We start from the raw sequence: 111,380 nt of genomic DNA, 5'->3' as shown, positions 1-111,380 counted from the left end.
TCAGGAGATCCTGCGCGACACCGACGGGGACGTCGACATCCTCGTCGCCGGGGTCGGCACCGGCGGCACCGTGACCGGGACGGGCCAGGCGCTCAAGGCGGCGAAGCCCGACGTGCGGGTCGTCGCGGTCGAGCCGAAGGACTCCCCCGTGCTCTCCGAGGGCCACCCCGGTCCGCACAAGATCCAGGGCATCGGCCCGAACTTCGTCCCGGACATCCTTGACCGGGACGTGATCGACGAGGTCATCACCGCGGAGTTCGACGAGTCCCTGCGCATCGCCCGCGAGCTCGCCGCACGGGAAGGGCTCCTGGTCGGCATGTCCACGGGAGCTGCGGTCTCGGCCGCCCTCGCCGTCGCCGCCCGGCCGGAGAACGCCGGCAAGACCATCGTGGTCATCGCCCCGGACACCGGCGAGCGGTACATCTCCACGGCGCTGTTCGAAGACCTCCGCGAGGACTGAGCGGCGTGGGCTGGCTCTCTCGCGCGCGGGAGGACGTCGCCGCGGCGCGCCTGCGCGACCCCGCCGCGAGGAGCGGGATCGAGGTCGCGCTCCTGTACCCGGGCCTGCACGCGATCTGGGCGCACCGGGTCGACCACGCGCTCTGGCGGCGCGGGCTGCGCTTCCCCGCGCGGATGGGCTCGCAGGTCGCGCGCTGGCTCACCGGGATCGAGATCCATCCCGGCGCGACGATCGGGCGACGCTTCTTCATCGATCACGGCATGGGGGTCGTGATCGGCGAGACCGCCGAGATCGGCGACGACGTGATGCTCTACCACGGCGTGACACTGGGCGGCCGTCAGCGGGAGGGCGGCAAGCGCCACCCCACGCTCGGCGACGGCGTGCTGGTCGGAGCCGGGGCGAAGATCCTGGGCCCCGTGTCCATCGGCGCGCGCAGCGCCGTCGGAGCGAACGCCGTGGTGACCAGGGACGCGCCGGCCGACTCGGTCCTCACCGGAGTCCCGGCGAGGGTCCGCGCCCGCCGCCCCGACGACGACATCGCGCAGCTGCTGACCGCCCCGGACTACTCGATCTGAGGCCGGACTGCTCGATCTGAGGACGGGGGCCTTCCCCCCTCCGGACAGCGGCGTGCCCGCCCGGCCCCCGACGGGCGGGCACGCCCCTCACGACGCGACGAAGAACGGGATCGCTCCCGTCAGCATCCCCACGCCGAGCATCGCGAGCGACACGATCGCCGCCCGCCAGAGCACCTTGCGGTGGTGGTCGCCGAGGTTGACGCTCGCCAGGGAGACGAGCAGCAGGATCGCCGGCACGAGCGGGCTCTGCAGGTGCACCGGTTGGCCGATGATCGAGGCCCGCGCCATCTCGACCGGATCGATCCCGAAGTGCGCGGCGCTCTGCGAGAGCACCGGGAGGATCCCGAAGTAGAAGGCGTCGTTCGACATGAAGAACGTGAACGGGATCGACAGCACGCCGGTGATCGGCGCCAGGAACGGCCCCAGCTGAGGCGGCAGGACGTTCGTGATCCAGTTCGCCATCGCATCGACCATGCCGGTCCCGGTCAGCACGCCGACGAGCACCCCGGCCGCGATCACCATGGACACGACCCCGACGATGCTCGGGGCGTGCGCCACGATCTCCGAGGCCTGCTCCTTGAGCCTGCGGAAGTTGACCACGAGGGCGATTGCCGCCCCGACCATGAACACATAGGGCAGCGGCATGATGTCCAGGACCAGCAGCACCATGACCGCGACGGTGAGGACGAGGTTGAACCAGATCAGCCGCGGCCGGAGCGTGTCGCGCGACGGGTCCAGCATCGTGTCGGCCATCGCCGTGTCGGCGGGGTCCACGACCCCGGCCGACACCGCGCCGTGCCCGCCCGCCACGGTGACGACGTTGCCCGTGTGCAGGGAGGCTCGGGCGCCCGGCTTCGCGTCGGCGCCGCGGAAGATGCTCGGCACACCCGCGAGCACGCCGCCCTCGGGAGAGCCGTCCAGACGGCTCCCGTCGATGCGGTCGAGCCGGTTCCGCTCCTGGAGCCCGAGCAGCCAGGAGAAGCCGAGCGTGATCGCCACGCCGACGCCGAGCGCCGGCAGCATCGGCACGAAGACGTCGGTGGGCTGGAGCCCGAGCGCGGTCGCCGCGCGCACGGTGGGCCCGCCCCAGGGCACGATGTTCAGCGTCCCGTTCATGAGACCGGCGACACAGGTCAGCACGACGGGGCTCATGCCGAGGCGGAGGTAGATGGGGAGCATCGCCGAGGTCGTGATGATGAACGTCGTCGAGCCGTCGCCGTCGAGCGAGACGGCGCCGGCGAGGATCGCGGTGCCGAGGACCACCTTGGCCGGGTCGTCGCCGAGCAGCCGGGTGATCAGCCGGATCAGCGGATCGAACAGGCCGACGTCGATCATGATGCCGAAGAACATGATGGCGAACATCAGCAGCGCCGCGGTCGGCGCCATCTTGGCGATCGAGTCGAGGATCATGTCGCCGAGCCCGAGGCCGGCGCCGGCGAAGAGCCCGAAGACGGTGGGCACCAGGATCAGGGCCACCATCGGCGTCAGGCGCTTGGTCATGATCAGCGTCATGAACACCAGGACCATGACGAAGCCGAGGACGACCAGCACCCATTCGGGCGGCAGGAACGCCAGATCGTATTCGGGCTTCTCGTCGGCGGCGGCGAGCAGGCCGGTGAGCGCAGGGGGCATGTGGGTGACTCCTTCGTCGTCGCCCGTCGTCTTCGACGGGACACGCCGATGCTAGGGAAGCCCGCGCCGCGGGGACGGCTATCCCGCATTCAGGGCCCTTGTGCGCGTAGCGTGGGTTCTGCGCATATTGCGCGAAGGGAGCGGGGATGACCGGACGAGGACGCGTGCGACCGCGGTTCGCGACGCGACTGCTGCTTCTGCAGCTGGCGACGGTCGTGTTCGTGGTCGCGCTGTGCACGGGCGCCTACCTCCTGCTGGCCGTGCAGCAGCTCCGCGCCGAGGCGGAGTCCTCCGCACTGGGCATCGCCCGGACGCTGGCCGAGGACCCGCAGGTGCGGACGCAGGTCGCCGCGGTCTCCGCCGATCCGGGGACGCCCCGGGGCGAGGATCTCCGTGACGGCGAGCTGCAGCGGATCGCCACCGCGGTCGCCGCGCGGACCGGGGCCCTGTTCGTGGTGATCGCGGACGATCACGGCGTCCGTCTCGCCCATCCCGACCCGTCCCGGCTCGGCCAGGTGGTGAGCACGCCGTTCGAGCGGGTGCTCGACGGCCACGAGGTCATCGACTGGGCGACCGGCACCCTCGGGGAGTCGGTGCGGGCGAAGGTCCCGGTCCTCGGCGCCGACGAGAGCCCGGTGGGAGAGATCAGCGTCGGCTTCGAGCCGGCCGGCGTCTTCGACGATCTGCCGGCCCTCTTCGCGGTCGCGGGCATCGCCGCCCTCGGCGCGCTGACCCTCGCGACCCTCACCACGCTGATCCTGCGACGACGGTGGGAGCGGCTCACCCTCGGGGTCCAGCCGGAGGAGCTGGTGGCGCTGGTGCAGAACCAGACGGCGGTCCTGGACGGCGTGGACGACGGCGTTCTGGCGATCGACCCCGACGGCGTCGTCCGGGTGTGCAATGCGGCGGCCGAACGCATGCTGGGACTGCGCTCCCCCGTCGGTCGCCCGCTGTCGGACCTCGGGCTCCCCGCCGCCCTCCTCGACGCCGCGACGCCGGACGCCGACCGGTCCCGAGTGGTGCTCGCCGACCGCGTGCTCTACCTCGACACCCGCCCCGCCCGACGGGACGGCCGACACCTCGGCGAGGTCGTGATCGTGCGGGACCGCACGGATCTCGTCGCACTGACCGAGCGTCTGGAGACGGTCCGGACGATGACCGCGGCGCTCCGGGTGCAGCGTCACGAGTTCGCGAACCGGATGCACGTCGCCGCCGGCCTCATCGACGCCGAGCGCGTCCCCGAGGCGCGGGCGTTCCTGGCGGAGCTCGTCGAACGCGGAGCCGTCGACTTCCCCGTCCCCGGCCTTGACCGGCTGACCGATCCCTTCCTCCGCTCGTTCCTCGGCGCGAAGGCGATCGAGGCGGGCGAGCGCGGCGTCGCCCTCCGCATCGCCGAGGAGTCCCAGCTGATCGGCGCGGTCGCCGAGGTCGAGGACGTCGCGGCCGTCCTCGGCAATCTCCTGGACAACGCCGTCGGCGCCGCGGTCGCGGGCGACGCGCCCCGATGGGTCGAGGTCGCGGTGCTCGATGACGGCGACGCGCTGGTCGTGACGGTGGCGGACTCGGGAGACGGTCTCCCCGCTCAGGAGCGGAGAGCGCCGGCCACCGGGCCCGGGCCGGACTCCGGCTCCGCTCGTGACCCCGGCCACGGTTCCGACCCCGCCCGCAGTTCCGACCCCGTCCACGGGCACGGCATCGGGCTTCCGCTGTCGCGGGAGATCGCGCGCCGGAGCGGTGGCGACCTCTGGATCATCGACCGAGGCGGATCCGACCACGGCGCGGTCTTCGCGGCGCGGCTGGAGTCCGTCGTCCGCCCCGGCGGGAAGGAGACCCCATGACGGACACGATCCGCGTCCTCGTCCTCGACGACGACTTCCGGGTGGGAAGGCTGCATCAGGAGATCGTGGCCGATCGCCCGGGGTTCACGGCCCTGGAGCCGGTCCGCTCGATCGCGGAGGCGCAGACGGCGATCCGCGCCCAGCGACCCGATCTACTCCTGGCCGACGTCTATCTCCCCGACGGCGACGGGATCGAGCTGGTGCGCGCATCCGGGATCGACGCGATCCTGATCTCCGCCGCGGACGATGCGCCGACCGTCCGCCGCGCGCTGCGCTCCGGCACCCTCTCCTACCTGATGAAGCCCTTCGAGCAGCGCGCGCTCGTCGACCGGCTCGACCGGTACGCCCGCTACCGGAACCTCCTCGCCGGGGAGCGTCCGCTCCGCCAGGAGGACCTGGACCGGAGCTTGGCGATCCTGCACGGCTCGGGAGAGCAGACCTCCCTCTCCCGGTCGGCGACCGAGCAGCTGGTCCTCGCAGCCCTCGACGACGGCGAGGCGTCCGCCGCCGAGGTCGGCGAGCGGGTGGGGATCTCCCGCGCGACCGCGCAGCGCCACCTCGCCGCCCTCGCGGCGCGGTCGGTGGTCGAGGTGCGCCTCCGCTACGGCGCGACGGGGCGCCCCGAGCACCGCTACGCGGCGCGCGTCTGAGGCGCGATCAGCCCTCGGCGCCGAGAGCGGCGAGCCGCGCCTCCTCGTCGGCGGAGATCGCGGACTCGATGATCGGGTCCAGCGCGCCGTCCATCACCTGATCGAGGTTGTAGGCCTTGAACCCGGTCCGGTGATCGGCGATCCGGTTCTCCGGGAAGTTGTAGGTCCGGATGCGCTCGGACCTGTCCATCCCGCGGATCTGGGACCGCCGGGCGTCGGCGGCCTGCGCATCGCGCTCCTCCTGCTGCTTGGCGAGGAGCCTGGCGCGCAGCACGCGCATACCGGCCTCGCGGTTCTGCAGCTGGGACTTCTCGTTCTGCATCGAGACGACGATGCCGGTCGGGAGGTGTGTGATCCGCACCGCGGAGTCCGTGGTGTTCACCGACTGCCCACCGGGGCCCGAGGAGCGGAAGACGTCGATCTTCAGATCGTTCGCCGCGATCTGCACCTCGTCCGGCTCGTCGACCTCGGGGAAGACGAGCACACCCGTGGTGGAGGTGTGGATTCGCCCCTGCGACTCGGTCGCCGGCACGCGCTGGACGCGATGCACGCCGCCCTCGTACTTCAGGTGCGCCCACACGCCCTGCGCGGGGTCAGAGGATGATCCCTTGATCGCGATCTGGACGTCCTTGTACCCGCCGAGGTCCGACTCGTTCCGCTCCAGGAGCTCGGTCTTCCACCCCTTGGACGCGGCGTACTGCACGTACATCCGCAGGAGGTCCGCAGCGAAGAGGGCGCTCTCCGCGCCCCCCTCCCCCGCCTTGACCTCCAGGATCACATCACGGGCGTCGTCCGGGTCCCGCGGGATCAACAGGCGGCGCAGCCGCTCCTGGGTGGCCTGCAGCCGCTCCTCGAGCGCGGGGACCTCCTCCGCGAACGCCGCGTCCTCACGGGCGAGCTCCCGGGCGGCGGCGAGGTCGTCCTCCGCCGCCACCCAGTCCTCGTGCGCCTTGACGATCCTGCTGAGCTCGGCATACCGGCGGTTCACCCGCTTGGCGCGGGCGGCATCGGCGTGCAGATCGGGGGCCGACAGCTCCCGCTCGACCTCGCGATGCTCGTCGATCAGGGTCTGGACGGACTCGAACATGACTCGCCGCCGCTCGGATCAGCGGATGCTGTTCTCGTGGCCGTGGCTGTGCCCCGTCGCCGGGGGCGTCGGCATCGACTTCTGCATCTGCACGAGGAACTCGACGTTCGACTGGGTCTCCTTGAGCTTGCCGAGCACGACCTCGAGGGCCTGCTGCGGGTCCAGGCCCGCGAGGGCGCGGCGGAGCTTCCAGGTGATCTTCACCTCGTCCTGCGAGAGGAGCATCTCCTCGCGGCGGGTGCTCGACGCGTTCACGTCGACGGCCGGGAAGATCCGCTTGTCGGCGAGCTGCCTGCTCAGCCGAAGCTCGCTGTTGCCCGTCCCCTTGAACTCCTCGAAGATGACCTCGTCCATCTTGGAGCCGGTCTCCACGAGCGCGGTGGCGAGGATCGTGAGCGATCCGCCGTTCTCGATGTTGCGCGCCGCGCCGAAGAAGCGCTTGGGCGGGTACAGCGCCGAGGCGTCGACCCCTCCGGTGAGGACGCGTCCGGAGGCGGGCGCGGAGATGTTGTAGGCGCGGCCGAGACGCGTGATCGAGTCGAGCAGCACGACCACGTCGCGTCCCAGCTCGACCAGGCGCTTGGCGCGCTCGATCGCGAGCTCCGCGACCGTGGTGTGGTCCTCGGCGGGCCGGTCGAAGGTGGAGGCGATGACCTCGCCTTTCACCGTGCGCTGCATGTCGGTGACCTCTTCGGGGCGCTCGTCCACGAGCACGACCATGAGGTGGACCTCGGGGTTGTTCTGCGCGATGGCGTTGGCGATCTGCTGCAGCACGATGGTCTTGCCGGCCTTCGGCGGAGCGACGATCAGGCCACGCTGGCCCTTGCCGATCGGTGCGACGAGGTCGATGATGCGCTGCGTCAGCTTCTCGGGAGCCGTCTCCAGGCGCAGGCGCTCCTGCGGGTAGAGGGGCGTGAGCTGGCCGAACTCGACCCTGGTGCCCGCGTCGTCGGCGGAGAGCCCGTTGATCGAGTCGACCTTTACCAGGGCGTTGTACTTCTGGCGCCCCTGCTGCTGCTGGTCGCCCTCGCGCGGCTGCTTGATGGCGCCGACGACGGCGTCGCCCTTGCGCAGGTTGTACTTCTTGACCTGCCCGAGCGAGACGTAGACGTCGCTGGGGCCGGCGAGGTATCCGGTGGTGCGCACGAACGCGTAGTTGTCGAGCACGTCGAGGATGCCGGCGATCGGGATGAGGACGTCGTCCTCGCCGATCTCGGTCTCGAACTCGTCCGCGCCGCCGCCCGCGTTGCGGCGCTTGTTGCGCTGACGCTGACGGGAGGAGGAGGCGCTGTCGTCCTCGACGGGCGCGGCCTCGCCGCCGCCGTTGCCGTTCTGGGCGCCGTTGCGGTTCCGGCTCCTGCTGCGGTTCCGGCTGCGTCCGCGGCCGTTCTGCTCGTCACCGGAGTCCGAGGCGTCGTCCGACTTCTCGGCGGACCGCTCCCCGCCCCGGTCGGCGGCCGGCTTGTCCGCCGCGGCCTCTGCCTGCTTGTCGGAGGCCTGCTTGTCGGAGGCCTGCCTGTCGGTCTGCTTGTCGGCGACCTGCTTGTCGGCGGCGGGCTTCTCCTGCGCCGTGGCCTGCCGGTCGGCGGTCGATCCGCCGTCCTTCTCCGCGGCCGCTGCCGCGTCGTCGGCCTTGGCGGCACGGGTCTTCCGCGCCCGGGCGGGCTTCTTCAGGGCGTCGGTGGCCGCGGGCTCGGCGGCAGCGCCGGCGTCGATCGCCGGGGCGGCCGTTCCGGTCGCCGGGGATGCGTCTGCCGCGGCAGCGCCCTCCCCTCCTGCGGCCGGAGCGGTGGTCTCGACCTTCTTGGCCCTTGAGCGCCGCGGCGCCTTCGCCGGCGCCTCGGCGGCGACAGCCGAAGCCGACGCTGCTGCCTCGACCTTGGCGGGCTCGGCCTTGGCGGGCTCGGCCTTGGCCGCCGCCTCGGTGGAGGCGGTGGTCGCCCGACGCGGAGCGCGCTTGCGGGCCGGAGCCTTGGGCGCCTCTCCCGCTGCGGCGGAGTCGGAAGCCGGGGCGGTCGCCTGGCTCTCGGACTGGGTCTCGGAGATGGTCTCCACGAGTACTCCTCTATAAGTCACGGGAAATGAGCGTCACGAACAGCAGATACTGAACGCGACCGCACGGCATCCTGCGCTGAGCCGGTTGCCCAGCGCATGCGACCAGGGTTCCAGGAACCGGTCGGATGGTGTGCGGGTGACGCAGAGATTGCGTCTCGGGCCGGGATCACGATTGCGACGAAGGGCCCTCCGCTCGATTCCTCATGCTACCACCCCGCACGTCCACGGCGACCATCCGACGCTCCCAGGGAGTGTCCGTGACGGCGTCGGCGACGGCTGCGGCGTCGAGCCTGCGGCCAGGCCCGTCGCACAGCACGAGCACGCTCGGCCCCGCGCCCGAGACGACGGCGGCGAAGCCCTCCGCGCGGAGGGCGCGCACCAGCCGATTGGTCTCCGGCATCGCCGGTGCCCGGTAGTCCTGGTGCAGACGGTCATCGGTGGCGTCCAGCAGCACGTCGGGGCTCTGCGTGAGCGCGGCGACGAGGAGCGCCGAGCGCGACACGTTGAACACGGCGTCCTCGCTGGGCACGTGCTCCGGCTGCAGGCTGCGCGCCGCGGTCGTCGACATCGTGTAGCCGGGGACGAGCACCAGCGGCGAGACGCCGCGGTGCACGAGCAGCTTCTTGTGCCGCGGGCCGTCCTGCCCCATCCAGGCGATCGTGAGACCGCCGAAGAGCGCGGGGGCGACGTTGTCCGGATGCCCCTCCAGCTCGGTCGCGAGGCGCAGCAGCGCCACGTCGTCCAGCTCGACGATCCCCTGGAGCAGGCCCTTCGCGGCCAGGACGCCCGCGGCGACGGCAGCACCCGAGGAGCCGAGCCCGCGGCCGTGGGGAACGCCGTTGCGGGCGACGAGACGGATGCCGGGCAGGTCGACCCCCGCGTCGGCGAACACGTGCGCGATGGACCGGACGACGAGGTTCGTGGCGTCGCGCGGGATAACCTCGGCGCCAGAGCCGCTCACCTCCACCTCGAGGTCGGAGGACGCCAGCGCCGTCACATCGAGCTCGTCGTACATGCTCAGCGCGAGGCCCAGCGTGTCGAAGCCGGGACCGAGGTTGGCGCTGGTCGCCGGCACCCGCACCTGCACCGAGGCGCCAGGACGGACGGAACCGGCAGGCACGGAACCGGTGGGCACGGTGCTTCCGCTCACGTCACTCCCCCTCCACGCGCAACACGGAGACGACCCTCGTCACGACAGGGGTGCCCGCCAGCCGCGCCACGGTCCCGCTCAACGCCTCCTCGGAGGCGCGGTGCGTGCCGATCACGATGCGGGCGGTGGCCGCCTCATCCGCGTCGACCGTCTGCAGCGCGGTCGCGACCGAGACGTTCTCCTCGCTCAGGATGCCGGCCACCGTGGCCAGGACGCCTGGCTGGTCCTCGACCTCGAGGGTGATCTGATAGCGCGTGGTGATCCGGCCGATCGGCGCGATAGGAAGGCTCTGGCGGGCGGACTCCCCGATCCCGACCCCTCCGGCGATGTGGCGGCGGGCGGCAGAGACGACATCGCCGAGCACCGCCGACGCGGTCTGCGCGCCACCGGCCCCCGCGCCGTAGAACATCAGCGGGCCCGCGGCCTCCGCCTCGACGAAGACCGCGTTGTTGCCGCCGTGGACCGAGGCGAGCGGGTGGTCGCGGTCGATCAGGGCCGGGTACACCCGCACCGAGATCTCGTCGCCCTCCGCGCCGCCGAGCCGCTCGCAGATCGCGAGCAGCTTGATCACGTAGCCGGCGCGTCGCGCGTCGGCGATCATGCCGGCCGTGACCGACTCGATCCCCTGACGGTGGACGTCCTCGATCGAGACCTGCGTGTGGAAGGCGAGGCTCGCGAGGATCGCGGCCTTCTGCGCCGCGTCGTAGCCCTCCAGGTCGAGCGTGGGATCGGCTTCGAGGTATCCGAGCTCCGTCGCGATGCGCTGAGCGTCCTCGGCGGCGAGCCCCTCCCGGTCCATGCTGTCCAGGATGAAGTTCGTGCTGCCGTTGACGATCCCGAAGATGCGGACGATCCGGTCGCCGGCGAGCGAGTCCCGGAGCGGACGGATGATCGGGATCGCGGCGGCGACCGCCGCCTCGTAGGACACCGAGGCGCCCACCTGGTCGGCCGCCTCGAAGATCTCCGCGCCGTGCGTGGCGAGCAGGGCCTTGTTCCCGGTCACGACATCGGCTCCCGAGCGGAGCGCCGCGAGCACGTGCGTGCGCGCGGGCTCGATCCCGCCCATCAGCTCGATCACGATGTCGGCGCCCAGGATGAGCGCCTCCGCGTCCGTGGTGAGCAGCTCGCGCGGAAGCTCCGCGTCGCGCGGCGCGTCCGGGTTCCGGACGAGGATGCCGGCGAGCTCGAGGCGCGCGCCGCTGCGCTCGGCGAGATCGTCGGCGTGCGCGAGCAGGAGCCTGGCGACCTGCGATCCGACGGACCCGGCGCCCAGCAGGGCGACTCGGAGGGTGCGGTGCTCCGTCATGCTTCTCCTTCTCCGGCGCTGCGGCCGGACTTCTGGACGATCGGGTTCGGGGAGGTCTGGGGCGCGGCGTCCTGGTCGAGCCCCGCATCGCGTCCGAGGAGGTCCGCGATGCTCTCGCCCCGGACGATGACCCGCGCCCGGCCGTCCCGGACGGCGACGACGGCAGGACGCGGCGCGTGGTTGTAGTTGCTGGCGAGCGCATGGCAGTAGGCGCCCGTGGCGGGGACGGCGAGGAGGTCGCCGGGGGTGACGTCGCCCGGGAGGTACTCGTGATCGACGACGATGTCGCCCGACTCGCAGTGCGACCCGACGACCCGGACCAGCACCGGGGCGCCGGCCCCCTCGCGGGACGCGATGCGCGCGGAGTACTGCGCACCGTAGAGGGCGGGCCGGGCGTTGTCGCTCATGCCGCCGTCCACGCTCACGTAGAGGCGTTCGCCGCGATCGCCGAGCGAGACGGGCTTGGTCGTGCCGACCTCATAGAGGGTGACCCCGGCCTGGCCCACCACCGAGCGGCCCGGCTCGAAGGCGAGGCCCGGGATCGGGACGCCCCGGACGTCGCACTCCTGCGCGACCGCCTCGACGATCGCGGCGGCCAGCTGCTCGATCGGGGTGGGGGCGTCCGCGGCGGTGTAGGCGATGCCGAAGCCGCCGCCGAGGTTCAGCAGCGGCAGCTCGCCGCCGGCGAGGAGCGCCGCATGCAGGTCGACGACCCGGGACGCGGATTCCTCGAAGCCGGACGCGCCGAAAATCTGGGAGCCGATGTGGCAGTGCAGGCCGAGGAGCGACAGGCTCGGGATCTCGCGGATGCGTGCGACCGCCGCCGGAGCCTCCGTGAGCGGGAAGCCGAACTTCTGGTCCTCGTGGGCCGTCGCCAGGAAGTCGTGCGTCTCGGCGTGGACCCCGCTGTTGACGCGGAGGAGAACGTGCTGGACGCGATCGCGGCGCTCGGCGATCGCACCGAGGCGCTCGATCTCGATGACGCTGTCCACGATGATCGTGCCGACGCCGACCTCCACCGCACGTTCGAGCTCGGAGACCCGCTTGTTGTTGCCGTGGAAGCCGATGCGCGCGGGGTCCACGCCCGCGGCGAGCGCCAGCTCCAGCTCGCCGCGGCTGCACACGTCGACCCCCATGCCCTCCTCGACCACCCAGCGGGCGACCTCCGCGCTCAGGAACGCCTTGCCCGCGTAGTAGACCCGGGCCGTCGTGCCGTGCGCCTCGGCGGCAGTCCCGAACGCCGCGACGAAGCGCCGGGCGTGCGTGCGGACCTCGTCCTCGTCGAGGACGTAGAGGGGGGTGCCGAAGCGCTCGCGGAGCTCCGCGACGCCGACCCCGCCGAGCGTGAGGGCGCCGTCCGCCGCGCGGCGGGCCGAGGCGGGCCAGATCCGGGGCGGGAGCGCGTTGGCGTCCTCGGGCACGATGAGCCAGTCCGGAGCGAGCGGGTCGTCGGGCAGGGCGGAGGCCACGGAGCACCAATCGTCGGGGGCATGTGCACCGCCCGCGCGACCTGCTCGCAGGAGCGGATCCGGCACGGACGGTCACGGCACGAGAGGTGCCGATTTCCCAGAATTCTAGGACACCCGCGGGGTCTCGCCGGACGCGGCCTGCCGCGTCCGCTCAGTACGCTCGATCCCATGGATCAGGATGAGAGGCCGCCCCGGCCGGGGAACCCGATCGCGCGGGCGGTGTCGGCGACCGTCGCGTGGGCGCTGCGGCGCCGGGCCGCGCGCGCAGCGCTCCTCTACCTCGAACGCCGCGGCCCCTCGCTCGCGGACGGGATCACCTACCGCGCGCTGTTCAGCGTCTTCGCCGCGGTCCTCCTCGGCTTCTCGGCCGCGGGGCTGTGGCTGTCCGGCAATCCGGAGGCCTTCGACGCGCTGGTGCGCACCGTGGGCACCGCGATCCCCGGTCTCGTCGGGGAGGGCGGACTCGTGGACCCGGCGAGGATCCGCGTCCCCGCCGAGCTCTCGGTCACCGGGGCGGTGTCCCTCATCGCCCTGGTCGGCGCGACGATCGGGGCGGTCGGGTCCCTGCGGACCGCCCTGCGCACGCTCGCCGGGACGCTCGCGGACGACGTGTTCTGGCTCTGGGTGATCCTGCGCAACCTCGCCCTCGCCGCGGGGATCGGGCTCGCCTTCGCGTTCACGGCCTTCGCCACCTTCTCCGGCACCGCGGGGATCCGAGCGGTGACGGGCTTCTTCGGCGCACGGCACGGTGCCGAGGAGTTCTGGGCGGAGCGCCTCCTCGACCTCGTGGTGGTCTTCGCCCTCGACACGCTCCTGGTCGCGGCGCTGTTCCTGGTCCTCTCCGGCGTCCGGGCGCCGGCCAGGGCGCTCTGGCAGGGCGCGCTGCTGGGCGGGGCCGGTCTGCTCGTCCTCCAGCAGCTCTCCGGCCTGTTCGTCGGCGGAGCGCGGGCGAATCCGCTGCTCGCGTCCTTCGCGGCGCTCATCGCGCTCCTGCTCTGGCTGAACCTCTCGGCCCAGGTCCTGCTGTACGCCGGCGCCTACGTCATCACCGCCGCCGAGGACGAGGCGGACGAGCGCTCGGGGCACCCGCAGACCTTCGCCGAGCGACGCCTCGAGCGGGCCGTCCGGGTTCTCGCCGCGGCCGAGGCCGAACGCGAGACGGCGGAGAAGGCCGTGGCCGCCGAGCGCCGTCCGCGGTGAGACCGCGCCCCGACGACCGGCACGGTCATCGGGCAGACACGGTCATCGGGCCAGCATCGTCATCGGGAGGGGCAGGTGCCCTTCTCCCGCTGCGTCGAATCCGAGGCGATCGCACCCTCGATCCCGGCGACGATCACGTCTCCGCTCACCGCCAGCGAGACCAGGCGGAGGCCTGCGGGGAGCTGATCGGCGATGCAGACGCGCTGCGTCCCGGTGAGCCCCTTCGCCAACGATCCGAAGCGCGACTCGATCTCATCGGCCTTCAGCGTCACGCTCCCGATCGTCGCCGACACCGGCGTCAGGGTCACGTCGCCGTCCTCGGCGCCGGGGGTGACCTGCACGGAGAGCGGCACCTTCGCGCCGAGGAGCGAGACCTCGCCCTTCGCCGTCAGGTCCGGTGCCGACAGCGCGATCTCCTCGATCGGCAGGCCGCTCTCCTTCGCGAGCTCGGTGAACTGCCCGGCCGTCACGCGGACGGTGCCGGAGGCCTGGGCCGTCCCGCCGCCGCGCACGGGCACTCCGACGGCGTGCACGGACGCGGCGCCGACGAGCGGCCCCAGGGCGATCTCCTCCGAGGACACGTCGAGCACGTCGAGGCGCCCGGCGATCAGCTGCGGCAGGACGAGGCCCTCCGTGCCCACCTGCAGCTGCTGGTCCTTCGGGAGATCCAGGGCTGCGATCACCTGGCCGCGCACCGAGTCCGCGACAAGGGATCTGGCCACGAGCTCGCCGGCCACCGCCAGTCCGGCGACGACGACGATGGCCACGGCGATGACCCACGGCCAGCGACGGCGACGACGGCGGATGACCACCTCGTCCGACGGCGGCAGGGAGGGCAGCGGCTCCCCCGGCGCTCCCCCGGCGGGTGCCGGCGGAGTCGGATGGGAGTCGCCCAGTCCCCGCGGATAGGGCTCGGTGCTCCCGGAGTCGCCCGCGCTCATGGTCACATCCGCTCGGGAGCCGAGACGCCGAGGAGCCGCAGCCCGTTGCGCAGCACCTGGCCGGTGGCGTCGTTGAGCCACAGCCTGGTCCGGTGGACGGTCTCGATGGGGTCATCGCCCTGCGGGATCACACGGCAGTTGTCGTACCAGCGGTGATAGAGCCCTGCAAGCTCCTCCAGGTAGCGGGCGACGCGATGCGGCTCGCGCACCTCCGCGGCGAAGGCGACGATCCGTGGGAACTCCTGCAGCGCGCCGAGGAGCGCGGCCTCGGCCTCGTGGACGAGGAGCTCAGGAGCGAACTCCGAGCGGTCGACGCCGGAGTCCGCGGCGTTGCGCGAGACGTTGTGGGTGCGCGCGTGCGCGTACTGCACGTAGAACACCGGGTTGTCGTTCGTGCGCCTCTGCAGGAGCTCGGGGTCCAGCGACAGCGGGGAGTCCGCCGGGGAGCGCTCCAGCGAGTACCGCAGGGCGTCGGTGCCCAGCCACTCGCGCAGGTCGTCCATCTCGATGACGTTGCCGGCACGCTTGCTCAGCCGTGCGCCGCCCACCGAGACCAGCTGCCCGATGAGCACCTCGATGTCCTTCTCCGGGTCGTCCCCGGCGGCTCCCGCGAGGGCCTTGAGGCGGTGCACATAGCCGTGGTGGTCGGCGCCGAGCAGGTAGATCTTGTGCTCGAAGCCCCTGTCGCCCTTGTTCAGGTAGTAGGCGGCGTCGGCGGCGAAGTACGTGTACTCCCCGTTGGAGCGGCGGATCACGCGGTCCTTGTCGTCGCCGAAGTCGGTCGTTCGCACCCACACGGCGTCGTCCTGCTCGAAGACGTGCCCCTGAGCGCGGAGGCGGTCCACCGCCTGATCCACGAGGCTCGGCGCGCCGTCCACGCCCGGCGCGTGCAGGACCCGCTCGGAGAACCACACGTCGAAGTGGACGTTGAACAGGGCCAGGGACTCCTTCTGCTCGGCGAGCTGGTACCCGTAGGCGAGCTCTCCGGCGACCAGGAGCTGCTCCTCCTCCGGCAGGTCGAGGAGGTCGGGTCGTGCGACGAGGACGCGCGCGGCGATGTCGCCGATGTACGCGCCGGCGTAGCCGCCCTCCGGGGTGTCCTCGCCCTTGGCTGCGGCGAGGACGGAGCCCGCGAAGCGCGCCATCTGGACGCCGGCGTCGTTGATGTAGTACTCCCGGGCGACGTGCGCCCCCGAGGCGTCGAGGAGACGCGCGATCGCATCGCCGAGCGCCGCCCACCGGGTGTGGCCGATGTGGAGCGGCCCGGTGGGGTTGGCGCTGACGAACTCGACGTTGATCGAGCGACCGGCCTGCGAGTCGTTGCGCCCGTAGGCGTCACCGGCCTCGACGATCGTGCGGGCGAGCGCCCCGGCGGCTCCCGCCTCCAGACGGATGTTGATGAACCCTGGACCCGCGACCTCGACCTCGGCGATGCCGTCGACCTGGGCGAGTCCGTCGGCGATCCGCTGCGCGAGCTCACGCGGGTTGGTGCCGAACGGCTTCGCCAGCCGCATGGCGATGTTGGTCGCCCAGTCCCCGTGGTCGCGGTTGCGCGGCCTGTCGAACACGATGTCCGCCGCGGCGAGCGCGAACGGCTCGCCCGGCGCTCGCTCCGCCGCGATCGGCGTCAGGACGGAGAGGACGGCTTCGGCGAGGGCATCGGGGCTCATAGGTCTCCGATTCTAGGCGCGCGGCGCCCCCTCCCCTATTCCGCCCGCCGGGCCCCCGGCGCGGAGCGCGGCGATCGTCTCGACGAGACGCTCCCGCTCCGCGGCGCCCGGCGCGAGTCCGGCGTGTCGGAGGGCGAGGAAGGCGGCGCCGGCCGCGCCGTCGGAGACGCGGATCGGCGCCTCGATCGCGCCCGCCGCCGCGATGCCGCGGGCGAAGGCGTCCTGCGGGGGGCCGGAGCGGGCGAGGATGCTCCCTCCGATCACCACGGGACCGGCCACGGTGCGTACCGCCTCGAACGTACGCACCAGCTCCCCTCCCGCCGTCGCCAGGATCTCGGCCGCCACCGCGTCGCCGCCCTCCCAGGCGTCGAAGGCGAGCGGGGTGAGGCCCGCGAGCTCGATCGGCCGCGCGGCGTAGAGCGCGTGGATGAGCGCCTCCAGGCCGTCCCGTCGTCCGTTGACGCCGGCCCTCGACTCCCCGGCGGTCCCGTCCGACGCGTCCGCGATCCCGAGCCTGGCCAGCGTCGCCGGGGTCAGCGTGGTGACGGGACCCGTGTCATCCAGGTCCTCGACCACGGCCCTGGCGACCCTCCTGCCGATCCAGAAGCCGCTGCCCCTGTCGCCGAGCAGCCACCCGAGCCCGTCGGCGGTGGCGACCGTGCGGCCGCCCTCGACGCGGATCACGCTCGACCCCGTCCCGCACACGACGCCGTACCCCGCCTCGGCGACCGTGCCGCTGAAGTACATCGCGAGCAGGTCGGACTCGAAGACCAGGTCGCCGGTGAAGCCCTCGGCCGCCAGCGGGTCGCGGAGCCACTCCCCGGGTCCCGTCGCGTCGTTTCCGGCCATCGCCGCGGCGAGGAGCGAGACGTCCCCGATGGCTGCCCCGGCCTGCGCGAGCGCCTTCTCGACGGCGCCCCAGACCCCTCGAACGGCCCCGTCCGGGCCGACCGAGATCGGGTTCCCGCTCCCCGACACGCCGTATCCGACGGCCGTCCCCTCGGCCGTCGTGAGCACCGCTCGCGTCGATGTCCCCCCGGCGTCCACGCCGAGAACCAGAGATTCGCTACACATTCGTGACCTGTCCTTGTTGACGATCGGATGAAACCGGATGAGAATGTTTTTCACGCGAGCGTCGAAGCCCGCGATACATTTTCAACGGAGGCAATGGTGTCACGGAGCAACGTCGTCGGCAATGTGCCGACCATCGCACAGCGCATCGCGCTGCACCGCTCCGCCATGCCGACGGCGATGTCGAAGATCGCCGACGTGATCACCGATCACCCGAGCGCCGCCGTCGAACTGACCATCACCGAGCTCGCCGAGCGCGCGGGGACCTCCCCCGCCACCGTCACGCGATTCTGCCGCGCGATCGGCTTCGACGGCTACACCCAGTTCCGGGTCGGCGTCGCCTCCGAGTCCGGACGCGGCGATGCGGACGCGACCTGGCAGGCGGACATCGGCCGCGAGTTCGGCCCGGACGACTCCTCCGACCGCGTCCTGCGCACACTCCTCTCCCTCCACATCAGGAGCCTGGAGACGACGACCGCCTGGCTGAACCTCTCCGACGTCGAGGACGTGGCCCGTGCGATCGCCGCGAGCCGGCACGTGGACATCTACGGCGTCGGCGGGAGCAGCGTCATCGCGGACGAGTTCCAGGGCCGTCTGTACCGGATCGGCGTGAACTCGCACTCCTGGTCCGACGTCCACGAAGGACTCACGAGCGCGGTCCTGCAGGACACCGGCTCCGTCGCGGTCGGCATCTCCAACACCGGGCGCACCGAGGAGACCATCCAGATGCTGTCGCAGGCGGGAGCGGCCGGCGCGTTCACGGTCGCCCTCACGCACGACGCGGATTCCTGGCTCGCCTCGGTCGCCGACATCGCACTGACCACCGCCGCCGCGACGCCGTATCTCCGTCCCGACGACCTCTCGGTCAAGCACTCCCAGCTGCTGGTGATCGACCTGCTCTACCTGCTCGTCGCCCAGCACACGTTCGGCCAGGCCGCCGGTCGGCTGGCCGCGAGCTCGATGGCCGTCTCCGGCCATCGGCGCACCCGGCGTCCCCCTGCCCGTTCCTCGAACCGCCCGGCCAACCGCCCCAAGGAGGCATCCTGATGACCGCGACCCCATCCGATCTGCTCCGCGAAGCCCAGACCCGTCTCGAGACGCTCACCGCGCGCGCCGAGGCCGGCGACCTCGACCGCGCGATCGCGCTGCTGACCGACGCCCTCCGTGACGGCGGTGTCATCCAGGCGTTCGGGACCGGGCACTCGGAGGCGTTCGCGATGGAGATCGCCGGACGCGCCGGAGGGCTGATCCCGACCAACAAGCTCGCCCTCCGCGACATCGTCCTGCACGGCGAGCGCGCGGCCGAGGTGCTCACCGGATCGCTCGAGCGCGAGCCGTGGGTCGTCGACGAGCTGATGGCCGTCACCCCGGTGGGCGAGAAGGACGTCTTCGTGATCGCCTCCAACTCCGGTGTCAACGGCTCGATCGTGGGCGTCGCGCTCTGGGCGAAGGAGCACGGTCACCCCGTGATCGCGGTGACCAGCCTGGAGCACACCGCCCGCGTCGAGCCCAAGCACCCGAGCGGCAAGCGGCTCAGCGAGATCGCCGACGTCGTGATCGACAACCTCGCCCCCTACGGCGACTCGACCCTGGAGGTGTCCGACGGCATCGGCGTCGGGGCGATCTCCTCGATCACGGCCGCCTTCATCGCGCAGCTCCTCACCCTGGGAGTCTCCCGCGCCATCGCCGACGCCGGCGAGACCCCTCCCCTGTACATCTCGGCCAACATCCCCGGGGGCGACGAGCACAACTCCGTCCTCGAGGACCGTTACCGAGACCGGATTCGTCGCGGCGCCTGACGCGGCGGTCCATCATTCCCTATCCGCACCAGACCCGAAATGCACTGAAGCATCACCTGCACCCCTCACACGGAAGGTAAAAGAACCATGGAACTCAACGACGCGTCCGTCAGCCGCCGTTCGCTCCTGCGCGGAGCGGCGCTCGCGGCTGTACTCGTCCCGTTCGGCGTCAGCCTCGCATCCTGCGCAGCACCCGGCGGCGGCACTGCCAGCGCCGGACCTCAGGGCGAAGTCTCGGCCGACAACCCGTTCGGTGTCGCCGCCAACGCCAAGGTCGACGCGGTCGTCTTCGACGGCGGCTACGGCATCGACTATGTCGAGAACGCCGCGAAGATCATGGAGAAGGGCAAGTCCGCGGCGAGCGTCAAGGTCTCGGCCTCGACCAAGATCGCCCAGGAGCTCCAGCCCCGCTTCGTGAGCGGTAACCCGCCGGACCTCGTGGACAACTCCGGCGCCAACTCGATCGGCTTCAACACGATCCTGGACCAGCTCGAGGACCTCACCGATGTCCTCGATGCGAAGAACCTGGAGGGCGAGAAGATCCGCGACACGCTCTACGGCGGGGTCGAGAAGCCCGGGACGTTCGGCGACAAGTTCGCCGCGCTGAACTACGTCATGACCGTCTACGGCCTGTGGTACTCGGAGGGCCTCTTCACCAAGGAGGGCTTCCAGGTCCCCAAGAGCTGGCAGGACCTCAAGGCCCTCGGCGCCGCGGCGAAGGAGAAGGGGAAGTACCTCTTCCTCTGGGGCAAGGAGGCCGCGACCTACTACCAGACCTTCGTGGTCAACTCCGCGGTCGTCCAGGGCGGCGACGACGTGCGCCTCCCCCTGGAGAACCTGAAGGAGAACTGCTGGTCGAACCCGGTCATCCAGGACATCCTCACGGTCTTCTACGAGCTGATCCAGGCCGGCTACGTCAAGCCCGGCGGATCCGGCACGCAGTTCACCGCCGCGCAGGCGCAGTGGAGCCTCGACCAGGAGGCCCTGCTGTACCCCTCCGGCTCGTGGATCGAGAACGAGATGAAGGACCAGACGGCGGACGGCTTCACGATGAAGGGCATCGGCGATCTTCCGCTCGACGGTTCCCAGAAGTCCCCGGCCGGAACCCTCCGCGCCGAGGCCGGCGAGCCGTTCATCGTCCCCTCGAAGGCGAAGAACCCCGCGGCCGGCAAGGAGCTGCTGCGGGTGATGCTCTCGAAGGAGTCGGCGACCTGGTTCGCGAAGAACAAGCTCGCCCCGACCATCGTCAAGGGCATCGTCCCCGACGACGGCTTCGGCTCCACCGCCCTGGTCTCGCAGAAGGAGCTCCTGGACGCTGCGGGTTCGAACGTCTTCACCATCAAGGCGTTCAACCTCTACGGCATGAACTCCGACCAGCTCCCCATCTGGAACTCGTTCCTCGACGGGAAGATGGACGTCGCGACCATCACCGCGCAGCTGCAGGCGCTGACTGACAAGGTCCGCAACGACAGCTCCATCCAGAAGATCGAGATCAAATGACCCTCAGCAGTCCCGGTCTCGACGCGGCGCTGGACACCGCCGCCGTGACTGCTGCTCGTGCGGGGCGCCGTAAGGCGCCCCGCCTCGGGCGGCGCAGGCTGACCTTCGACTACGTGACCTTCCTGGTCGCGTTCCTCGGGGTCCCACTCGCGATCTACATCGTCTTCGTGATCTCGCCGTTCATCCAGGCGGTGTACTACTCGATGACGAACTGGACCGGGTTCTCACCGAACATGCAGTTCGTCGGGCTCGACAACTTCGTGAAGCTGTTCCAGGACACCACCTTCCTCCAGGCGATGGGCAACAACATCGTCCTGGCGATCCTCGTGCCGCTGGTCACGCTGGCCATCGCGATGGTCTTCGCGAGCATGATCACCATCGGCGGCCCCAGCAGCGGGCAGGTCAGGGGTCTGCGCGGATCGAGCTTCTACCGCGTGGTGTCGTTCTTCCCGTACGTCATCCCCGCGATCGTCATCGGCATCCTGTGGTCGCAGATCTACTCCCCCAGCGGACTGCTGAACGGCCTGCTGGACGCCGTCGGGCTCAACACGAACGACTTCGCCTGGCTCGGCGACGAGCGCACCGCGATGGGCGCATCGATCTTCGTCATCGTCTGGGGCATGGTCGGCTTCTACATGGTGCTCTTCATCGCCGCGATCAAGGGCATCCCCGCCGAGGTGTACGAGGCGGCGCGGCTCGACGGCGCAGGCCGCTTCCGCACGACGATCTCCATCACGCTGCCGCTCATCCGCGACAACGTTCAGACCGCATACATCTACATCGGCATCATGGCCCTGGACGCGTTCGTGTACATGGCCGCCCTGAACTCCACCGGTGGCCCCGCCAACTCCACCCTGGTGATGTCGCAGTACCTGTTCCGCACCGCGTTCGAGAAGGGCCAGTTCGGCCTGTCGAGCGCGATGGGAGTGGTGCTCGCGGTGATCACCCTGCTGTTCGCAGCTGTGGTCTTCACGGTCAACCGCCTCACCGGCGGCAAGGACGAAGGGGGCCGCTCATGAGCGACCGCACCTCGACATTCATCACCGTCGACAAGAAGGCGGCTCGGCGCATCCGCGGCGGCAAGACGACCACGGGCGACAAGGTCGTAGGAGGCGTCTCGCACGTTGTCCTGATCGTCTGGTCGGTCATCGTCATCACCCCGCTCGCGTGGACGCTGATGTCGTCGTTCAAGACCTCCCGTGAGGTCCTGGCCTCCCCGTTCGGCCTCCCCGCCGAGTGGAACCTGAACAACTACATCTCGGCGTGGACGCAGTACAACTTCGGCCAGATGTTCATCAACACCGTGATCGTGGTCGGCGTCTCGCTGGTCCTCGTCATGGTGCTGGGGGCGATGTGCGCCTACGTGCTCGCCCGGTTCGCGCTCCCGGGCAGCCGGGTCATCTACTACCTGATGCTCGCGGGCCTCACGTTCCCGGTGTTCCTGGCGATCGTGCCCCTGTTCTTCGTCCTCCAGGGCATGGGGCTCCTGAACACGCTCCCTGGACTGATCCTGACGTACGTCGCCTTCGCGCTCCCGTTCACGGTGTTCTTCCTCTTCTCGTTCTTCAAGTCGCTGCCGTACGAGATCCAGGAGGCCGCCTACGTGGACGGCGCCGGCGAATGGCGCACCTTCTTCCAGGTGATGCTGCCGATGGCGAGGCCCGGGCTCGCGGCCGTCGCGATCCTCAACTTCCTGGGCCTGTGGAACCAGTTCCTGCTCCCGGTCGCGCTGAACACCGACCAGGGTCAGTACGTGCTGTCCCAGGGCATGGCGGCCTTCGCCTCCGCCGCGGGGTACAAGGTGGACTTCGGCGCCCTGTTCGCCGCGGTCATGATCACGATCGTGCCGGTGCTGATCACGTACATCTTCTTCCAGCGCCAGCTGCAGGGCTCGGTGTCGCAGGGGACGATGAAGTAGTCGGCGTTCCTCACGCGCGAGCCACCGGCTCACGCATTCGGGAGGAGCATCCGGATCCGGGAGGACGATCCCGGCCGGATGCTCCTCCCGATTCCTTTTCCCCTCCCCTCGACCGCCGGTCTCCGGCTCCGAGACGCCCCACGCCGCGACGCGCGCGGGGCGCACGCCCGGTTCCTCACTCGCATCCCTCCGGTGATAGGCTCGATCGGTACGCCTCCGTAGCTCAGCGGATAGAGCGCCGGTTTCCGGTACCGTAGGTCGCAGGTTCGATTCCTGTCGGGGGCACATCACGAGCGACGCTGTCGACCCGTAGCCCGAATGACGGGCACAGGGACGCAACGTCGCTCTTCCCGTATCGCCGAACCTCACAGCATCGCGGTGAGGACACCTCCGTCCGCCCTCACGGCGGCACCGTTGGTCGCCGAGGCCCGAGGGCTGGCGAGGTAGGCGACCAGGCTGCCGATCTCGGCCGGCTCGATGAAGCGCTCCAGGAGCGTGGTGCGGTTCTGCGCGATGACGGCGTCCTTCATCGCCTCGACGGACATCGCCTGCGTCTCCGCGATCGCGTGGACGGCCGCGGCCACCCCCTCGGAGTAGGTCGGGCCGCCGAGCACCGTGTTGACCGTCACGGAAGTGCCCCGGGTGAGCTTCGCGAGGCCGTTTCCGAGCGCGAGCATCGCCGCCTTCGTCACCCCGTAGTGCACCATGTCGGCGGGAACGTTCACCCCTGACTCGCTGCTGATGAAGATGATCCGGCCTCGGTCCCGTCGCAGCATCCCGCCGAGGAGGTGCCTCGACAGCCGCACCCCGCTCATGAGGTTGACGTCGAGGTATCGAGCCCACTCCTCATCGGCGATGGACTCGAAGTCGGCCAGGCCGAAGAGCCCGACGTTGTTGACGAGGATGTCGATGTCCCCGAGGGACTCGATCAGCCGCGACACCTCCTCCGGCTTCGCGAAGTCCGCCACGAGACCCCTCGGGCTCGACCCCGGGTGCTCGTCGCGGATCCGATCGACGGCGGCGGACAACCTCGCCGCGTCGCGCCCGCTCAGAGTCACCTGCACACCTTCCGCGGCGAGCGCCGAGGCGATCGCATATCCGATGCCCTGACTCGATCCACTGATGAACGCCGTCCCGCCCTGCAGCTGAAGGTCCATGACCACTCCCGATCCTCAACGCGCTCGGCGTCGAATTTACTTGCTTGAGCAAGTCAGACTAAATGGCTTTCACTTGCTTGGGCAACTTGAATCGGCCGGCGCGGCGCGGGAGTGAACTACTCTGGAGAGCATGTCAGCACCAGCCGAAGACGCCGAGCTGAGCGCGGCGGACCTGGAGATCTGGGCGTCGGTGGCGACGCTTCTGGAGCGACTGCCGGCCGCGCTCGACGCCCAGCTGCAGCGCGACAGCGGGCTCACCCATTTCGAGCAGGGCATCCTCTACGCGCTGGATGCCGCCCCGGAGCGCACCCTGCGGCTGAGCACGCTCGCGGGCTACGCGAGCTGCACCCTCTCCAGGCTCTCCCGCGCGATCTCGCGCCTCGAGACCAGGGGCTGGGTCCGTCGCACGATCGATCCGAGCGACGGGCGCTTCACCCTGGCGACCCTGACCGATCAGGGCCACGACACAGTCGCCGAGGCGACTCCCGGACACCATGCCCTGGTGGCCCGGCTCGTGTTCGCCTCCCTCACCGACGCCCAGGCCCGACAGCTGGGGGCCATCAGCAGGCGCATCTCGGCGGCCATAGATTCGTCTCCGACATGGAACCCGTCGGCCGTCAGTCGTCCGCTCCCGGATTGATCACGCACTGGAGCACCTGGCCTGTCGCGCCACGATCGATCGTCAGGGTGTTGCTGGCCCGGAAACCCCGGGCGTCGCCGTCGTTGAGGCTCGTCTGGCGCTCCCCCTCCTTCTCGTCCGCACGAAGGAAGCTCTCCAGCTCCTAGCCCACAAAGCCCATAGCCACCAGAAGGAGTCGGCCGCCCGAGACGATCTGAGCGACCAACAGGCCGAGCACGGAACAGGCGAGAACGGTTCCCGCCGTGACCCTGAACCGCTTCGCCGTCTCGCGACCGTCATGGGTGGCGGCGATGCCGAGCACGACGAATCCGACCACGTGCGCGATCACCAGAGGCGCGAGGCTGAGCCCGCCGACGAAACCCCCGGCCGCCTCGCCGCCAAACGACAGCGCTCTGCGCTGCTCGCCCAGCTCCGTCGCGTACGTGAAGACGAACCAGGTCCACGCACCGGCCATGACGAGCACCCCGAGCACGGCGGCCACGACGAAGAACAGGAGCGATCCCCTCGACCACGCCCCGTCCGCCGACGCCATGCGCCGAGCATACAGAGCGAGAGGAGGAACGCGACAGGAGGAACGCTCCAGACACCGCGGCGCCACGAGGCCTCTGCCGTTCGCCCCGCTGAGCGCGGGACGAACAGGCTCTCGGTCAGCCGCCGGCCCCGGGATCGATCGTCGCGAACTCGCGGACCCCCTGCTCGAACGCCTCGACGAACGCCGCATCATCCCTCAGCGCTCCGAACCACTCGCATCGGGCAAGGAGCCCCGCCGCGTCCGCCCCCGACTCCGCCACGGCCGCGGCGATCCGGTCGGCCCGACGGTCGTTCGGCGCGCCGCCCGAGCGCACCGCCCTCACGGAGTGCACGGCCCAGGCGGCCGCCGCCCTCGCCGTCGCCGGTGAGGCGAGGCCCGCGCGCAGGCGGTCCTGGGCGACCGGCAGCAGGAAGGTCGGGATGCGATCGGTCGCGTCCGTCGCGAGACGTTCCACCGTGTCGCGGATGTTCGCGTTGCCGAACCGCTCCATGAGTCGCATCCGGTATGCCGCGAGATCGATGCCCGCGACCGGCGGCACCGTCCCGGCAGCCTCGTCCAGATAGTGCTCGACCAGCTCGACCACGGCGGGATCGCCCATCGCCTCGTTCACGAAGGTGTGCCCGCGGAGCAGGCCCAGGTATGCCATCGCCTGGTGGCTGCCGTTGAGGAGTCGGAGCTTCATCCGTTCGAACGGCGCGACGTCGTCGACCAGCTGCACCCCCGCCTCCTCCCACGCGGGGCGCCCGAGCGGGAAGTCATCCTCGATCACCCACTGCGCGAACGGCTCGCACACCACCGGCCACGCATCCTCGATGCCGAGCAGATCGCGCACGAGCGCCCGCTCGGCGTCGCCCGTCACCGGGGTGATCCGGTCCACCATGCTGTTCGGGAACGCCACCTCCCCCTCGATCCACTCCGCGAGGCCGTCGTCGTGGGCGAGCCGCGCGAACGCCACCAGCGCACGCCGGGTGACGTCTCCATTACCGACGATGTTGTCGCAGGACACCACGGTGAAAGGCGCGATGCCCCGTTCACGACGCCGCCTCAGACCGGCCGCGAGCATCCCGAAGACGGTACGCGGGGTCACCCGCCGGGCGTCGGCGAGCACCTCGGGGTCCGTCCCGTCGAACTCCCCCGTCGCCTCGGAGGTGTTGTAACCGCCCTCGGTGATCGTGAGCGAGACGATGCGGATGGCGGGCGAGGCGAGCGACTCGAGCACCGCGATCGGGTCCGAGGGCGCGTGCAGATGATCGATGATCGACCCGATCCGCGTCGCCGTCACCCCGCCGTCGCCGGCGAGCTCGACGAGGGTGTAGGTGAAGGCCTGCTCCCGCAGCACGGCGCCCATCCGGGCGTCACCGGGAAGGAGGCCGACCCCGACGATCCCCCAGTCCATGGCGATGCCTCGCCGGAGGAGTCGATCGAGGTACATCGCCTGGTGGGAACGGTGAAAGTTCCCGACGCCGATGTGCATGATGCCGGGCGTGATGTCCTCCCGGTCGTATGGGGGCACGTTCGGGACGACCGCGGCGACCATGTTCTCTCCTTGCTCCGCGACGCGCTCGACGCCATCGGATCGTGTGGCGTCGTGGCCCGCACCATGCGGGTTGACAGCCGGACGAGATCAAGCGTACAAATGATAAATCGATTGTTCAAGTAACTCGGCTTCTTCGAGGCCCTGAGGAGAACGGGCTCCGCGCACGATGACGACGCATGTCTCCGGGTACTTCACCCCCCTCCCCCGCGTGTTGGTCTCGGACGATTTCGACACCGGCATGAACGGCTGGCTCGATCTCCGGCCCAACTTCGTCGCCCCCGGATTCCGGGAGCATTCGGGGGACATCGATCTGATCCACTGGGGTCCGACGATGCTCAGCTCCGCCACCTTCGCCTTCGGCGGGACGCACGGATCGGCCCAGGGGACGTACTCGCTCAAGATCTCGAGCCGTGCCTCCGCCGCGCCGGCGGACCAGCCGCCGGCGCCCGGCTCGATGGGGCTGTCGATCAAGCGGCTCGCCGTGCCGCCGGGAACGCGCCGCATCCGGATCGAGGCGCTCTTCGCCTACAAGGCCGAACAGGACCGACCGGGTCTCGGGGTCGACGACCTCCGCGCCTTCGGCCTGTTCGTCGACCTGCAGGACCGCGAGTACCGCTACATGCCGGGCGTCCGCTACGTGAATGCGATCGGCGGGCGCCCCGTCCGGGCATGGCAGTTCTACAGCCCGACCGACTCCACCGACAGCGAGTGGAGCTACGGCGTCGACGGCTGGCACAAGGCGGGGATCGACCCGCAGTGGTTCGGCGAGCGGCACGCCGACGGCTCCACCGCAGCGACCACGTGGTTCGAGGGCGGCGAACAGCATCTCATCTACAACGAGTCCGACGACAAGCTGAACTGGACGCCCCTGTCGCTGACCGTGAACCTCGAGACCCGCAGCTACGAGGAGTTCCGCGTCGGCGGCAGGACGCATCGCTTCCCCGCCGGCGCTCATCCCACTTGGGCACCGGCGTACAACGACATCGAGGGGCTGTTGAACCCGGTCTTCTTCGTCGAGGCCGACACCGATCGGCGGGTGTCGCTGTTCCTGGACTCCGTCGTGATCTCCGCAGAGACCGGAGACGAGTCGTGAAGACCTTCTCGACCTCCGTCGTCGAGCTCCGTCAGACCTTCGACTCGACGATCGAGACCCATCCGTACGAGTGCGGCTGGGCCGACGAGGCGATCTTCTTCGTAGAGATCCACGACAGCGCGCCGGACATCCGGGTCACGCTGCGCGTGCAGCTGAGCGCCGACGGCATCCGCTGGATCGACGAGGGGACCGTCCTGGAGGTCGGAGACGTGGCCTACGCCCGTGTCTCCCACTTCGGAGGGTTCCTCCGGCTCTCCGGAACCGCGATCGACGGCGACGGACAGGTGACCCCCGTCACGGCCTCCGTACGCCTGGCACTGAAAGGATAAGGAAGAGAACAATGACGTTTCGAATCAACAAGGCCACGGTGGGCGCCACCGTGGGCACCGCGCTGGAGTGGTACGACTTCTCCCTCTACGCCACCGCGAGCGCCCTCGTGTTCCCCGCGGTGTTCTTCCCGACCGAGGACGCGTTGACGGCCACGCTCTCGTCGTTCGCCACGTTCGCCGTGGGATTCTTCGCACGGCCGATCGGCGGCGTGATCATCGGCAACCTCGGCGACCGCTACGGCCGACGCCAGATGCTCTTCCTCACCCTCATCCTGATGGGCATCTCGTCCACGCTGATCGGGCTCATCCCCAGCGCCGCCGCGATCGGCGTCGCCGCGCCCATCCTGCTGATCATCCTGCGCGTGCTCCAGGGCTTCGGCGCCGGCGGCGAGTACGCGGGCGCCACCCTGCTGGCGGCGGAGCACTCGAAAGACTCGTCGCGCGGGCTGAACGCCGCGATCCCCGGTGCCGGCAACGCCGCGGGCGCGCTCCTGGCGACGGGGGTGCTGACGCTGCTGAACACGACGCTCTCGCAAGAGGACTTCCTCGCCTGGGGATGGCGCATCGCCTTCCTCGCCAGCATCGCCGTCTGCATCGCGGGGATCGTGATCAGGCTGCGCGTTCCGGAAAGCCCCGAGTTCGCCGAGACCAAGGCCAGCGGCGACGTGCCCCGCGTCGCCCTCGGCGAGCTGTTCCGTTCCGCGGGCCGCCGTATCCCTCTCGCAATGCTCGCCAGCATCGGCCCGAACGTCGCCAGCTACCTGCCGTCGGTCTACGCCATCACCTACCTCACCACGATCGTGGGGGCTCCCGCCTGGATCGGCCTCACCGGGATCCTCATCGGCAACCTGCTGAAGTTCATCACCATCCCCGCGGCGGGCTGGCTCAGCGACCGCATCGGTCGCCGCCCGGTCTTCCTGGCGGGGGCGATCGGTGCCGCCGTGCTCGTCTTCCCGTTCTTCTTCCTGCTCGACACCGGAACCCCGCTCCTCATCTGGATCGCCCTGGTGCTGATCTTCACCTTCTGCAACGACGCCATGCTCGCCGCGCAGTCCGGCTTCATGTCGGAGCTGTTCGACGTGCACTACCGCTACACGGGCGTCACCTTCAGTCGCGAGATCACCGGCGCCATCGTGGGCGGCACGCTGCCCTTCGTCGCCGCAGCGCTCACCGCCGCCGCCTCCGGCGAGTCCTGGCTCGTCGCGCTCTACTGCCTGGTGCTCATGCTGCTCGCGGCGCTCGGCATGTTCCTGCTCCCGGAGACGCGACGGCTCGCCGGCTCGGCCGCCCCGTCGGCGGAGCGCGCCGGAGCGTAGTCCCGATGCGACTGCGGCGGCGTTCCGCGTCGACGCCGCCGCAGTCGTGAGGGCATAGTAGAGAGCATGGACGGACCGCCCCTGCCCGAGAGAGCGATCCGGGCGCCCAGGGGCGGGGCCGTCCGTCTGGCGGACGTCGCCGCGGCCGCCGAGGTCTCGATCGCCCTCGCCTCGCGCGTGCTCAACGCCGACCCGGCGGTGCGCGCATCCGCGGAGACGAGGAAGCGTGTCCTCGACGCCGCCGCGGCCCTCGGATACGTCCCGAACATCGCCGCCAAGAGCCTGCGCATCCGCCGGAACGGTCTCATCGGCCTCGTCGTCCACGACCTCTCCAGCCCGATCCATCTGGAGCTGATGCAGGGCGCACGCGCCGAGGCCGCTGCCCACAACTCCTTCCTCGTTCTCGGCGATGTCGACGAGCTCCTGAACGATGACGACGTGTTCAAGGTGCTCGTCAACGGCAACCGCGTCGACGGGCTGATCGTCCAGGGCGGCCACGCCGAATTCGGCCAGCGCATCGCGGACATCGCCCGCGTGCTGCCGACCGTGGTCGTGAACGCCCCGCCCCGCGCGGAGCAGGATCGCGTCTCCAGCGTCGCTCCCGATGAGCCCGCCGCCACCCGCATGCTCACGGAGCACCTCCTGTCCCTGGGACACACCCGGATAGGCCTCGTCTCCGGCCCCCGGGACTCGATGACCGGCAGGCTCCGCGAGGAGGGCATCGTGTCGGCGCTGGGAGCGGTCGGCCTCGAGCTCCGCCCCGAAGACCGCGTCCACGCCGATTGGTCCGCCAACGGTGGCCGTGCCGGGTTCATCGAGCTCGCCTCGCGCTGGCGCGCCGGCACGGAGCGCCCGACGGCCCTCATCGCGGGGAACTCGCTCATCGGCATCGGAGTGCTCGGCGCCGCGGCCCGCCAGGGGCTCTCGATCCCACAGGACGTCTCCGTCGCGGCCGTGCACGACACGTGGATCAACGAGCACCTCGTCCCGTCCCTCACGACCGTCAGCCTCCCGCTCCGGGAGATGGGCGTCGTCGCCGTGCGACAGCTCCTCACCGCCCCCGACGCCGCGAGCCGGATCGTGCTCTCCGAGCCGCCTCCCGTCCTTCACGCGCGCGACTCGACGGCCCCGCCCGCCTGAGGCGGGCGGGGCGAGGCGAGCGCGACTCCCACGGGCATGAGGGCGAGCCAGAGGTTGACCAGCCACCACGACGCGTCCCAGGTCCCCCAGAGGACGAAGAAGCTGAGCGCGAGCAGCCCGGCCGCGTGGGTGAGTGCGAGCGCGATCGCGAGCATCGGGGTGGCCCATCGGTGCGCCCTCGGAAGGAACGACCAGGCGAGGCCGGCGGCGATCGCGAACGCGTCGAGCGGGAGGAAGGACCAGTTCCACGCGGTGATCATCCCGTCACCGCCCACCGAGACGATGCCGAGAGCGGTGAGCACCCAGTAGACGATGAGCCCGACGTCTGTGACCGCCATGAGGCCCTTGCGGATCATGCGGGCGCCTCCGTCGTCGCGGCGCTCGAGGACCACTCGATGAGCACGACCCCGGCGATCACGAGGACGATCCCGACGATGGCGCCGATCGTCAGACGCTCGCCGAACACGAGCCATGCCGCGATCGCGGTGAGGGCGACGCCGACGCCGGACCAGGTCGCATACGCGCCGGACAACGCGGCGCCGTGCGAGAGCGCGGCGAAGAGGAGCCCGAACGCCGATGCATAGCCGACGCCGGTGAAGACCCACCAGGGCCAGGCGGGATCGGCATCGGTCGAGGCGCGGAGGGACAGGGTTGCAAGGACTTCGGCGACGATCGCGCCGGATAGGAACCACCAGTGCATGGGATGCACTTTACTGTACCGGACGTCCGGTTTTCTACCGGTCACCCGGTACAGTACACGGAGAGGAACGGAGGGATCGCCATGGTGAGTGATCGGGCACAGGAGTCGCGGGACCGGATCCTGGACGCGACCGGGCGCGTCTTCCTGCGGGACGGCGGCGACGGCGTGACGATCGCGGCCGTCGCCCGGGAGGCGGGCGTGAGCAAGGGCGGCCTCTTCTACCACTTCGCCTCGAAGGAGCTCCTGATCGCGGGGCTCGTCGACCGCTACGTCTCCTCGTTCGACGCGCTGATCGCCGCGGCGGGCGACGCCCCTCGCGCCGCGACCACCGCCTACCTGCGCTCCGCCGCGCACTCCAGCGGCCCGGCGACCCAGCCCGTCGTCGCCCTCCTCGCGGCATCCGTCGTCCACCCCGAGGGGATGGCCGTGCTGCGCGAGCGCTATCGGCAGTGGCAGGCGCGTCTCGACGACGACGGCATCCCCGCCCAGGTCGCGGCCATCGTGCGCTTCGCCGTGGACGGCATCTGGCTCGCCGACGTCCTCGACCTCGCCCCGCTCACCGGTGTCGCGCGGAGACGGGTCGTGGACTCCCTCCGCGAGCTCATCGCCAACGCCGACAGCACCGCGTAGCCGCGCGACTCACGTGGCGGAGCCCGTGCCGCTGGGCCGCGCCAGCCGCACCTGTCCGCTCGTGGTGCCGTCCGGGGCGAAGAGCTGGCCGAAGCGCTTCAGGGAGCGCAGGGTGAAGGTGACCTCCGTGATCGCCGTGGCCGGCTGGATCTCGCGGATCCGCTGCTCGATCGACAGCCATTCGCCGGGACTGCGCACCCAGGAGTGCAGCAGCAGCGGCGAGGATCCGCTGGTGTAGGCGATCATCCGCGTCGACGACCAGCGAAGGACGGCCTGGGCGAGGCTCTCCCAGTTCCGGCCCGCGTCGATCGTCGCGAGCACGCCCAGCTGATAGCCGAGCCGTTCCCTGGCTACGTCGCACCGCACCCGCACTCGCCCGGACTCCAGCTGCTCCGGCAGCCACCGCCGGACCGTGCGCTCCGACATCCCGCTTCGCGCGGCGAGCCGCGTGTAGCTCGCCCGCCCGTCGACGTACAGCTCCTCGAACAGGGCTAGCTCGGCGTCGCTGAATCGGGCGACCGCTCCCCCGTCCGCCGTCTGGGCCTCGCGTATGCGCGACGCCACGGGCGCGCGCACCGTGTCCGGAAGCCACTCGTCCCCCTCCCGGATCGTGCTGACGGAGAGGGAAGAGGTGATCGACAGGACACCCGGCGTCTCGGCGAGCAGGTCGAGGATCTCGCGCAGTCGTGGGAACGACCGTGCCGCGACCCCCGCGAAGAGGGCACCCGAGCCGTCGGTCTGCTCCAGCCAGAACACGAACGGACTGATCGCGAACTCCACCGCGACCGCCTGGAACCGCGCCGCCGTCGTCTGGATGCGGACGTAGGCGACCGCGCCGAACCGCGAGGACGGATAGGCGGTGATCCAGGCGAGCCCGGAGGCGACGAGCCGGTCCCATCGACGGGCAGCCGTGCTCGCCGAGACACCGAGCGTCTCCCCGATCTCGCGCCAGGATGCACGCGGTGCGTGCTGGAGCGCCGCGACGACGGCGAGGTCGTCGTCGGAGAACCGCAGATGTCCGGATCCGAGCGCGGAGAGCTCTGTCGCGCCGAATAGCTGCGCCTGGACGAACGCTCGATCCACACCGGCTAACGTCATGACCTCGCCCATCGATCTGCTCGTCGCCCGACGACGCCCGGACGTGGGCGGGAGCACTCATTATGCCGCGGTGCTCCTCCGGCACGGAACCCGACTCGTGCCGAACACGAAACACGACGACGCAGGGGGATCCTGCCCGTCGCTGCAGGCGCCGACGCCGACGAACGGCGCCGTGCGCGCCGTTCCGACGTACGCAGATCGCCGATGACACACCGATCGACGACAGTCATGGGGAGGAACTCGACATGCCAGAACGCGTCTTCGCGACCATCCGGGACCGGCGCTTCCTGCTTCAACCGGAATCCGCCTCCGACGACGCCGACGGCCCTCCGGCCGGACGCGCGACCATCCTCGCGACCCTCCGCGTCCCCGACCTCGGCCCGCTGATCGCGCAGCCGCGGGGCTGGCTGGGATTCGTCGCCCTCGCCGCCGGACGGATGGACATCGTCCAGGGCACCAGAGTTCTCGGGTCGATCGGTCCGTCCGAGGCGGGCTACATCGCCGGCATCGGACGGCCGACGGATCCCTTCCTCCGCTGGGACGGCGCCGTCGCCGGCACGGTCCTCGTGGTGCCGCTCCCCCGGCTCGTCTCGTCCGTCCGGAGGCTGGACGCCGACTGGGGCGTCATCGACCCGAGGGATCAGTCCCTCCTGCCCCACGTCGTCGCCCTCCTCCAGGCGCTCACGGACTCGCCGGCCATCCTCGATTCGGGGCCGGGCGGACATCTCGAGCGCCTCTGCGTCGAGGCGGTGAGCACCCTGCTCCTGGAGCGCCGCGGGAGCCTGGCGAGCACCACCCCTCCTCCGCTCGCGACGACCTACGAGGCCGCGATGGCCGTCCTCGACGCGCAGGCCCCCGAGCTCGCCTTCGGCATCGCCGAGCTCGCCGACGAGATCGGCGTCTCCCCCAGAACCCTCCAACGCGCCTTCCGCGACAACGGGACCACACCGGTCGAGGCCCTGCGTGCGCGTCGCGTCGAGAACGCGGTCAGGCTGCTGCGAGACCCGGAAAGCCGTTCCCTCACGAATGCCGAGGTCGCCCAGCGCGCAGGGTTCGAGACCGCGAGCGGGATGTACCGCGCCTTCGTGAAGGCCGGGCTGCCGACGCCCAGGGAGTACCGACGGACCCGCTCTTCGCGCTGAGCTCTCGTTCATCGGAATCCACTCTTCTCTGGGATACCAAAAGCAGGTCCCGAAGAGCTTCAGATCTGTCGCAAACGGCTACCGCCCTGTCTCGAACGGCGAGAGGCACCGGAAGGACGGCCACGCCCCGGGCAGGGGTGATCAGCGCACGACGGGCAGGCCCGGCTGCGGCTTCCCCCATCGGTACCAGGCGACGACGCTGATGAGCAGGGAGAGGATGAGGCCGGCGATCACCCACAGCACGACAAGATAGTCGACCCACGAGCCCACCGGCGGTTGCCCGGGCAGGAAGTTGCGCAGCGTGGGGGTGGCGAACAGCATCCCCGCGTTCCAGGTGAAGAAGCCGATCTCCACGCGCCGCTTCCCCCGCAGGGCCATGATCGCGACCGTGAGGCCCAGCACGGGCATGATCACCATGAGCGCGAGCAGGACGATCCCGAAGACGATGGTTGCCGTCGCACGGTGCGTCTCGATCACGTACTTGTTGATCGTCATCGTTGTCCCATCGACCACACCCTCGACCTCCGAGTGGATCGTGACACCCCACCCCGGGACGTGGTGGGGGCCAAGGGTGATGTCGGCGGGAATCGCCTCCGATTCCGTCCCGCCGGCGCTCGACGCCGAGACGATGACCGTGGTCTCACTGGGATGCCGATCGAACGGCCAACTCTCGATCGTCCCCGAGGTGCGCAGCCAGACCGAGGTGGGCGCGACCTGCCGCCCCTTCTCGAAGTCGATGATCGCGCCGTCGCCCGCCGTAGACGCGGAGAGGAGGAGCTGGAAGTCCCGCATCACGGTGAAGCCGTCGCTCGTCACCAGCGACGAGCTGTCGCTGCCCTCGCCGAACCTCATGTCGAAGCGGATCCGGTCGCCTGCGGCGTCGATCTCGCGCGGCGTGAGGATGACGTGGAGCCCGGGTGTGCGATTGTCGATCGCCGTTCCCTCGTCGGTCTTGCCGCCCTGCGCGTAGAGGAAGACGACCACCGCGTAGAGGGCGACGAAGACCACCGCGCAGATCACGATGAAGAGGGGGAACCGACGGACGACCCGCTGACCGCTCCGACCGCTCACCGCCCGCACCCTCCCGCGCACCGGGACAGGGCCGGACGCCCCTTCGACGCTATCAGTCGCGCACGCCCGTCACCCTGCGGTAGACGAGGTCACGGATCGCACGGCCCTTGGCGATGCCCTTGCGCTCGAACGCCGTCATGACCCTGCCGTCGAAGCGCTCGGCCCACTCCCCGTCGAAGGCGCGCTCGAGATCGGGCTCGGCGTCGAGCACCTCGCGCATCTGGAGGGCGTAGTCCTCCCAGTCCGTCGCGAGACGGAGCAGTCCCCCGTCTCGGAGCGCCCGTCCGGCCGTCGCACCGAATCCCTGCCGCACCAGCCGCCGCTTCGTGTGCCGCTTCTTGTGCCAGGGATCGGGGAAGAACACCCAGACCTCGTCGGCCGCCCCCTCCGGGAGGAACGAGGACAGCACCTCCGGAGCGTTGGCCTCCATCAGCCGGAGATTGCGCGCACCGGCGCGATCGGCGTCCAGCATCGTCCGGGCAAGCCCCGCACGGAACACCTCGACCGCGAGGAAGTCGGTGTCGGGCCGTGCGGCCGCCGCCGCCACGATCGCGTGCCCCTGGCCCGAGCCGATCTCCACCACGAGCGCGGCCTCCCGGCCGTACCGTGCCGCGGGGTCGAACCGCGCCTCGGGATGCACCGAGGTCCAGGCGACATCGCGGGGCACATCGACGAGGTAGTGCGGCGCGAGCTCTACGAACGCGCGCTCCTGCGCCTCGGACATGCGACCGCTCCGCCGGACGAAGGACACCGGCTCGTCGCGGAAAGTGCGGGGTTCTGACATCCCTCCAGGGTACGGGGCGACCGCGCTCACCGTGCCCCGACGGGCTCCGTCACGAAGTCGATGAGCTCCTCGACGCGTCCGAGGAGCGAGGGCTCCAGATCCCGGTAGCTGGAGACCCGGGAGAGGATCCGCTTCCAGGCGTGTGCGATGTCGGCCTGGCTGTTGGCGGGCCACCCGAAGGCGCGGCAGATGCCGGTCTTCCAGTCCGTGCCGCGAGGGATCTGCGGCCAGGCGGCGATGCCGAGGGCCGCAGGGGTCACGCACTGCCACACGTCGATGTACGGATGTCCCACGATCCGGAGATGCGCACCATGCGGGCCGCGCAGGATCCCCTCGACGATCCGGGTCTCCTTCGATCCGGGGACCAGGTGGTCCACCAGGACGCCGTAGCGTCGCGCCCTGCTCGGCGGTTCCTCGGCGAGGAGCTGGTCGAGGAGGTCGATCCCCTGGAGATACTCGACGACCACGCCCTCCAGGCGCAGGTCGTCCCCCCACACCTTCTCGACGAGCTCGGCGTCGTGGCGCCCCTCCACGAGGATGCGACTCGGCAGCGCGGCCCTGGCACGCTGGTCGGCGACCACGAAGGAGCCCGATGCCGTCCGCTGTCTCCCGGTCTGCTGCGCCCGCGGCGGAACGAGCCGCACCGGCTCGCCGTCGATCATGAAACCGGCCCCGAGCGGGAACAGCCGCCGGCGTCCGCCCCGGTCCTCGAGCTCGACGTAACCGCCGTCGACGCGGGTGACCGCCCCGCAGAACCCGTCCACCGCGACCTCGACCACGAGGTCGCGGTCAGCGGCAACGTCCACGGCCTTCTTCGTCCCGCGCTCACGCCATCCCGGAGCCAGCGCGTCCGTCCCGTACCTGTCGTCCATCCCGTCCAGCCTAGGAGCGGGTCCGACCTGTCGCCGGGATCGACGCGGGACAGGGATCGACGCGGATGAGGAGCGTCGTTCGCTCTGGGCTGCACGGCAACGCTACCGACGGCACGAGTCGTGTGAATAGACTCGCCGTTGGGGATGCGACCTCCCCGGAGGAGCGAGAATGCGGGCACGTCTGGCTGTCGCGACAGGTCTACTGCTGGCGCTGTTCGGGGTGTTTCTCGCGGGTCCCGCCTCGGCGGCGTCCCCGGTGACGCTCGACAGCGGGTTCGTGACGGATCGATCAGGGGTGCTGAGCACCTCGGACGCCGCCGCGCTCGACGACCGGCTCCAGACCCTCAGCCGGGAGCAGCACGTCGAGCTGTTCGTGGTCTTCGTCGATTCGTTCACCGACCCCGCGGACCGCCAGCAGTGGGCCGACGAGGTCGCACGGAGCAACGGCCTCGGGTCCTCCCAGTACCTCCTCGCGATCGCGACGCAGTCACGTCAGTACTACATCTCCGCCGATTCCGCCGGCCCCGTGAGCGACACCCGCCTGGATCAGATCGAGCAGTCCATGCTCCCCGACCTCCAGCAGGACCGGTGGGCGGACGCCGTGTCGACCGCAGCCGACGGCTTCGGCGGCGCCGGATCCTCCGGCGGTGGTGACGGCGGCGTCGTGACCGTCGTCATCGTGCTCATCGTCGTGATCGCGGCCGGGATCATCATCTGGCTGCTCGTCCGTGCCCGGCGGCGCAGGGTCACCGGCGGCGGCGGCACGGCCGGCGGACAGGTCGGTCCGGCCGATCCCTACGCCGGGATCACCGACGACGAGCTCGGGAAGAGGGCGGGGTCGGCTCTCGTGCAGACCGACGACGCGATCACGTCGAGCACGGAGGACCTCGGCTTCGCGACCGCCCAGTTCGGCGACGCGGCGACCTCCTCCTTCACCCAGGTCGTCGCCGAGGCCAAGGCGCGCCTCGACGAGGCCTTTTCCCTGAAGCAGCAACTGGACGACGAGATCCCCGACACCCCCGAGCAGAGACGCGCCTGGCACATCAGGATCATCGAGCTCTGCGCCGCGGCCGACACGGCTCTGGACGCGAACGTCGAGGCGTTCGACGCCCTGCGCAAGCTGGAGCAGAACGCGGAGCAGGCGCTCCAGCAGGCGACAGCCCACCGTGCGCAGGTCGAGGCGGCGGTCACCGCGGCACCCGCGGCACTGGAACGCCTCGCCGCGGGCTACGACCCGACGGCGCTGCGCACCGTCGCGGACAATCCGCAGCAGGCGCGCAGTCGTCTCCAGCTCGCGGACACCGCCCTCGCCGATGCGAGCGCCAAGCTCGCCGCCGGCCAGCGCGGCGAGGCCGCCTTCGCGATCAGGACCGCCGAGGAGGGCATCGTCCAGGCCCAGCAGCTCTCGGAGGCGATCGGCTCCCTCGGGGAGGCGCTGGCCGCCGCCGAGGACCAGGCCCGCGCGCTGATCGCCGACCTGGAGAGCGACCTCGCCGGCGCCGCAGCCCTCCCCTCCACTCCGGAGCTGCAGCAGATCGCCGCCGCGACCAGGGCGGAGCTGGACGCCGCCGGCGCCGACCTCTCGGGCACCGCTCGACGCCCGCAGGCGACGCTCGAAGCGCTGAGCGCCGCGAACACCCGCATCGACTCCGCCGTCGAGCGGATCCGCGACGCCCAGCAGCAGGCGGCGCGCGCCGCCCAGATCCTGGACCAGACGATCCTCCAGGCCCGCGCCGAGGTCTCGTCCGCGAACGACTTCATCACAACCCGGCGCGGCGCGGTCGGCGCCACCGCCCGCACGCGCGTCGCCGAGGCATCCGCCGAGCTGAGCCGCGCCGAGGCCGCCCGCGACGCCGATCCGGTCCAGGCCCAGCGGTCCGCGGAGCGCGCGGTCGCGCTCGCCCGCGAGGCCATCACCGCCGCGCAGAACGACGTCAACGGCTTCGGCTCTGGCGGCGGCTTCGGCGGAGGGGGCTTCGGCGGAGGAGGCGGCGGGGGCGGGGGCTTCGCCGGAGACATCCTCGGCGGGATCATTGGCGGCATTCTCGCCGGCGGCGGCTCCGGCGGTCGCGGCGGAGGGTACCGCGGGGGCGGCTCCTCCGGCGGCTGGCGCTCCAGCGGCGGCGGTCGTGGATTCAGCCCGTCCAGCTTCGGCGGTTCTCGCGGCCGTTCCGGAGGTGGTCGCTTCTAGCCGTGCCGACTCATAGCTCCGTCGTTCTACGATCCAACCACGACGACTCAACGCCCTGATCTTCCATCGAAAGGAAAAGCCATGACCAAGCAGTCGATCTTCGGCCGCATCTCGACCCTGATGAAGGCCAACATCAACTCGCTCCTCGACTCCGCCGAGGACCCGCAGAAGATGCTCGACCAGCTCGTTCGCGACTACACCAACAACATCGCGGACGCCGAGTCGGCGATCGCCGAGACCATCGGCAACCTGCGTCTTCTGGAGCGCGACCACCAGGAGGACGTGCAGTCCGCCGCCGAGTGGGGCAACAAGGCCCTCGCCGCGAGCCGCAAGGCCGATGAGCTGCGCACGTCGGGCAACACGACCGACGCCGACAAGTTCGACAGCCTCGCGAAGGTCGCCCTCCAGCGTCAGATCGGCTCCGAGAAGGAGGCGCGCTCCGCTGAGCCGCAGATCGCCCAGCAGACGGAGATCGTCGACAAGCTCAAGGGCGGGCTGAACGGCATGAAGGAGAAGCTGGAGCAGCTGAAGGGCAAGCGCAGCGAGCTGCTCGCCCGCGCGAAGGTCGCCGAGGCCCAGACGAAGGTCCAGGACGCGGTTGGCTCGATCAGCGTGCTCGACCCGACGAGCGAGCTCGGCCGCTTCGAGGACAAGATCCGGCGCCAGGAGGCCATCGCCCAGGGCAAGGCCGAGATCGCCGCGTCCTCGCTCGACGCGCAGTTCGAGGGTCTCGAGGACCTCGGCGAGCTGACCGAGGTCGAGGCGCGTCTCGCCGAGCTGAAGGCCGGTCCGACGGCGCCGAAGGCGGCCATCGAAGCGGACTGATCCTGCGCGCTGACATCCGCGCGTGATCCTCCGAACGGGGGCGGATGCCACGGCCCGGCCGACGGCATCCGCCCCCTTCTCCTTCTTCCCGCACACTCTCCGACAGCGGAGGACATCATGACCCGTTTCCTGGTCGTCCCGCAGTGGCAGGGCTCGCCCGCACCCCGGGCGATGCTCCTCACCGAGGGGGCATCGGCCATCGCCGACGATCTGCCCCGGAGCCGGACCGTCGTCCTGGACGTCCCGCTCGAGGCCGGAGACGCGCAAGGCACGTCGGTGAACCGGTTGAGCAGCCTCCGGCGCACCAGAGAGCTCATCGAGGAGGCGCTCGCCGGCGCCGATGAGCCGGCCGTCGTGATCGGCGGCGACTGCGGAGTGAGCGTTGGCGCCGTCTCCGCGCTCCCGGACGGGCTCGACGACGTCGCCGTCGTCTGGTGCGACGCGCACCCGGACCTGCACTCCCCCGACACCTCCCCTTCCGGCGCGTACTCGGGCATGGCCCTGCGGGCGATCCTGGCCGATGCCGCCTCGCCCCTCCCCGGGCGAGGCGGCATCGCCCCCTCCCGGGTCGTGCTCGTCGGCGCTCGCGAGATCGATGAGGCCGAGAGCCGGTTCATCGACGAGACGGGCATCGGGCGCGTGGACGACCTCGCCGATCCGGACGGCCTCGCGCACGCCGTGGCGGCGACCGGCGCCTCCCGCGTGTACGTGCACATCGATGTGGACGTGCTCGATCCGTCCGAGCTCGCGGGGGTCTCCTCCCCCGCGCCCTTCGGCGTGCGGACAGCCGACCTCACCACCGCGATCCGCGCCCTCCGCGACCGGCTCCCGATCGCCGGGGCGACGATCGCCGGATTCGCACCGCGCACTCCGGCGAGCGCCGTCGACGACCTCGGGGCGGTCCTCCGCCTGATCGGCGCGGTCGCGTGAGGTCCACGCCTCCCGAGGACGTGCTCCGCGCGGCCGAGGAGATCCTCGCGCGCGGGCGGCGCTTCGACCGCCGCCTTCCCGCCTTCCTGCTCCGCTCGCCCCTCAGCCGCCTGGGCTACCTCTGGGGCACGGCGGTGGGCTGGGCCTGGGGAACGCTCTGGAGCACCGGGCCGATCGAGCGCAGGAACGGGCTCCGGATCTTCCGCGGGATGCCGGAGTGGACTTTCGGTCGCGGCGGCGTCTGCGTCGGCGGCTGCTATCTGACCGGGGACGCGGCCCCCGACGAGCGTGTGCTCCGGCACGAGGCCGTGCACAAGGAGCAGTGGCTGCGGTACGGATTCCTCATGCCGGTGCTGTACCTGCTGGCCGGACGCGATCCGCTGCGCAATCGCTTCGAGATCGAGGCGGGCCTGGAGGACGGCAACTATCTGCCGCGCCGACGCGGCGGCAGCGCGCGAGTGACGGCGCGCCAGGACGCCTGACCACCAGGACGCCTGACCGCCGCGCCGGACTGCCGTAGAGCGCCGGGCTGTCGTAGAGCGCCGGGCTGTCGAGGATCCCGCTCAGCGGGAGGTCAGCAGGCCGTACCGCGCGGGTGCGTCGATGGCTGCGGCATCGACGCCGCGGGCGATCAGGTGCTCGACGATATCGGCGGTCCCGAGGAATCCGCCGAGGAGCGTCACACGCGGCGGGAGCGCGTCCTCGCCGCAGACCATCTCATCGGCCCAGGCCTTGGCCGCGCGGGCCAGCGCCTCCCCTGGCACGCACCGACGGCCCGTTCCCGGAGCGCCGGATCGGGTCGCCCGGGTCAGCCACGTGACCGTCATCCGCTGCGGCGCCGAGATCGGCGCGATGTCCGCGGCCTCGGGGACCTCGATGAAGACCCGGCCGACCGCGCAGATCGGAAGCGTGGCGAGCACGGCCTCCAGCTCCGCGAGCCCCTGCTCGTCCGCGGTGATGAGGTGCTGCGCCTGCGGACGGCGCGACGCACGGCGCTGTGCGCGCGTGGTCGTCGAGACGGCGGTGGTGGTCATGGTGATTCCAGGATAGCACCGGAATAGGGTTGCCTAACCTTGCATCTGCCCCGGCGGACGCGGAGCTCACTCCACGAGCGCGGCGCCCAGGGCGTCCAGCTCCGCCGGGGAGAGCCCGGACGCGAGCAGATACTCCGCCACCGAGCCGTGCCGCTCGTCGATCCCCTCCAGAAGGGCACGCATCACGGGGGCGGGCGAGGTGACCGCGAGGGCGATGGCGTGCTGCGCGTCGGGATGCCTCGCGCTCAGATACCGGACGATCGACTCGCGGCGGGACGCGGGCAGCAGCGACTCGGTGAGCGCGTAGTCCGCGATGACCGCCTCCCGATCGGCGCCGACCGCGGAGAGCGCGATCGCGACGCTGACGCCCGTCCTGTCCTTGCCCGCCGTGCAGTGCACGAGCGTCGGATCCCCCACGGCGATGACGCGCATCACGTCCGCCATCCGGGGCGCTGCATCCTGCACGAGGTGCGCGTACATGCCCTCCAGGCTCATGTCCGTCGTGAAGAGCGACGCGACGGAGCCGAGGAGGAGCGGGATGCGCGTGACCGGCACGTCACCGATGGCCGACGGCTCGCGCGCGACCTCGGCGTCGTCGCGGAGATCGACCACCCGTCGGATCCGTGCGCGGAGGGACGCACTCCCCTCAGGGGTGAGCCCCGCCAGCTGCCCCGATCGGAGCAGCACTCCCTCGCGGACTCGGGAGGTGCCGACTGAGATGCCGCCCACGTCGCGCAGATTGACCGCGCCGGCGACGTCGAGGATCGTCATCTCCCCTCGCGCGGAGGCACCGGATAGCGTCCGGCGATGACGATGCGGTTGAAGGCGTTGATCGAGACGCACGCCCAGCTGAGCGCCGCGTACTCCTTCTCCGTGAACACGCTGCCGACGCGGTCGTAGACCTCGTCCGGGATGCCGTCCTCGTGGATGAAGGTGTACGCCTCCGCGAGCTCGAGCGCCGCGCACTCGCGATCCGAGAAGACCCCGGACTCCCGCCAGGTGGGGATCTGCGTGAGCGTGTCCGCGTCCACTCCCGCCTCCACCGCACGATCGACGTGGATGCGGGTGCAGTAGGCGCAGCCGTTGAGCTGGGAGCAGTGGATGAGGACGAGCTCCTTGAGCCGATCCTCGATGCCGTTCTCCCGGCAGACCTCGTTGACGGTGGTGGAGAAGGCGTCCAGCGCCCGGTACGCGGCAGGCTCGGTCCTGGACAGGTGCACACGCGTCTCGCTCATGGCTCCAGCCTACCGACGGGCACCCCCAGGAGGGCCGACGTCCGCACCCCCGATCAGCGGTCGAAATTCAGATCGCACAACTGTTTCTTGCTTTGATCATCGTTTCACCATGCAAAATCCGATTGTTACTTGTCATATTGCTCCCGCATTTCTCGCTCGCCGCGAATCGGGCGCACAATGAGGACGTGCCTATCGAGACCACCGAGTTCTCCTTCCTCGCCGATCACGCCACCGCGCTCGGCGTCTCCGTGCCTCCCGTCACCCGGATCTCCCTCACCCTCCCGGACGAGCGGACGCTCAGCGCCCTCCGCTTCGGCGACGGCCCGCCGGTGGCGACCTTCCTCCACGGCGCCGGGCTCAACGCCCATACCTGGGACCCGACGATCCTGGCGCTCGGGCTCCCCGCGCTCGCGATCGACCTCGCCGGCCACGGCGACTCCTCCTGGCGCGATGACCTCGACTACTCCGCCCGCCCCCATGCCGCCGACGTCGCCGCGGCCATCGACGCCTGGGCCGATGCGCCGCAGGTCGTCGTCGGACAGTCCCTCGGCGGCCTCACCGCCGCCGCGCTCGCCGCCGAACGGCCCGATCTGGTCCGTGCCGCGGTGATCGTCGACATCACGCCGGGGATCGACGCCAGCGGAGGACCGGCGGCCCTGCGGGCCTTCTACGCCGTCACCGACTTCGCGTCGCGCGACGAGGTCGTGGAGCACGCGCTGTCCTTCGGGCTCGGCGGCTCGCGGCAGAACACCGAGCGCGGCGTCTTCCTCAACACCCGCATCCGCCCCGACGGCCGGGTCGAGTGGAAGCACCACCTCGCCCGCCTCGCCTCCCAGGCGTTCGCCGCCGACACGAGCCCCGGCTCGATCGCCGCCCCCGGCCAGATCCTCCATGAGGACGGCTGGGAGGACCTCGCCGCTGTCACCGCGCCGATCACGCTCGTCCGCGCCCTCCGCGGGTTCGTGTCCGAGACGGACGCGGAGGAGTTCTCCCGCCGCGTCCCCGCGGCCCGTGTCCTGACGCTCGACGCTCCGCACAACGCGCAGGAGACCTCGCCCGCCGACCTCGCCGACCTCGTCAGGGCGCACGTCGCGGAGAACCGCCCCTGAAGGACCGCTCCGCCGTCCCATCCCTCACCCCCTTTGTGACGCTCCGTTCCGGACCACCGACCGGCCCGCGAACGACGCCCCTAGGCTCGACAGACACCTACCGCACCCGACTCACACACACTCCATCCGACACCGTCTTCGCCCGCACCATGCACAGCACCCGCATCGTCCTGCACCGAGAGGAACACCCATGACCCGCCGCTTCCGGGGCCTCGCCCTGCTGACCGGCCTCGCCGCCGCCGCGCTCGCCCTCAGCGCCTGCGCCGGCCCCTCCTCCGACTCCCCCGCACCGACCGCGACGGGGACGCCCGACCCGAACGCGACCCTCACCGTTGGCCTCGTCCTCGAGCCGACCAACCTCGACATCCGCCGCACCAGCGGCGCCGCCCTCGAGCAGATCCTCGTCGGCAACGTCTACGAGGGCCTGGTCACCCGCACGCAGGACAACAAGGTCACCGAACGCCTGGCGGAGAAGTACGACGTCTCCGCGGACGGTCTCACCTACACCTTCACCCTGCACGACGGCGTGACCTTCCACAGCGGCGCGCCCCTGACCTCCGCCGACGTCGTCTCCTCGCTCCAAGCGGTGAAGGACGACGCCACCCTCCAGGGGCACGCGGAGCTCGCCGGCATCGCATCGATCGCGGCACCGGATGCGAAGTCGGTCGTGATCACCCTCACCGCGCCCAACCAGAACTTCCTCTTCTCCCTCACCGGGGTCGCCGGCCTCGTCTACGCGAGCGGCGACACGACCGACCTCAAGGACGCCGAGAACGGCACCGGCCCCTTCACGCTCAAGAACTGGAGCAAGGGCAGCTCGATCACCTTCGCCAGGAACGACGCGTACTGGGGCGAGAAGAAGGCCGGCGTCGCCGAGGTCGTCTTCGACTACATCCCGGACTTCACCGCCGGCGTGAACGCCGCCCTCGACGGGAGCCTCGACGTCCTCACCGCCGTCGACCCCAACCTCGCCCCACAGCTGGAGAAGAGCGGGCAGTTCGCCCTCACCACCGGCCGCACGACCGACAAGGGGACGCTCGCGTTCAACAACGCCAAGGCGCCGCTGGACGACAAGCGCGTCCGCGAGGCGCTGCGACTCGCGATCGATCACGACGCCCTGGTCGAGGCCGTCGGGGCGGGCTCCACGCAGTACGGGCCGATCCCGGAGCTCGACCCCGGCTACGAGGACCTCTCCTCCGTCGCGCCCTACGACCCGGAGAAGGCCAAGCAGCTGCTCAAGGAGGCCGGGCACGAGAAGCTGGAGCTCACGCTCACCATCCCGAGCTTCTACGGCACCACGGTGCCGCAGGTGCTGGTCTCCGACTTCCAGAAGGTCGGCGTCACCCTGAAGGTCAACTCGGTGGAGTTCGCCGCCTGGCTGGACGACGTCTACAAGAACCACGACTACGACCTGAGCTTCGTGCTGCATGTCGAGTCGCGCGACTTCGGCAACTTCGCCAACCCGGACTACTACTTCGGCTACAACAACCCCGAGGTGCAGAAGCTGTACGCACAGGCCCTCGCGGAGCTCGACGAGAAGAAGTCCGCGACGCTGCTCGCCCAGGCCGCGCGCATCGTCTCCGAGGACCACGCCGCGGACTGGCTCTACAACGGCGCCACGATCACGGCGCTCGTCCCCGGTGTCTCGGGCTTCCCGAAGGACTCGATCAACTCGCGCATCGACCTGCTCGATGTGACCGTCGCCAAGTAGCCCAGGGACGACGACCCGCGTGATCCGGTACGCGCTCACGAGAGGAGCCCTGCTCATCGCAGGGCTCCTCGTCGCGAGCGTCGTCATCTTCCTCGCCCTGCGGGTGTTCCCCGGCGACGTCGCCCAGCTGATCGCCGGGGACAAGGCGACGCCGGCACAGGTCGACGCGATCCGCGAGTCGCTGGGGCTCACGAGGCCCCTGTTCCTGCAGTACGGCGAGTGGATCGGGGGCCTGTTCCGCGGGGACCTCGGCACCTCCCAGCTGAGCGGGGCGTCGGTGGCCGAGGAGATCGGGCTCAAGGCTCAGGTGACCGTGCCCCTCGGCGTCCTCTCGCTGCTCATCGCCCTGGTGATCGCGATCCCCCTCGGCATCCTCTCGGCCATGCTCCGCGGCCGGGCAGCCGGCACCGCAGTGAGCACCGCCGCGCAGGCCCTCGCCGCGGTGCCGGTCGTCTGGGCGGGGATGATGCTCGTCGTCGTCTTCGCGGTCTGGCTGGGCTGGCTCCCCGCCCAGGGCTTCCCACGGAACGGATGGGCCGACCCCGGCGCCGCGCTGCGATCGCTGCTCCTGCCCGCCCTCACGATCGGCGTGGTGGAGGGCGCGATGCTCCTGCGGTTCGTGCGCAGCGCGACCCTCCAGGCCGCGGGACAGGACTTCGTCCGCACCGCCGCGGCGAAGGGGCTCACCCGCAACCGCGCCCTGGTGCTGCACGGGATCCCCGCCGTCGGCCTCTCGATCGTCACGGTGCTGGGACTCCAGGTCGCCGGCATCGTCGTCGGCTCGGTCGTGATCGAGCAGCTGTTCACCCTCCCCGGCATCGGACGCATGCTCGTGACCGACGTGGGGACGCGCGATCTGGTCAAGGTCCAGAGCGAGCTGCTCGTCCTCACCGGCTTCGTGCTCGTGATCGGCTTCCTCGTCGATCTCGTCCACCACGCGATCGACCCCCGTCAGCGGGAGGCGGAATGAACGCCCTGCAGCGCGTCTGGCGCACGGGAGGCGGCCGCTTCGGCCTCATCGTGGTCGCCGTCATCGCCCTCACCGCCCTCCTGTCCCTGCTCTGGACGCCGTTCGACCCGCGCGCGGCCGCCGTCTCCGCGCGATGGCTGCCTCCCGGCTGGCCGCACCTCCTCGGCACCGACGGGACAGGGCGCGACATCCTGAGCCTGCTCATGGCGGGGGCGCGGACCACCGTCCTCGTCGCCGTCGGCGCCGGCATCGTGGCCACCGCCGTCGGTGTGGTCCTCGGCGCGCTCGGCGCACTGACGACGCGCTGGATCCGCGAGGCGGTCGCGGTGCTCGTGGACATCCTGATCGCCTTCCCCGTGCTCATCATCGCCATGATGATCTCCGCGGTCTGGGGCGGCTCCCTCTGGGTCGTCATCTGGGCCGTCGGCATCGGCTTCGGCGTGAACATCGCCCGCGTCACCCGGCCCGAGCTCCGACGCGTGCAGCAGAGCGACTTCGTGCTCGCCGGTCGCGCGGCCGGCCTCACGCCGCTGCAGAGCCTCGTCCAGCACCTCCTCCCCAACATCGCGCCGGTGTTCATCGTCCAGCTCTCCTGGTCGATGGCCGTGGCCGTGCTCGCCGAGGCCGGACTGTCCTACCTCGGCTTCGGGGCGTCCGTGGTCGACCCGTCCTGGGGGATCCTCCTCTCCGACCTCCAGCGCTACATCGCCGTCCACCCGCTGTCGGTGATCTGGCCGGGGCTCGCGATCACGATCACGGTGCTCGCGCTGAACCTCCTCGGCGACGGCCTCCGCGAGGCCACCGACCCGACGCTGCGGCAGAACCCGCGGGCCGCCGCCGCCCGCACCCACGTCCCGGGGGTGGTCGCATGACCCTGGACGTGACGGACCTCTCGATCGAGATCGACGGACGCCGCGTCGTCGACGGCGTCTCTTTCGCGGCCCCCGACGGCGCCCGCCTCGGCCTCATCGGCGAGTCCGGGTCCGGGAAGTCGCTCACCGCCCTCGCCGTGCTCGGCCTGCTGCCCGACGGCGCCCGCGCGACGGGCTCGATCCGGTGGGACGGCCGCGAGATCCTGAACCTCCCGGACCGCGAGCTCGCGGAGCTGCGCGGCGACGAGATCGGGATCGTGTTCCAGGAGCCGCGGACCGCGCTCAACCCGATCCGCACGGTCGGACGGCAGATCGCGGAGAGCGTGCGCATCCACGAGCGGATCGGCCGCCGGGAGGCCCGTACGCGCGCGATCGCCGAGGCCGAGCGCGTCCGCCTGCCGGATCCCGCCGCACTGATCGACCGCTACCCGCACCAGCTCTCGGGCGGACAGCGGCAGCGCGTGGCGATCGCCACCGCGCTCGCCGCCCGGCCGCGCCTGCTCATCGCCGATGAGCCCACCACCGCGCTCGACGTCACGATCCAGGCCGAGATCCTCCGCCTGCTCCTCTCCCTCGTGGAGTCGGAGGGCATGTCGCTCGTCTTCATCACCCACGATCTCGCGGTCCTCGCCCAGGTGGCGACCCACGGGGTGGTGCTGGAGCACGGCCGCGTCGTCGAGGACGCCCCGGTCCGCACGCTTCTCAGCCACCCCTCCTCCCCGATCACGCAGGGCCTCCTCCGCGACGCGACGGCGACGCTCTGGCGCCCCGAGGACGACCAGGAGGATGGCGCATGACCGACGACGCTCCGCTGATCCGTGCACGCGGCCTGAGCCGGGTCTTCCCCGCCCCGCGCCGTCCGGGGCAGCCCCGGCGGACCACCGCCGCCCTGACGGACGTCGACCTCGACGTCCCGGCGGGCTCCGCGCTCGGGATCATCGGCGAGTCGGGCTCGGGCAAGTCGACCCTGATCCGGCTGCTGCTCGCGCTCGACCGCCCCTCCTCCGGGACGGTCGAGGTGGACGGCCGCCCGGTCCGGGCGGGCGAGCGGGCGAGGGACCTGCACTGGCTGCGGCGGCAGACGGGCCTCGTCTTCCAGGACCCCTACGCCTCGCTCGACCCCCGGCAGAGCATCGGGCGGATCGTCTCGGAGCCCCTGCGGGCACTACACCTCGCCCAGGACTATGACGCGAGGGTCGCCGAGGTCCTCGCCCAGGTGGGGTTGGATCCGGAGATGGCGGCACGCTACCCGCACGAGTTCTCCGGCGGACAGCGGCAGCGCATCGCCCTGGCCCGCGCGATCGCCCACCGCCCGCGCATCCTCGTCGGTGACGAGCCGCTGTCCGCCCTCGACGTGACGGTCCGCGCGCAGATCCTCGCGCTCCTCGCCGAGCTGCGCGCGGACGGCCTGACCCTGATCCTCGTCTCGCACGACATCGGGGTGGTGCAGAACCTGTGCGACGCCGTCGCCGTGATGAAGGACGGCCGGATCGTGGAGCACGGCACGACGCACGACGTGCTCCGCCGCCCGCAGCACGAGTACACGAAACGCCTGCTCGCCGCTATCCCGGTCATCCCGGAGCGGTAGCGCCGGTCACAGCTCCTTCTGCAGCAGCACCACGCCGATCGTCCGTCCGAACTTCACGCCGACGTCGCTGAGCCGCCCGGTCTCGACGAACCCGAGCTTCGCGTGCAGGGCGATCGACGCCTCGGCGCCGCTGCCGGTGATCACCGCGATCATCTGACGGAGCCCCGCGACCCGGCTCGCGTCCACGAGGGCGACCAGCAGCTCGCGCCCGATCCCCCGCCCCGCGGCGTCCGGGCCCAGATAGATCGAGTCCTCCACCGTGTACCGGTAGGCGGACTTCACGCGCCAGGGCTGTGCGAGCGCATAGCCGAGCACGCGGCCGGAGGCCCGATCGACGGCAACGAGGAACGGCAGGCCGGCGCCGCGCAGGCGCTCGTGCTTCTCCCGCCACTCCGCGGGCGTCCCCTCCTCCTCGTCGAAGGTGACGACGGACTCGCGGACGTAGTGGTTGTAGATCTCGCTGACCTCGTCCGCGTCGGACGCCAGCGCATCGCGGATCAGGACGTCCTCGGTCACAGGACCCTCCAGTCCACGGGCTCGGCCCCCTGCTCGGCCAGGAGCGCGTTCGCCCGCGAGAAGGGACGGGACCCGAAGAAGCCACGGCTCGCGGAGAGCGGAGAGGGGTGCACGGACGCGATCACGGGCGTCTTCCCGAGCATCGGACGGAGCCCCTCCGCGTCCCGCCCCCACAGGATCGCGACCAGCGGCGCGTCCCGCTCCACGAGCGTGCGGATCGCGAGCTCGGTGACGCGCTCCCAGCCCCAGCCGCGATGCGAGGCCGGGGTGCCGGGCCGCACGGTCAGCACTCGGTTCAGCAGCATGACACCCTGTTCGCTCCAGGAGGAGAGGTCCCCGTGTTCGGCCGGCGGGATGCCGAGATCGGTCTCCAGCTCACGGTAGATGTTCGCCAGGCTCCGCGGGACCGGGCGCACGGTCCGCTCGACCGCGAAAGACAGGCCGATGGGGTGACCGGGCGTCGGATAGGGGTCCTGCCCGACGATGAGCACCTTCACCCCGTCCAGCGGCCGTGAGAACGCCCGCAGGACGTTCGCGCCGGCGGGGAGGTAGCCGCGCCCCGCCGCGGTCTCGGCACGCAGCCGATCGCCGAGCTCGGCGATCAGGGGGCCTGCGGGCGCGAGGGCCTTCGCCCAGCCCTCGTCGACGAGTCCGTCGGCGGCGAGCTCGGCCAGAGTCCGCGCCACGCTCAGTCCTCGTCGGCGCGCACGCGCAGCGGTCCGCGGGCCAGGAGGTGGTGCGCGGACTGCGCGACCGGCCGCATCGTCACGAGATCCAGGTTCACATGCCCCGGCGCGTTCAGCGCATACGCGATGACGTCGGCGACGTCGGCCGCGACCAGCGGCGCGTCCACCCCGGCGTACACGGCATCGGCCGCGGTGCTGTCGCCTCCGAGCCGGTTCAGGGCGAACTCCTCCGTGTGGACCATGCCCGGAGCGATCTCCACGACGCGGATCGGCTCTCCGTTCAGCTCCAGCCGGAGGGCTCGCACGAGCATCGACTCCGCGGCCTTGGCGGCGTTGTACCCGCCGCCGCCCGGATAGGCCACTTGCGCTGCGGTCGAGGTGAGGAACAGCGCATCGGCGTGTCCGCCGTGATCGGCGGCCTCGCGGAGGAGCGGCAGGAGCTCGGCGACGAGGTACTGCGCGCTCAGCACGTTCGCCTCGTACATCCAGCGCCAGTCCTCCGGGGACGCGTCCTCCACGCGCTGCGTCCCCCGGGCGCCGCCCGCGACGTGCACCAGCGCGTGCACCGGTCCGGATTCGGCCAGATGCTCCGCGAGTGCACGCACCTGCTCCGGCGCCGTGAGGTCGGCGGCGAAGGCCGTGGACCCGGTCTCCTCGGCGAGCGCGCGGAGGCGCTCCTCCCGGCGCGCGACGCCGACGACGTCCCAGCCGCCCGCCCGCAGTGCGCGAACGGTCGCCTCGCCGATCCCCGTGCTCGCCCCTGTCACCACAGCTCGTCTGTTCACCATGCCCCCACCGTACGACGAAACCGCCCGGCCGCCGAGGCGGCGCGGGCGGAGTCGTCACAGGCGTCGGAGGGGAGGTGGGGCTCGCGCCCCTCCCTCATCCGATCGTCAGGGCATCGAGGAGGTTGCTTTGACGGTCAAACGGTCGACCTGTCACAGATCGACCTTGATGAGCTTCGGGTTCTGGAAGTAGCCGGCGTATGGAACCCATGCGTGAGTCCCATCCAGGGAGATCCCGATGTCCTGCGGGAAGTTCTCGGGGCCCGCAGGACCGGTGAACTGCGGCAGGGTGTGAGTACTGACCACGGTGTCCGTGGCGATGTCCGTCGCCATAAGCGTCGATCCGTTGTGACTGTAGAGCGTGCGCCCGTCAGGCGAGATGGCGAGGTGCCCTGCGTTGGTTCCCTGTCCGATGGAGACGTTGACGAGCGTGCGAATGACAGTACCGGTCGCGGCGTCCACGACATCGACGTCGTTGCCGTCCCCACCGAAAGGCAGGTAGAGCGTTGCGCCGTCGGGCGACACCGTCCCGGAGAGCTCCACTGTCGGGACCGGGATGTCTCGCAGGATCGCTCCGGTGGCCGTGTCGATGACCTTGGCGCTGAGCCCGCCGAGGCTGGTCAGTCGAGTCCCGTCCGCGCTCAGCTCAAGCCCTCTCCCCGCGGTAGCACCGCCGTGCATATCGCCACCGAGACCGCCCGTCTCGATCCGCTGGATCAGGGCGCCTGTTGCGGCGTCGAGGATCAGGACCCCGTTGTCGAAGCCTCCGTTCATGCTGCCGTGGCCGGCGTAGCTCACGTACACCCTCGTGCCATCGGGCGAGGCGACAACGTCATACGGCTGCGCTGAGTATCCCGGTGACACAGCCCCGGGGCCACGGAGCTGGCTTGCGATGTCCCAGTTCGCAACGACTGCTCCCGTGGCTGCGTTGAGAACCGTCATGTATGCAGTGGTCGGATAGTTTCCCGTGACGTACAGGTTGCCGTTCACCGACTCAGCGGCATCGTAGTCGCCGACGTTCGCAAAGACCGTCCCGCCAGGACCCGTGCAGCTCGGCTTCACGGTCGCGTCGGCCGTGACCGCCGGCGCCCCCGTGAGGACCGCGTGGACGGTCACGTTCCCCGCACCCGTCACGTTCTTCACCACCACGGTCGCCGTGCCCGTCGCAACCGGCACCGTCATCGTCGTCGAACCGTCAGCGAACGTGTACCCCGTACCCACCAGGCTCACCACCGCGGTATCGCCGGCTGCCGGGTTCGCCAGCGTCAGCGTCAGCGACGTCTGCGCGCCCACGGCCGCACACCCGGACACCGGCCCGAACGTCAGCTTCTTGTCCCCCGATGCGGCATACGCCGGCACCGCCACGGCCGCCGCGATGATCGGGATCGACCACGCCGCACCCTTCACGATCGTCCGCCGCGGCACGCCGGTGAGAGCGTCGCCCTCCTCGGCCATCTTCATTGCGTTGTCGTTGTCCACGTACTTCAATCCCCTCATTGACAACCAAGTCATCGCACCACCGACAGATCGCCGGGTGCGTCTACTAGTGAGACCGGGGAAGGGCCGCTTCATCCGCGCAGCGAGCCAGGTTCCTGCCATTTCGGTCGTTCTTGGCTGTCATTTCGGTCTTGTCGACAATCAGATCCTCGCCGCGCGCTCTCTCTGCCGAGAGACTTGATCCACTGCGGCCGACCCCATGCGGGCACAGTGGCGTTCCCCCCATCTGCGTCGACCCCCGAGGAAAGCATGGAATGCCCACTCCCCCGCCCTTTGACCCGAACCTGCGAGACCTCGACGCGCTGGGATGGGAGGCCGGGCCCCGCCCGCCCGCCCGCGCATCGGTCGAGCGCGCCCAGGCAGACTCCTGGGGCGTCGCTCGGCTCTGGACGACCCCGACGGTCCTGACCTCGCACCCACCGGCGCGGGGAACGGAGGGCTATCGCGTCATCCTCGGCATCGACGGCGACGCCTCCCTCCTCGTCGAAGGACAGGACATCGCCCTCCGGCCGGGCCAGCTGATCGTGCTCGACGGGTCTCTGACGATCCGCACCGAGAACCGCGCTCTCTGGGCCCGCGTCGAATGGCACCTGCGCGCGCCGCTCCTTCGGCACGCGGAGTTCGCGGAGCACCTCTCGACCGCGGTCCCGATACGGACGAGCCATGCCGACCTGATCGCCACGACCACGAACGTCATCAGCACGAACCTGCAGATGGCACAAGGCCCCGGCAGCCCCTATCTGCTTGATGCGCTCACCGGGATCGTCGCCGCCGCGATCGCCGACTCGACGGGTGCGCCATCCGCGCTGACTCCGGCGCAGGCGGTGATCTTCCAGAGGGCGATCGCGGACATCGGCGAGCGCTTCCGCGACAAGGACCTCTCCGCCGACGGGATCGCCCGGAGCCTCGCCGTCTCCCGCGGCTACCTCCATCAGGTCTTCACCGCCGCGCGGAGCACCCCGCGCCAGGAGATCGAGAGCAGACGGGTGGCCGCGGCGCTGGCGCTCCTCGATGCGAGCCCGAGCGGCGGGCGGGGCATCCTGGAACGCGTCGCCGACCGCTCCGGCTTCTCCTCCGCCCGGCAGATGCGGACGGCCATCCGGCGGCAGCAGGACGCCACGGCGTCGGCGCCCAGGACGCACCGCATATGAGGGAGCACTGGGTGTTACGTCACATTTCCCCCGCGTTGTTGACAGCAGCCGGATTCCGTACTGTCTGTCATACCGGCACTCCACCGGGCCCAGCGCTCCACCCCCGCCTCTGCATCCTTCCCCGGGTGCCCGTCCCGACAGGGAGAGAACCATGTCCGCACCCGACTCCTGGCGTTTCGAGACCACGCAGATCCACGCGGGTGCCGCACCGGATCCGGTCACCAAGGCCCGCGCCACGCCGATCTACCAGACCACCTCGTATGTGTTCGACAACGCCGACCACGCCGCGAACCTCTTCGCCCTGGCGGAGTTCGGCAACATCTACACGCGCATTCAGAACCCGACGCAGGATGTGCTCGAGCAGCGCCTCGCCGCCCTCGAGGGCGGCACCGGAGCGCTCGTCCTCTCCAGCGGGCAGGCAGCGTCCACCTTCGCGATCCTGAACATCGCCCAGGCCGGGGACCACTTCGTGTCCTCCAGCTCGATCTACGGCGGCACCTACAACCTCTTCAAGTACACCCTCGCCAAGCTCGGCATCGAGGTCACCTTCGTCGAGAACCAGGACGACCCGGAGGAGTGGCGCCGCGCGGTCCGCCCGAACACCAAGCTGCTCTTCGCCGAGACGATCGGGAACCCCCGCATCAACGTCCTCGACATCCAGACGGTCGCCGACATCGCCCACGAGAACGGCGTCCCGCTGATCGTGGACAACACGATCGCCACCCCGTACCTGATCCGCCCGTTCGAGCACGGCGCCGACATCGTGGTCCACTCGGTGACGAAGTTCCTCGGCGGGCACGGCACCACGATCGGCGGCGTCATCATCGACGGCGGACGCTTCGCCTGGTCCGAGAACGTGGAGAAGTTCCCCGGCCTCACCGAGCCCGACCCCTCGTACCACGGCGCGAGCTACACGGCCGCGGTGGGCGACGGCCTGGCCTACATCATCAAGGCCCGCGTCCAGCTGCTCCGCGACCTCGGCTCCGCCATCGCCCCGCAGAGCGCGTGGAACCTGATCCAGGGCGTCGAGACCCTGTCGCTGCGCATCGAGCGCCACGTCCAGAACGCGCAGGAGATCGCCGAGTGGCTGGACGGACGCGACGACGTCGCCTCCGTGAACTACTCGGGCCTGCCGACCTCGCCGTGGTACGCCGCCGCCAACCGCTACGCCCCCAAGGGCGTCGGCGCGGTGCTCTCCTTCGAGCTGAAGGGCGGCGTGGAGGCCGGACGCGAGTTCGTCAACAGCCTCACGCTGTTCAGCCACCTCGCCAACATCGGCGACGTGCGCTCGCTCGTCATCCACCCGGCCTCCACGACCCACGCGCAGCTCACGCCCGAGCAGCAGCTCTCCGCCGGCGTCACCCCCGGGCTCGTCCGGCTCTCGGTGGGCCTGGAGAACATCGAGGACCTCAAGGCCGACCTGGAGCAGGCACTGACCGCCGCGCGTGCCGTGTCGGAATCCGCTCGCGCCTAACGCGTCTCTCCTCTCGCGAGAGCCCTCTCCTCCTCAGAGAGCACGGATGCCCCGGATCACCGATCCGGGGCATCCGTGCGTCCGGCCTCCGCGTAACGTGCCTCCGCCGGGTCGCCGTGCAGGCGAGAATGGAGACATGGACTGGCAGACGACCTCCGAGGACACCGTGCCCTCGGCTCCGGTGACGGAGCAGGACGCCCGCCTGCTGCGCGCCCGACCTCCGGCGACGGGGGCCTGGCGCGATGGGGATCCCGCCGGAGATCGCCGCTTCGCGGCCTCCGGTCCGTTCCGCACCGAGGGCGGCCAGGAGCTTCCCGGCATCCGGATCGCCTACGAGACCTGGGGCGAGCTCAACGCCGCCCGCGACAACGCCGTGCTGATCCTGCACGCGCTCACCGGCGACAGCCATGTGATCGGCCCGGCAGGGCCCGGCCACGCCACGAGCGGCTGGTGGGGCGACGTCGTCGGCCCCGGGGCCGCGATCGACACGGACCGCTGGTTCGTCGTCGCGCCGAACATCCTGGGCGGCTGCCAGGGCTCGACGGGTCCTGCGAGCATCGCCCCGGACGGCTACGAGTGGGCCTCCCGCTTCCCGTACCTCACGATCAGGGATCAGGTCGCCGCGCAGGTGCGCCTCGCCGACGCCCTCGGAGTGGAGCGCTGGGGGGCGGTGATCGGCGGTTCGATGGGCGGGATGCACGCGCTCGAATGGGCGGTCGGGCACCCGGAGCGCGTCACCAGGCTCGCGATCCTGTCTTCTCCCCCGGTCACCACCGCCGATCAGCTCGCCCTCAACTTCGTGCAGCTGGAGACCGTGCGGATGGATCCGCGCTTCGCCGGCGGCGAGTACTACGACGCCGCGGTCGGCGAGGGCCCGCACCGCGGCCTCGCCCTCGCCCGGCGCATGGCGCTGCTGAACTACCGGAGCCCGATCGAGCTGAACCAGCGGTTCCAGCGCTCCTGGCAGTCCGGCGTCTCCCCGCTCGGCCACGGCGGACGCTTCGCGGTGGAGAGCTACCTGGACTTCCACGGCAACAAGTTCACCCGCCGCTTCGACGCCAACAGCTACCTGACCCTCGTCGAGGCGATGAACTCCCACGACGTCGGCCGCGACCGCGGCGGAGTGGAGGACGCGCTGCAGCGCGTCACCGCGACCACCCTCGTCCTCGGGATCGACACCGACCGGCTGTTCCCGGTCGACGGGCAGCATCGGATCGCCCGCGGGATCCCGGACACCCTGGACGGCGCCCAGGCCGTCGTCCTGGCGAGCGACTTCGGGCACGACGGCTTCCTCATCGAGACCGATGAGGTGGGGATGCACCTTCGCCGGCTCCTCGACGCCTGAGCCGGCCGGTGGGCGGGCCTCAGCTCCGCTCGTACCGCCAGGGCAGGCCTTCCGCGACCAGGCGGTGCCGGGCGCCGACGATCCCGCCGTCGTGCTCCTCGTCGCCCTCCCAGTAGTGCATCGTGCCCTCCTCCGTGCGGCGCAGTCGGGTGTGCCGCACCTCGATCTCCCCGGCCGCGGCGAAGACGGCGTCCACATCGGCCGCGACGCTCAGGGCGTGCAGCGTCACCCAGGTCGGCGGGACGAGCAGGAGGGAGCCCGCGGCATGGGCGGCGAGGGCTGTGATCGGCGACATCCACACCGCCTCCTCGACCTCGCCGGAGGACGGGGCCAGCGCTCCACCGGGATCGTGCGCGAGGAAGAACCAGGTGCGGATACGGGGCCGCACCTCCGCCGGCGGCGACCAGCACGACAGCGGCACGGGATCCGCGATCCGCAGCCCGACCTCCTCCGCACTCTCCCGGACCGCGGCGCGCGCGGCGTCGTCCCGCTCCGTCGCGCCGGGGAGCCGGTCCCCCTCCTCGACCTTGCCCCCGGGGAACACCCAGGCGCTCGCGAACGACCCGCGGTCGGGGCGCCGCATCAGCAGCACCTCCGGCCCCGTCGCGCCGTCGCGGAGGATCACCGCCGTCCCCGCGACCGGCAGCTCGGTGTCGGACATCCGTGTCACCGCCGCGGACGACTCATCGAGTACACGGGCGGTCCGTCCGGGATCGTGGTGGTCGCATCGATCACGAATCCGAGCCGCTGGTAGAGGCGGACGTTGCGGTCATCGGACGTCTCCAGGGCGACCGGCGCCGGATCCCCGTCGATCTCCTCGAGCCCCGCCGCCGTGATCGCGGTCCCGAGCCCTGCCCCTTGATGGGCGGGGTCCACGCCGACCGTCGCCAGGGTCCACGCGCCGTCGGGCGCCTCGGGGACGGACAGCTCCGCGAGAGCGGCGAGGCGGTCGCCGTGAAGGGCTGCCACCCGCTCCTCGACATCGGCGGCGAGGGACGGGGCATCCGGCGGCAGGAACGCGGCGACGGACCTCACCCGCTCATCGACCAGGACGAGCCCGTGATCGAGGGCATGGACGAGGTAGAGGTGCTGAAGCTCTTCTAGCCGGTCCGCGTAGCCTTCGGCGGGGATGGACCATCGTGTCCAGGGATACGAGGAGAACGCCGCGGCCAGGACCTCGGCCGCTGCCGGCAGATCGGATGCCGTCGCACGGCGGATGACGGGCGGGTTCTGCATGCCTTCTCTTTCGCGTCGGCCGGCGCACGAGCAGCCGACCCGGTCCACACTATGCGATGCGTTCGGGATCCGGGCTCGGGCAGCGGGTTCGGGAGGCGGGTTCGGGAGCGGGTTCAGGCCTCGGGAAGGATGACCACGACCTTGCCCGTCACCCGCCCGCTCTCCACCCGCTCCTGCGCGGCGGCGAGGTCGTCGAGGGAGTACTCGGAGTCCAGGTGCACCGTCACCTTTCCGGCGGTGGCCAGTCCCGCGATCTCGGCCAGCTGCGAGCCGTTCGCGACGACGAGGATCCGCGCGACCGGGTCGGCTCCCCATCCGGCGAGCGTCGTCTGCTGATCGTCCGAGTACCCGGTGATCGTGACCACCGCGGTTCCCGGAACGACGGCGCCGCGCGGCGGGAGCGTGTCGTCGACGGTCACAATGACCGCATCCACCGGCCCGATGGCAGCGAGCGCCTCCTCGTCACGGTAGTCGATCACCTCGTCCACGCCTAGTCCCTGGAGGAGCTCGTGCTTGGCCGGGCTCGCCGTGGCGAGCACTCTGGCGCCGCGGGCCTTCGCGAGCTGGATCGCCAGATGCCCGACGCCTCCGGCTCCGCCGAGGACGAGCACCCGCGGGGTCGTGGCCGTTCCCGGAGCGCCCACGCCGGCGGCGTCGAGCGCCTGCCAGGCGGTGAGGGCGGCCAAGGGGGCGGCTCCCGCCTGGGCGAGGCTCCAGCCGGACGGCACCGCCGCCAGATCGGCGGCGGGGACGGCGGCGTACTCGGCCAGCGTGTGGGCGGCGCGCGGGAACCCGGCGAGCGCGAACACCGTGTCGCCCACGGCCCAGTCGTGCACGTCGGCGCCGAGAGCGGTGATCGTGCCCGCGACGTCCCATCCGGGACGGTCGGAGTATTCGATCGGCCCGAAGTCGACCGCTGCCGCGCGGATCTTCACATCGACGGGGTTGAGGCCGGCGGCGGCGACGCGGACGATGACCTCGGTCGGTCCCGGAACCGGGACCGCCTCGTCCGCGATGGAGATGACGTCGGCGGCCGCTCCCGGGCCGGAGTAGGTGGCAGAACGCATAATGCCTCTTTCGGATGAGCGACCCTGGTCGGTCGGTGAGACCAGCTTCCCCTGTCCTCCGGCGCGGGAAAAGTGACTAGATAGACGATATCTGTCACGATATGGCCATGCACAAGATCGTCGTCGTCGCGCTCCCCGGGGTCTTCCCCTACGAGCTGGGGATTCCCGGCCGCTTCTTCCGGGCAGCGCATCGGGACGGCGAGCCGCTCTACTCGGTGACCACCTGCAGCCTCGACGGCGGCCCGGTGCCGACGAACGCCGATTTCTCGATCACGACGACAGCGGATCGCAGCGCGCTGGAGACGGCCGACACCATCATCGTCCCGCCCTGGACCGGGGCCGAGACCTCGGAGGACCCGATCGGCCTGTCCCGCTTCGCCGATCGACGGGTGGTCAGCTACTGCACCGGCGCGTTCACGGTCGCGGCCTCCGGACTGCTCGATGACCAGGAGGCGACCACGCATTGGTGCGCGGCGGACGAGTTCGCGCGACGGTTCCCCCGGGTGCGGATGCGGCGCGACGAGCTGTTCGTGGACAACGGCCACGTCGTCACCGCGGCGGGGGCCTCCGCGGCGGTCGACGCGACCCTGCACCTGATCGGGCGCGATCATGGCGCGGCGGTGGCCGCGACCGTCTCTCAGATCACCCTGGCCGCCCCGCATCGCGGCGGCGGACAGCGGCAGTTCATCGCCAGGCCCGTCATCGCCCCCACCGCGACCGGGTCGGCGAGCGACATCCAGGAGTGGCTGGTCGATCGCATCGACGAGCCACTGTCCCTGAGCACCGTGGCCGACGAGTTCGGCATGAGCGTGCGTACCCTCACCCGGCGCTTTCGCGCCGAGACCGGCCGAACAATGGGCGACTGGTTCTCGGACGCCCGGGTCGACCGCGCCCGCGAGCTCCTCGAGACCACCGACCTCCCCGTCGACTCCATCGCTGCCCGATCCGGCTTCGCGACGTCGGCGGCGCTCCGCAAGCACTTCCGCGACCGGGTCGGACTCGCCCCGCAGCAGTATCGGACGCGGTTCACCCGATCCGCGGGATAACGACGTCAAACATGATGAAGTAGTCGCTCTCGGCCTCGGCCGGATCGACGCTCACCGCATCACCCCTGCGTGCCGGTCTCCTCGATCGCCGCCTCGAGCCGCTCGATCTTGGCGTCGATCTCGCCCGAGTAGCCGGGCCGGATGTCGGCCTTCAGCACGAGGGACACTCGGGAGCCGAACGGCATGACGGCCTCGGTGGCGCGCTTGACCACATCCATCACCTCGTCCCACTCCCCCTCGATCTCCGTGAACATGCTCGAGGTGCGGTTCGGCAGCCCGGAGTCGCGGACGACGGCGACCGCAGCGGCCACCGCGTCGTGAACGGAACCGTCCGCGTGGTCGGCACCGCCCTGGGGCGCGCCGCTCGGAGCGACGGAGAAGGCGATCAGCATGGAGACCTCCGGTTCAGTGGGTGACGATGCGCGACGAAGGAGTGCGCACGAGAGTGCGGATGCTCAGCACGCAGAGGGCGACGACGATCGCGTTCCGCAGGCTGATGACCACGATCGGGAAGGGCTCGGCCGCCAGCAGCGCGTCATAGGTGATCGGGTAGACCACCTGGGTGAGGACGCACGCGGCGAGCACCAGGGCGGCGGGGAGGCCGGCGCGGTTCCGGTCGTACAGCCACCAGAGCACCATCGGCGCCAGCATCCAGGTCTGGAACTGCGGGGAGCCGACCTTGTTGCAGACGATCAGCGCCGTCACCAGGGCGAGCATGGTCGGCGGGAGCAGCCGCATCGGATCGGCGCCCGCGCGGACCCGCCAGACGGCGAGACCTGCGATGCCGACCGCGACCAGCGCCATCAGCGGGGTGAGCACGGCCGAGACGGCGTCCGCCCCCGGGGCCGCGATCTGGAACGTGAGGATGTCCTGGCTGTACGCGATGCGTGCGCCGCCGAAGGCGGCGAGCCACAGGAACGGCGTGGCGGCGACCGCCTCGATCTGAAGCCCCCGACCCGTCTGCTCCGTCAGGAACCCGAGCAGGTGCGAGCCGCCTCCCAGAGACACCAGGGCGACGACCACGACCACCGTGACGGCACCGGCCGCGACGATGACGCGCCAGCGCGCCTTGAGCACGGCGACGCAGGCGAGGACGAGCGCTGCGGGCCAGATCTTCATCCAGGCGCCCAGGGTGAACAGCGCCGAGGCGAGGGCCGGGCGGGAGAGGAGCCAGACGCCGCCCATGATCGCGATCGGGACCGTGATCGCGTCGATGCGGTACATCGCGATCGGGCCGAGCAGCACGAGGGCGGCGATCCAGAACCAGGCAGCCCGGCGCCGCACGGCGCTGCGCCCGCTGCCGAGGAGGACTGCGAGGCCCAGCGCGTCGATGGCCGTGACCAGTACCGCCCAGGCGATCAGGTAGCTGCCGCTCCCGGCGATCGGCGCCAGGAGGATGGACATCCCCTCGGTGAGGAGCATCGGCAGGAGCGCGAGCTGCGGATACACCCAGGTCTCGGTGACGCCGACGATCTCCCATCCCCCGAGCGCCATCTGCGACCAGGGTTGGTAGACGAGGATGACGTCGCCCATCGGAAGGCTGGGGAGCACCCAGCCGAGCCAGGCGACGAGGAGATGGGCGGCGAGGAACGCGATCCAGACGAGCGCCGGCGAACGCCTCATGCGAGCACCCCCTCGACGGCGCGGGGCAGGGCCTCCGCGACATCCATCGCCACGATCGGCCTGCCGCCGCCACCGTCATCCGTGTCACCCGTGCCAGCCGCGCTATTCGTGTCAGCCACGCCCGCGGCGATCCGGCCCGCATGCCCGTGCAGCCAGGCGCCTGCGGCAGCGACCGCGGAGAGCTCCGTCCCGGGATTGGCGGCGAGCAGCGTGCCGAGGACGCCGGCGAGGACATCGCCCGTGCCGGCGGTCGCGAGCCAGCCCGTGCCCGCCTCGATCGCGATGACGGTCCCGGCGGGATCGGCGACGAGGGTCCGTGCACCCTTAAGGAGGACGACGCCGTCGAGGGCCGCCGCGGTCTCCGCGACCACGCGCGCCCTCGTCTCCGGCTCGCGCAGCTGGTCGCTGCCGATGACGGCGAGGCCCAGCTCCGCCCGGAGGCGGCCGAGCTCGCCGGCGTGCGGCGTCACGAGAATCGGGGCCGATGCGTCCGGCGCGAGATCGAGCGCACCGGCGTCAACGACGACGGGTGCTCCGCCCCGGAGGACGGTCTGAAGCAGCGCCCGTTCCGCATCCGTCCGGTCCGCGGGGTCGGTTCCTGAGCCGATGACCCAGGCGTCCGCCGCCGGGAGCGCGTCGGCGTGGCCGGACTCGACGACGGTCTCCGGCCTGCGAAGGAGGACGGCGTCCGCGAGCCGCTGCTCGCCGAGGAAGCGCACGTAGCCGGACCCGGACCGCCACGCCGCCTCGACGCCGAGGACGGCGGCGCCGGGATAGGCGGGCGAGCCGGTGCGCAGGGCGACGACGCCGCGACTGCGCTTGTCGTCGTCGTCCCCCGGGGTCCTCAACAGGCGGCTGGTGTCGTCGCGGGTCCATACCCGAAGCTGCGGCATCCCTCAACGCTACTGCCCTCCGCCCCGCTCGCCGGACAGCGGGCTAGGGTCGGCTGGTGAGCATCCTCTTCTCTCCCCTGACGTTCCGCGGAGTCACGCTCCGCAACCGCCTGTGGGTCTCGCCGATGTGCATGTACAGCGCGGACGACGGGATCCCGAACGACTGGCACCGGACGCACCTCGCGCAGTTCGCCTCGGGAGGGGCGGGGCTCATCCTCGCCGAGGCGACAGCCGTGGTGCCGGAGGGACGGATATCCCCCCGCGACACCGGCCTCTGGAGCGATGCGCACGGCGAGGCCTGGGCACCGGTCGTGCGATCGGTCCACGACCGCGGCGGGGTCATCGGCGTCCAGCTCGCCCATGCGGGACGCAAGGCGTCGACCTGGTGGCCCTGGGCGGAAGGCCGGGGCTCCGTGCCCCTCGCCGACGGCGGATGGACGACGACGGCACCATCCGCCATCGCGTTCGAGGGCTTCGCCGAGCCGATCGCCCTCGACGGCCCCGGGATCGATCGCGTCGTCACGTCCTTCGCCACAGCCGCGCGACGCGCCGTCGCGGTCGGCTTCGACGTCCTGGAGATCCACGCCGCGCACGGGTACCTGCTGCATCAGTTCCTCTCCCCGCTGAGCAACCGCCGCGACGACGAGTACGGCGGTCCGCTCGCGAATCGCGCACGACTGCTGCTGCGCGTCGTCGATGCGGTGCGGGAGGCCGCGGGGCCCGAGGTTCCGCTGTTCGTCCGGATCTCCGCGACCGACCACGCCGACGGCGGGTTCACGCCGGAAGAGGCAGCGACCGTCGGCGACCTCGCCGTCGAGCACGGCGCCGACCTCATCGACGTCTCCAGCGGCGGCCTCGTGGCGCATCAGCGCATCGACGTGCATCCGGGCTATCAGGTGCCGCTCGCGTCCGCCGTGCGACGGGGTGGGCGCGTGCCCTCCTCCGCGGTCGGCGTCATCACGGGCGGCGAGCAGGCCGAGGCCGTGCTCGCCGCCGGTGACGCCGATGCGATCTTCGCGGGGCGCGAATGGCTGCGGGATCCGCATTTCGCGCTCCGGGCCGCCCACGAGCTGGGCGTCGAGCTGCCATACTGGCCCGCTCAGTACCAGCGCGCCCGCTGGCGCTGACGGGCGCGGCCGGTCACCGTCGGTGACCGCGACGGGTCGCGTCCTGCACCTCCCCGACGAGCTCCTCGATGATGTCCTCGAGGAACAGCACCGCCGTCATGCTCCCGTCCGCATCGCGCACCTGCGCGAGGTGGCGACCGGCCCGGCGCATGATGGTCAGCGCGTCCTCGAGGTCGGTGTCCTCCTGGACCGGGACCATGTGATGGATCCGCTTCGCGGGGATCGGCCGGACCGTCTTCACCACCGCATCGGGCCCCTCGGCGGTCCGCAGCACGTCCTTGAGGTGGACATAGCCGACGGCGCCGCCGTCCTCGTCCACGATGACGTAGCGGGAGAACCCGTGCTTGGCGACCGCGCGCTCGACGTCGTCCGGCGTCGAGCCCATCGGCAGCGTCACGAGGGAGGCGAGCGGGACGGCGACATCCCGCGCCTTCTTGTCGGTGAACTCCACAGCCGCGGCGACCGTCCCCGCGGAGTCGTCCAGCACGCCCTCACGGCGCGACTGATCGACGATCGTGGCGACCTCGTCGAGCGTGAACGTCGATGCCGCCTCGTCCTTCGGCTCCACCCGGAAGAGGCGCACCACACCGTTCGCCGTCGCGTTCAGCGCCCGGATGATCGGGTAGAACACCTTCGACACCCACACCAGCGGGGTCGCGAGGATCAGGACGGCGCGGTCGGGGACCGAGAACGCGAGGTTCTTCGGCACCATCTCGCCGAACACCACGTGCAGGAACGAGACCAGCAGGAGGGTGATCGCGAACGCGACCCCGTCCACGGCGCCGTCGGTGAGCCCGACGGCGTGCAACGGCATCGCGAGCAGATGGTGGATCGCGGGCTCCGACACGTTCAGGATCAGCAGCGAGCACACCGTGATCCCGAGCTGGGAGGTGGCCAGCATGAGCGTGGCGTGCTCCATCGCATACAGCGCGGTCTTCGCCGCCCGTGAACCACGTTCGGCCATCGGCTCGATCTGCGAGCGCCGGGCGGAGATCACGGCGAACTCCGCGCCGACGAAGAAGGCGTTCGCGATCAGCAGCACGAACAGCCAGACGATGCCTGCCCAGTCGCTCATCGGCCGGCCTCCCCGTCCTCGCCCGCAGAAGCGGGCGGCGTGGGCGTGAACCGGATCCGGTCGACCCGTCGCCCGTGCATCCGCACGACCTGGAGCGTTCCGCCCTCGACCTCCACCTCGTCACCCGTCACGGGCACCCGTTCCAGCACGCTCATGACGTAGCCGCCGACGGTGTCGTAGACATCGCCCTCGGGGACCTCGATCCCCGCGCTCGCGCGCAGCTCGTCCGGACGGAGCTCGCCTGGGAACGTCACGGAGTCGCGGCCGTGCACGACGCCGGCGCGACTGCGATCATGCTCGTCGGAGACCTCGCCGACGATCTCCTCCACCAAATCCTCCAATGTCACGACCCCCGCGGTCCCGCCATACTCGTCGACCACGATCGCCATCTGGTAGCCGCGGTTGCGCAGCTCGGCGACGAGGACGTCGAGATGGACGGTCTCCGGAACCCGCAGCGGCTCGGTCGCGAGGGCGGCGGCGGGGACCTCCCCGCGACGCTCCCGCGGCACGGAGACGGCGGCCTTGAGGTGCACGACCCCGGTGATGTCGTCCAGCGACTCGTCGTAGACCGGGAACCTGCTGTGCCCGGTGCGCCGCGCGAGCTGGATGACCTCCTCGGCGGGGTCGCCGGCGGCGACGGCGTGCATGCTCGGCCGTGCCGTCATCACGTCGGCGGCGCTCAGCCGGGAGAAGCTCAGGCTGCGGTCGAGGAGTGACGCGGTGTCGGCCTCCAGAACGCCCGCGCTCGCGGAGCGCCTCACGAGCGAGGACAGCTCCTCCGCGGAACGCGCGCCCGAGAGCTCCTCCTTCGGCTCGATGCCCATCGCGCGCAGCACCGCGTTGGCGCTGCCGTTGAGCACGACGACAGCAGGACGGAACACCCACGTGAACGCCGTCTGGAACGGCATCACGAGCTTGGCCGTCTCCCGGGGAAGCGCGAGGGCGAAGTTCTTCGGGACGAGCTCGCCGAGGATCATCGAGAGCATCGTCGCAGTGACCATGGCGATCACCACGGCGACCGGCGAGACCGCGGCCTCCGGCAGCCCCCAGCCGGTCAGCACCGGTCGGAGCAGGCTGGACAGCGCCGGCTCCATCGTGAAACCCGTCAGCAGGGTGGTGAGGGTGATCCCCAGCTGTGCCGACGAGAGGTGCGTCGAGGTGATCCTCAGCGCCGCGATCGTCATCGCCAGGCGGGTCTCCCCGCGATCGCGACGCGCTTCCAGTTCGGCCCGATCGAGATTGACCAGCGCGAACTCGCTCGCGACGAACAGTCCGGTCCCGATGGTGAGCAGGAGCCCCACGCCCAGCCAGATGTAGTCGATCACGACTGTTCCTCCACGAGGGAGGAGGGCGGGCAGTGGGGCGATGTACTACAAGAGGGAGGGTCGTCCATGGTGAGGAAGATTCTAGCCACGATCCCTGAATCGATGCCGAGTTCGCCCACTTCATGCACCGCCCTGTGGTCGCCGTTTCGCTGCCTCCCGCTGCCGGCCCACCGCCGCGCTGCACTTTCCTGGGTCCGGCCCTGTTCGCGCTGCTCTTCCCTGCGTGCGCGGTGGAAATCGGCGCAGCGCGAGCAGGAATATGGCGCGCGACGCGGGAGATCGCCACCGGGAGCGACACGCAGGATCACCATGTGGCGGCAGCACGAGGGCGAGGAGAGCGCGAGGGGAGTCCGTCCGCGCTCAGGATGTCATACAGGAGGCGCGGATCATCCAGCGCGGGCGTTCGCCAGCGCGACACCCGGCAGACCGCTCGGCGCAACGCGTCGCCACGGTCCTTCTCCCGGATCAGCGCCTGCGCCGGCGTCATCCCGTCGAGGAGCGCAGGATCCAGGTACTTCCCCGTTCCATCGAACTCCCCGGCGTGGTCGTACTCCTCGAAGAAGAAGTCACTGCGGACGGCGCCGAAGCCCGGCAGGACGAAGCGCCGCTGCAAGACGGGAGCGGGAAAGCCCAATCGGTCAAGGAGCACTCGGCTCTGCGACTCCCGCACGGAGTCCGACAGCCCCGTGCTGAACGCGAAGGCCTCATGAGCCCTCGCCATACCCCGACCGCTCCGCCGGGCGAGCACCTCGGCCAAGGCCCGCGCGTCGGCCATCGCGCCGCCGGCTCTTCGCATCCAGCGGACCTGATCCATTGCGATGACGCCATCGACGAAGGGAGACTCCGCGGCGATGTCGACGGCCGTCTGCGCCGGCGACGTGACCAGATGGCCCCGCCACGGCACGATCTCCACACCGTCGAACCCGAGCGCGCGACGCTGAACCGCGCCCGAGGACCGCCCGCCGGACGCCTTCGCGATCCGAACCTCGATCCGCAACGGCCAAGCCCTGACCCGATCGACGCCCCAGATCGCCGCTGCCGCCGCATGGGTGAACACCTGAGGACCGCGCGTCCGGTCCGCGATCTCCAGCACCCGCACCCGATGCCGAGCCATCGGGTCCAGCGCATGCCAGGCCTCTGCCGGCACGAAGCTCCCCGCCGCGACACGGACCAGGGATCCGGCATCGAGGAGGCGCCGGAGCCTGCGATCATCGACCGGCACGCCGTCTCGCTCCCGACGGCGGTAGACGGGGATCGGGTGCTCGCTCGAGGCCTCCATGCGGCAACCCTCGCAGGCCATCACTGTCATGGAGAGGGCCTGTGCCCGATCCTGTGCAGAAGTCGTCCGACGGAGAAACGGTGCAGGAAGACCTTCCGGAGCCGGCGGCCCGGTCCCGTTCCTGGCCCTGCCTCCGCGCACGTCCCTCGGCCGGTGGCGCCCCGGCCTGCCCGCCCGGTTGCCTGCGCTGCTGATCCCTGTCCGCGCTGCGACGCTTTGCGCAGCGCGGACAGAAATCGACAGCGCGACCGCAGGAATCAGCAGCGCACGCAGGAATCAGCAGCGCGCAGGAATCAGCAGCGCGCGACCACCGGCGGCGCCGGCTGCGCCACAAAACAGCAGCGCGCCAACCGGCAGCGCACCACCGCACCAACCGCGTGGGCGGCTACCAGCTCACCGGAAGTGCTTTGCCCTCTTCGTATCCGGCCGCGGACTGCAGGCCGACAAGGGCCCGCTCGTGGAAGTCGGGAACGGACGAGGCCCCCGCGTAGGTGAAGGAGGACCGCACGCCGGACGTGATCATGTCCAGCAGGTCCTCAAGGCCGGGGCGGAGCGGATCGAGGTAGATCCGCGACGAGGAGATGCCCTCCGCGAACAGCTCCTTGCGCGCACGCTCATAGGCGTCGAGGCGGCCGAACCGCGCCTGCACCGCCTTGGTCGAGGCCATCCCCCACGACTCCTTGTACACACGCCCCTCGGCATCCGCCTGCAGCTCGCCCGGGGCCTCGATCGTGCCGGCGAACCACGATCCGACCATCACGGAGGCGGCGCCCGCGGCGAGCGCGAGCGCGACGTCGCGCGGGTAACGGACCCCGCCGTCCGCCCAGACATGGGCGCCGAGCTCCCGCGCGGCCTCGGCCGTCTCCAGGACGGCGGAGAACTGGGGCCGGCCGACGGCCGTCATCATGCGGGTCGTGCACATCGCGCCGGGGCCGACGCCGACCTTCAGGATCGAGGCGCCCGCGTCGACGAGATCGCGCACGCCGTCCGCGGTGACGATGTTCCCGGCGACGATGGGGATGCCGAGTCCCAGCGACGCGACAGTCTGCAGCGCCCGCAGCATGCCCTCCTGGTGCCCGTGCGCGGTGTCGACCACGAGGACGTCGACCCCCGCCGCGGCGAGCGCCCTCGCCTTGGCGGCGAGGTCCCCGTTGATCCCGACGGCCGCGGCGACCGCGAGGCGGCCGTCGGCGTCGACGGCCGGGCGGTAGAGCGTCGAGCGCAGCGCGCTCCGCGCGGTGAGCGTCCCGACCAGACGTCCGTGCCGGAGCACGCACACCATGTCGGCGCCGGTGGCGGTGATCGCGTCGAACGCGGCGCGTCCGCCCTCCGTGTCCTCGGCGTCCAGCGAGGGCGAGTCGGCGTGCACGAGGTCGCCGAGCTTCGCGTCCCGGAGCGCCGTCGCCAGGCGGACAGCGGGCAGGATGCCGTGGATGCCCTCGGCCCGCACGTCGTCGCCGCCATCGGCCACGACGATGCCGTGCCCCTCGGTGGCCGGAAGCAGGCGCAGCGCATCCTCCACCGACGCGGACGGGGCGAGCACCAGCGGGGTGTCCCAGGCGACCGGCTGCCGCTTGACCCACCGGATCGCCTCGTCCAGGTCTTGCAGCGGCATGTCCTGCGGGAGGACCCCGATGCCGCCTCGACGGGCGAGGGTGGCGGCCAGGCGCGGACCGGTCACGGAGTTCATGTTGGAGGCCACCAGGGGGATGGTCGCCGGCGTCCCGTCCTGGGGCGCGAGGTCCACTTGGAGGCGGCTGGTCACGTCGGATCGACGGGGGACGAGGAACACGTCCGAGTAGGTCAGATCCACCATGGGTCGTTCACCGGAGAACTGCATGTGCCCAGGGTATCGATTCACACGCCGCGCGAGGCGCGCGCTCGGGCATTCGCACGGCGAAAAGCGTTAGGCTTGGAGATCGAAGCGTGGCACCTCCGGGAGGGTCCCGGGACGGCGACCACCGACCTTCAGCGACGAAAGAGGGCGATCGAGCGTGTCGAGCCAGGTGACCGGCGTCGGGACTTCGGACGACGGGGGGTTCGGAGCCAATTCCTGGCTCGTCGACGAGCTCTACGAACAGTTCAAGGTGGATCGCAACTCCGTGGACAAGGAGTGGTGGCCGATCCTCGAGAAGTACCGGCCCGACGAGGCCGCCGCCGCCCCGCAGCCTCCCGTCGAGGCGCATCCCGTCACCGCGCCGATCCCCGTGATCGGCCAGCAGCCGGTCGCCAGGACCACGGCGCGCCCCGCCCGTGAGGCGCCGATCCCGGCGCAGGCGCCCACCTCGGTCGTCGACACCTCGGCGGAGCTGCACGAGGACGTCGTGACGCCGCTCCGCGGCATGCCCAAGACCCTGGCCGCGAACATGGACCAGTCCCTCACGGTCCCCACCGCGACGAGCGTCCGTACGATCCCGGCCAAGCTGATGATCGACAACCGCATCGTCATCAACAACCACATGGCCCGCACCCGCGGCGGCAAGGTCAGCTTCACCCACCTGATCGGCTGGGCGATCATCCGGGCGCTCAAGGAGTTCCCGAGCCAGAACGTCTTCTACTCCGAGGTGGACGGCAAGCCCGCCGTCGTCGCGCCGGCCCACGTCAACCTCGGCATCGCGATCGACCTGCCCAAGCCCGACGGCACGCGTGCGCTCCTGGTGCCGAGCATCAAGCGCGCCGACGCGATGACCTTCAGCGAGTACCTCGTCGCCTACGAGGACCTGGTCGGCCGCGCCCGCGGCAACAAGCTCACCGCCGGGGACTTCGCCGGCACCACGATCTCCCTGACCAACCCCGGCGGCATCGGCACCGTGCACTCGGTCCCCCGCCTCATGAAGGGGCAGGGCTGCATCATCGGCGCAGGAGCGCTGGAGTACCCCGCGGAGTTCCAGGGGTCCAGCCAGAAGACGCTGAACGCGCTCGGCATCGGCAAGACCATCACGCTGACCAGTACCTACGACCACCGCGTCATCCAGGGTGCGGGATCGGGCGAGTTCCTCAAGAAGGTGCATGAGCTGCTGCTCGGCCAGCGCGACTTCTACGACGACATCTTCCGCGCGCTGCGCATCCCCTACGCCCCGATCCGCTGGGCGGACGACATCGCCGTCGACCTGGCCGAGCGCATCGACAAGACCGCGCGCGTCCAGGAGCTCATCAACGCCTACCGCGTGCGCGGCCACCTCATGGCCGACATCGACCCGCTCGAGTACGTGCAGCGCTCGCACCCGGACCTCGAGATCGAGAGCCACGGCCTGACGTTCTGGGACCTGGACCGCGAGTTCGTCACCAACGGCTTCGGCGGGCACCGGATGCTCAAGCTGCGCGAGATCCTGGGCGTCCTCCGCGACTCGTACTGCCGCACGATCGGCATCGAGTACATGCACATCCAGGATCCCGACCAGCGCCGGTGGTTCCAGGAGAAGGTCGAGATCCGGTACGTCAAGCCGGGGCACGACGAGCAGCTCCGCGTGCTGAGCAAGCTCAACGAGGCCGAGGCCTTCGAGACCTTCCTGCAGACGAAGTACGTCGGGCAGAAGCGCTTCAGCCTCGAAGGCGGAGAGTCGCTCATCCCGCTCCTGGACGAGATCCTCCAGGGCGCGGCCGAGGCAGGGCTGGAGGGCGCCGCGATCGGCATGGCCCACCGCGGTCGCCTGAACGTGCTCACCAACATCGCGGGCAAGACCTACGGTCAGGTGTTCCGCGAGTTCGAGGGCGCGACCACGCCGGGCAACCAGCGCGGCTCGGGCGACGTCAAGTACCACCTCGGCACCGAGGGCACGTTCGTGGCCGACAGCGGATCGGAGCTGCCCGTCTACCTCGCGGCGAACCCGTCCCACCTGGAGACCGTCGACGGCGTCCTCGAGGGCATCGTCCGCGCGAAGCAGGACCGCAAGCCCATCGGCACCTTCACCTGGCTCCCGGTCCTCGTGCACGGCGACGCCGCGTTCGCCGGGCAGGGCGTGGTGGTCGAGACGCTGCAGATGTCGCAGCTCCGCGGCTACCGCACCGGCGGGACCGTGCACGTCGTGGTGAACAACCAGGTCGGCTTCACGACGCTTCCGACCGACTCGCGCTCCTCGGTGTACGCGACGGACGTCGCCAAGACGATCCAGGCGCCGGTCCTGCACGTGAACGGTGACGACCCGGAGGCCGTCATCCACGTCGCCCAGCTCGCCTTCGAGTACCGCGAGCGGTTCCACCGCGACATCGTGATCGACCTCGTCTGCTACCGCCGCCGCGGTCACAACGAGGGCGATGACCCGTCGATGACCCAGCCGCTGATGACCGACCTCATCCAGGCCAAGCGCTCCGTGCGCAGCCTGTACACCGAGTCGCTCGTCGGCCGCGGCGACATCACCCTGGAGGAGTACGACCAGGCCAAGGCCGACTTCCAGAACCGTCTGGAGATCGCGTTCGCCGAGACCCACGCCGCCGAGACCGGCGCGACGCCGATCGCCCCGGAGCTTGCCCCCGTGGACGCGAAGAGCGGCGTGCCCGAGGTCACCGGGGTCCCGCAGGAGGTCATCAACCTCATCGGGGACGCGCACGCCAACAAGCCCGAGGGCTTCACCGTGCACGCCAAGCTCCAGCAGCAGCTGGACAAGCGCCTGGACATGAGCCGCAAGGGCGGGATCGACTGGGGCTTCGGCGAGCTTCTCGCATTCGGCTCCCTCCTCATCGAGGGCACGCCCGTCCGCCTCGCCGGTCAGGACTCGCGCCGCGGCACGTTCGTGCAGCGTCACGCCGTGCTCCACGATCGCTCGAACGGCCAGGAATGGCTGCCGCTGGCGAACATCTCCGACAACCAGGGACGCTTCTTCGTCTACGACTCGCTCCTCAGCGAGTACGCCGCGCTCGCGTTCGAGTACGGGTACTCCGTGGAGGCGCCCGAGGCGCTCGTGCTCTGGGAGGCGCAGTTCGGCGACTTCGCGAACGGCGCGCAGTCGGTCGTGGACGAGTACATCTCCGCCGCCGAGCAGAAGTGGGGCCAGCAGTCCGGCGTCGTGCTCCTGCTCCCCCACGGCTACGAGGGTCAGGGACCGGATCACTCCTCCGCCCGCATCGAGCGGTTCCTGCAGCTGTGCGCCCAGGAGAACATGGTCGTCGCCCGCCCCTCGACCCCGGCGTCGTACTTCCACCTGCTGCGGCGCCAGGCCTACGCCCGGCCGCGCAAGCCGCTCGTGGTGTTCACCCCGAAGGCGATGCTGCGCCTGCGCGGCGCGACCAGCCCCGTGGAGGACTTCACCCGCGGACGGTTCGAGCCGGTCATCGACGATGAGCGGCAGCTCGACCGGAACGCGGTCAAGCGGGTGCTCTTCCACTCGGGCAAGGTGCACTGGGACCTGCGCTCCGAGCTGGAGAAGAACCCCAACCCCGAGGTCGCGCTCGTGCGTGTCGAGCAGCTGTACCCCGTCCCGCTCGCCGAGCTCAAGGCGGTCGCCGACTCCTACCCGAACGCTGAGCTCGTCTGGGTCCAAGAGGAGCCGGAGAACCAGGGCGCATGGCCGTTCCTGGCGCTGAGCTTCCTCTCGACGGATGGCCCGCGCACGGTGCGTCCGATCACGCGAGCGGCCGCCGCGGCGCCCTCGACCGGGTCGTCCAAGGTGCACGCCGCCGAGCAGGCGGACCTGCTCAAGCGCGCGCTCACCCTCTGAGCGATCGGTCGCCGTCCGCGACCCCCTCCTCCGACGCGGCGCTCCGGGAAACCGGGGCGCCGCGTCGTCGTCTCTGCTGCACGACGCCGACGAGGACCGCGGCGACCGCGAGCACCGCGGGGACCACCAGCGCCGCTCCTGCGAGCATCAGCAGCCCGATGGTCAGGATCGAGGCGACGACGGCGAACCACCATCCGAGGCTTCCCCGGCGGAGGATCCGCACCGCCGCGACCATGCCCAGCGCGTAGATCGCCACCATGCTCGCGGTGTGGATGAGGATGAACGGCTGAAGGTCCATCCCGGTGAGCACGACGACGCCCAGGTAGGCGAGCACCAGCACGCCTGTGCATGCCAGCGCTCGACGGGGCACCGCACCGTTCTCCACGCCCTTCGCGAGCGCCCGGGGCAGATCCCCGGTCGACGCGAGCGAGGCGCCGAGCTTCGCGAACGCGGACAGGTACACGTTCAGGACGCCGACGGCGACGATCCCGGCCACCGCGCCGATCAGGACGGGCGCCGCCCCGAGATCCCCGGCCCTCGCAAGATCGAGGAGCACGACATCGCCCCGCCCCGCCGCGTCGCCCAGCGCACCGACGGTCACGACCTGCAGCGCGAGATAGCTCGCACCAGACAGGACGAGGGTGATCGCCGTGGCGAGCGGGATCGTCCGACGCGGGCGCGCGAACTCCCCGGAGATGTGCGTGCCCACCTCCCATCCCGCGAAAGCCCACACGAACATGACGATCGCGGTGCCCACTCCGCCCCACCCGTGGGGCAGGAAGGGCTCGAAGTGCGCCGGCTCCACCGCGGGTGCCGCGAGAGCGACGACGAGCACCACCACCGCGAGGAGGAGCCCGGTCAGCAGCAGCTGGATCCATCCCGTCACGCGGACCCCGAGCAGGTTCGCCGCGAACGGCAGGGCCAGGAAGGCCAGGGCGAGAACCGGGACGGCCCCGGCGTCGATGCCCACGATCGTGGCGATGTAGCGGGCGCCGAGGACCGCGACGACGGGGCCGCCGGCGGCGACCCCGAACAGGAACCAGTAGCCGGTCGCTCTCGCGGCCGTGGGCCCCAGTGCGCGGCGCACGTAGCTGGCCACGCCGCCCGGATCGGGGTAGCGCGCCGCGAGCGCGGCGAAGGTGCCTGCGAGCGGGATGGCGAGCACGGTGACGGCCGCGACCGCGACCAGACTCGCGGGGCCGGCGACGTGCGCCGCGAGCCCCGGCAGCACCAGCAGACCGGTGCCCAGAACCGAGGCCAGATACAGGGCGACCCCCTGAGCGAGCCCGAGGCGGCCTCCGGGACCCCGGTTCCCCTCCTCGGGGAGCCGGACGGGGCGGCTGCCGCAGGACTCCTGTGCGCTCATGCGATCACGCTAGCGACCGCCGCCGACGTCAGGACCGGCCATCCCCTCGGTATCGCGCACAATGGCGGAAACGATACGGACTCTGTCCCGATCGATGCGGGCAGCACGGTCGACGACGGCCGGAAGAGACCCGGAGGAGAGCAGGGCGCCCCTAACGGAGGGATGCCCTGCGATGCCTCAGTACCAGATGCCCAGGTGCGGCGCCCGCTCACCGCGGAACGCGTCGTCCAGCGCCGCAGCGACCTCCTCCGAGGCCTCGAGGAGCGCGGATGCCCGCAGCTGGGTCGCGCGCACTCCCCCGACGTACAGCGCGGACAGGGTCGAGACAGCAGCGACCGCGTCCGGGGCGGCGTCCGACGACTCCACGGTCGCAGCCCCGCTCCCGTCGACGCGCAGTCGCCAGGTGCCCGCCGCGAGGCCGAGCGGGTCCTCGACGCGCAGCACGACGTCCAGGGGCGCACGATAGCGGCGTGCCGTGAGCGCCGCCGGGACGTCGAGGATCCGCAGCCAGCCGTGGTCGTGCACCGTGACCTCGACGGCGCGCTGGTCCACGACCAGCCAGGGAAGCGGCTCGTCCACCGGGCGCAGGTCGACGGTGATGGTGCTCACCAGATCGTGGTTGACCGCGAAGCCCCACAGCGCGCGGAGCGCCTCGTCCGTCTCCGCGCCGAGGTGACGGATCGCCATCTCGGCGCCGAAAGATCCCGGCAGCTCGGCGAGCGTGTAGGCCAGGGCGCCGCGGACGACGCCGGACTCGTCCAGATAGCGGACCCCGCGCACCGACGCGGCCTGGGCATCGCCCACGGCAAGGCCCGCCATGCGCTCCCAGCGTCCGGCCCACCCGGGGATCTGCCCTGCTCGGTGCGTCCGCGCCCGATCGTGCACCTCGGCGAGGGCGAGCGCGAGCTCCGCCTTCTCGACGTACTCCAGGCGCCCGGCCGACGCCGGCGCCGCCCACCCCGCCTTCCGCGGGTCGGTGACCTTCACGGCAGCCCCGGGCACCGCGGGCGCGAATCCGTAACGACCGTAGATCGTCGCCTCGCTCACCGTGAGTCCCGCGATCGGGACCCCGGCGGAGGCGGCGGCCCGGAGCTCGCCCTCGAGGAGGTTGCGCGCGATCCCGCGACGACGGTGGGTCCCGGACACGGTGACCGCGCTGATCGCCCACATGGGCACCTCGCCGCCGGGAACCGTCATCGGGGCGATCCAGGAGTTGACGGTCGCGACGGGCAGCGCGCCTTCCGCCGCGCCTTCCTCGAAGACGCCGACGTTGCGACGCGGCGACATCGCCGCCCTCGCCTGGTCGATGCCCTCCGGCTCCTGCTCCGGGTCCAGGAAGCCGCGGGTGATGGCGCGAAGATAGGACGTCGCCGCCTCATCATCGGCGAAGTCGACGACGCGGTACGAGAAGCCCGCTTCCCTCAGGCGTTGTTCGGATCGGGGGTCCACGGCGATGCCGCGAGCGTCGGGGATGGTCATTCCTCCACCCTACGGGCGGGCCCGACATCGCCGTCAAGGGCGGGGCGCGCGCTCCTCGCCGTCAGTGCGCGGTGGTCGCGGCGCGCAGCCGCACCAGCACCTGATCCCGCAGCTCCTCGGGAGCGGTCTCCTTGCACGCCCGGGAGATCACCTCGGTCAGCGTCGTCGAGACCAGGGCCTCCTCCCGGCAGGAGGGGCAGCTCTCCAGATGCGCGCGGATGTCCGCGTACTCGGTCTTGCACACCTCGTTGCGGAGGTACTCCTCCAAGTCGTGCCGCGCCTTCTCGCAGCCGCAGTCCTTCATTTCGTGCTCCTCGTGCCGGCCGCGGAGAATCCTCGCTCCGCGGCGTAGTCCGCCAGCAGCTCCCGGAGCAGTCGTCGTCCGCGGTGCAGACGACTCATGACGGTGCCGATCGGGGTCTTCATGATGTCGGCGATCTCCTGGTAGGCGAAGCCCTCGACATCGGCGAGGTACACCGCCAGCCGGAAGTCCTCCGGGACCGCCTGCAGCGCGTCCTTCACGACGGACGCGGGCATCCGGTCGATCGCCTCGGCCTCGGCGGATCGGCTGTGCGAGGCGGTCGTCGACTCGGCGCCGCCCAGCTGCCAGTCCTCGAGTTCGTCGATCGTGCCCTGATGCGGCTCGCGCTGCTTCTTGCGGTAGATGTTGATGTAGGTGTTGGTGAGGATGCGGTACAGCCACGCCTTGAGGTTGGTCCCCTGCGTGAAGCTGGCCCAGGAGGCGTACGCCTTCACGAAGGTCTCCTGCACCAGATCAGCAGCATCCGCGGGGTTGCGCGTCATGCGCATCGCCGCCGCATACAGCTGATCCATGAACGGGATCGCCTGCTCCTCGAACTCGCGTCGCGCAGCGTCACCGCCCGTGGCTGGCGCCACGGCATCGTCGGTCGTCTCGTGATCCATTGCCAGCCAGTCTAGGCCGTCGGATCCTGCGATCACCGGCTCCAGCGTCGCGATCATCGCCCGCCTTCCTGCTGTCGCTCCGTGCCCCGTCACAAAAGGGCTTCAGTAGGGTAGGAACCGATGAACGACGACAGGTATTCCCCGCCCCCCGCCCGCGGGCGCTGGCGCGCCCCCGTGGCCGATGGCGCACTGGCGAGCACCCTGTCGGTGCCGGGCTCCAAGTCGCTCACCAATCGCGAGCTCGTGCTCGCCGCCATCGCCGACGGGCCGGGCCGGGTGATGTCCCCGCTGCACTCCGAGGACTCCGCGCACATGGTCACCGCGCTGCGGACGCTCGGGATCGGCGTCGATGAGGTCGCCGGCGCCGGGGCGTTCGGCCCCGACCTCCTCGTCACGCCGGGTCCGATCCGCGCAGGAACCACGGTCGACTGCGGGCAGGCGGGGACCGTCATGCGCTTCATCGCGCCGCTGGCCGGACTCGCGAGCGGGGAGATCCGCCTCACGGCGCATGAGACGGCCCTTCACCGGCCGATGGGCGCGATGATCCACGCCCTGCGCGATCTGGGCGTGGATGTGGACGACGAGGGCAGCTGGTCGCTCCCCTTCACCATCCGCGGCCACGGCCGCATCCGCGGCGGCCGGGTGGAGATCGACGCATCGGCCTCCAGCCAGTTCGTCTCGGGACTCCTCCTCGCCGCGCCGCGCTTCGACGTGGGCCTTCATCTCGTGCACACCGGCGACCGCCTCCCGAGCATGCCGCACATCGACATGACGGTCGAGGCGCTCCACCGGCGCGGCATCCACGTCGAGCGGCCCGCCGTCGGCGAATGGCTCGTGGAGGCCGGGGTCCCCCGGGCGAAGGAGCTCCCGATCGAGCCCGACCTCTCCAACGCCGCGCCCTTCCTCGCAGCGGCCCTCGTCACCGGTGGCGAGGTCACGATCGGCGGCTGGCCCGCGCACTCCACTCAGCCGGGCGCCCTGCTGCCCGAGCTCCTCACAGCGCTCGGCGCCCACACCTCGCGGCGCGGCGGCGCGCTGACCGTCCGCGGCGGCGGCGGCATCGCGGGCGGCGATCTGGACCTCTCGGCCGCGGGGGAACTGACGCCCACCTTCGTCGGCCTCGCCGCCTTCGCCGACGCCCCCACCACCCTGCACGGGATCGGACACATCCGACTGCACGAGACCGACCGCATCGCGGCGCTCGCGGGGAACCTGCGCGCGCTGGGCGGCCAGGTCCAGGAGCTCCCCGACGGCCTCCGCATCACCCCTGTCCCCCTCCACGGCGGCGAGTGGCCCGCCCATCACGATCACCGGATGGCCACGACGGGGGCGCTGATCGGCCTCCGCGTCCCCGGAGTCGAGATCGACGAGATCGGGACGACCGCGAAGACGCTGCCCGAGTTCGTGCTCCTCTGGGAGCGGATGCTCGGGCGGTCCGCGGTCGCCGTCGGCGGAGGCGCCACCGCGTGAGCTGGCTCGGGGACGACGACGAGGAAGACGACGGGGCCTTCGGCTTCGACGAGGCCCTGATCCGCACGCGCCCCAACCCGAAGGCGAACCGTCCGCGCACCAAGCGCAGGCCCGCCCACGCCGACGCCGAGATCGGCCGTGTGCTGGGCGTCGACCGCGGCCGCTACTCCGTCCTGCTCGGCGAGGGGACGGACGCGGAGCGCACGATCACCGCCGTGCGGGCCCGCGAGCTCCGGCGGACGCCCATCGTGACCGGCGACGAGGCGCGGGTGGTCGGGGACACGTCGGCGGCCGACGGCACCCTCGCGCGCATCATCGGGATCGTCGAGCGCTCATCACTGCTGCGCCGCAGCGCCGACGACACCGACCAGGTCGAGCGGGTGATCGTCGCCAACGCGGACCAGATGCTCGTCGTCGTCGCAGCGGCCGACCCCGAGCCGCGGGCGCGGCTCGTCGACCGGTACCTGGTCGCCGCCCTGGACGCGGGCATCCGCCCACTGCTCGTGGTGACCAAGACCGACCTGGCCGACCCGTCCGACTTCCTGAGCCATTTCGACGGCCTTGGCCTCACGGTATTCACGAGCGCGCAGAGCGAGATGCCGGTCGAGGAGATCGGCGCGGCGCTCCTCGGTCATTCGACGGTCTTCGTCGGCCACTCCGGCGTCGGCAAGTCCACCCTCGTGAACGCTCTCGTCCCGAGCGCCGGACGCGCCACGGGCCACGTGAACGAGGTCACAGGGCGTGGCAGGCACACCTCCTCCTCGACGGTCTCGCTCCGGTTCCGCTCCCCCGCCGGCTCCGGTTGGGTGATCGACACCCCCGGCGTCCGATCGTTCGGACTCGGACACGTCGACCCGTCGAACATCCTCGCCGCGTTCACCGAGCTCGCCGAGATCGCCGAGAACTGCCCGCGCGGCTGCACCCACCTCCCCGATGCCGCCGACTGCGCCCTCAACGAGGCCGCAGCTGCCGGAGAGCTCGGCGAGGCCGGGCGCGCGCGTCTGGACTCCCTCCAGCGCCTCCTGCAGACCTTCGCCCCGGCCCCCTGACGCCCACGCCCCTTCATCCGCGACCTCTCGCGCGTCGGCGGCCCCGGCTAGGGTGGAACGGTGACCACGCAGCGACTCGAGCCCGGCTCCCCGGCCCCCGACTTCACCCTCCTCGACCAGGACGGCTCGTCCGTGTCCCTGGCGGATCTCCGCGGCCGGAAGGTCGTCCTCTACTTCTACCCGGCTGCGATGACGCCCGGGTGCACCACGCAGGCGTGCGACTTCCGCGACAGCATCTCCTCGCTCCAGGGCGCGGGTTACACCGTCGTCGGCGTCTCGCGCGACGAGCCTGCGAAGCTCCGTGAGTTCCGCGAGCGCGATGGCCTCACGTTCGCCCTCCTCAGCGATCCGGACCACGCCGTGCACGATGCCTACGGCGTCTGGGGCGAGAAGAAGAACTACGGCAAGGTCATCCAGGGCGTGATCCGCTCGACGTTCGTTCTCGACGAGCACGGCGTCGTCGAGCAGGCGCTGTACAACGTCAAGGCCACCGGGCACGTCGCGCGTCTCCGCAAGCTCCTCGGCATCGACGCCTGACCCATCGACGCCTGAGTCACCCGCGGCCTGTCGTCAACGCGGGATTCTCACATCGACGCGGAGCTCTCAGCGAGGCTCCCGTGCCGTCTCCTCGCCTGCGTCACCCTGCCGCGCGTCGCCCTCCCGCGTGTCACCGTCCCCGAGGTCTCCGCCGCGGTGCGCACGGGGCCCCTCGCGCTGCGAGACGAGGAACAGCAGGATCGCGCCGATGAGCCCGGGAACGGCCAGGCCGAGCACGAACATCGTCGGGAACGGGCGCACGCCCAGGGCGCTCGCGGCGGTCGCGACGGCGATGATCTGAAGCACCATGCCCCCGGAGCGTCCCCAGGAGCGCCCGCGGAGCACCGCGACGCCGAGGCAGACCAGGCCGACGCCGCCGATCACGGTCAGCGCGATGAGCGCGAGGGCCGACGGCAGGGATGAGGCATCGCCCGCGCTCAGGCCGAACACCTCCACGAGCGCGACGACGATGAGGGCGAGGCCCTCCAGAGCCAGCAGCGTCGCCGCAGCGACGCTGAGTTTCGAGGCGCGCATGGCCCTCCCGTCCGAGTGGTTCCGCCGCACGCGCCGAGGAGCGAGCGGAGAAAACCCTTGATCATCTGCGTTCCATGTACGAGAATAGATCACAGCCATGTGCTCCCACAGCGGCGTGGGGCGAGCATCCGCTTGCATTCCCCCCGGGCAGCACTCCCGAAACGCCGCCCGCATCAAAGGACGCGCGACCGCGCGTCCTGACGATTCTCACACGAGGAGCCCCCATGGATTGGCGCGACAAAGCCGCCTGTCTCACCGTCGACCCCGAGCTGTTCTTCCCCGTGGGGAACACCGGGCCCGCCGTCGATCAGATCGAGAAGGCAAAGGCCGTCTGCGCCCGTTGCACCGTCACCGAGATCTGCCTGCAGTACGCCCTGGAGTCCAGTCAGGACTCGGGCGTCTGGGGCGGTCTCAGCGAGGACGAGCGCCGCGCCCTCAAGCGGCGCGCCGCCCGCGCCCGCCGCGCCGGCTGAGCCGCTCCCGACGCACCCCCGGGGTCGCGATGCGTCTCCCCCACGCACCGTCCCGGAGAACGCCGGCTCCGCATCATCCGCGGAGCCGGCGTCTGATTCTTCAGGCCCTCAGGCGTTGACCCACCTCATCGGGAGGTCGATCGTCACCACGGTCCCCTCGCCCTCCGCGCCGCGCCAGTCGATGGTCCCGCCGAGCTCCCCCTGGATGAGGGTGCGGATGATCTGCGTCCCCAGCCCCTGGCCGACCCGTCCCTCCGGGAGACCGTGACCGGTGTCGCGGACGATCACGCGCAGGTTCTGATCGGTGCGCTGCGCCTCGATCGTGACCATGCCCTCCTGACCGGCGAGCCCGTGCTCGACCGCGTTGGTGACGACCTCCGTGAGGGCGAGGGCCAGCGGCGTCGCATACTCGCTCGGGAGCACGCCGAACCGGCCGCTGGACTGCGTCTGCGCTCGGGTGTTCGGCGCCGCGGCCACCTCGGCGACGAGCTTGAGCACCCGGGCGAACACCTCGTCGAAGTCGACCTTCTGAGCGAGTCCTCCCGCGAGCGTGTCGTGGACCACCGCGATCGACTCGACGCGGCGCATCGCCTGGGTGAGCGCGTCGCGCGCCTCCTCCGAGTGGGTGCGCCGCGCCTGGATCCGCAGCAGCGACGCCACGGTCTGCAGGTTGTTCTTCACACGGTGGTGGATCTCCCGGATCGTCGCATCCTTGGTGATCAGCTCCTGCTCCTGATGACGGAGCTCCGAGACGTCGCGGCACAGCACGATCGCGCCGATCCGCGTCCCGCGATCACGCAGCGGGATCGCACGCAGCGAGACGGTGACGCCCCGCGCCTCGATGTCGGTGCGCCACGGCGCCCGTCCCGTCACGACCACCGGCAGCGACTCGTCGACCTGCCTCGTCGACGGGAGGATCCGCGTGGTCACCTCGACCAGGGACTCCCCTTCGAGCTCGTCGTCGAAGCCCATGCGGTTGAAGGCGGAGAGCGCGTTCGGGCTTGCGAACGTCACGATGCCGTCCACGTCGATCCGGATCAGCCCGTCCGAGGCCCGCGGCGCGCCCCGCCGGGGCGATGTCGGTGCCGCGAGGTCGGGGAACTCTCCCGTCGCCGTCATCTGGAACAGATCGTCGGCGCACTCGTTGAAGGTGATCTGCTGTCGCGACGGCGTCCGGGCCTCGCCGAGGTTGGTGTGCCGGGTGAGGACGCCGACGACCTGCGGCTTCGCGCCCTCCTTGGGGCGCATCCGGAGGATCGGGACAGCGCGCACGCGCGTCGGCGTCTCCTCGAACCAGTCGGGCGACGAGGAGTCCACGATCTCCGCCGAGTCGAAGGCCTCCTGCACCTGCGTGCGCCACTGCGGACGCACCCGCTCCCCCACGATGTCGCGGTAGAAGAGGGTCGCCGCCCCGCTCGGGCGCGTGTGCGCGACGGCGACGAAGGATCCGTCCGAGGTCGCCACCCAGACGACGATGTCCGCGAACGCGAGATCGGCCAGCAGCTGCCCGTCCCCCGCGAGGCGGTGGAGCCACTCCACGTCCTCATCGTTCAGACATCCCTGGGCATGCACGAGGTCACTGAGAGTCGACACCCCCTCAGCCTAGATGTCCCCCTCCGACGTCGTTCACAGGACCGCGAGGGTCGTGGCGCGCCATCGACGATCCATCCCCTCGAGCCGGATCACGACGGCCCGTGTGCGCGCCGCACCCGCCACGACGACCACGGACTCCACGACGCCGTCGGCGGGCGAGGAGCAGTGCGTGGACAGGATCCGATAGACGGGTCGCGTCGGGACGATGCCCCTCGCGCTCCGCGCCCTCGCGGACAGGCCGGCCCTGATCGTCAGCGTCCGATAGGCGTCGGCCGTGAACCAGCGCGCGAGCTGGTCGACCTCGCGGACGCCCGCGAGAACCTCGAGGACGCCGTGCGTGAGTCCCTGCACCAGCGGGAGCGGATCCGGCAGCTCCTCGGACGGAGTGGGCTGCGGTGCAAAGTCTTCGAATGGCGTCATCGTCTTCTTCCCCCCGGAACGGACCTCAGCAGTAGAGCACGCCGGACGGGGGCTGCGGGGGCGCCGGCGCAAGGTATGTGGATAACTCGTAGGCTCGAATGCGCTGCTCCCCTACGCTCATGCACGTGGAATGGGAACGGCTTTTCGAGGATCTCGAGGACCAGCTCGCCTCCGGCTGGGAGGCGGAGCGGGCGGCGCTCGACGCCGAGTCCGAGCGGCTCCGGATCGCGCGCCTCGACCTGAGGACGAGACTGTCCGCACTCGTCCGGGAGCCGACGCCGATCGCGGCGACCATGACGGACGGGGCGACGGTCACCGGAAGGCCTCGGGCGGTCGGGGCCGACTGGATCGCGCTGGAGCCGGCCGAGAGCCGCGTGGTCGTCCTCCTCCCGCTCGGCGCCGTCGCCCTCTGGACGCTGGATCACGGCGCCCTCCTCGCGAGCGGCGGGCCCTCCGAGCCCCTCTCACCCCTTCGCGAGCGGATGACGCTCGGCTTCGTCCTCCGCGATCTCGCCCGGCGGCGCGCCGGGGTGTCGCTCCGCGTCCGGCCGGGGACGATCCTCACCGGGACGATCGACAGGGCCGGCGCCGATCACCTGGATCTCGCACTGCACGATGCGGGCGAGCCCCGCCGCACGCACGCCGTGCGCGGCTTCCGTATCGTTCCGTTCTCCGCGCTGATCAGCGTCACGACCGGCATCGCCTCGACGGGGAGGCTCGGCTGATCCCGTCGGCTCGATCGCGCCTCAGCCGAACTCACGGCGGCCGACGCCCCAGACCTCGGGGAAGCTGGCCGCATTCGCCTGATGCCAGAGCGCCATGCGCCGCGCCTCCTCGGTCTGCTCGTCGAGATACTCCCCGAGGCTGGCCTCCTCGACCCGCCAGCGCGCCGGCGAGCCGAGCCGGGCTCCCCGGAGCCGGCCCTCCATCACCAGGGAGACGACCTCGTGGACGTCGATGCTGAGCAGCTCGGCCACCTGGGCCGGGGCCAGGTACCGCGCGGAAGGCGATGACGCATCGGGCATGGAGCCATTCTCCTCCGGGTGCGCGGATCCGCCCGGAGGAGGGCCGGGCTGTGGATAACTCCGGCGCCGCGGCCGGCGATCTGTGACGATGGCGACATGGTCTCGATCCCACGACTTCGGCGCCCCTGGGGCGACGTCCGCTTCCTCATCGGCGTCCTCCTGATCGTCGTCGCGATCGTCGGCGTATGGCTCATCGTGTCCTCGTCGCGGCAGACGGCGCCCGCGCTCCAGGCCACGCGCACGATCGTGCCCGGCGAGGCGCTCTCGTCCGCGGACGTCCGGGTCGTCGACGTCTCCCTTGGCACGGTCGCTCCGACATACCTGACCCCGACGACGCTCGAGCCGGGGGCGATCGCGACCAGGACGATCGAGGATGGGGAGCTCATCGCCGTGTCCTCCACCGCTCCCGCCGACGCCGGCCGCACGACCGCCGTCGTAGTGGAGAGCGCCGTGGGCATCCCCGGCGCCGTCGCCGAGGGCGCCGTCGTCGAGGTCTGGTACGCACCGCCCTCGAAGGAAGGGAAGGGGTTCGATCCTCCCCGCATCCTCCTGGAGGAGGCCGTCGTCGCCGGGGTGACGCGCGCCGACGGTCTCCTGGGAGGCTCGCAGGCCACGCTCGAGCTGATCGTCGACCGCTCGTCCGTCGGCGACGTGCTCGCCGCGGTCGCCGACGGCGCCGCGCTGTCCGTCGTCCCGTTGCGGTCGGGATCGTGAGCCGCATCGTCCTCGTCGGCGACGACGACGCGACGCGGTCGCTCATCGCCGATCTGCCGCACGCGGGCGTCGAGGTCCTCGCCGTCATCGCGCCCGACGTCCTCCGCCACGCCTCCTCCGCGCACGCCCTTCCGCCGCTGCCGCTGCGCGAGGCCGACGCGCTGCTGCTGCCGGCCGATCGCGCCCTCCTCCCCGCGTGGCTCCGCGCGGACTGCGACCGCGCCGGGGTGCGCATCCTGCTCCTCGGACAGGGTGAGCGCGCCGAGAGGCTCGCTCGCCGGAACGGCCTCAGAGCCCCGCTCCCGCCGGAGAGCAGCGCCTGGGACCTGGCCGACGCCATCACCACGACAGCCCCCGTGTCGGCGAGCACGGCCGGCGCGACCGGTGCTGCGAGTGCTGGCACTGGTACCGGTACCGGTACGGAGACCTCGCCGGACGGCGTCGTCCTCGCGGTCTGGGGACCGCCGGGCGCCCCTGGGCGCACCACCGTCGCGATCCAACTGGCCGCGGCGCTGGCGTCGCCGCATCGCCAGGTGTCCCTCGTCGACGCCGACACCCATGCCCCCTCGATCGCGCTGCTCCTCGGCCTCGCCGACGACGGGCCGGGGATCGCCGCCGCCTGTCGCCGAGCGGAGATGGGGCTCCTCGACGGCGCGGAGCTCAGCCGCCTCGCGACGCCCGTGACCGCCGGGTCCGCCACGATCGACGTCCTGGCCGGGCTCAACCGCCCCTCGCGCTGGCCCGAGCTCTCCGCCGCACGCCTCCGCGCGACCCTCGTCGCCTGCCGGGACTGGGCGCCGGTCACGGTCGTCGACGTCGCAGCCTCCCTGGAGGCGGACGAGGAGCTCATGAGCGATGTGGCCGTGCCCCGGAGGAACGCCGCCGCCCTCACCGTGCTCGAGACGGCGGACCGGATCATCGCCGTCGCCGCTGCGGACCCGCTCGGCATCGCCCGCTTCGTGCGCGCCTACGCCGAGCTCCGTGCGGTCGTGGGGACGACCCCGGTCACGGTGCTCGTGAACCGACTGCGACCCGGCCCCGTCGGCCTCGACGCCCGAACGCAGATCCGGCGCACGCTGGAACGCTTCTCCGGCATCCTCGACATCCGGTTCCTGCCCCTCGACGCCCGCGCCGCGGATGCCGCGCTCCTGCACGGGAAGCCGATCTCCGAGGTCTCGCCGCGCTCGGCGCTGGCCGCGGAGATCGCCCGGCTCGCGGCGTCCCTGGACCAGGGCACCGCCGGGGGCACGCGCAGAGGTGCGGGCGCGGGAGTGGGAGCGGGCACTTCCGGCCGGGTGCGTCGTTCGGGAGGGGGCACGACCCGACGGGAGCGACGACTGCCGCGTTCCGCCGGGCCGTGATCGGCTACTGCCGGTAGCTCGCGAGAAAGTTGCCCAGTCGCTCGATCGCCTCGCTGATGACGCGCGGCTCGGGCAGCGTCACCACCCGGAGATGATCCGGCGTCGCCCAGTTGAAGCCGGTGCCCTGCACGAGCAGGATGTGCTCGGCCACGAGCAGGTCGTAGATGAGCTTCGCGTCGTCCCTGATCTCGTGCACGTTCGGGTCCAGCCGCGGGAAGGCGTACAGCGCACCGCTCGGCTTGACGCAGGAGACCCCGGGGATCGCCTCGAGCCCCTCCCACGCGGCATCGCGCTGCTGGTGCAGGCGTCCGCTCGGTGCGATGAGCGCGTCGATCGACTGCACACCGGAGAGGGCCGCCTGCACGGCGTGCTGCGCCGGGACGTTCGGGCAGAGGCGTGTCGATGCGAGCAGGGTGATGCCCTCGAGGAACCCGCGGGCATGCGCGGTGGGGCCGCTGATCACCAGCCAGGCCGAACGGAAGCCCGCGACGCGGTAGGTCTTGGAGAGGCCGTTGAAGGTCAGGCAGAGCAGGTCGGGGGCCAGGGTCGCGGTGGGGATGTGCACCGCGCCGTCGAAGAGGATCCGGTCGTAGATCTCGTCCGAGAGCAGGAGCAGGTCGTTCTCGCGGGCGATACGGATCATCCCCTCGAGCACCTCGCGGGAGTAGACGGCTCCCGTCGGGTTGTTGGGGTTGATGATGACGAGGGCCTTCGTCTTGGGCGTCACCTTCGACCGGATGTCCTCCAGGTCGGGGTTCCACCCGTTCTCCTCATCGCAGAGGTAGTGCACGGGCGTCCCGCCGGCGAGGCTCGTCATCGCGGTCCACAGCGGGTAGTCCGGCGCCGGGATCAGCACCTCGTCGCCCTCGTCGAGAAGAGCCTGCATGGTCATGGTGATGAGCTCGGACACGCCGTTGCCGAGGAAGACGTCGTCGGGGCCGAAGGGCGGGAAGCCCTCGACCTCCTCGTAGCGGCTGACGACGGCCCGACGCGCGGAGATGATCCCCTTGCTGTCGCTGTAGCCGTGCGCGGTCGGCAGGGTCGTCAGCATGTCCTGCACGATCTGCTGCGGAGCCTCGAAGCCGAAGATCGCGGGGTTCCCCGTGTTCAGCTTCAGCACCGAGTGACCCTCTGCCTCCAGCCGTGCCGCCTCGGCGAGCGCGTTGCCGCGGATCTCGTAGAGGACGTTCTTGAGCTTGGACGACTGGTCGAAGGATCGGGGTGCCATTGAGAAAGAATACCGGTCCGCCGGCACCGGCTCGCACGCGCGAACCCCCGGGCCGCCTCAGCGCGAGAGGCACGCGGGGAGGCGATGTCCTCGCTCTCCCCGCGTGCCTCTCGCACGCGTCCCCCGGCCTCCTCCGACCGGGATCGGCCTCCTACTTCTTGCGGGCGTTCGCGCGACGCTCCGCGCGGTTGGACGCAGGCGCGTCGCCCTCGATGCGCTGGCCGAAGGCACCGCGGGCCGCGGGGGCGGCCGGCGTCTCCTCCTCCTCGGCCTGGGCGGCACGGGCGGCGGCCTGGCGCAGACGGTCGGTGGCGGCCTGCTGAACCTGTCCGCGATCGTTGCGCACCTCGACCTCGCCGGCGTCGTTGGGGGCGGAGTACTCGAGACGCTGGTCAGCGCTCCCGTCCGCGAGCCCCTTCGCGTCGACCTCGATCTCCGCCACGCCCTCGTCGCCGGCACGGCGCACCTCGACCTCGAGGTTGTAGAGGAAGCCAACGGTCTCCTCCTTGATCTGCCCCATCATGGCCTGGAACATCGAGTAGCCCTCACGCTGGTACTCGACCAGCGGATCGCGCTGAGCCATCGCCCGCAGCCCGATGCCGTCCTTGAGGTAGTCCATCTCGTACAGGTGGTCGCGCCAGCGCCGGTCGAGGACCTGGAGCACCACCCGGCGCTCGAGCTCGCGCGTCGCGGCGTCGCCGAGGGTCTGCTCGCGACGCTCGTACGCGATCAGGGCGTCGGAGAGCAGCTCTCGCTTCAGCCCCTCCGCGGTGATGCCACCCTTGCGGCCGCCGGCCTCGGCGACGACCTCGTCGATCGTCACCCCCACCGGGTACATCGTCTTCAGCTCGGTCCAGAGGCTGTCGAAGTCCCAGCTCTCCGTGTGCCCCTCGGCGGTGTGATCGTCGACGACCGCGGTGATCGCGTCCTCGATGAAGTGCTTCACCCGGTCGGCGATGTCATCGCCCTGGAGGATCTGCCGGCGGTCAGTGTAGATCGCCTCGCGCTGGCGGTTCAGGACGTCGTCGTACTTGAGGACGTTCTTGCGCATCTCGGCGTTGCGCGCCTCGACCTGGCTCTGCGCGCTGCGGATCGCGCGGGTGACCAGCCCCGACTCGATCGGCTGGTCGTCCGGGAAGTTCGAGCGGGCGAGGATCGCCTCGGCCGCCCCCGACTGGAACAGGCGCATCAGGTCATCGGTGAGGCTGAGGTAGAACCGGCTCTCGCCCGGGTCCCCCTGGCGACCGGAACGACCGCGCAGCTGGTTGTCGATCCGGCGCGACTCGTGCCGCTCGGTGCCGAGGACGTACAGCCCGCCGGCCTCGGTGACCTCGACGCTCTCCCCCGCGACCTTCGCCTTCATCGCCTCGTAGGTGTCATCCCACGCCGCCTCGTACTCGTCCGGGGTCTCGACGGGGTCCAGCCCCTTCGCCTTGAGCTCCTGCACGGCGAGGAACTCGGCGTTCCCGCCGAGCATGATGTCGGTGCCTCGTCCCGCCATGTTCGTCGCGACCGTGACCGCGCCGAGCCGGCCGGCCCTGGCGACAATCTCCGCCTCGCGGGCGTGGTTCTTGGCGTTGAGCACCTCGTGCTTGACGCCCTTCTTCGCGAGGAGCCGCGAGAGGTACTCGCTCTTCTCCACGCTCACGGTCCCGACGAGCACCGGCTGGCCGTTGGCGTGCCGCTCGGCGATGTCCTCGACGACCTGCTCGAACTTCACCGTCTCGTTCTTGTAGACGAGGTCGGCGCGGTCCTTGCGGATCATGGGCCTGTTCGTGGGGATCTGCACGACGCCGAGCTTGTAGGTCGACATGAACTCCGCCGCCTCCGTGTCGGCGGTTCCGGTCATGCCGGCCAGCTTGTCGTAGAGGCGGAAGTAGTTCTGCAGCGTGACGGTGGCGAGCGTCTGGTTCTCTGCCTTGACCGGCACGCCCTCCTTGGCCTCGATCGCCTGGTGGATGCCCTCGTTGTACCGGCGCCCGACGAGGATTCGGCCGGTGTGCTCGTCGACGATCATGACCTCGTCGTTCATGACGACGTAGTCGGTGTCGCGCTTGAAGAGGGCGAGCGCCTTGATGGAGTTGTTCAGGAACGAGATCAGCGGGGTGTTCGCCGACTCGTAGAGGTTGTCGATGCCGAGGTAGTCCTCGACCTTCTCGATGCCGGGCTCGAGCACGCCGACGGTGCGCTTCTTCTCGTCGACCTCGTAGTCCTCGCCGGTCTCCAGGGTCCGCGCGATCTTCGCGAACTCGGTGAACCAGCGGTTCGCCTCGCCCGATGCAGGTCCCGAGATGATGAGCGGCGTGCGGGCCTCGTCGATGAGGATCGAGTCGACCTCGTCGACGATCGCGAAGAAGTGGCCCCGCTGGACGAGGTCCTCCTTGCGCCAGGCCATGTTGTCGCGCAGGTAGTCGAAGCCGAACTCGTTGTTCGTGCCGTAGGTGATGTCGGCCGCGTACTGCTCACGACGGATCTCCGGGGTCTGCCCGGAGACGATGACGCCCGTGGTCATCCCGAGGGCGCGATACACGCGTCCCATGAGCTCGGACTGGTAGGTCGCGAGGAAGTCGTTGACCGTGATGACGTGAACGCCCTCGCCCGCGATGGCGTTCAGATAGGTCGGGAAGGTCGCCACGAGGGTCTTGCCCTCACCGGTCTTCATCTCGGCGATGTTGCCGCCGTGGAGGGCGGCGCCGCCCATGATCTGGACGTCGTAGGCGCGCATGCCGAGCGTGCGCTTGGCCGCCTCCCGCACCGCGGCGAAGGCCTCGGGCAGGAGCTGGTCGAGCGTCTCGCCCTTCTGGTACCGGGCCCGGAGCAGCGCGGACTCGCCCTTCAGGTCCTCGTCGCTGAGCTTCTCGAAGTCCTCTTCCAGCGCGTTCACGGCCTTGACGACCTGATTCAGCCGGCGAAGGGTTCGACCCTCGCCCGCGCGCAGCAGCTTCTCAAGAGGATTCGCCACGGATGTCATCTCCCTGTCGGTGGGCGGGTGCCGGTGCGACGCGCGTGATCCGGCGCGCACCTGGCATACAGAGTCATGTTACCGGCCCGTGACCTGCACGTCGCCTGCACGTGCAGCGCCGATGCGCTTCATCGGCGCTGCCGTTCTCTGCAGGTGCGCTGTCGATTCCTGCTCGCGCGGCTCATATTTCCGCCGCATGAGAGGGAATCGACAGCGCGATGGGCATGATCGGCCGGACTATGCTCGGAAACAGATATCGGGAAAGGATATTCGCGTGTCCGTACGGCAGAGCCTCCTCGCCCTCCTCGCCCAGGGGCCGTGCTACGGCTACCAGCTGCGCGCGGAGTTCGCACGCCGCACCGGATCGGCCTGGCCGCTCAACGTCGGTCAGATCTACAACACCCTGGAGCGGCTGGAACGCGACGGACTCGTCGAGCGGGGGGCCGCGGACGACCGCGGCCACGTCTACTGGACGATCACCCCCGCAGGATCCGCCGACGCGTCCTCCTGGCTCGCCACCCCCGTGGAACGGGACAGGAGCGCCCGGGACGAGGTCGCGATCAAGGTGGCCCTCGCCGCGACCCTGCCGGGGGCGGACGCCGCCGCCGTCATCCGGGACCAGCGCGACGAGGTCCTTCGCCGCCTGGAGGACCTCGGCGTCGACGACGATCCTCGCGATGCCGCCGGCCTCGCGGCGGCGATCGTCGCCTCCGCCCGCCGCGCCGCCGTCGAGGCGGAGTTGCGCTGGCTCGACGACGCGGACCGGCTCCTGTCCGCGCATCGGCACGACGCGCTCCCCCTCGCCGCCGACCTCCCCCGGCGCGGTCGGCCCTCCGTCCTCGGCCGAGTCGAGGCCCCGGCCGGCACGCCGCTCTGATCGCGCACAGCGAAGCCGATCCTCAGCCCGCGCATCGTCTGTCCCCGTAGGATCAAGACCATGGCCGGGTTCTGGGGCAGAAGAAGACGTGAGCAAGAGGCGCAGGACGCGCAGGACGCCGATCTCGCGCGCCGCGCAGAGCAGGCACTGGTCGGGGCGGACGAGCGCATCCGCACCGCAGGCGACGAGCTCGCCTTCGCCGGGGCGGAGCTCGGCGACTCCCTGACCGCCGATTTCCGCACGGCGCTCGAATCCGTGCAGACGCACATGCGGGAGGCCTTCCAGCTTCATCAGCTGAACCACGACGAGATCCCGGACACCCCTGAGGAGCTGCGGACCCGCAACGCGCGGATCGTGCAACTGTGCGAGTGGGCCGAGGACCTCATCGACGAGAAGTCCTCTGCGCTCGCGGAGTCCGTCGCGCGCGTGCGCCGTGCGCCCGAGATCATCATCCAGGTCAGGGCCGACGCGGAGACCCTCGGCAGGCGTCTCCCGCACGCCAGGGAGACGATCGCCCGGCTCTCCAGCCGCTACTCGAACGACGCGATGCAGCGGATCGTGCGGAGTGCGGACGAGGCGGAGCAGCTCCTCACCTTCGCCCGTCACGGCGCGGACGTCTCGGAGCGTCGCCGGGCCAGCAAGCAGAACGAGGAGGCGGTCCTCGCGCTCGAGACCGCCACGGAGGCGACCCGGCGCGTCGCCGTGCTGCTCGACGCCGTCGAGGACTTCGAGATCGAGGCGCTCCGGGCCGAGTCCACGCTCGCCGAGGTCGTCGCCGACTCCCGTGGCGACCTGGTCGCCGCGCGCTCCTCCGCCTCCTCCCCCGCGGTCGGCGCGGCGATGGCGGACCTGGAGAAGGCCCTGGCCTCGCTCGCGCCCGCCGGCACCCCCACCGACCCGTTCGCGGAGCTGACCAGGCTCCGCACCGTGAACACCGCCCTCGACGAGGCGGTCGCCAAGGCCCGCTACCGCGAGGAGCATCCGCTGCCCTCCGTCGAGCACGTGCAGCACGCGATCGACGACGCCGACCGTCAGCTCGGGGTCGCCCGCAGCCTCATCGCCGGGCACCGCGGCTGGATCGGCGCCGACGCCAGGACGCGTCTGGCCGAGGCGGAGCGCCTGCGCGTGGACCTGCCGTCGCTCCTGCCCGGGGAGGACACCCGCGAGCAGGCGCTCTCCGCCGCCCGCCGCGTGGCGCAGCTCGCCGCAGAGGCCCTTCAGCTCGCCCAGCGCGACATCGACTCCTCCCGCCCCGACCAGGGCGGCTGGGGTGGAGGCGGCGGCGGCGACCAGTGGGGCGGCGGACAGCGCGGAGGCCGTGGCGGCAGCGACATCGTCTCCGGCGTCCTCGGCGGTCTCGTGATCGGCAGCATCCTCGACGGCATCTTCGACTGATCCGGCGCCTCCTGCGAGGCGGCTGGCATGGATGTGGCCCGGCGCCTTCTCGCGCCGGGCCACATCCGTTCCTCACATCAGGACGCGAGCTCCTCCTCCTCGGGCGGGGCCTGCGTCGTGAGCGAGATCACGCCGTAGTCCCAGCCCTTGCGCCGGTAGACGACGCTCGGGTGGTCGGTGCGGACGTCGACGAAGAGGAAGAAGTCGTGACCGACCAGCTCCATCCGGTCCACCGCCTCCTCGACCGTCATCCACTCCGCACCGAAGTTCTTGGTGCGGATCACGACCGGCGAGTACTCCTCCTCGCCTTCGACCGCGACCGGGATCTCGCCCGTGGAGACCGCGTGGAGCTTGTCGGCGGAGACGGGATCGACGTCGATCCCGGCGAGCTCGCCGCTCTCCTTCTCGAAATGCGCCCCTCGCGGGTGGTTCCTGCCGTCGACGCGCTTGCCCTTGGCGCGGCGCAGCTGCTCGGTGAGCTTGTCGACGGCCATGTCGAGGGCCGCGAACTTGTCGCCGTCACGCGCCTCGGCCCTGACCACCGGGCCGCGTCCGACGAGGGTGAGCTCCACCGTCTCGTCCTCGACGTGACCGTTCCGGTAGGAGCGGTGCGTGACCTTGACGTCGAGTCGCAGCGCCTTGGTGGCGAGCGTCTCGATCCGGGCTGTCTTCTCCTCGACAACCATTCGGAACCGATCGCTGATGCTCACTCCGACACCCACGATGTTCGTTTCCATCCTGACCTCCTTGTTCCGGTCCTCCCGGCCAAGGGCGGACCGTGGTCGCCTTGTGACCCCCTACCGTAGTCGGGGAAACGGCCGCTGTCACCAACGAATCACCTGCGTGTCCCGACCTTCCCGATCCGGGGCCCCGCGGCGCCGTCGCGCCCGCCCGGCGTCACTGCCGCGGCGACACAGCCGACGACCCGGAATCCTGCCGCCGCGAGCGCCCTCACCGCCTCATCGAGCGTCGCGCCGGTGGTGACCACGTCGTCCACGACGATCACCCGGAGCCCCCGCCCCGGACGTCGCGCGCGGAGGCTGCCCGCCACGTTGCGCCGCCGCGCATCCCTGCCGAGGCCGCGCTGGTCGGCGACGCGACGGACCGGCGCAAGGGCTCGGAGCACCGGGAACCCGGTCCTCCGAGCCAGGATCTCCGGCACCCGGTACCCGCGGCGGCGAAATGCGGCACGGGAGGTCGGCACAGGGACCAGCGCGTCGACCGCCGGCAGCCGTCCGTCCCGCCCGCCCAGTCCGTCTCGCCCGCCATGCCCGTCCTCTCCGCCGCGCTCCGCCGCCCGGTGGACGGCGTGGCGAACCGCCGGATCGAGTGCACCGAGGAGCGAGGTCCGGCCCTGCTCCTTCGCGGCGCGGATCACCCGCGCCGCGGCGCCGTCGAACCTCGTCCCCGCATGCACGACTCGGCCCTCCGGCGTCCGGCCGCGTGCGTCGGAGGGCGCGAGCCGCGCTCGGCAGACGGCGCACAATCCGGCGCCCACCCGTCCGCAGCCCGCGCATTCCGCGGCGAGGAGGAAGTCGACGAGCTCTCCGAGCAGGGGCTGGAACTGGATCAGAGCGCGGAGCCGGGCTGAGCGGGACGGGAGGGGCATGCTCCGATCATCGGCGGCAGGCGGAGTCCGATCGTTCCTGCCGCCGTGATCGGTGCATGACCTCGATGTCGTCGTACCAGTGCAGGAGAGGCAGGAACGGTCAGAAGGCGGAGATCTGCGTAGCGAGCACCTGCACCCCGCCGGTCTCCACCCGCCAGGTCGGACCGCTCTGCACCCAGAGGTTCCCATCCGACCCGAGCAGGCGCAGAGTGGACGCCGGGGTCATCGGCGACAGCGTCCGCACGGTGTTGGGGACGTCCGTTTTGGTGGAGGGGCCTCCCACAGGCTGTGTGACCAGGACGACGTCCCCGCCGATGTCCACGAGCACGCCGATCTTCGTGTCGTCGAGCCAGGCGAGGGCGAGGGGTGTCCCTGGCAGGACCCCGATCGTCGTCGGCGTGCCGATCGCCGTCGGCGTTCCGCGATCGTCCCGGGAGACGCCCGCGACGACGACCCTCTGCTGCGAGCCGATCGTGACCGCGGCCGCCACCCGCGCGCCGTCCCTGCTGACCGACATCGCCCCGATCGCCGACGCATCGGCGAACGCGGGGAGGCCGTGCGGGACGACGCCGGGGCTCCAGGCGGAGACGCTCTGGGGATCCGTGCCGACCGCCGTCCAGACGTACCCGTACGGATCGTAGGACGGCGCGATCAGACCGGGGCGCTGGTCCAGCGCGTCCCTCCGGGACTCGTCGATCAGGTAGACGGATCCCGAGGCGTCCTGCACGACCGCGTGCTGCCCTCCGTCGCCCGCCACGATCGACGTGATCGGCAACGGGAAGTCGGCAATCTGCTGGGAGAGGCCGTCAACCGGCACCAGCTCTCCCCCGGAGAGATGCCCGAAGCCGTTGTCGGTCAAGACGAGGGGGCGCGCATCCGGGGCCGTGGAGGCGTGGGCCGCCGCCGTCGTCTCCACGACCCGTCCACCGACGGTCAGGCGTACCTCCAGCACCCCGAGCGGGGCGAGGCTCCGCTCCAACTGGGTCCGCATCCGCGAGAGGGTCACCGGATCTGCGCGCAGGGCCGCCGCACTCAGCTCCACCTCCGCGATCTGCGACGTGACGGTCACCGAGTCGCGCTCCAGCTCGACGTCGCCGGCGAACGCGGTGCGCACGGCATCCGCGAGCCAAGGGCTCGGCTGGCCGGAGACCAGCGCCTGGACGATGCGGGTCGCGGTGTTCTTCCGCTTCGGGAACCAGCGCACATCCGGCACCAGATAGGTCCAGGTCGGGTCGAAGTACTCCAGTGCATAGGGGCTCAGGACGTCGGCGTCGGCGAAGGACTGCTCGGCGAGCAGGATGCCGTCGGGAGCCGCGGTGATCCGCCACTGCCCCTTGTCGTTCTTGGCGAGCCCGTAGGTCAGCTCCGCCGTCCCCGTCCCCCCGCTCACGGGGGCGTACACGCCGTTCTCGTCGACGCCGGCCGTCTGGCGGAAGCCGAGACGGACGGTGCGCTCGTCGTCCGTGTCGGGGATCTGCTCCGTGACGCGGCGCTCGGCCTGCGTGGAGTCGATGATGACGCCGGTCTGCGGTCTCCACTTCTCCGCGGCCTGCGTGGTGAGGAACTGCCGGGCGATCGCCCAGTTGTCCGCAGGGCTGGAGGCGGCCTCCAGGAAGCCGCTGACGATCTGCTCGGGGTCCGCGTCGTCCGCAGGGCCCGCCGGGACGTAGGTGACCTGGGAGTCGGTGCCGCTGCGGTCGGGGCTGTTCCCCGGACGCACGTCGCCCGTTGTCGGGAGGGAGGCACAGGCGGCGAGGCCCAGCACGGTCACGAGGACCACGGCGAGACGGAGGATCCGAGGCATGCTCAACGACCCTCCCCGAGCCCCGGACGGCCCGCGTCCCGCTCGCGCACCAGTCCGATCGGCTCCGTGACCGCGCCGATGTCGGCCAGCGCCTCCTGCGGCTCCAGCGGCACCGGGGACGGACCCGACAGCACGTCCTCCCCGCGGGGCAGCGTCAGCACGAAGTTCGTGCCGCTCCCCGCCTCGGACCACACCCCGAGCGTCCCGCCGTGCAGCCGCGCATCGCCGAGCGCGATCGACAGCCCGAGCCCGGTTCCGCCGATCGTGCGCTGCCGGGAGGGGTCCGCCCGCCAGAACCGGTCGAAGACGCGCTCGACGTCGGCGGCGGCCATGCCCATGCCGGAGTCGCGGACACCGACCGCGACGGCATGCTGGTTGCTGTCGACGGTGATCACGATGGGGTGCCCTTCGCCGTGCTCGATCGCGTTCCCGATCAGGTTCCGCAGGATCCGACGCACCCGCCGCGGATCCATGTCCACCGGCGTGTGGCCGCCCGGTGCGACGAAGCGCAGCTCGGTGCCGTGCCCCGCGGCGAGAGGGGTCATCTCGTCCATGAGGTCCTCCGCGAGGTGGGCGAGGCTCGTCGCCTCCCTCTCCAGCTGCACGGAGCCGGCGTCGTAGCGGCTGATCTCGAGGAGGTCGGCGAGCAGCGTGTCGAAGCGCTGCACCTGCGCGTGGAGCAGCTCCGCGGCCCTGGCGGTGCTCGGATCGAAGTCCTCGCGCCGGTCGTTGAGCATCTCCGCCGCCAGCCGGATCGTCGTCAGCGGCGTCCGCAGCTCGTGGGAGACGTCGGAGACGAACCTCTGCTGCACCATGGAGAGCTCGCCGAGCTCCTTGATCTGCGCCTCGATGCTGTCGGCCATCGCGTTGAACGAGCGGCCGAGGGTCGCCAGCTCGTCCTCGCCGCGCACCGGGAGCCGTACGGTGAAGTCCCCTGCGGCGAACCTCGCGCTGGTCTCCGAGACCTCGACGATCGGCTGCACGACCGAGCGCAGCGCGAACCAGGCGATGATCGCGATGATCGCGACGAGGACCGCCCCCGAGACCCACAGGCTGCTCTGCACCAGCAGCAGCGTCTGCTCGGTGTCGGAGAGGTCGTAGGCGATGTAGAGCCCGTACGCCCCGGCGTCGGGGATGGAGATCTGCTGGCCGACGACGATGCCCGCGTGCTCCCGCCCCTCGGCGTCGGTCAGCGCGAGCGGCTGCCACCACTGCTGGTCCGGGCTCTGGGACACGCGCTGGATCAGCTGATCGGACAGCACGTCCTTGGACAGGCCGCTCTTGTAGAAGTCGGACGGGGCGACGTCCGACGGCGAGTCGTCGATCCGGAACGCCGCGATCCGGCTCGACGAGGAGACGCGGTCCACCGTGCTGCGCATCAGGCGCTGCAACGAGGCCCTGTCGCTCTCGACGGAGGCGGAGAAGAGGGTCGCCTGGGTGTCGGCGACGGCGCGCTGGGCGTCATCGAGCGCCTGCTGCTTGCGCGACTCCCAGAGGTTCGTCTGGATCGCGAGCGCCATCACGACGCAGGTGACGAGGATCGCGACGGAGGTGAGCGCGAGGGTCGCGACGAGCGTGCGGAACCGCAGCGAGCGGCGCCATCTGCCGGAGAAGGTCTCCGGCCACCCGCGCCAGTCGCCGAGCTGAGCGGTACGGGGTGCGACGGACGCCGTAGGGGGCATGACGACCTAGCCCGCGCTCCCGGCCCGGTATCCGACGCCGCGGACGGTCATGACGATCCGCGGATTGTCCGGATCCAACTCGACCTTGGCCCGCAGACGCTGCACGTGCACGTTCACCAGGCGCGTGTCCGCCTTGTAGTGATAGCCCCAGACCTGCTCCAGCAGCATCTCGCGCGAGAACACCTGCTGAGGCTTGGAGGCGAGGGCGACGAGGAGCTGGAACTCCAGCGGGGTGAGCGCGATCGGGGCGCCGCTGCGGCGCACCTCGTGCGCGTCGACGTCGATCACGAGATCGCCGATGCGCAGCGCCTCGCTCGCCGACTGCGGCGTCGGCCGGAGCCTGGTGCGGATGCGCGCGACCAGCTCCTTCGGGTTGAAGGGCTTGACGATGTAGTCGTCGGCACCGACCTCGAGGCCGCGCACGACGTCAGCCGTGTCGCTGCGGGCGGTGAGCATGATGATCGGCACCCCGGACTCGGACCGGATGCGGGTGCAGATCTCGATGCCGTCCATGCCGGGGAGCATGAGGTCGAGCAGCACGAGGTCGGGGCGCTGGGCGCGCCATTCGTCGACGGCCTTCGCGCCGTCCGCGCAGAACACGGGCTCGAAGCCCTCCGTGCGCAGGACGATGCCGATCATCTCGGCGAGCGCAATGTCGTCGTCGACCACGAGGATGCGTGAGGTCATGGGCAGAGATCGTCTTTCGTCGTTCGCGCGCGGGCGCGGACCAATGCCGGGCCCCGCATCGGTCCCAGCGTACTTCACCCCGCGCGAGAGCCGCGGAGGCGGGCACGGGCGCCGCGCGCGCCGCTCTCCGTCCGGACCCGCCGCGAGCGCATATGACACGATGTACCGAGGACATCGAGCGCCGGAGGATCACGTGAGCGGACCGACCTGGACACCCGCCCCGCGCCCGGGGCTCGTCCCCCTGCATCCGCTCGGGTTCGGCACGATCCTCGGGAAGTCGTTCGCCGCGCTGCGGCACAACCCGAAGGTGCTGTTCGGCTTCGCCGTGGTCATGCAGGTCGTCGTCGTGCTGGTCACCTCGGCGGTCCTGGTCTCGGTCACGTTCGCGGCGTTCTCCCGGCTGTTCACCCTGCGCATGGGCTCCGACGAGTACACGACGGTCGCGATCGGATCCAGCGCCCTCGTCCTGGTGGCAGGGCTCGTCGTCGGTCTCGGCTCCGCCGCCTTCACCTCACTCGTGCAGGGCGTCGTCGCCGCCGACGTCGGCGAGGCGGTGCTCGGCGGGAAGGCCACGCTGCGGGCGCTGTGGTCGCGGGTACGGCCCGCCGCCTGGCGCCTGATCGGCTACTCGCTGCTGGTGATGGTCGCCGTGACCGCCGCCGTCCTCCTGATCGGGCTCGTCATGGTCGGCGGCATCGGCCTCCTCGGCGGCTTCTCCGATGCGGCGATGACGATCGGAGTGGTCGGCACCGTCCTCGGCTTCCTCGCGCTCGTGCCGCTCCTCGTCTGGCTCGGGACCAAGCTGCTGCTGGTCCCCTCCGTCCTCGTCCTCGAGCACCAGCCGCTGCGGCAGGCGGTCGTCCGCTCCTGGCGGCTGACCAGGGGACGCTTCTGGGTCGCCTTCGGCGTCACCGCCATCATCGGCGTGATCATGTACACCGCGGCCCAGGTCGTCGGCGTGCCGGTGAGCCTGCTGATGTCGATCGTCGCCCCGCTGATCGCGCCGACCGGGAGCGACGTCTCCGCCGCCGCCCTCACCTTCCTCCTGCCCATCCTCCTGACCCAGATCGTCGTGATGGTGGTCAACGCGGTCTCGACCGTCGTCCAGTCCACGGGCGCCGCCCTGGTCTACCTCGACTGCCGGATGCGGCACGAGGGACTGGACCAGGACCTGATGGCCGCCGCGGAGCGTCGGCAGGCCGGCCTCCCCGCCGGCGCCGATCCCTTCGTCATCGATCCCGCACGGGCCGTCGCGAAGGAGTACCGTCCCCTCGCGAAGACCGTCTGGGATGCGCCCCGGTACCCGGCGCCGCCCCAGGGCCAGCCGTACCCCGGCCAGCCGTACCCTGTTCCGGCCCCGCAGTACCCGGGCCAGCCGTATCCCGCTCAGCCGTACCCCGCTCCCGGCCAGCCGTACCCTGCTCAGCCCTATCCGACGCCGGATCAGCAGCATCGCGCGCCCGCACCTCCTGCACCTGCCGCACCTCCTGCCGCTCCCGTCCATCCTGCGCCTCCCGTCACATCGACCGATGCGGCGCCGCCGATCGCCCCCGATCGCGGATGGGCGGCGCCGGGATCCGGCGGCTCGGGGCCGGCATGATTCCGATGCTCGGAGCCATCCCGCTCGTCCCCGACGGAGACGAGGCCCGCCGCTGGGCCGAGGATGAGCTCGCCAAGACCGCCTACGCCGAGGCGAGGCCGACGCTGTTCGACCAGTGGTCCCGATCCGTCGCGGAGTTCGTCGTCCAGCTGTTCGACCCGCGCTCGGCCGCCGACCTCGGACCGGTCGGCCTGATCATCGTCTGCATCGTGGTGGTCGCCGCCCTCGTCGTGGTGCTCATCATCTGGGGCCGACCGCGACGCTCCTTCCGTCGGCCCCGGCGCATCGATCTGCTCGGGAGCGACGATGCGAGGACCGCCGCCCAGCTCCGCGCCGACGCCGAGAGGAGCGCGAAGGCCGGGGACTGGGACGAGGCGATCGTGCTGCGCTATCGCGCCGTCGCCCGGTCGATGGTGGAGCGCGACCTCATCACCCCCGCTCCCGGCGCCACCGCGCAGCGGATCGCCCGTGACGGCGGCGAGGTCTTCGCCGCGCTCGCCGACCCCCTCGTCCGCGCCGCCGCCTCCTTCGACGACGTCCGGTACCTGCGCCACCCCGGCACCGAGGCCCGCTATCGCGACCTCGCGGAGACCGATGCACGGCTCCAGAGCGCACGGCTGGAGCCGGTGCCGGCATGACCACGACCGCCTCTCCCCCCTCCTCGCCCTCCGCCCCCTCGGCCGATTCCGCGTCCGCCGCCACGATCGTCCGCACGCCGGGTCGGGGCCGTCGCGCGATCGCCTGGACGGTCATCGTCGCCGCCGTCATCGGGTTGGCGCTCCTCGGGCTGCAGGTCGCCGCCACCGCACCGGCGATCCGCAGCGGGTTCGACCCCGAGGTGCGCGGTCCGGCCGGGGCGCAGGCGCTGGCCGAGATCCTGAGGCAGCAGGGCGTCGAGGTCGTCGTCACCCGCGATCGGGCGGCCGCCGCGGCGGCTGCCCGATCCGGCGCGACCCTGGCGATGTCCGACCCCTACGCGCTGTCCGACGATGCGGTCCGCGAGCTCGTCGATGTCGCGGGCACGACCGTCGTGCTCACCGTGAGCTCCCGGATGCTGCGCCTGCTGGACCTCGGCGACTACGGGAGCGGCGGACCGGAGATGGCCGACGCGTCCTGCTCCCTCCCGGAGTTCGCCCGGGTCGGCCGGATCGACCCCGGCCAGCAGCTGACCCCGGCATCCGGCGTCACCGCGTGCTTCGGCGACGACGGCACCGGCGCCGTCCTGGTCTCCGACGACGACGGCCGCCGTCGGACGATCGTGGACGGCTCCCGGCTCCTGTCCAACGAGCATCTCGCGGAGAACGGCAACGCCGCGCTGGGGCTCGCGCTCCTCGGACAGCACGGGAAGCTCGTCTGGTACGTGCCGTCCTTCGAGGACTCCGACCTCGAAGGCCTCGCCCCCGATGACACCCTCGGCTCGCTGACCCCGGCGTGGGTGACGCCGGCGATCCTGATGCTGATCGCCGCCGCCGTCGCCGGCGCCGTCTGGCGCGGGCGCCGCTTCGGCCCTCTCGTCACCGAGTCCCTCCCCGTCACGGTGCGCGCGTCCGAGACCATGCGGGGACGCGCCCGCCTCACCGCCAAGGCCGCCGATGCCCCCCACGCCGCCGAGGCGCTGCGGGACGGCGTCTCGGCACGTCTCGCCGCGCGGCTCGGCATCGCCCTCGGCGCGGGCCCCCAGACGATCGCCGATGCCGCGGCCGACCGGATCCGCGCCACCCGAGCCTCCGTGCGCGAGCTGCTCGCAGGCCCACTGCCCCAGACCGACCCCGAGCTCGTCGCCTATGCGCGCGCGCTCGCCGCGCTCGAGACAGCGGTCGACGACGTCGTCCGCACCGAAAGGAGCACACCGTGACCGATCCCGTCGTCCCGGATCCCGCCGCCCCCGCTCCGCCGCCTCCCGCGGCGCCGCCGACCCGCGCCACGCTCGCGGCGTCCGAACGCGCGGGGAGCGAGTCCACGGTGCCGGCCGGGTCCACGGCGCAAGCCGAGTCCACGGTGCCCGCCGGTGACGCCGCACTGCGCGAGGCGATGCATCGCGTGCGGGCCGAGGTTGACAAGGCCGTGGTCGGCCAGGCGGGGACCGTCACCGGGCTCCTGGTCGCCCTGCTCGCGCGCGGCCACGTCCTGCTGGAGGGTGTGCCCGGCGTCGCGAAGACGCTCGTGGTCCGCGCGTTCTCGCGCGCCCTCGGCCTGGACACCAAGCGGGTGCAGTTCACGCCCGACCTGATGCCGGGCGACGTCACCGGCTCCCTGGTCTACGACGCGCGGTCCGGCGAGTTCGACTTCCGTCCCGGCCCCGTCTTCACGAACATCCTGCTCGCGGACGAGATCAACCGCACACCGCCGAAGACGCAGGCGGCGCTCCTGGAGGCGATGGAGGAGCGTCAGGTCTCCTCCGACGGCGAGAGCAGGCCGTTGCCGGATCCCTTCCTCGTCGCCGCGACCCAGAATCCCATCGAGCACGAGGGCACCTACTCGCTGCCGGAGGCGCAGCTGGACCGCTTCCTCATGAAGCTCGTCGTGGGGATGCCGGAGCGCGACGCCGAGGTCTCGGTGCTGCGCCGTCACGCCGACGGCTTCTCGCCGCGCGAGCTCACCTCCCTCCGCCCCGTCGTCAGCGGGGAGGAGATCCTCGCCGCGCAGCGCGCCGCCGCGGGCGTCGAGGTGACCAACGACGTCCTCGGCTACGTCGTGGACCTCGCGAGGGCCACGCGCCAGGCGCCGTCCGTGCAGCTGGGCGCGAGCCCGCGCGCCTCGACCGCGCTGCTCGCGGCCGCGAAGGCCTGGGCCTGGCTGAACGGCTCGACCGCGGTCACGCCCGACCACGTGCAGACGATGCTCGTGCCGACCTGGCGCCATCGCCTTCGCCTGCGGCCCGATGCGGAGATGGAGGGCGTCTCCGCCGACGCCGTGCTGTCCTCCGTCCTCCAGCAGACCCGGGTGCCGATCTAGGTGTTCCTCTCCGGCCGTCTCGTCCTCCTCGTCGCCCTCGGCGTCGTGCCCGTCGTGCTGCTCACGAGTGCCGGGACATCGCCGTGGATCACCCTCCCCCTGTGGCTCCTGGCCTGCACCCTGCTCGTCGTGCTCGACGTCCTGCTCGCGGCGTCCATCGCCCGGCTGCGGATCACCAGGGACGTGCCGGCACGCGTGCGGCTCGGCGAGCGGACGGAGGTCGCGGTGGCCGTGCACAACATCGGCGCGCGGCGGCTGCGGGGTCTGCTCCGCGATGCCTGGCAGCCGACCGCGGGGGCGCCCGAGCAGCGGGAGCGGCTCGACGTCCCGCCCGGGGAGCGACGTCGCGTCCTGATCCCGTTGCGTCCGAGGCGCCGTGGCGAGCTGGAGAGCGCGTTCGTCGCGATCAGGGCGTACGGCCCCCTCGGCCTCGCCGGGCGTCAGGGCCGCCATGGCGTCCGCGGCGCGATCCGGGTCCTTCCCCCGTTCGCCTCGCGTCGTCATCTGCCGTCGCGGCTGGCGCGGCTCCGCGAGCTCGACGGCAACACCAGCCTGCAGGTCCGCGGACAGGGGACGGAGTTCGACTCGCTGCGCGAGTACGTCCGCGGCGACGACGTGCGCTCGATCGACTGGCGCGCCACGGCCCGCGCAGGGACGACGATGCTTCGGACCTGGCGCCCGGAGCGGGACAGGCATGTCGTCATCCTCGTGGACACGGGCAGGACGGCCGCCGCGCGCGTGGGCGACGGGACCCGGCTGGACGCGTCCTACGAGGCGTCGCTCCTGCTGGCGGCCCTCGCCCAGCGCGCGGGCGACCATGTGCACCTGCTCCTGTTCGACCGGGTGATCCGCGGACGGGTCAGCGGCGTCGACGGGCCGGGACTGCTGCCGGCGATGTCGGATGCGATGGCGCCCGTCCACGCCAGACTCGTCGACACCGACTGGGGCGCCGCCTTCGCGGCCGTGCGGACGGTGACCACCCGTCCCTCCCTGATCGTCGCGCTGACCTCCCAGGACGCGCCGGAGAGCGCCCGCGGTTTCCTCGGCGCCTTCCCCGTCGCCTCCCGCGCGACGACGATCCTCGTCGGATCCGCGACCGACGTGTCGATCGCGTCGCTCGCCCGCGAGCGCGACACCCGCGAGGAGATCTATCTCGCCGCCGCGGCCGAGCGAACCCTCCGCGACGCCGCCGCCGTCTCGGACGCGATCCGCCGTGCCGGAGGAGAGCCCCTGGCCGCGGATCCGGACGACCTGCCCCCGCGGATCGCCGACCGCTATCTCGAGCTCAAGGCCGCCGGCCGGCTCTGATCCGCCCCTGCCCCGGCCCGCCGGTCGGCCAACCGGGTCCGTTCTGTCGGACCGATCCACTCCTGTCGGCCCGAAATCCCTGAACGGGCCGACGGACATGGAACGGGCCGACCGAGCGACACGGTCGGCGACGCGCCGATCCTCTTGTTCCGAATGATTCAGAATAAGTTACCCTGGATGCATGGCGCTCACGGATGTCGACCTCACCGGAGCCGACCGGCTCCGGGCGGCCGGCCTCCGCGTCACCGTGCAGAGGCTGGAGGTCATGGCCGCGCTGCGGTCCCGGCCCCATGCCTCGGCCGAGACGGTGTTCGCGGCCGTCCGCACCGAGCTGAGCGGCATCGCCCTCCCCACGGTGCACGGCATCCTCGGCGACCTCACGGCCGCGGGGATCGTCCGGCGGGTGAGCCTGCCCGATGCGGCGAGCGCCCTGTACGAGCTGCAGCACGTGGATGACAACCATCACCACATCCAATGCGTCTCCTGCGGCCGGGTGGAGGACGTCGCCTGCGCGGTCGGCGTCGCCCCCTGCCTGCACCCGAACCACGATCACGGCATGCGCATCCTCGAGGCCACCGTGACGTTCAGAGCCCTCTGCCACGAATGTGAAAGGAATGGGAAATGACGGACACCTCCGCAACCACCACGCAAACCGGGACTCCGGTCGCGAGCGACGCACACTCGCTCACGGTCGGCGCCGACGGCATCACCGCGCTGCACGATCGCTATCTCGTCGAGAAGCTGGCGTCGTTCAACCGCGAACGGGTGCCTGAGCGCAACCCCCACGCCAAGGGCGGCGGCGCCTTCGGGGAGTTCGAGGTCACCGAGGACGTCTCCGCATACACCCGTGCCGCGGTCTTCCAGCCGGGCGCCAAGGCCGAGGTCCTCCTCCGCTTCTCGTCCGTCGCCGGGGAGCAGGGCTCGCCGGACACCTGGCGCGATGTGCGGGGCTTCGCGCTCCGCTTCTACACGGGCGAGGGCAACCTCGACATCGTCGGCAACAACACCCCCACCTTCTTCCTTCGGGACGGCATGAAGTTCCCGGACTTCATCCACTCGCAGAAGCGTCTCGGCGCCTCCGGGCTCCGCAACGCCGACATGCAGTGGGACTTCTGGACGCTCTCGCCGGAGTCCGCGCACCAGGTCACCTACCTCATGGGCGACCGCGGGCTCTCGCGCAGCTGGCGTCATGTCAACGGCTACGGCTCGCACACCTACCAGTGGGTCAACGCCGCCGGCGAGCGCTTCTGGGTGAAGTACCACTTCATGAGCAGGCAGGGCGTCGAGCCGATGTTCGCGGACGAGGCGGCGCGCATCGCCGGGGAGGACGCGGACTTCTACCGCCGCGACCTGTTCGACGCGATCGAGGGCGGCGACTTCCCGGCCTGGGACGTCTACGTGCAGATCATGCCCTACGAGGAGGCGAAGACCTATCGCTTCAACCCGTTCGACCTCACCAAGACCTGGTCGAAGGCGGACTACCCGCGCATCAAGGTCGGCACGTTCACGCTGAACCGGAACCCGCGCAACTTCTTCGCCGAGATCGAGCAGGCGGCCTTCTCGCCGGGCAACCAGGTCCCCGGAACCGGGATCTCGCCGGACAAGATGCTCATGGCGCGCGTGTTCGCCTACGCCGACGCGCAGCGCTACCGCATCGGTGCGAACTACAACCAGCTCCCGGTGAACCAGCCCCACGCGGCCGAGGTGAGCAACTACATGCACGAGGGCCAGATGCAGTACCACTTCAACGGCCCCGAGCACCGCGTGTACACGCCGAACTCGTACGGGCCCGCCGGCGGGCCCGTGGCCGATCCGTCCCGCGGCGTCGAGGCGAGCTGGGAGTCGGACGGCGAGCTCGTCCGCACCGCCTACACGCTGCGCGCGGACGACGACGACTTCGGGCAGGCCGGGACGCTCTACCGCGAGGTCTTCAGCGACGAGCAGCGCGAGCGCTTCGTCGAGACCCTCGCCGGGCAGTACGCCGGCCTCACCGTCCCCCAGATCCAGGAGCGCTTCTTCTGGTACTGGGGCCAGGTGGACGCAGGACTCGCCGACGCGATCCGCGCGAAGGTCGGCGCCTGACGCGGCACCGTTCCTGAGGACCGGAGGGGGTCGGATGCTTCGGCATCCGACCCCCTCCGGCGTGCCCCCTCGCGAGCGCCCGGCGGACGCTGAAGGATTGGGGCGGCGGACATCCGTCCGTCATCGCCATCCCTCCCCCCGATTCATCGAGAGAATGAGGACCCCATGAGCGAATCCCCCACCGCCGGGCGTGCACCGTCCCCCGGCGCGAAGCTCGTCGCCGAGGCCTTCGGCACCTTCCTGCTCGTCTTCGGCGGCGTCGGCACCGCGGTCTTCGCGTCCAACCACTTCACCGAGCCCGGCACGGCGTCCGCCGTCTACCTCTCCGTCGCGTTCGCCTTCGGCCTCACCGTCGTCGTGGGCGCCTACGCCTTCGGGCCGCTCTCGGGCGGCCACTTCAACCCGGCGGTGACGCTCGGCGTCGCGGCCGCCGGCCGCATGCCGTGGAAGGACGTGGGCGGCTACATCATCGCCCAGGTCGTCGGGGGCGCTGTGGCCACCACCGTCCTCACCCTCGTCGGGACCTTCGGGCCGGAGGGCTGGCTCGCCCGCGCGCAGGACGCGGGCTTCGCCAGCAACGGCTGGGACACGCACTCCCCCGGCGGCTTCGGGATGTTCGCCGCGATCATCGTCGAGGTCGTGCTGACCGCGATCTTCCTGTTCGTGATCCTCGGCACCACGCACCCGGTGCGGGGAACGCGGTTCGCCGGGCTCGCGATCGGCCTCACCCTGACCCTCATCCACCTCATCAGCATCCCGGTCGACAACACCTCGGTGAACCCCGCCCGATCGATCGCCACCGCGATCTATGGCGGGATCGGCCCGTTGTCGCAGCTGTGGGTCTTCCTCGTCTTCCCGATCGTCGGGGCGCTCATCGCGGGTCTCACCTACCGAGCCCTCTTCGACAGCAGCGTCCAGAGCGTCGCCGCCGAATAACGCCCCCTCCTCAAAGCCGCACTGCCCGGTCGCGCTGCCGAGTCGCGCTGCGGTTTCCCGCTCCCGCGCCGGAAATCTGCGCAGCGCGAGCAGAGACATGCAGCGCGAAGCAGATTTCGGGCGCGGGAGCAGGAACTGGCGGCGCGAGATCAGTCAGGGGTCAGGACGCGGCGAGGGTGGGCGTGCCCGCGTCGAACTCGACGAGGTCCCCGGTCTCTCCCCGACGGGCGGCACGCCCCCCGATGACGATCATGTAGACCAGGAAGATCGCGAGGGCGGCAACGCCGATCCCGATCTTGATCGGCCACGGCAGGGACCACCCCGTGACGAAACCCTCGATGAGCCCGGCGAGGGCGAGGGCGAAGACGAGCCCCAGCGCGATCGTCGCCAGCGATCGACCCTCGGCGGCGAGAGAGGCGCTCCGGGTGCGCGCCCCTGGCGCGACCCACGCCCAGAACACGTGCAGCCCCGCGGCGGCCGCGACGAAGACGCAGGTGAGCTCCAGGAGACCGTGCGGGAGCAGATAGAGCACCATCACGTCGCCGCGACCGTGCGAGAACATGACGGCTGCCGAGATCCCGAGGCCCACGGCGTTCTGCACGATGATGTACACGGGCCAGATCCCGGTCACCCCGAACACCACGCACTGCGCGGTGATCCAGGCGTTGTTCGTCCAGACCATGCCGGCGAACACCGCCGCCGGGTTCTCGGTGTAGTAGCCCGTGAAATCCTCCTCGGCGTACTGGGCGAGGAGATCGGCGGGGCCGAGGGTCGCGACCAACGCCGGGTCTGAGCTGATCCACGCCGCCATCCCGGCGATGATCGCGAGGGTCACGAGGGCGACGACCAGAGTCGTCCAGCGCACGCGGTACAGCGCGGCGGGCAGTTGCAGGGCGAAGAAGCGTCCGGTCTGCGCGAGCACGTTGTCCCCGGCCCCGGTCAGCCGCAACCGCGCGCGGGCGAGGATCGTCGAGACGTGGGCGCTCTGCGGCGAGCTCCCCACCGAGGTCTTCAGATCCGCGAGGTCCGCGGAGGCGGCGCGGTAGCGCAGGATGAGCTCGTCCACCCCCGCGCCGTCGAGCCGTGCGCGGGAGAGCGCGTCGAGCCGCTCCCACTCGGCACGGCGGGCATCGGCCAGGGCATCGGCATCCACCTGATTTACTGTACTCATGTCCGATCGCCCGACCGCCGATGACGAGATGCTCTCCGGCGAGGCCGTGGCGATCGACGTCCAGCCGGTCGGGTTCTTCCTCCGGGTGCTGGGCGCACTGATCGACGTGCTCCTCTCGGTCGCCGTCATGATCGCCTTCGTGCTCGTCCGCCTCTGGACGGACGGGCTCATCGCCGATCTCGCCATCAACCGCATCCTGACGGTCCTGTCCGCCGTCATCGCCTTCGTGGTCCTGCCCTGCACGATCGAGGTCGCCACCCACGGCCGGAGCCTGGGGAAACTCGCGGTCGGTGGCCGGATCGTCCGGATCGACGGTGGCGCGACCGGGTTCCGCCACGCCGTCATCCGCGCCCTCGTCGGCATACTGGAGATCTACATGACCTTCGGAGCGATCGCGATCCTCACCGGAGCGTTCTCCGCGCGGTCTCAGCGGCTGGGCGACCTGCTCGCCGGGACGTACAGCCAGCGGGTGCGGACCCCTCGGCTCGCCGTCCACGCACCGGTGATGCCGCCGATGCTGGCGGACTGGGCGCTGATCGCGGACGTCGCGCGCATGCCGGATCGGCTCGCCCGCCGCATCTCGCAGTTCCTCCAGCATGCGGACCGCATGCTCCCCCAGGCGCGGCAGCGCGTGGCGGCCGATCTCCTGGGCGAGGCCCGTGCCTATATCTCGCCGATCCCCGCGGCGCCGGACGAGATGATCCTGGTGGCCGCGACCACCCTGCGCCGCGAACGCGAGACGCGCGCACTGCGGATCACGGATGCGCGTGCGGAGAAGCTCACCCGCACGCGCATCCGCGTCTGAGCGCCGCCCTCGCCGGGCGTCCGTCCGGGGTCAGGCCCGGAGCGTCTCGTGCCGGATCACGATCCAGCCGGCAGGCACCGACAGGCGATCCGTGTGGACCGCGCAGAGGTCGTGCGCATGGAGATCGCTCTCCGCACCGAGCGGGCCCAGAGCGGCCATCTGATCGCCGTAGTCGTAGGTGAGAGTGGCCACGGCCTCACGCGCGCAGCCGACCTTGGAGCAGAGTCGTCCGTACATATCGTCGTCAGCCTAGGCGCGGCAAGAGAGCGGGCACGGACGCCGCGCGGCGATGCGCCTAGACTGACGGCATGCACCGTCGTCGGCAGCCCCCGCCGGACGTCGTCGCCCCTCGGCGCGGCGCCCGTCACGGTCGTCACGGACGCCTCGGACGCAGCGCTGTGGTCCGCCCGCCGCTGCCCCCGCTGGAGGGGCGCCTGGACCGGTTCGACCTCTCCGTGAGCACGGCCGTGGAGTTCCTCCGCGCGACCTGGCCGGAGCTCAGGGACGTCCGCTTCGACATCGCCGCGATGCCCTCCTCGGAGGACTCCGATGGCATGCCCCGGTGGCACGTCGACGCCGCCGGGCGCCGGATCACCCTGTACCGCGTGCCCATCGAACGGCTCCTCGTCCCGGGGCACGACGACGATCTGCACCGCCGCATCGCGATCGAGGGTGCCGTGTTCCGCGCCGCGGCGGAGTACTCGGGCAGGGATCCCTGGGATCTGGGGCCGTCAGGCCACCGCGATCACTGATAGACGGCGATCTCGGGGGACGTCGTGAGGGCGGGCCACACCGGGTAGCCGGCGATCTGCCCCGTGCCCAGGTAGCCGAGAGCGGCTCGGACGGGCTGATCCGTCTCCAGCGTGTAGACGGTCCCCGCGGTGACGTTCGCGATCGTCGAGCCGTCCGCCGGCACCGTGAGCTGCTGCGGGGTCCCGCCACCGGTCGGGGTGAGCGTCACCCGTGCCTCCACCGCACCCGCGTTGCGCACCTGCAGCTGCGGCTGCGGCCCCTCGGCCACGGCGAAGGTCGTCGCCGAGCTGATCTCGGGCGCGGGCGTCATCCAGGCGAAGTCGGCGCCCTTGCCGAGGCTCGTGGTCTGCCAGGCACCCGCCACGACCGGCGTCGTCGAGGTGACATCGATGCTGTAGAACCCGGGCTTGAGGCCCGACATGTCGACCTCCGCGGGCTGCCCGGCGGTGAGCGAGACGGTCTTCTCCTCACCGACGGTCGCGCCCCCGTCGGCATTGCGCGCCTGGAGCCGCACGGTCCCGTCGGCGCTCGGCGCCAGCAGCCGGACGAGCGTCGAGACGCCCTCCCCCGTTGCGGGCAGCACGACGCGGACGCCGAGCAGCGCCTGGGACGTCTCCGCATGCGCGATACCGTCCTGGAGGTCGATCCCCGCGGGGTCGAGCGTGCGGATCAGGCTCGACTGGAGGGCCGCCCGCACCGGGGACCCGCTCGATGTGATCTGGACCACGGGGCTCGTCTCCCCCGCGGCACCCGCCGCCAGCGGCAGGGAACGCTGGGTCTTCGGCGGGACGATGAGGTCGCTGCTCCGCTTCTCGCCCTGCTGCCCGTAGAACGTGAAGGAGACCGTCGCCGGGACCTGGCCGGGGTTCGCGATCAGCAGGATGTCGTTGGAGCCGGCAGCGCCCGCCCCGCCCACGATCCATGACTGCATGCTCGCCGGCCGGCATGCGGCGGCGGCGAACCCGGACAGGTCGTCCGCGGCGATCGTCAGCGAGGAGGCGGCGGCGGCCTGGGCGACCGCCCGATCCGAGGGAGGTGCGACATACATCGGTGCGGTCGTGGCATCGGCGACGTCGGCGATCGCCAGCTCGGACGGCTGGATGCTCGAGCCGGCCGCGGCACCAGCGGTGAGGGCCGGAGCGCCGGCGACGGTCATCTGACCGGCGTTCTGCGCATCGCGGCCGAGGGCGCGGAACGGGCCGGCGCAGGTCAGCAGGGTGTCTCCGGGGACGGGCGTGATCGAGGTCCGCGCGGGTTCGTGCACGATCCCCGGGATGGCTGCGGGAACGGCGACGACCACTCCGGCGACGCAGGCAGCGGAGACCAGAAGGCCTCCGATGAGCCGTGCTCCCGTTGCGGCGACGCGCACGGCGGTCGGCTTCGTCATCGGTCGCCCTCCTTCTCCCGGTCGACGCCGTCTTCCCGGTGACGATCACCCTCATCGGGCGACGCATCCTCCCCGGTCGATCCGGACGTCTGCGGCGTCTCGTCCTGCGGGGCCTCGTCCTGCGGAGTCCCGTCCTGAGCGACCTCGCCCTGCGGGGTCTCGTCCTGAGGGGCATCGCTCTGAGCGGCCTCCTCCTGAGGGACCTTGTGAGCCTCCTGCGCGGCCGGGGACTCCGGCGACACATCAGGGGTCACCGGAGACGTCTCAGAGGCCTCTCGCGGCTGTGCCGTCTCAGAGGCCTCTCCCGTGCCGGCCTCATCGACGGCCGTGCCAGTCGCGATCACGGCCGCACCGGCAGCCGCACCACCGGCCACGACACTGGCCGCGACATTGGCCGAGCCCGCACCATTGGCCGAGGACGCAGCGTCGGCGGCGTCCGGCTTCGCCTTGCCCTCGTCGCGACGAGGCTTCCGCCCCGTCCCGCCCTTCGGCGCCTTGGCCGGCTTCTCGGGCCTCGTCCGCTCCCGCGGCGCCCGGGGCTCGCGCTCGGCGACGAGCCCGACGGCACGGGGAAGCCCGCGGGCGGCG

General features: G+C 71.2%; 107 protein-coding genes and 1 tRNA gene (2 of these 108 running past the window's edge). 54 read left to right on the top strand and 54 right to left on the bottom strand.

Annotated features, from left to right (window positions below):
* Window positions 1-460 carry the 3' end of a cysteine synthase A gene (cysK, locus tag J2Y69_RS05195; protein WP_310018253.1) on the top strand. The gene continues 479 nt to the left of window position 1, outside the view, so 460 of the gene's 939 nt are visible here — the last part of the coding sequence; its start codon lies off the left edge, out of view; its stop codon occupies window positions 458-460.
* A 5-nt stretch (window positions 461-465) separates the two neighbouring features.
* A complete protein-coding gene (gene epsC, locus J2Y69_RS05190; RefSeq protein WP_310018251.1) occupies window positions 466-1,035 on the top strand; it encodes a serine O-acetyltransferase EpsC in 570 nt (189 codons plus the stop codon).
* An 87-nt stretch (window positions 1,036-1,122) separates the two neighbouring features.
* Here the strand turns inward: epsC and J2Y69_RS05185 are convergent, their stop codons facing one another.
* Window positions 1,123-2,667 (bottom strand): CitMHS family transporter, encoded by a 1,545-nt coding sequence (locus J2Y69_RS05185; RefSeq protein ID WP_310018249.1) that lies wholly within the window; start codon window positions 2,665-2,667, stop codon window positions 1,123-1,125.
* Window positions 2,668-2,813: 146 nt separating this feature from the next.
* Between J2Y69_RS05185 and J2Y69_RS05180 the strand changes: the two genes are divergently transcribed.
* Both J2Y69_RS05180 and J2Y69_RS05175 read left to right on the top strand, forming a co-directional pair.
* Window positions 2,814-4,505: a sensor histidine kinase gene (locus tag J2Y69_RS05180; RefSeq protein ID WP_310018247.1), complete on the top strand. Its 1,692-nt coding sequence runs from the start codon at window positions 2,814-2,816 to the stop codon at window positions 4,503-4,505.
* A complete protein-coding gene (locus tag J2Y69_RS05175) occupies window positions 4,502-5,155 on the top strand; it encodes a response regulator (RefSeq protein WP_310018245.1) in 654 nt (217 codons plus the stop codon). The genes J2Y69_RS05180 and J2Y69_RS05175 overlap by 4 nt, the downstream gene beginning before the upstream one ends.
* Before the next feature lie 7 nt (window positions 5,156-5,162).
* Here J2Y69_RS05175 and prfA read toward each other — a convergent pair whose 3' ends face one another.
* The 5 genes from prfA to lysA form a co-directional block, all read right to left on the bottom strand.
* Window positions 5,163-6,242, bottom strand: coding sequence for a peptide chain release factor 1 (gene prfA / locus J2Y69_RS05170; protein ID WP_310018243.1), 1,080 nt, complete (start codon window positions 6,240-6,242; stop codon window positions 5,163-5,165).
* A gap of 18 nt (window positions 6,243-6,260) precedes the next feature.
* Complete coding sequence (gene rho / locus J2Y69_RS05165; RefSeq protein WP_396653039.1) at window positions 6,261-8,297, bottom strand: transcription termination factor Rho; 2,037 nt, start codon at window positions 8,295-8,297, stop codon at window positions 6,261-6,263.
* Window positions 8,298-8,463: 166 nt separating this feature from the next.
* A complete protein-coding gene (gene thrB / locus J2Y69_RS05160; protein ID WP_396653038.1) occupies window positions 8,464-9,447 on the bottom strand; it encodes a homoserine kinase in 984 nt (327 codons plus the stop codon).
* A gap of 1 nt (window position 9,448) precedes the next feature.
* Window positions 9,449-10,753, bottom strand: a complete 1,305-nt coding sequence (locus J2Y69_RS05155; protein ID WP_310018239.1) for a homoserine dehydrogenase — start codon at window positions 10,751-10,753, stop codon at window positions 9,449-9,451.
* Window positions 10,750-12,222 carry a diaminopimelate decarboxylase gene (lysA, locus tag J2Y69_RS05150; protein ID WP_310018237.1) on the bottom strand — a complete coding sequence of 491 codons (1,473 nt, stop codon included), beginning with the start codon at window positions 12,220-12,222 and terminating at the stop codon, window positions 10,750-10,752. Before lysA ends, J2Y69_RS05155 begins: the two co-directional genes overlap by 4 nt.
* A 168-nt stretch (window positions 12,223-12,390) precedes the next feature.
* Here lysA and J2Y69_RS05145 point away from each other — a divergent pair, with 168 nt between their 5' ends.
* Window positions 12,391-13,422: a YhjD/YihY/BrkB family envelope integrity protein gene (locus J2Y69_RS05145; protein WP_310018235.1), complete on the top strand. Its 1,032-nt coding sequence runs from the start codon at window positions 12,391-12,393 to the stop codon at window positions 13,420-13,422.
* A gap of 59 nt (window positions 13,423-13,481) precedes the next feature.
* On the opposite strand, the gene J2Y69_RS05140 is transcribed toward J2Y69_RS05145, so the two are convergent.
* Genes J2Y69_RS05140 through J2Y69_RS05130 form a run of 3 tightly spaced genes read right to left on the bottom strand, consistent with a single transcriptional unit; the run spans window position 13,482 to window position 17,107 of the window.
* The gene (locus J2Y69_RS05140) at window positions 13,482-14,363 is read right to left on the bottom strand and encodes an LmeA family phospholipid-binding protein (RefSeq protein WP_310018233.1); all 882 of its coding nucleotides are present in this window, start codon (window positions 14,361-14,363) and stop codon (window positions 13,482-13,484) included.
* Between the two features lie 2 nt (window positions 14,364-14,365).
* Window positions 14,366-16,033, bottom strand: a complete 1,668-nt coding sequence (gene argS, locus J2Y69_RS05135; protein WP_310018231.1) for an arginine--tRNA ligase — start codon at window positions 16,031-16,033, stop codon at window positions 14,366-14,368.
* A gap of 12 nt (window positions 16,034-16,045) precedes the next feature.
* Entirely contained in the window at window positions 16,046-17,107 is a 1,062-nt protein-coding gene (locus J2Y69_RS05130) for an N-acetylglucosamine kinase (protein WP_310018229.1), read from the bottom strand.
* 93 nt (window positions 17,108-17,200) lie between these two features.
* On the opposite strand from J2Y69_RS05130, the gene J2Y69_RS05125 reads away from it, so the two are divergent.
* The 6 genes from J2Y69_RS05125 (at window position 17,201) to J2Y69_RS05100 (ending at window position 22,606) form a co-directional block, all read left to right on the top strand.
* Window positions 17,201-18,151, top strand: a complete 951-nt coding sequence (locus J2Y69_RS05125; RefSeq protein WP_310018227.1) for a MurR/RpiR family transcriptional regulator — start codon at window positions 17,201-17,203, stop codon at window positions 18,149-18,151.
* Entirely contained in the window at window positions 18,151-18,903 is a 753-nt protein-coding gene (locus J2Y69_RS05120) for an SIS domain-containing protein (RefSeq protein WP_310018225.1), read from the top strand. Before J2Y69_RS05125 ends, J2Y69_RS05120 begins: the two co-directional genes overlap by 1 nt.
* A gap of 87 nt (window positions 18,904-18,990) precedes the next feature.
* Window positions 18,991-20,403 carry an N-acetylglucosamine/diacetylchitobiose ABC transporter substrate-binding protein gene (gene ngcE, locus J2Y69_RS05115; RefSeq protein ID WP_310018223.1) on the top strand — a complete coding sequence of 471 codons (1,413 nt, stop codon included), beginning with the start codon at window positions 18,991-18,993 and terminating at the stop codon, window positions 20,401-20,403.
* Window positions 20,400-21,422 carry a carbohydrate ABC transporter permease gene (locus J2Y69_RS05110; RefSeq protein WP_310018221.1) on the top strand — a complete coding sequence of 341 codons (1,023 nt, stop codon included), beginning with the start codon at window positions 20,400-20,402 and terminating at the stop codon, window positions 21,420-21,422. Before ngcE ends, J2Y69_RS05110 begins: the two co-directional genes overlap by 4 nt.
* The gene (locus J2Y69_RS05105) at window positions 21,419-22,321 is read left to right on the top strand and encodes a carbohydrate ABC transporter permease (protein ID WP_310018220.1); all 903 of its coding nucleotides are present in this window, start codon (window positions 21,419-21,421) and stop codon (window positions 22,319-22,321) included. Before J2Y69_RS05110 ends, J2Y69_RS05105 begins: the two co-directional genes overlap by 4 nt.
* 212 nt (window positions 22,322-22,533) lie before the next feature.
* Window positions 22,534-22,606: transfer RNA gene (locus J2Y69_RS05100), tRNA-Arg, on the top strand.
* Window positions 22,607-22,686: 80 nt separating this feature from the next.
* On the opposite strand, the gene J2Y69_RS05095 is transcribed toward J2Y69_RS05100, so the two are convergent.
* Complete coding sequence (locus J2Y69_RS05095; protein WP_310018320.1) at window positions 22,687-23,478, bottom strand: SDR family NAD(P)-dependent oxidoreductase; 792 nt, start codon at window positions 23,476-23,478, stop codon at window positions 22,687-22,689.
* A gap of 130 nt (window positions 23,479-23,608) precedes the next feature.
* On the opposite strand from J2Y69_RS05095, the gene J2Y69_RS05090 reads away from it, so the two are divergent.
* Window positions 23,609-24,118 carry a MarR family winged helix-turn-helix transcriptional regulator gene (locus J2Y69_RS05090; RefSeq protein ID WP_310018218.1) on the top strand — a complete coding sequence of 170 codons (510 nt, stop codon included), beginning with the start codon at window positions 23,609-23,611 and terminating at the stop codon, window positions 24,116-24,118.
* Window positions 24,119-24,260: 142 nt separating this feature from the next.
* On the opposite strand, the gene J2Y69_RS05085 is transcribed toward J2Y69_RS05090, so the two are convergent.
* Together J2Y69_RS05085 and J2Y69_RS05080 are read right to left on the bottom strand one after the other, a co-directional pair.
* Entirely contained in the window at window positions 24,261-24,650 is a 390-nt protein-coding gene (locus J2Y69_RS05085; protein ID WP_310018216.1) for a hypothetical protein, read from the bottom strand.
* Window positions 24,651-24,765: 115 nt separating this feature from the next.
* Window positions 24,766-26,187 carry a mannitol dehydrogenase family protein gene (locus J2Y69_RS05080; protein WP_310018214.1) on the bottom strand — a complete coding sequence of 474 codons (1,422 nt, stop codon included), beginning with the start codon at window positions 26,185-26,187 and terminating at the stop codon, window positions 24,766-24,768.
* A 166-nt stretch (window positions 26,188-26,353) separates the two neighbouring features.
* On the opposite strand from J2Y69_RS05080, the gene J2Y69_RS05075 reads away from it, so the two are divergent.
* From J2Y69_RS05075 to J2Y69_RS05060, 4 genes are all read left to right on the top strand, one after another.
* Window positions 26,354-27,280, top strand: coding sequence for a DUF6772 family protein (locus J2Y69_RS05075; RefSeq protein ID WP_310018212.1), 927 nt, complete (start codon window positions 26,354-26,356; stop codon window positions 27,278-27,280).
* Window positions 27,277-27,609, top strand: coding sequence for a hypothetical protein (locus J2Y69_RS05070; RefSeq protein WP_310018210.1), 333 nt, complete (start codon window positions 27,277-27,279; stop codon window positions 27,607-27,609). Before J2Y69_RS05075 ends, J2Y69_RS05070 begins: the two co-directional genes overlap by 4 nt.
* A gap of 11 nt (window positions 27,610-27,620) precedes the next feature.
* Window positions 27,621-28,925: an MFS transporter gene (locus J2Y69_RS05065; protein ID WP_310018208.1), complete on the top strand. Its 1,305-nt coding sequence runs from the start codon at window positions 27,621-27,623 to the stop codon at window positions 28,923-28,925.
* Window positions 28,926-28,991: 66 nt separating this feature from the next.
* A complete protein-coding gene (locus tag J2Y69_RS05060) occupies window positions 28,992-30,065 on the top strand; it encodes a LacI family DNA-binding transcriptional regulator (RefSeq protein WP_310018205.1) in 1,074 nt (357 codons plus the stop codon).
* Here J2Y69_RS05060 and J2Y69_RS05055 read toward each other — a convergent pair.
* Together J2Y69_RS05055 and J2Y69_RS05050 are read right to left on the bottom strand one after the other, a co-directional pair.
* On the bottom strand, window positions 30,032-30,421 hold the full coding sequence (locus tag J2Y69_RS05055) for a DUF5360 family protein (protein WP_310018203.1): 390 nt from the start codon (window positions 30,419-30,421) through the stop codon (window positions 30,032-30,034). The genes J2Y69_RS05060 and J2Y69_RS05055 overlap by 34 nt on opposite strands.
* Window positions 30,418-30,774 (bottom strand): DMT family transporter, encoded by a 357-nt coding sequence (locus J2Y69_RS05050; RefSeq protein WP_463675500.1) that lies wholly within the window; start codon window positions 30,772-30,774, stop codon window positions 30,418-30,420. The genes J2Y69_RS05055 and J2Y69_RS05050 overlap by 4 nt, the downstream gene beginning before the upstream one ends.
* A 72-nt stretch (window positions 30,775-30,846) precedes the next feature.
* On the opposite strand from J2Y69_RS05050, the gene J2Y69_RS05045 reads away from it, so the two are divergent.
* Window positions 30,847-31,395, top strand: a complete 549-nt coding sequence (locus tag J2Y69_RS05045) for a TetR/AcrR family transcriptional regulator (protein ID WP_310018200.1) — start codon at window positions 30,847-30,849, stop codon at window positions 31,393-31,395.
* A 9-nt stretch (window positions 31,396-31,404) separates the two neighbouring features.
* Here J2Y69_RS05045 and J2Y69_RS05040 read toward each other — a convergent pair whose 3' ends face one another.
* Window positions 31,405-32,493 (bottom strand): Lrp/AsnC family transcriptional regulator, encoded by a 1,089-nt coding sequence (locus J2Y69_RS05040; RefSeq protein WP_310018199.1) that lies wholly within the window; start codon window positions 32,491-32,493, stop codon window positions 31,405-31,407.
* On the opposite strand from J2Y69_RS05040, the gene J2Y69_RS05035 reads away from it, so the two are divergent.
* Both J2Y69_RS05035 and J2Y69_RS05030 read left to right on the top strand, forming a co-directional pair.
* On the top strand, window positions 32,492-32,701 hold the full coding sequence (locus tag J2Y69_RS05035; RefSeq protein WP_310018197.1) for a hypothetical protein: 210 nt from the start codon (window positions 32,492-32,494) through the stop codon (window positions 32,699-32,701). The two genes, J2Y69_RS05040 and J2Y69_RS05035, sit on opposite strands and share 2 nt — an antisense overlap.
* 37 nt (window positions 32,702-32,738) lie before the next feature.
* The gene (locus J2Y69_RS05030) at window positions 32,739-33,635 is read left to right on the top strand and encodes an AraC family transcriptional regulator (RefSeq protein WP_310018195.1); all 897 of its coding nucleotides are present in this window, start codon (window positions 32,739-32,741) and stop codon (window positions 33,633-33,635) included.
* 141 nt (window positions 33,636-33,776) lie between these two features.
* On the opposite strand, the gene J2Y69_RS05025 is transcribed toward J2Y69_RS05030, so the two are convergent.
* Genes J2Y69_RS05025 through J2Y69_RS05015 form a run of 3 tightly spaced genes read right to left on the bottom strand, consistent with a single transcriptional unit; the run spans window position 33,777 to window position 36,362 of the window.
* Complete coding sequence (locus J2Y69_RS05025) at window positions 33,777-34,706, bottom strand: DUF4436 family protein (RefSeq protein ID WP_310018193.1); 930 nt, start codon at window positions 34,704-34,706, stop codon at window positions 33,777-33,779.
* Between the two features lie 52 nt (window positions 34,707-34,758).
* Complete coding sequence (gene trmB / locus J2Y69_RS05020; protein ID WP_310018191.1) at window positions 34,759-35,490, bottom strand: tRNA (guanosine(46)-N7)-methyltransferase TrmB; 732 nt, start codon at window positions 35,488-35,490, stop codon at window positions 34,759-34,761.
* Window positions 35,491-35,516: 26 nt separating this feature from the next.
* Window positions 35,517-36,362 carry a DUF3097 domain-containing protein gene (locus tag J2Y69_RS05015; RefSeq protein ID WP_310018189.1) on the bottom strand — a complete coding sequence of 282 codons (846 nt, stop codon included), beginning with the start codon at window positions 36,360-36,362 and terminating at the stop codon, window positions 35,517-35,519.
* Between the two features lie 169 nt (window positions 36,363-36,531).
* Between J2Y69_RS05015 and J2Y69_RS05010 the strand changes: the two genes are divergently transcribed.
* The 4 genes from J2Y69_RS05010 to J2Y69_RS04995 all read left to right on the top strand — a co-directional run bounded on the left by J2Y69_RS05010 (window position 36,532) and on the right by J2Y69_RS04995 (window position 40,790).
* A complete protein-coding gene (locus J2Y69_RS05010) occupies window positions 36,532-38,553 on the top strand; it encodes a TPM domain-containing protein (protein ID WP_310018186.1) in 2,022 nt (673 codons plus the stop codon).
* Window positions 38,554-38,634: 81 nt separating this feature from the next.
* Window positions 38,635-39,378, top strand: coding sequence for a PspA/IM30 family protein (locus J2Y69_RS05005; protein ID WP_310018184.1), 744 nt, complete (start codon window positions 38,635-38,637; stop codon window positions 39,376-39,378).
* Between the two features lie 117 nt (window positions 39,379-39,495).
* A complete protein-coding gene (locus tag J2Y69_RS05000; protein WP_310018182.1) occupies window positions 39,496-40,308 on the top strand; it encodes an arginase family protein in 813 nt (270 codons plus the stop codon).
* Window positions 40,305-40,790, top strand: coding sequence for a Fe-S oxidoreductase (locus J2Y69_RS04995; protein WP_310018180.1), 486 nt, complete (start codon window positions 40,305-40,307; stop codon window positions 40,788-40,790). The genes J2Y69_RS05000 and J2Y69_RS04995 overlap by 4 nt, the downstream gene beginning before the upstream one ends.
* A gap of 81 nt (window positions 40,791-40,871) precedes the next feature.
* Here the strand turns inward: J2Y69_RS04995 and J2Y69_RS04990 are convergent, their stop codons facing one another.
* The 3 genes from J2Y69_RS04990 to J2Y69_RS04980 all read right to left on the bottom strand — a co-directional run bounded on the left by J2Y69_RS04990 (window position 40,872) and on the right by J2Y69_RS04980 (window position 42,577).
* Window positions 40,872-41,342 (bottom strand): SIP domain-containing protein, encoded by a 471-nt coding sequence (locus J2Y69_RS04990; RefSeq protein WP_310018178.1) that lies wholly within the window; start codon window positions 41,340-41,342, stop codon window positions 40,872-40,874.
* Between the two features lie 66 nt (window positions 41,343-41,408).
* A complete protein-coding gene (locus J2Y69_RS04985) occupies window positions 41,409-42,113 on the bottom strand; it encodes a tyrosine-protein phosphatase (protein WP_310018176.1) in 705 nt (234 codons plus the stop codon).
* Window positions 42,110-42,577, bottom strand: coding sequence for a carboxymuconolactone decarboxylase family protein (locus tag J2Y69_RS04980; RefSeq protein ID WP_310018173.1), 468 nt, complete (start codon window positions 42,575-42,577; stop codon window positions 42,110-42,112). Before J2Y69_RS04980 ends, J2Y69_RS04985 begins: the two co-directional genes overlap by 4 nt.
* A gap of 185 nt (window positions 42,578-42,762) precedes the next feature.
* Between J2Y69_RS04980 and J2Y69_RS04975 the strand changes: the two genes are divergently transcribed.
* The 6 genes from J2Y69_RS04975 (at window position 42,763) to J2Y69_RS04950 (ending at window position 48,827) form a co-directional block, all read left to right on the top strand.
* Entirely contained in the window at window positions 42,763-43,686 is a 924-nt protein-coding gene (locus J2Y69_RS04975; protein ID WP_310018171.1) for an alpha/beta fold hydrolase, read from the top strand.
* Window positions 43,687-43,876: 190 nt separating this feature from the next.
* A complete protein-coding gene (locus J2Y69_RS04970) occupies window positions 43,877-45,397 on the top strand; it encodes an ABC transporter substrate-binding protein (protein WP_310018169.1) in 1,521 nt (506 codons plus the stop codon).
* A gap of 19 nt (window positions 45,398-45,416) precedes the next feature.
* Complete coding sequence (locus tag J2Y69_RS04965) at window positions 45,417-46,367, top strand: ABC transporter permease (RefSeq protein ID WP_310018167.1); 951 nt, start codon at window positions 45,417-45,419, stop codon at window positions 46,365-46,367.
* On the top strand, window positions 46,364-47,239 hold the full coding sequence (locus tag J2Y69_RS04960) for an ABC transporter permease (RefSeq protein ID WP_310018165.1): 876 nt from the start codon (window positions 46,364-46,366) through the stop codon (window positions 47,237-47,239). The genes J2Y69_RS04965 and J2Y69_RS04960 overlap by 4 nt, the downstream gene beginning before the upstream one ends.
* Window positions 47,236-48,036 (top strand): ABC transporter ATP-binding protein, encoded by an 801-nt coding sequence (locus tag J2Y69_RS04955; protein ID WP_310018163.1) that lies wholly within the window; start codon window positions 47,236-47,238, stop codon window positions 48,034-48,036. Before J2Y69_RS04960 ends, J2Y69_RS04955 begins: the two co-directional genes overlap by 4 nt.
* Window positions 48,033-48,827 carry an ABC transporter ATP-binding protein gene (locus J2Y69_RS04950; protein ID WP_310018161.1) on the top strand — a complete coding sequence of 265 codons (795 nt, stop codon included), beginning with the start codon at window positions 48,033-48,035 and terminating at the stop codon, window positions 48,825-48,827. Before J2Y69_RS04955 ends, J2Y69_RS04950 begins: the two co-directional genes overlap by 4 nt.
* 6 nt (window positions 48,828-48,833) lie before the next feature.
* Here J2Y69_RS04950 and J2Y69_RS04945 read toward each other — a convergent pair whose 3' ends face one another.
* From J2Y69_RS04945 to J2Y69_RS04930, 4 genes are all read right to left on the bottom strand, one after another.
* Window positions 48,834-49,343 (bottom strand): GNAT family N-acetyltransferase, encoded by a 510-nt coding sequence (locus tag J2Y69_RS04945; protein WP_310018158.1) that lies wholly within the window; start codon window positions 49,341-49,343, stop codon window positions 48,834-48,836.
* Window positions 49,340-50,029, bottom strand: a complete 690-nt coding sequence (locus J2Y69_RS04940; RefSeq protein WP_310018156.1) for a uracil-DNA glycosylase — start codon at window positions 50,027-50,029, stop codon at window positions 49,340-49,342. The genes J2Y69_RS04945 and J2Y69_RS04940 overlap by 4 nt, the downstream gene beginning before the upstream one ends.
* A gap of 2 nt (window positions 50,030-50,031) precedes the next feature.
* Window positions 50,032-50,817, bottom strand: a complete 786-nt coding sequence (locus J2Y69_RS04935; RefSeq protein ID WP_310018154.1) for an SDR family oxidoreductase — start codon at window positions 50,815-50,817, stop codon at window positions 50,032-50,034.
* Window positions 50,818-50,967: 150 nt separating this feature from the next.
* Window positions 50,968-52,293, bottom strand: coding sequence for a WD40 repeat domain-containing protein (locus J2Y69_RS04930; protein WP_310018152.1), 1,326 nt, complete (start codon window positions 52,291-52,293; stop codon window positions 50,968-50,970).
* A 272-nt stretch (window positions 52,294-52,565) separates the two neighbouring features.
* Here J2Y69_RS04930 and J2Y69_RS04925 point away from each other — a divergent pair, with 272 nt between their 5' ends.
* From J2Y69_RS04925 to metX, 3 genes are all read left to right on the top strand, one after another.
* Entirely contained in the window at window positions 52,566-53,462 is an 897-nt protein-coding gene (locus tag J2Y69_RS04925; RefSeq protein ID WP_310018150.1) for an AraC-like ligand-binding domain-containing protein, read from the top strand.
* Window positions 53,463-53,613: 151 nt separating this feature from the next.
* Window positions 53,614-54,936 carry a bifunctional o-acetylhomoserine/o-acetylserine sulfhydrylase gene (locus tag J2Y69_RS04920; RefSeq protein ID WP_310018149.1) on the top strand — a complete coding sequence of 441 codons (1,323 nt, stop codon included), beginning with the start codon at window positions 53,614-53,616 and terminating at the stop codon, window positions 54,934-54,936.
* Between the two features lie 136 nt (window positions 54,937-55,072).
* Complete coding sequence (gene metX / locus J2Y69_RS04915; protein WP_310018147.1) at window positions 55,073-56,281, top strand: homoserine O-acetyltransferase MetX; 1,209 nt, start codon at window positions 55,073-55,075, stop codon at window positions 56,279-56,281.
* Between the two features lie 19 nt (window positions 56,282-56,300).
* On the opposite strand, the gene J2Y69_RS04910 is transcribed toward metX, so the two are convergent.
* From J2Y69_RS04910 to J2Y69_RS04900, 3 genes are all read right to left on the bottom strand, one after another.
* On the bottom strand, window positions 56,301-56,942 hold the full coding sequence (locus J2Y69_RS04910) for an NUDIX hydrolase (protein WP_310018146.1): 642 nt from the start codon (window positions 56,940-56,942) through the stop codon (window positions 56,301-56,303).
* A 5-nt stretch (window positions 56,943-56,947) separates the two neighbouring features.
* Window positions 56,948-57,517 carry a GNAT family N-acetyltransferase gene (locus J2Y69_RS04905; protein ID WP_310018144.1) on the bottom strand — a complete coding sequence of 190 codons (570 nt, stop codon included), beginning with the start codon at window positions 57,515-57,517 and terminating at the stop codon, window positions 56,948-56,950.
* 113 nt (window positions 57,518-57,630) lie between these two features.
* A complete protein-coding gene (locus J2Y69_RS04900) occupies window positions 57,631-58,584 on the bottom strand; it encodes an NADP-dependent oxidoreductase (RefSeq protein ID WP_310018142.1) in 954 nt (317 codons plus the stop codon).
* A gap of 107 nt (window positions 58,585-58,691) precedes the next feature.
* Here J2Y69_RS04900 and J2Y69_RS04895 point away from each other — a divergent pair, with 107 nt between their 5' ends.
* On the top strand, window positions 58,692-59,630 hold the full coding sequence (locus tag J2Y69_RS04895; protein WP_310018141.1) for a GlxA family transcriptional regulator: 939 nt from the start codon (window positions 58,692-58,694) through the stop codon (window positions 59,628-59,630).
* 59 nt (window positions 59,631-59,689) lie between these two features.
* Here J2Y69_RS04895 and J2Y69_RS04890 read toward each other — a convergent pair whose 3' ends face one another.
* From J2Y69_RS04890 to J2Y69_RS04880, 3 genes are read right to left on the bottom strand one after another with little or no spacing between them, the layout of a single operon-like run.
* The gene (locus J2Y69_RS04890; protein WP_310018139.1) at window positions 59,690-60,022 is read right to left on the bottom strand and encodes a thiamine-binding protein; all 333 of its coding nucleotides are present in this window, start codon (window positions 60,020-60,022) and stop codon (window positions 59,690-59,692) included.
* A gap of 13 nt (window positions 60,023-60,035) precedes the next feature.
* Entirely contained in the window at window positions 60,036-61,253 is a 1,218-nt protein-coding gene (locus J2Y69_RS04885) for a hypothetical protein (RefSeq protein WP_310018137.1), read from the bottom strand.
* On the bottom strand, window positions 61,250-62,146 hold the full coding sequence (locus J2Y69_RS04880; RefSeq protein ID WP_310018135.1) for an ADP-dependent NAD(P)H-hydrate dehydratase: 897 nt from the start codon (window positions 62,144-62,146) through the stop codon (window positions 61,250-61,252). The genes J2Y69_RS04885 and J2Y69_RS04880 overlap by 4 nt, the downstream gene beginning before the upstream one ends.
* A gap of 56 nt (window positions 62,147-62,202) precedes the next feature.
* On the opposite strand from J2Y69_RS04880, the gene J2Y69_RS04875 reads away from it, so the two are divergent.
* Window positions 62,203-63,273, top strand: a complete 1,071-nt coding sequence (locus J2Y69_RS04875; protein WP_310018133.1) for an NADH:flavin oxidoreductase/NADH oxidase — start codon at window positions 62,203-62,205, stop codon at window positions 63,271-63,273.
* Between the two features lie 13 nt (window positions 63,274-63,286).
* Here the strand turns inward: J2Y69_RS04875 and J2Y69_RS04870 are convergent, their stop codons facing one another.
* The 4 genes from J2Y69_RS04870 to guaB1 all read right to left on the bottom strand — a co-directional run bounded on the left by J2Y69_RS04870 (window position 63,287) and on the right by guaB1 (window position 68,792).
* Complete coding sequence (locus J2Y69_RS04870; RefSeq protein WP_310018132.1) at window positions 63,287-64,348, bottom strand: hemolysin family protein; 1,062 nt, start codon at window positions 64,346-64,348, stop codon at window positions 63,287-63,289.
* Complete coding sequence (locus J2Y69_RS04865) at window positions 64,345-65,670, bottom strand: hemolysin family protein (RefSeq protein WP_310018318.1); 1,326 nt, start codon at window positions 65,668-65,670, stop codon at window positions 64,345-64,347. Before J2Y69_RS04865 ends, J2Y69_RS04870 begins: the two co-directional genes overlap by 4 nt.
* 307 nt (window positions 65,671-65,977) lie before the next feature.
* Complete coding sequence (locus J2Y69_RS04860) at window positions 65,978-66,952, bottom strand: hypothetical protein (RefSeq protein ID WP_310018129.1); 975 nt, start codon at window positions 66,950-66,952, stop codon at window positions 65,978-65,980.
* A gap of 385 nt (window positions 66,953-67,337) precedes the next feature.
* Window positions 67,338-68,792 (bottom strand): GMP reductase, encoded by a 1,455-nt coding sequence (gene guaB1 / locus J2Y69_RS04855; RefSeq protein ID WP_310018127.1) that lies wholly within the window; start codon window positions 68,790-68,792, stop codon window positions 67,338-67,340.
* A gap of 154 nt (window positions 68,793-68,946) precedes the next feature.
* Between guaB1 and J2Y69_RS04850 the strand changes: the two genes are divergently transcribed.
* Window positions 68,947-72,606 (top strand): multifunctional oxoglutarate decarboxylase/oxoglutarate dehydrogenase thiamine pyrophosphate-binding subunit/dihydrolipoyllysine-residue succinyltransferase subunit, encoded by a 3,660-nt coding sequence (locus J2Y69_RS04850; protein ID WP_310018125.1) that lies wholly within the window; start codon window positions 68,947-68,949, stop codon window positions 72,604-72,606.
* Here J2Y69_RS04850 and J2Y69_RS04845 read toward each other — a convergent pair.
* From J2Y69_RS04845 to J2Y69_RS04830, 4 genes are all read right to left on the bottom strand, one after another.
* Complete coding sequence (locus J2Y69_RS04845) at window positions 72,596-73,972, bottom strand: APC family permease (RefSeq protein ID WP_310018123.1); 1,377 nt, start codon at window positions 73,970-73,972, stop codon at window positions 72,596-72,598. The genes J2Y69_RS04850 and J2Y69_RS04845 overlap by 11 nt on opposite strands.
* A 177-nt stretch (window positions 73,973-74,149) precedes the next feature.
* The gene (locus J2Y69_RS04840) at window positions 74,150-75,451 is read right to left on the bottom strand and encodes a GNAT family N-acetyltransferase (RefSeq protein ID WP_310018121.1); all 1,302 of its coding nucleotides are present in this window, start codon (window positions 75,449-75,451) and stop codon (window positions 74,150-74,152) included.
* A 61-nt stretch (window positions 75,452-75,512) separates the two neighbouring features.
* Window positions 75,513-75,755, bottom strand: a complete 243-nt coding sequence (locus J2Y69_RS04835) for a zf-HC2 domain-containing protein (protein ID WP_310018119.1) — start codon at window positions 75,753-75,755, stop codon at window positions 75,513-75,515.
* Window positions 75,752-76,375, bottom strand: a complete 624-nt coding sequence (locus J2Y69_RS04830) for a sigma-70 family RNA polymerase sigma factor (RefSeq protein ID WP_310018117.1) — start codon at window positions 76,373-76,375, stop codon at window positions 75,752-75,754. Before J2Y69_RS04830 ends, J2Y69_RS04835 begins: the two co-directional genes overlap by 4 nt.
* A 120-nt stretch (window positions 76,376-76,495) precedes the next feature.
* Here J2Y69_RS04830 and aroA point away from each other — a divergent pair, with 120 nt between their 5' ends.
* From aroA to bcp, 3 genes are read left to right on the top strand one after another with little or no spacing between them, the layout of a single operon-like run.
* A complete protein-coding gene (aroA, locus tag J2Y69_RS04825; RefSeq protein WP_310018115.1) occupies window positions 76,496-77,845 on the top strand; it encodes a 3-phosphoshikimate 1-carboxyvinyltransferase in 1,350 nt (449 codons plus the stop codon).
* Window positions 77,842-78,894 (top strand): ribosome small subunit-dependent GTPase A, encoded by a 1,053-nt coding sequence (gene rsgA, locus J2Y69_RS04820; protein ID WP_310018113.1) that lies wholly within the window; start codon window positions 77,842-77,844, stop codon window positions 78,892-78,894. The genes aroA and rsgA overlap by 4 nt, the downstream gene beginning before the upstream one ends.
* A 60-nt stretch (window positions 78,895-78,954) precedes the next feature.
* Window positions 78,955-79,431 carry a thioredoxin-dependent thiol peroxidase gene (gene bcp, locus J2Y69_RS04815; protein ID WP_310018112.1) on the top strand — a complete coding sequence of 159 codons (477 nt, stop codon included), beginning with the start codon at window positions 78,955-78,957 and terminating at the stop codon, window positions 79,429-79,431.
* 66 nt (window positions 79,432-79,497) lie between these two features.
* On the opposite strand, the gene J2Y69_RS04810 is transcribed toward bcp, so the two are convergent.
* Window positions 79,498-79,965: a hypothetical protein gene (locus J2Y69_RS04810; protein WP_310018110.1), complete on the bottom strand. Its 468-nt coding sequence runs from the start codon at window positions 79,963-79,965 to the stop codon at window positions 79,498-79,500.
* A 224-nt stretch (window positions 79,966-80,189) separates the two neighbouring features.
* Between J2Y69_RS04810 and J2Y69_RS04805 the strand changes: the two genes are divergently transcribed.
* Window positions 80,190-80,438, top strand: coding sequence for a WhiB family transcriptional regulator (locus J2Y69_RS04805; RefSeq protein WP_310018108.1), 249 nt, complete (start codon window positions 80,190-80,192; stop codon window positions 80,436-80,438).
* A gap of 108 nt (window positions 80,439-80,546) precedes the next feature.
* Here J2Y69_RS04805 and J2Y69_RS04800 read toward each other — a convergent pair whose 3' ends face one another.
* Together J2Y69_RS04800 and J2Y69_RS04795 are read right to left on the bottom strand one after the other, a co-directional pair.
* Window positions 80,547-82,031, bottom strand: a complete 1,485-nt coding sequence (locus tag J2Y69_RS04800) for a sensor histidine kinase (protein WP_310018106.1) — start codon at window positions 82,029-82,031, stop codon at window positions 80,547-80,549.
* A gap of 33 nt (window positions 82,032-82,064) precedes the next feature.
* A complete protein-coding gene (locus J2Y69_RS04795) occupies window positions 82,065-82,451 on the bottom strand; it encodes an Rv3235 family protein (protein WP_310018103.1) in 387 nt (128 codons plus the stop codon).
* 125 nt (window positions 82,452-82,576) lie between these two features.
* Between J2Y69_RS04795 and J2Y69_RS04790 the strand changes: the two genes are divergently transcribed.
* Entirely contained in the window at window positions 82,577-83,176 is a 600-nt protein-coding gene (locus tag J2Y69_RS04790) for a hypothetical protein (RefSeq protein WP_310018101.1), read from the top strand.
* A 21-nt stretch (window positions 83,177-83,197) separates the two neighbouring features.
* Here J2Y69_RS04790 and J2Y69_RS04785 read toward each other — a convergent pair whose 3' ends face one another.
* Complete coding sequence (locus J2Y69_RS04785) at window positions 83,198-83,476, bottom strand: helix-turn-helix domain-containing protein (protein WP_310018099.1); 279 nt, start codon at window positions 83,474-83,476, stop codon at window positions 83,198-83,200.
* Window positions 83,477-83,572: 96 nt separating this feature from the next.
* Between J2Y69_RS04785 and J2Y69_RS04780 the strand changes: the two genes are divergently transcribed.
* Window positions 83,573-84,190, top strand: a complete 618-nt coding sequence (locus J2Y69_RS04780) for an SAF domain-containing protein (protein WP_310018097.1) — start codon at window positions 83,573-83,575, stop codon at window positions 84,188-84,190.
* Window positions 84,187-85,551 (top strand): AAA family ATPase, encoded by a 1,365-nt coding sequence (locus J2Y69_RS04775; protein WP_310018095.1) that lies wholly within the window; start codon window positions 84,187-84,189, stop codon window positions 85,549-85,551. The genes J2Y69_RS04780 and J2Y69_RS04775 overlap by 4 nt, the downstream gene beginning before the upstream one ends.
* A 4-nt stretch (window positions 85,552-85,555) precedes the next feature.
* Here J2Y69_RS04775 and J2Y69_RS04770 read toward each other — a convergent pair whose 3' ends face one another.
* Window positions 85,556-86,779: a pyridoxal phosphate-dependent aminotransferase gene (locus tag J2Y69_RS04770; RefSeq protein ID WP_310018093.1), complete on the bottom strand. Its 1,224-nt coding sequence runs from the start codon at window positions 86,777-86,779 to the stop codon at window positions 85,556-85,558.
* Window positions 86,780-86,930: 151 nt separating this feature from the next.
* On the bottom strand, window positions 86,931-89,741 hold the full coding sequence (gene secA / locus J2Y69_RS04765) for a preprotein translocase subunit SecA (protein WP_310018091.1): 2,811 nt from the start codon (window positions 89,739-89,741) through the stop codon (window positions 86,931-86,933).
* A 274-nt stretch (window positions 89,742-90,015) separates the two neighbouring features.
* On the opposite strand from secA, the gene J2Y69_RS04760 reads away from it, so the two are divergent.
* On the top strand, window positions 90,016-90,618 hold the full coding sequence (locus J2Y69_RS04760) for a helix-turn-helix transcriptional regulator (RefSeq protein WP_310018089.1): 603 nt from the start codon (window positions 90,016-90,018) through the stop codon (window positions 90,616-90,618).
* Between the two features lie 60 nt (window positions 90,619-90,678).
* Complete coding sequence (locus tag J2Y69_RS04755; protein ID WP_310018088.1) at window positions 90,679-92,013, top strand: hypothetical protein; 1,335 nt, start codon at window positions 90,679-90,681, stop codon at window positions 92,011-92,013.
* A gap of 77 nt (window positions 92,014-92,090) precedes the next feature.
* On the opposite strand, the gene hpf is transcribed toward J2Y69_RS04755, so the two are convergent.
* From hpf to mtrA, 5 genes are all read right to left on the bottom strand, one after another.
* Window positions 92,091-92,750: a ribosome hibernation-promoting factor, HPF/YfiA family gene (gene hpf, locus J2Y69_RS04750; RefSeq protein ID WP_310018087.1), complete on the bottom strand. Its 660-nt coding sequence runs from the start codon at window positions 92,748-92,750 to the stop codon at window positions 92,091-92,093.
* A 98-nt stretch (window positions 92,751-92,848) separates the two neighbouring features.
* Entirely contained in the window at window positions 92,849-93,622 is a 774-nt protein-coding gene (locus tag J2Y69_RS04745; RefSeq protein WP_310018084.1) for a ComF family protein, read from the bottom strand.
* A 100-nt stretch (window positions 93,623-93,722) separates the two neighbouring features.
* On the bottom strand, window positions 93,723-95,426 hold the full coding sequence (locus J2Y69_RS04740; RefSeq protein WP_310018082.1) for an LpqB family beta-propeller domain-containing protein: 1,704 nt from the start codon (window positions 95,424-95,426) through the stop codon (window positions 93,723-93,725).
* A 2-nt stretch (window positions 95,427-95,428) separates the two neighbouring features.
* Window positions 95,429-97,108, bottom strand: coding sequence for an MtrAB system histidine kinase MtrB (gene mtrB, locus J2Y69_RS04735; RefSeq protein WP_310018080.1), 1,680 nt, complete (start codon window positions 97,106-97,108; stop codon window positions 95,429-95,431).
* 6 nt (window positions 97,109-97,114) lie between these two features.
* On the bottom strand, window positions 97,115-97,795 hold the full coding sequence (gene mtrA / locus J2Y69_RS04730) for an MtrAB system response regulator MtrA (RefSeq protein ID WP_310018079.1): 681 nt from the start codon (window positions 97,793-97,795) through the stop codon (window positions 97,115-97,117).
* A 193-nt stretch (window positions 97,796-97,988) separates the two neighbouring features.
* On the opposite strand from mtrA, the gene J2Y69_RS04725 reads away from it, so the two are divergent.
* From J2Y69_RS04725 to aqpZ, 8 genes are all read left to right on the top strand, one after another.
* The gene (locus tag J2Y69_RS04725) at window positions 97,989-99,395 is read left to right on the top strand and encodes a glycerophosphoryl diester phosphodiesterase membrane domain-containing protein (protein WP_310018078.1); all 1,407 of its coding nucleotides are present in this window, start codon (window positions 97,989-97,991) and stop codon (window positions 99,393-99,395) included.
* A 5-nt stretch (window positions 99,396-99,400) separates the two neighbouring features.
* Window positions 99,401-100,033 carry a DUF4129 domain-containing protein gene (locus tag J2Y69_RS04720; RefSeq protein ID WP_310018077.1) on the top strand — a complete coding sequence of 211 codons (633 nt, stop codon included), beginning with the start codon at window positions 99,401-99,403 and terminating at the stop codon, window positions 100,031-100,033.
* Window positions 100,030-101,250, top strand: coding sequence for a DUF4350 domain-containing protein (locus J2Y69_RS04715; RefSeq protein WP_310018076.1), 1,221 nt, complete (start codon window positions 100,030-100,032; stop codon window positions 101,248-101,250). The genes J2Y69_RS04720 and J2Y69_RS04715 overlap by 4 nt, the downstream gene beginning before the upstream one ends.
* 176 nt (window positions 101,251-101,426) lie before the next feature.
* Window positions 101,427-102,350, top strand: coding sequence for an AAA family ATPase (locus J2Y69_RS04710; protein WP_310018316.1), 924 nt, complete (start codon window positions 101,427-101,429; stop codon window positions 102,348-102,350).
* A complete protein-coding gene (locus J2Y69_RS04705; RefSeq protein WP_310018075.1) occupies window positions 102,351-103,658 on the top strand; it encodes a DUF58 domain-containing protein in 1,308 nt (435 codons plus the stop codon). It begins immediately after the preceding gene.
* Window positions 103,659-103,839: 181 nt separating this feature from the next.
* On the top strand, window positions 103,840-104,283 hold the full coding sequence (locus J2Y69_RS04700; protein ID WP_310018074.1) for a Fur family transcriptional regulator: 444 nt from the start codon (window positions 103,840-103,842) through the stop codon (window positions 104,281-104,283).
* Window positions 104,280-105,740 carry a catalase gene (locus tag J2Y69_RS04695; RefSeq protein WP_310018073.1) on the top strand — a complete coding sequence of 487 codons (1,461 nt, stop codon included), beginning with the start codon at window positions 104,280-104,282 and terminating at the stop codon, window positions 105,738-105,740. Before J2Y69_RS04700 ends, J2Y69_RS04695 begins: the two co-directional genes overlap by 4 nt.
* 165 nt (window positions 105,741-105,905) lie before the next feature.
* Window positions 105,906-106,676 carry an aquaporin Z gene (aqpZ, locus tag J2Y69_RS04690; protein ID WP_310018072.1) on the top strand — a complete coding sequence of 257 codons (771 nt, stop codon included), beginning with the start codon at window positions 105,906-105,908 and terminating at the stop codon, window positions 106,674-106,676.
* Window positions 106,677-106,836: 160 nt separating this feature from the next.
* On the opposite strand, the gene J2Y69_RS04685 is transcribed toward aqpZ, so the two are convergent.
* Window positions 106,837-107,829: a stage II sporulation protein M gene (locus tag J2Y69_RS04685; protein WP_310018071.1), complete on the bottom strand. Its 993-nt coding sequence runs from the start codon at window positions 107,827-107,829 to the stop codon at window positions 106,837-106,839.
* A gap of 16 nt (window positions 107,830-107,845) precedes the next feature.
* Between J2Y69_RS04685 and J2Y69_RS04680 the strand changes: the two genes are divergently transcribed.
* Complete coding sequence (locus J2Y69_RS04680; protein ID WP_310018070.1) at window positions 107,846-108,652, top strand: RDD family protein; 807 nt, start codon at window positions 107,846-107,848, stop codon at window positions 108,650-108,652.
* 30 nt (window positions 108,653-108,682) lie between these two features.
* Here J2Y69_RS04680 and J2Y69_RS04675 read toward each other — a convergent pair whose 3' ends face one another.
* Window positions 108,683-108,889 (bottom strand): DUF3499 family protein, encoded by a 207-nt coding sequence (locus tag J2Y69_RS04675; protein ID WP_310018069.1) that lies wholly within the window; start codon window positions 108,887-108,889, stop codon window positions 108,683-108,685.
* Window positions 108,890-108,960: 71 nt separating this feature from the next.
* Here J2Y69_RS04675 and J2Y69_RS04670 point away from each other — a divergent pair, with 71 nt between their 5' ends.
* Window positions 108,961-109,404, top strand: a complete 444-nt coding sequence (locus J2Y69_RS04670) for a hypothetical protein (RefSeq protein WP_310018068.1) — start codon at window positions 108,961-108,963, stop codon at window positions 109,402-109,404.
* Here J2Y69_RS04670 and J2Y69_RS04665 read toward each other — a convergent pair.
* Window positions 109,398-110,792, bottom strand: coding sequence for a DUF5719 family protein (locus tag J2Y69_RS04665; protein WP_310018066.1), 1,395 nt, complete (start codon window positions 110,790-110,792; stop codon window positions 109,398-109,400). The two genes, J2Y69_RS04670 and J2Y69_RS04665, sit on opposite strands and share 7 nt — an antisense overlap.
* On the bottom strand, window positions 110,789-111,380 hold the 3' portion of the coding sequence (locus J2Y69_RS04660) for a glycosyltransferase (RefSeq protein ID WP_310018065.1). 2,744 nt of this gene lie beyond the right edge of the window; only the last 592 of its 3,336 coding nucleotides appear in the window; its start codon lies off the right edge, out of view; it ends in the stop codon at window positions 110,789-110,791. The genes J2Y69_RS04665 and J2Y69_RS04660 overlap by 4 nt, the downstream gene beginning before the upstream one ends.

Origin of the sequence: Microbacterium resistens (assembly GCF_031456305.1) — a bacterium.
In the GTDB taxonomy this organism is placed as follows: domain Bacteria; phylum Actinomycetota; class Actinomycetes; order Actinomycetales; family Microbacteriaceae; genus Microbacterium; species Microbacterium resistens_A.
This window is presented reverse-complemented; position numbering and strand designations above follow the sequence as displayed.

What these genes read in the sequence shown, in the direction of transcription:
- J2Y69_RS05110 (WP_310018221.1), top strand. Translation starts at nt 20,400, where the DNA reads ATGACCCTCAGCAGTCCCGGTCTCGACGCGGCGCTGGACACCGCCGCC.
- J2Y69_RS04835 (WP_310018119.1), bottom strand. Translation starts at nt 75,755, where the DNA reads ATGAAGGACTGCGGCTGCGAGAAGGCGCGGCACGACTTGGAGGAGTAC.
- J2Y69_RS04895 (WP_310018141.1), top strand. Translation starts at nt 58,692, where the DNA reads ATGCACAAGATCGTCGTCGTCGCGCTCCCCGGGGTCTTCCCCTACGAG.
- J2Y69_RS04990 (WP_310018178.1), bottom strand. Translation starts at nt 41,342, where the DNA reads ATGACCACCACCGCCGTCTCGACGACCACGCGCGCACAGCGCCGTGCG.
- J2Y69_RS04870 (WP_310018132.1), bottom strand. Translation starts at nt 64,348, where the DNA reads ATGAGCGACTGGGCAGGCATCGTCTGGCTGTTCGTGCTGCTGATCGCG.
- ngcE (WP_310018223.1), top strand. Translation starts at nt 18,991, where the DNA reads ATGGAACTCAACGACGCGTCCGTCAGCCGCCGTTCGCTCCTGCGCGGA.
- J2Y69_RS04720 (WP_310018077.1), top strand. Translation starts at nt 99,401, where the DNA reads ATGCTCGGAGCCATCCCGCTCGTCCCCGACGGAGACGAGGCCCGCCGC.
- J2Y69_RS05175 (WP_310018245.1), top strand. Translation starts at nt 4,502, where the DNA reads ATGACGGACACGATCCGCGTCCTCGTCCTCGACGACGACTTCCGGGTG.
- J2Y69_RS04695 (WP_310018073.1), top strand. Translation starts at nt 104,280, where the DNA reads ATGACGGACACCTCCGCAACCACCACGCAAACCGGGACTCCGGTCGCG.
- J2Y69_RS04860 (WP_310018129.1), bottom strand. Translation starts at nt 66,952, where the DNA reads ATGGAGGCCTCGAGCGAGCACCCGATCCCCGTCTACCGCCGTCGGGAG.
- J2Y69_RS05185 (WP_310018249.1), bottom strand. Translation starts at nt 2,667, where the DNA reads ATGCCCCCTGCGCTCACCGGCCTGCTCGCCGCCGCCGACGAGAAGCCC.
- J2Y69_RS05035 (WP_310018197.1), top strand. Translation starts at nt 32,492, where the DNA reads ATGACCTCGCCCATCGATCTGCTCGTCGCCCGACGACGCCCGGACGTG.
- J2Y69_RS04745 (WP_310018084.1), bottom strand. Translation starts at nt 93,622, where the DNA reads ATGCCCCTCCCGTCCCGCTCAGCCCGGCTCCGCGCTCTGATCCAGTTC.
- J2Y69_RS04670 (WP_310018068.1), top strand. Translation starts at nt 108,961, where the DNA reads ATGCACCGTCGTCGGCAGCCCCCGCCGGACGTCGTCGCCCCTCGGCGC.
- aroA (WP_310018115.1), top strand. Translation starts at nt 76,496, where the DNA reads ATGAACGACGACAGGTATTCCCCGCCCCCCGCCCGCGGGCGCTGGCGC.
- J2Y69_RS04950 (WP_310018161.1), top strand. Translation starts at nt 48,033, where the DNA reads ATGACCGACGACGCTCCGCTGATCCGTGCACGCGGCCTGAGCCGGGTC.
- J2Y69_RS04955 (WP_310018163.1), top strand. Translation starts at nt 47,236, where the DNA reads ATGACCCTGGACGTGACGGACCTCTCGATCGAGATCGACGGACGCCGC.
- J2Y69_RS05155 (WP_310018239.1), bottom strand. Translation starts at nt 10,753, where the DNA reads ATGACGGAGCACCGCACCCTCCGAGTCGCCCTGCTGGGCGCCGGGTCC.
- hpf (WP_310018087.1), bottom strand. Translation starts at nt 92,750, where the DNA reads ATGGAAACGAACATCGTGGGTGTCGGAGTGAGCATCAGCGATCGGTTC.
- J2Y69_RS04985 (WP_310018176.1), bottom strand. Translation starts at nt 42,113, where the DNA reads ATGACGATCCTCGACGTCGCCGGCGCGGTCAATCTGCGCGACGTGGGC.
- J2Y69_RS05130 (WP_310018229.1), bottom strand. Translation starts at nt 17,107, where the DNA reads ATGTGTAGCGAATCTCTGGTTCTCGGCGTGGACGCCGGGGGGACATCG.
- J2Y69_RS05090 (WP_310018218.1), top strand. Translation starts at nt 23,609, where the DNA reads ATGTCAGCACCAGCCGAAGACGCCGAGCTGAGCGCGGCGGACCTGGAG.
- J2Y69_RS05095 (WP_310018320.1), bottom strand. Translation starts at nt 23,478, where the DNA reads ATGGACCTTCAGCTGCAGGGCGGGACGGCGTTCATCAGTGGATCGAGT.
- argS (WP_310018231.1), bottom strand. Translation starts at nt 16,033, where the DNA reads ATGAGCCCCGATGCCCTCGCCGAAGCCGTCCTCTCCGTCCTGACGCCG.
- guaB1 (WP_310018127.1), bottom strand. Translation starts at nt 68,792, where the DNA reads ATGCAGTTCTCCGGTGAACGACCCATGGTGGATCTGACCTACTCGGAC.
- J2Y69_RS04935 (WP_310018154.1), bottom strand. Translation starts at nt 50,817, where the DNA reads ATGGTGAACAGACGAGCTGTGGTGACAGGGGCGAGCACGGGGATCGGC.
- J2Y69_RS04840 (WP_310018121.1), bottom strand. Translation starts at nt 75,451, where the DNA reads ATGACCATCCCCGACGCTCGCGGCATCGCCGTGGACCCCCGATCCGAA.
- J2Y69_RS05060 (WP_310018205.1), top strand. Translation starts at nt 28,992, where the DNA reads ATGGACGGACCGCCCCTGCCCGAGAGAGCGATCCGGGCGCCCAGGGGC.
- J2Y69_RS04785 (WP_310018099.1), bottom strand. Translation starts at nt 83,476, where the DNA reads ATGCCCGATGCGTCATCGCCTTCCGCGCGGTACCTGGCCCCGGCCCAG.
- J2Y69_RS05045 (WP_310018200.1), top strand. Translation starts at nt 30,847, where the DNA reads ATGGTGAGTGATCGGGCACAGGAGTCGCGGGACCGGATCCTGGACGCG.
- J2Y69_RS04680 (WP_310018070.1), top strand. Translation starts at nt 107,846, where the DNA reads ATGTCCGATCGCCCGACCGCCGATGACGAGATGCTCTCCGGCGAGGCC.
- aqpZ (WP_310018072.1), top strand. Translation starts at nt 105,906, where the DNA reads ATGAGCGAATCCCCCACCGCCGGGCGTGCACCGTCCCCCGGCGCGAAG.
- J2Y69_RS04675 (WP_310018069.1), bottom strand. Translation starts at nt 108,889, where the DNA reads ATGTACGGACGACTCTGCTCCAAGGTCGGCTGCGCGCGTGAGGCCGTG.
- J2Y69_RS05065 (WP_310018208.1), top strand. Translation starts at nt 27,621, where the DNA reads ATGACGTTTCGAATCAACAAGGCCACGGTGGGCGCCACCGTGGGCACC.
- J2Y69_RS05000 (WP_310018182.1), top strand. Translation starts at nt 39,496, where the DNA reads ATGACCCGTTTCCTGGTCGTCCCGCAGTGGCAGGGCTCGCCCGCACCC.
- J2Y69_RS05120 (WP_310018225.1), top strand. Translation starts at nt 18,151, where the DNA reads ATGACCGCGACCCCATCCGATCTGCTCCGCGAAGCCCAGACCCGTCTC.
- J2Y69_RS04885 (WP_310018137.1), bottom strand. Translation starts at nt 61,253, where the DNA reads ATGAGGCGTTCGCCGGCGCTCGTCTGGATCGCGTTCCTCGCCGCCCAT.
- J2Y69_RS04780 (WP_310018097.1), top strand. Translation starts at nt 83,573, where the DNA reads ATGGTCTCGATCCCACGACTTCGGCGCCCCTGGGGCGACGTCCGCTTC.
- J2Y69_RS05055 (WP_310018203.1), bottom strand. Translation starts at nt 30,421, where the DNA reads ATGATCCGCAAGGGCCTCATGGCGGTCACAGACGTCGGGCTCATCGTC.
- J2Y69_RS05145 (WP_310018235.1), top strand. Translation starts at nt 12,391, where the DNA reads ATGGATCAGGATGAGAGGCCGCCCCGGCCGGGGAACCCGATCGCGCGG.
- J2Y69_RS04980 (WP_310018173.1), bottom strand. Translation starts at nt 42,577, where the DNA reads ATGAGCGAGACGCGTGTGCACCTGTCCAGGACCGAGCCTGCCGCGTAC.
- J2Y69_RS04845 (WP_310018123.1), bottom strand. Translation starts at nt 73,972, where the DNA reads ATGAGCGCACAGGAGTCCTGCGGCAGCCGCCCCGTCCGGCTCCCCGAG.
- J2Y69_RS05080 (WP_310018214.1), bottom strand. Translation starts at nt 26,187, where the DNA reads ATGGTCGCCGCGGTCGTCCCGAACGTGCCCCCATACGACCGGGAGGAC.
- J2Y69_RS05140 (WP_310018233.1), bottom strand. Translation starts at nt 14,363, where the DNA reads ATGAGCGCGGGCGACTCCGGGAGCACCGAGCCCTATCCGCGGGGACTG.
- trmB (WP_310018191.1), bottom strand. Translation starts at nt 35,490, where the DNA reads ATGTCAGAACCCCGCACTTTCCGCGACGAGCCGGTGTCCTTCGTCCGG.
- J2Y69_RS04700 (WP_310018074.1), top strand. Translation starts at nt 103,840, where the DNA reads ATGGCGCTCACGGATGTCGACCTCACCGGAGCCGACCGGCTCCGGGCG.
- J2Y69_RS04905 (WP_310018144.1), bottom strand. Translation starts at nt 57,517, where the DNA reads ATGCAGAACCCGCCCGTCATCCGCCGTGCGACGGCATCCGATCTGCCG.
- J2Y69_RS04910 (WP_310018146.1), bottom strand. Translation starts at nt 56,942, where the DNA reads ATGTCCGACACCGAGCTGCCGGTCGCGGGGACGGCGGTGATCCTCCGC.
- J2Y69_RS04970 (WP_310018169.1), top strand. Translation starts at nt 43,877, where the DNA reads ATGACCCGCCGCTTCCGGGGCCTCGCCCTGCTGACCGGCCTCGCCGCC.
- J2Y69_RS04920 (WP_310018149.1), top strand. Translation starts at nt 53,614, where the DNA reads ATGTCCGCACCCGACTCCTGGCGTTTCGAGACCACGCAGATCCACGCG.
- J2Y69_RS04665 (WP_310018066.1), bottom strand. Translation starts at nt 110,792, where the DNA reads ATGACGAAGCCGACCGCCGTGCGCGTCGCCGCAACGGGAGCACGGCTC.
- J2Y69_RS04880 (WP_310018135.1), bottom strand. Translation starts at nt 62,146, where the DNA reads ATGCCGCAGCTTCGGGTATGGACCCGCGACGACACCAGCCGCCTGTTG.
- J2Y69_RS04890 (WP_310018139.1), bottom strand. Translation starts at nt 60,022, where the DNA reads ATGCTGATCGCCTTCTCCGTCGCTCCGAGCGGCGCGCCCCAGGGCGGT.
- J2Y69_RS04795 (WP_310018103.1), bottom strand. Translation starts at nt 82,451, where the DNA reads ATGACGCCATTCGAAGACTTTGCACCGCAGCCCACTCCGTCCGAGGAG.
- mtrB (WP_310018080.1), bottom strand. Translation starts at nt 97,108, where the DNA reads ATGCCCCCTACGGCGTCCGTCGCACCCCGTACCGCTCAGCTCGGCGAC.
- metX (WP_310018147.1), top strand. Translation starts at nt 55,073, where the DNA reads ATGGACTGGCAGACGACCTCCGAGGACACCGTGCCCTCGGCTCCGGTG.
- J2Y69_RS04715 (WP_310018076.1), top strand. Translation starts at nt 100,030, where the DNA reads ATGACCACGACCGCCTCTCCCCCCTCCTCGCCCTCCGCCCCCTCGGCC.
- J2Y69_RS04710 (WP_310018316.1), top strand. Translation starts at nt 101,427, where the DNA reads ATGCATCGCGTGCGGGCCGAGGTTGACAAGGCCGTGGTCGGCCAGGCG.
- J2Y69_RS04925 (WP_310018150.1), top strand. Translation starts at nt 52,566, where the DNA reads ATGCCCACTCCCCCGCCCTTTGACCCGAACCTGCGAGACCTCGACGCG.
- mtrA (WP_310018079.1), bottom strand. Translation starts at nt 97,795, where the DNA reads ATGACCTCACGCATCCTCGTGGTCGACGACGACATTGCGCTCGCCGAG.
- J2Y69_RS04830 (WP_310018117.1), bottom strand. Translation starts at nt 76,375, where the DNA reads ATGGATCACGAGACGACCGACGATGCCGTGGCGCCAGCCACGGGCGGT.
- J2Y69_RS05085 (WP_310018216.1), bottom strand. Translation starts at nt 24,650, where the DNA reads ATGGCGTCGGCGGACGGGGCGTGGTCGAGGGGATCGCTCCTGTTCTTC.
- J2Y69_RS05010 (WP_310018186.1), top strand. Translation starts at nt 36,532, where the DNA reads ATGCGGGCACGTCTGGCTGTCGCGACAGGTCTACTGCTGGCGCTGTTC.
- J2Y69_RS05030 (WP_310018195.1), top strand. Translation starts at nt 32,739, where the DNA reads ATGCCAGAACGCGTCTTCGCGACCATCCGGGACCGGCGCTTCCTGCTT.
- J2Y69_RS05075 (WP_310018212.1), top strand. Translation starts at nt 26,354, where the DNA reads ATGACGACGCATGTCTCCGGGTACTTCACCCCCCTCCCCCGCGTGTTG.
- prfA (WP_310018243.1), bottom strand. Translation starts at nt 6,242, where the DNA reads ATGTTCGAGTCCGTCCAGACCCTGATCGACGAGCATCGCGAGGTCGAG.
- J2Y69_RS04740 (WP_310018082.1), bottom strand. Translation starts at nt 95,426, where the DNA reads ATGCCTCGGATCCTCCGTCTCGCCGTGGTCCTCGTGACCGTGCTGGGC.
- J2Y69_RS04960 (WP_310018165.1), top strand. Translation starts at nt 46,364, where the DNA reads ATGAACGCCCTGCAGCGCGTCTGGCGCACGGGAGGCGGCCGCTTCGGC.
- J2Y69_RS04770 (WP_310018093.1), bottom strand. Translation starts at nt 86,779, where the DNA reads ATGGCACCCCGATCCTTCGACCAGTCGTCCAAGCTCAAGAACGTCCTC.
- J2Y69_RS04810 (WP_310018110.1), bottom strand. Translation starts at nt 79,965, where the DNA reads ATGCGCGCCTCGAAACTCAGCGTCGCTGCGGCGACGCTGCTGGCTCTG.
- J2Y69_RS04755 (WP_310018088.1), top strand. Translation starts at nt 90,679, where the DNA reads ATGGCCGGGTTCTGGGGCAGAAGAAGACGTGAGCAAGAGGCGCAGGAC.
- J2Y69_RS05040 (WP_310018199.1), bottom strand. Translation starts at nt 32,493, where the DNA reads ATGACGTTAGCCGGTGTGGATCGAGCGTTCGTCCAGGCGCAGCTATTC.
- J2Y69_RS04805 (WP_310018108.1), top strand. Translation starts at nt 80,190, where the DNA reads ATGGATTGGCGCGACAAAGCCGCCTGTCTCACCGTCGACCCCGAGCTG.
- J2Y69_RS05105 (WP_310018220.1), top strand. Translation starts at nt 21,419, where the DNA reads ATGAGCGACCGCACCTCGACATTCATCACCGTCGACAAGAAGGCGGCT.
- J2Y69_RS05180 (WP_310018247.1), top strand. Translation starts at nt 2,814, where the DNA reads ATGACCGGACGAGGACGCGTGCGACCGCGGTTCGCGACGCGACTGCTG.
- J2Y69_RS05005 (WP_310018184.1), top strand. Translation starts at nt 38,635, where the DNA reads ATGACCAAGCAGTCGATCTTCGGCCGCATCTCGACCCTGATGAAGGCC.
- J2Y69_RS05125 (WP_310018227.1), top strand. Translation starts at nt 17,201, where the DNA reads ATGGTGTCACGGAGCAACGTCGTCGGCAATGTGCCGACCATCGCACAG.
- J2Y69_RS05015 (WP_310018189.1), bottom strand. Translation starts at nt 36,362, where the DNA reads ATGGACGACAGGTACGGGACGGACGCGCTGGCTCCGGGATGGCGTGAG.
- J2Y69_RS04900 (WP_310018142.1), bottom strand. Translation starts at nt 58,584, where the DNA reads ATGCGTTCTGCCACCTACTCCGGCCCGGGAGCGGCCGCCGACGTCATC.